This is a genomic window from Roseateles depolymerans (assembly GCF_003387155.1).
In the GTDB taxonomy this organism is placed as follows: Bacteria; Pseudomonadota; Gammaproteobacteria; order Burkholderiales; family Burkholderiaceae_C; genus Roseateles; species Roseateles depolymerans.
The window spans coordinates 990440-1104891 of sequence record NZ_QUMT01000002.1 but is presented as its reverse complement, the minus strand read 5'-3'; the positions used below and the strand labels follow the sequence as shown (position 1 = coordinate 1104891).

The following is a 114452-nucleotide window of genomic DNA, read 5'->3' as shown; positions in this document are numbered from 1 at the left end:
CGACATGAGCAACGAATTCAAGAACTACATCAACGGTGAATGGGTGTCGGGCGCGGAAACGCGGCCCAACATCAACCCCTCCGACACCAGCGATGTCATCGGCCACTATGCGCAGGCCGATGCCGCCCAGACTGAGGCGGCCATCGACGCCGCGCAGGCCGCTTTCGGCGGCTGGGCCTTCAGCACGCCGCAGCAGCGCTTTGACGTGCTGGACCAGGTCGGCAATGAGATCCTGGCCCGCCGGGAGGAGATCGGCCGGCTGCTGTCCCGGGAAGAGGGCAAGACCCTGCCCGAAGGCATGGGCGAGACCCACCGCGCAGCCATGATCTTCAAGTATTTCGCTGCGGAAGCACTGCGACTGGGCGGCGAGACGCTGGCCTCGGTGCGGCCCGGCGTGAGCGTGGATGTGCTGCGCCAGCCGGTGGGCGTGGTGGGCCTGATCGCGCCCTGGAACTTCCCCATCGCCATTCCGGCCTGGAAGATCGCGCCGGCGCTGGCCTACGGCAACACCGTCGTGTTCAAGCCGGCGGAACTGGTGCCGGGCTGCGCCTGGACGATTGCCGAGATCCTGTCCCGGACTTCGCTGCCCAAGGGCGTGTTCAACCTGGTGATGGGCGCCGGCTCCCAGGTGGGCGCCGCCCTGGTGGACTCGCCCAAGGTGAAGGCGCTGAGCTTCACCGGCTCGGTGGCCACCGGCCGCCGCATCATCGCGGCCTGCGCGGCCCGCCAGGCCAAGGTGCAGGCGGAGATGGGCGGCAAGAACCCGGTCATCATCCTGGACGACGCCGATCTGAACGTGGCGGTGAATGCGACGGTGCAAAGCGCCTTCTTCTCCACCGGGCAGCGCTGCACGGCCAGCAGCCGCATCCTTGTCACCGAAGGCATCCACGACCGCTTTGTCGAGGCGGTGGTGGCCAAGCTGCAGACGCTCAAGGTCGACCATGCGCTCAAGGCCGGCACCGACATCGGCCCGGTGGTGGACCAGCGCCAGTTGGACCAGAACCTGCGCTATGTGGACATCGCCCAGAAGGAAGGCGGCCGGCTGGCCTTCGGCGGCGACGTGGTGGAACGCGAGACTCGCGGCTTCTACCAGCGCCCGGCGCTGATCACCGACACCCGCAACGACATGACCATCAGCCGGGAGGAAGTCTTCGGCCCGGTGGCCAACGTCATCCGGGTGCGGGACTATGACGAGGCGCTGGCCCTGGCCAATGACACCGAATTCGGTCTCTCCGCCGGGCTGTGCACCACCTCGCTCAAGCATGCGGCCCATTTCAAGCTGCATGCCCAGGCCGGCATGGTGATGATCAACCTGCCCACGGCCGGGGTCGACTACCACGTGCCGTTCGGCGGCTCCAAGGGCTCCAGCTATGGGCCGCGGGAGCAGGGCAGTTATGCGCGGGAGTTCTACACCACGGTCAAGACGGCCTACACCTTCCCGGGCTGAGCGGGCCCGGGCATGGTAGCCTGCCGCCCGATGAAGACCCGCGCCGATCATTCCACCTACCGCCGCCAGCCCGAAGGCAAGAGCATGCATGGCCGCATCGTCAGCGACCTGGGGCTGGCGATCGTCTCCGGATCCCTCCAGCCGGGCGACCGGCTGCCGGGAGAAGCCCAGTTGCTGGAGCGCTACGAGATCAGTCGACCGGTGCTCCGGGAGGCGGTCCGGGTGCTGGTGGCCAAGGGCCTGGTGATTTCCAGGCAACGGGCCGGGGCGCTGGTGCGGCCTCGCAACGAATGGCACCTGCTGGACCCGGATGTGCTGTATTGGTTGATCCAGACCAAGCCGCAGCAGGAATTCCTGGCCACCCTGATGGAAGTGCGACGGACCTTCGAGCCGGCCGCCGCGGCCTTGGCGGCCAAGTCCGCGACCGAGGGGCAGGTGCGGCAGATCGAGCAGGCCTTTGCCGGCATGGCGGCCGCCACCGATGTGGAGCAGTTGCTGGAGCCGGACCTGGCTTTTCACCGCAGCATCGCCGAGGCCACCGGCAACGACCTGATGGCCTACATCGGCAACATGCTGTCGCTGGCGCTGAGGGAATCGATCATCCTGAGCAGCCAGTTGCCCAACACCCATGAGCTGTCGCTGCCCCGTCACGAGGCCATCCTGACGGCCATCCGCAACCGCGACCCGCTGGCCGCCCGGCAGGCCACGCTGGTGCAATTGCAGGAGACGGACGACGACCTGTCCCATGTCCTGTCCGCCAAGGGCATCGTGGACCTGGCCTGACGCCTTTCGATCGCTTCCGATGGATGACGCTCCCAATCCCAACTGGTTCCTGCGCGCGCGCCTGAAGACGCGCCAGCTGCTGCTGCTGATCGCCCTGGACGACCACCGCAACATCCACCGGGCGGCCGAGGCGCTGTGCATGACGCAGCCGGCAGCCTCCAAGCAGCTCAAGGACCTGGAGGACATGCTGGACGTGCGGCTGTTCGACCGCCTGCCGCGGGGCATGGAGCCGACGCTGTTTGGCGAGACGATGATCCGCCACGCCCGCATGGCCCTGACCAGCCTGGCGGCTGCGCACGACGACATCGTGGCGCTGAAGAAAGGCCTGACCGGGCAGGTGGAGGTGGGGGTGATCATGACGCCGGGCATGTCGCTGCTGCCCAAGGCGATTGCGCGGGTGAAAGCCCAGGCGCCGTTGATGCGCATCGGCGTGCAGATGGAGATCAGCAAGGTGCTGCTGGACCTGCTGCAGCGAGGGGTGCTGGACTTCATGATCGGCCGCATCCTGGAAGAGGACGGGTCGGGCGGGCTGCACTATGAAGAGCTGACCGGTGAGCCGGCCTGCGCGGTGGCACGGCTGGGGCATCCGCTCCTCAGCCGGGACGACCTGTCACTGGCGGATCTGGCGACGCAGTCGTGGATCCTGCCGCCGCCGGGCAGTGTGCTGCGGCACCGGTGGGAGCTGATGTTCCGGCGCGCTGCGCTGGAGCCGCCGGCCAATGCGGTCGACACAACGGCCTTGCTGGTGATCACGGCCCTGCTGCAGCAGACGGATTCGCTGCATGTGATGCCGCTGGAGGTGGCGAAGTACTACGCCTCGCTGCAGGCGCTGGCGATCCTGCCGATCGAGCTGCCCTGCGCGATGGATGCTTTCGGCATCATCACGCGGGAAGGGCATCTGCTGTCGCCGGGGGCGAGGACGCTGCTGAGCGAGGTGAGGGCGGTCGCGGCGACCTTGTACTGAGCCGGGCGGCGCTTGCCGGTGGGTGGGGCGCGGCGCTCCGCACCCTGCGGCCCCTGCGGTCAGGGACGGCAGTACCACTGGATGGTTTCCTCATCCCAAGGCACCTTACTGGCCTTGGCCGCTGCCCCCGCCCGCCAGGGGACGGGACAACACCCGTTGCACGACACAGAACACAAACAGCAGACCGCCGATCACGATCTTGGTCCACCAGGAACTGAGCGTGCCGTCAAAGGCAATCAGCGTCTGGATGGTGCCCAGCACCAGCACGCCGGAGAGTGCGCCGGCCACATAGCCGTAACCACCGCTGAGCATGGTGCCGCCGATGACCACGGCCGCAATCGCATCCAGCTCCGCGCCCTGGCCGTGCAGGGCATACCCGGACAGCATGTAGAACCCAAACAGCAGCCCGGCCAGAGAAGCGCAGAAACCGCTGAAGCCGTAGACCAGCAGCTTGGTGCGGCCCACCGGCAAGCCCATCATCACGGCAGAGGTCTCATTCCCGCCCAGCGCATACACCGCGCGGCCAAAGCCGCTGCGATGCGCCAGCCAGATGCCCACCGCCAGCAGCACGACCGCGATCACCGCGCCCGGCGAGACAAAACCGCCTGGAATGTGGATCTGGGTCTGCGAAATCCAGACAAAGGTCTCGTCGCTGATGGTGATGGAGTCGACGCTGATGAGATAGCAAAGCCCCCGCGCGAGGAACATGCCGGCCAGCGTCACGATGAAGGGCTGCAGCCGAAAGACATGGATCAGCGCGCCCTGGAACACACCGAACAGCGTGCCGCCGACCAGCACGGACGCCATGACGGCCGGTGCGGGCCAATGCCCCTGCTGCAGCAGCCAGGCCGCCACGGTGGTGGACAGCGCCAGCACCGCACCGACCGACAGGTCGATGCCGCCAGACAGGATCACCAGGCTCATGCCGACCGCCAGCACCAGCAGGTAGGCGTTGTCGATCAGCAGATTCAGCATCACCTGCGGAGCGGCGAAACCGTCGTACATCACCCCGCCCGCGATCACCAGGAGCACCAGCAGGACCACCGTCATCTGGGCGCTGAAGGCCGGATGGTGCAGCCAGCGTTGCAGGCTGCGCTCCCACCCGGATGCGGATCCACGATGGACGGTCGCGCCAGCCGGAGCGGCTGAGGCGGTGGAGACCGAAGCCGCCGATACTGATGCGGCAGACGCAGGTTCGGGCAGGCCCTGGGGCGCCCGCGCGGGGGGCAGGACCGATGTCGTCATGCACGACCTCCGTGCAGGGCGGACCGGTGGGTCCAGCGGCGCAGCATGGCGCGCCATTCATTCGATTGCAGGATGCACAGCAGGAACACGACCATCGCCTTGACGACCATGTTCACCTCCGGCGGCACCCCCAGCGAGTAGATGGTGGTGGTGAGGGTCTGGATGATCAGGGCCCCCACCAGGCTGCCGGCCAGGTGGTACTTGCCGCCGGCCAGCGAGGCGCCGCCCAGGGTGACGGCCAAAATGGCGTCCAGCTCCAGCAGCAGCCCGGCATTGTTGGCGTCGGCGCTCTTGATGTTGGAAGCAATCATCAGCCCGGCCGCGCCGGCGCAGAGCGCGGCAAACACATAACAGCCAAAGATCAGCGTCACGGTGCGCAGGCCCGCCAGGCGCGACGCCACTGGATTGAGGCCGACGGCCTGGATGAACAGGCCCAGCGCGGTCTTGCTGAGCAGCAGCGTGGTGGCCAGCGCGACCGCCAGCACCACCCACAGCGAGACCGGCAGGCCCAGCAGATAACCGCTGCCCAGCACGAAGAAGGAGGGCTCGTAGACGGTGATGATCTGCCCGTCCGCCATCAGCTGCGCGAGTCCCCGGCCGGCCACCATCAGGATGAGCGTGGCAATGATGGGCTGAAGCTTCAGCCCGGCCACCAGCACGCCATTCCAGGCGCCGCAGAGCAAGGCGGCGCCCAGTGCTGCCGCGTACGCCAACGGCAGGGGCTGCCTGGCATTGACCAGCATGGCGGCCACGGTGGCGGCAATGGCCACCACCGCTCCCACGGAGACATCGATGCCGCGGGTGGCAATGACCAGACTCATGCCCAGCGCTGCCAGCATCAGGGGGGCTGCTCGGTTCAGGATGTCGATCAGCGGGCCGTAGAGATGGCCGTCCTTGATCTCCAGGTGCAGGAAGCCGGGCAGGAAGATGGCGTCCACCAGCAGCAGGAGGGCCAGCGCCACGACCGGGCGCAGCAACGGATGTTCCCTCAGCAGGGAGAGCCATGAGCGCCACACGGGCGTCGGGCGATCGTGGAGCGCCTGAGCATCCGCCGACGGATTCTTGGGCGGCAAGGGCAGGGAATCAATCACGGGGGGTGTCTCCGCCGTCGCCGGCAATGGCCTCCAGGACGGTGTCTTCATTGAGCTGGCCCCGTTCATAGACGCCGCAGGCACGGCGGTCCCGCAGCACCAGCAGACGGTCGCTGCAGCGCAGCACTTCGGGCAGTTCGGACGAGATGAACAGCACCGCCATGCGGCGGTCCGTCTCCGCGCCTTCGGCGCACAGGCGGCGCACCTCGGTCATGATCTCCTCTTTGGCTCGCACGTCAATGCCGCGTGTCGGTTCGTCCAGGATGAGCAGTCGCGGCTGCGTCAGCAGCCAGCGGGCCAGCAGCGCCTTCTGTTGATTGCCGCCGGACAGCAGGCCAATGGGCGTGTTGATGTCGGCCGTCTTGATGCCAAGACGCTGGACGTAGTCCTCCGCAATGGCTCGCTGGCGCTTGAGTGGAATGGCGCGCCACCAGCCCTGACGCGCCTGCAGGGCCAGCACGATGTTCTCGCGGACCGACAGGGCCAGCACCGTGCCTTCGAGCTTGCGGTCTTCCGAGCAGAAGGCCATTCCGGCGCGGATGGCCTGCCGGGGCGAGCTGAAGCGCTGCTGCTGGCCGTTGATTTCGATCTGTCCGGCATCCGCAGCATCGGCGCCGAACAGCAGGCGGGCGGTTTCGGTGCGTCCGGAACCGAGCAGGCCGCACAGGCCGAGCACTTCGCCGCTGCGGATCTCCAGGTCCATCGGCTGCAGGGCGCCACGGCGGGCGAGTCCGTGCGTGCGCACCACCGCCTCCCCCTGCGAGGCCGGGCCGCAAGCGTCGGTGCCCGTGGCCGCCGCATGGGGGCCGACCATCTTCTGCACCAGCTCCAGCCGCCCCAGCTCGGCGGCCCAGTATTCGCCTTCCGTGCGGCCATTGCGCATCACGGTGATGCGGTCGGACACGGCATAAACCTGGTCCAGGAAATGGGTGACAAACAAAATGGCCATGCCCTGGCCGCGCAGCCGGCGCATGACGCGGAAGAGATGCTGCACCGCCGCCTCGTCCAGGCTGGAGGTGGGTTCGTCCAGGATCAGCACCTGCGCCGAGATGTTCAGCGCCCGTGCAATGGCCACCATTTGCTGCACCGCCAGAGAGTAGCGGGCCAATGGCGCGGAGACATCAATGTCCAGTTCCAGTTCGCCCAGCAGTTCCCGCGAGCGGGCGCGCATGCGCTTCCAGTCGATCTGGCCGAATCGTTTGGGATAGCGGCCAATGAACAGGTTCTCCGCCACCGACAGATTGGGGCAGAGATTGACTTCCTGATAGACGGTGCTGATGCCCAGGTCCTGCGCCTGCGCGGTGGAGCGAGGCGCAATCGGGCCGCCATGCAGGCTCATGCTGCCGGCGTCCGGCGCATACAGGCCGGTCAGCACCTTGATGAGCGTGGACTTGCCGGCGCCGTTTTGCCCCATCAGGGCGTGGATCTCACCGGCGAACAGGCGAAGACCCGCGCCGGTGAGGGCCTGCACACCGGGAAAGCCCTTGTGGATTCCTTCCAGCACCAACACGGGCGCGGATCCGTTGTGCACAGCCGGGTACTCCTTCGGTGGCGCCAATCAGTACTTGCGCTTGGGCAGTTCCTGCGCGGCGACGTCAGCGGTGAAGATGCCTTCCTCGGTGGTGATGCGCTTGGGCAATTGCTTGCCGGCCTTCACGTCCTTGGCCAGTTGCATCAGCTGCGGGCCCAGCAGGGGATTGCATTCCACGGTGACATTGAGCTTGCCTGCCACCATGGCCTCAAAAGCGCCGCGGACGCCGTCGATGGACACAATGGCAATGTCCTTGACGGGTTTGAGGCCGGCTTCTTCAATGGCCTGGATGGCGCCGATGGCCATGTCGTCATTGTGCGCGTACAGCAGGTGGATCTTCTTGTCCTTGGCCTTGAGGAAGGCTTCCATGACTTCCTTGCCCTTGGCGCGGGTGAAGTCACCGGACTGGGAGCGCAGGATCTTCAGGCGGGGATCGGCCTGAATGGCTTCCTCGAAACCCTTCTTGCGGTCAATCGCGGGCGCGGAGCCGACGGTGCCCTGCAATTCGACAATGTTCACCTCGCCGGTGGGCGCATTCTTCTTGGCCCAATCGACGGCCCACTTGCCGGCCTTGCGGCCTTCCTCGACGAAATCGGAGCCGATGAAGGTGACGTACAGCGACGGGTCGCTGACCTTGACGGCGCGGTCGGTCAGGATCACCGGGATGTTGGCGGCCTTGGCTTCCTTCAGGACGGTGTCCCAGCCGGTTTCCACCACCGGCGAGAAGGCAATGACGTCCACCTTTTGCGCAATGAAGCTGCGAATGGCCTTGACCTGGTTTTCCTGCTTCTGCTGGGCGTCCGCGAACTTCAGCGTGATGCCGGCCTGCTTGGCGGCATCCTTGATGGAGTTGGTATTGGCGGTGCGCCATTCGCTTTCGGCGCCGACCTGGGAAAACCCCAGGACCAGCGGCTTGTCAGCGGCCAGCGCCGGGGTGGGGGCGCTCGCGCCCAAGGTCAGGCCGAGCGCAGCCAGGGCCAGCAGTTGCCGACGGAAAGTCTTCATGCGTTGTCTCCTCGTTGATTTGGATATGTGCGTGCCGGGACCACCGGCCGCGGGTGAGGTCGGCTGATCGTAGGGACTGATGGCATGTGCAACCAATCACATTTCCGTCATCAATGATGTTGTGATCGATATCAGGGACAAACCCGGCATACTCACGACCCAGCAAACACGCTTGAATCTCCATGACACCTCCCGCATCCTGGTCCGCTGGCGCGCGGGTCACCCTGGACAGCTTCAATGGACTGCAGCAGTCCCCGGACGACACCAGCTCCGCCCACAATTACTGGCTGCTGGTGGGGGAACGAGGGACGGTAGTGGACTCTCCAACCGGACCCTTTGCTGGCAGTGGAGCGCCGCGGGTGCTGGTGCAGTTCGACAAGTCGGTGAAGAGCCTGGGACTGGAATGCCACAACGCGGTGGACAACGCGTTGTGGATCCTGGTCAGCGACCTGTCTCGTCTGGAATGACCGGTGCTGACACCATGAAGAAGAACAGACGATTTCTTGAGAAGGTGATTGAGTCCCAGGTGGGGCCCATGGGCTTTGTCAAGCAGCGCTCCGTGTGGGTACTGACCACCGAAGACGGCTATCTGGGGGTGCAGATTCAGGGCTCCCGGTTTGCCAAAGGCCTTGTGTACATCAATTTCATGGGTTGGTACAGAGCGATCAGCCGCAGCGACCTCGAGACCTTTCCCGATCACATTCACTTCAGCTTTCGAGGGCACACCAACGAAGCGAGAGACGCGGTCTGTGCACTGTTGACATTGGACGATTCGGACGTGGAGTTCGAAGCGTTTGTCGAGGCTTTCAAGTCGCTGTTCTTCAGTCGCGGCCTGGCGGAATTGATGGGGCTGCAAACATTGGAGGCCGCCTTGGCGGCGGTCCGTCGCGACGAATTGGAAGGCATCTTTCTTGCACTCCATGATGCTGCAAAGGCCCATTGACGGTCCGTGCACAGGAGCTACACACCGGTGCCCCGTGCCGGACCCCGCGCAGGGATTCATTGATGACCACACAACGCTACGACCTGAAAACCAGCCCGCTGTTCCTGGCCATTGAGCTTGGAAAGAATGACGCGGCCCTGCAGCATTTGGAAGTTCAGCAGGACCAGCTGGAGATTCAAGATCTGGATGGCAATACGCCCCTGATTCGCGTGGGCTGCCTGGGCAATCTGGCACTCACCCAGGCATTGCTCCAGCGCGGCGCTGACGTGAACGCCAAGAACGACATCGGCTACACCGCCCTGCATTTCGCGGCGCAGGAAGGCCATGCGGCAGTCGCCCAGCAACTGCTGGCCAAGGGCGCCGCGGTAGACGCGCTGGACGACAACGGCAACACGCCGCTGTCCAATGCCGTCTACAACGAGAAGCTGGACGTGGTGCGGCTGCTGCTGGACGCAGGGGCGGACGCCGATCTGCAGAATGCGCATGGCGTCAGCCCCCGTGAATTGGCCGACAGCATGGGGGTGGATCTTTGACCCAGCCACTGCCAGGACGCACCCGCATTCAAGATGTCGTCATCAACGGCGTTCGTATCGACCGGGTGCTCAACATCGACGCGCAAGCCTCCAAAGCCTGCGCAGCCTTATGGGCCACCGGCGAATTCACCCAGTTGCATATTGGCAGCTATGAGAACCCGGGGCTGGACCGGCTCGATGCGCTCGACGATTTCTCCGGCGTCACACGATTGCATGTGATGCTGGACCATCGGGTCGACGTCTCTCCGCTGAAGAAGCACGCCTCGACCTTGGTGGCGTACTTGTGCAATGACGAACTGAACCCGCTGGTGGACGCAAGCGAGTTCCGGTCGCTGCAATCCCTGAGTCAACCCTGGGACGCCAGGCTGGACCTGGGCGAAGGCCCCTCGGCGTTGCGCCGCTTGTTCCTGGACCGTTATGCACCCGCAGCGAAGGACCTCAGCGCGTTGCCGGCCGCGCCGCAGCTCCAGGAATTGGGTCTGCTGCGCTCGAGCGTGACGAGCCTGGCCCATGTGGGCAGGTTCCCGGAACTGCAGAAGCTGAGACTGACCATGTCCCGGTCGCTGGTCAGCGTCAACGAGCTGTCCGTGTGCAGGGGTCTCAAAGACCTGGAGATTGACGGGGCAAAGAAGATTCAGGACCTGGACACCACCTTGCCAGATTGCACGGGGCTCGAGAAATTGGTGCTGATGAAGGTGGCGGATCTTCGGGACCTTGGCTTTGTTGCGAAGATGCCGGACCTGCGCTGGCTGAATCTGATGGACACGTCCGTTGTGGACGGTGACATGACGCCCTTGATCGAGCACCCGCGGCTGGAGTATGTGGTGTTCACGTCGAAGAAGCATTTCAGTCATACCGAAGCGCAGGTGCGCGCGCTTCGGAAATCCCGGTCGGCGCCCTGACTGCGGCTGAGTGCCGCGCGCGCGATGCTTAGAGTGTGTTGTGATGAATGATGCCGATCCCGATCTGAAAGACGTGCTGGTTCGAGTGGCCGCCATTCAAAACTATTACATCGAGGAATCGAGAGAGACCGAGCTTCCCTCGGACATCAATCAACCCACGACGTCGGGTGACGCTGCGATCCACGTGGCGGCGATGTACTTGAAGCCGGAAGACCTGTCCATGCTTCTGGCACATGGGGCGGAGGTGAATCTGGTTGGGGAGTTCGGGGCGACGCCCCTGCATTGCGCCGCCGTGCGCAAGCGGCTGGATAACTTCGTCGTGCTCTTGCAGCACGGCGCTGCCCCGGACCTTCGCATGCATCGAGGCATCAAGCCGGTGGAGATGGTGCGTGACGACGAGGCGTTGAAGCGGGCGTTTGTGCTCGCCGTGGAGACCCACCGGCAGGCGGCGCTGCGCAGGGATCTCCCCGCCCACGACGCCACCACGCGTAAGGCTTGACGACGCGATTCATTGACGCGAACGCGTCTGTCCCCGCTGCGGAGCTGTGGGGCGACCTGGGCGGTGAAGGGGGCCGCAGGGCCCCCTTCCAGCTTCTATCAATGCGAATGCCGCGGCACTTCCGACCCCCGGCATCCGCGCAGGAAGTCGAAATCGCACCCTTCATCGGCCTGCAGCACATGCTGCACATACAGCTTGCGATAACCGCTGGCATCGGCCGGGTCCGGCTGCTGTTTCGCCGCCCAGGCTTCCAGGCGTGATTGCAGCTCCGCGTCCGAAATGTCCAGGTGCAGCCGATTGTTGGCGCAATCGAGCTCGATCCAGTCGCCCTCCCGCACCACGGCCAGCGGTCCACCCGCCTTGGCTTCCGGCGCCACATGGAGCACCACCGTGCCGTAAGCGGTGCCGCTCATCCGGGCATCGCTGATGCGCACCATGTCCTTGATGCCTTGCGCCAGCAGCTTGGGCGGTAGTCCCATGTTGCCCACTTCGGCCATGCCGGGATAGCCGCGCGGTCCGCAGTTCTTCATCACCAGCACCGAATCCTTGTCGACCTCCAGGGCCGGATCCATGATGCGCGCCTTGTAATCGTCGAAGTCTTCAAACACCACGGCCCGGCCGCGATGCTGCATGAGCGCCGGGGTGGCCGCAGACGGCTTGAGCACCGCGCCGCGCGGCGCCAGGTTGCCGCGCAGCACGCAGATGCCGCCGTCCGCAATCAGCGGCTTGGCAATCGGGCGCACGACTTCATCGTCATAGATGGGCGCGTCATGGCAGTTCTGCCAGAGGGTCTTGCCATTGACCGTCAGCGCGTCCTTGTGCGGCAGGAGGTCCGCTTCTCCCAGACGACGCAGCACCGCCGGCAGCCCGCCGGCGTAATAGAACTCTTCCATCAGGAAGCGGCCACTGGGCAGCAGGTCCACCAGGGTTGGCGTGCCTTTGCCGACGCGCGTCCAGTCTTCCAGCTCCAGCGGCACGCCCACACGACCGGCAATCGCCTTCAGGTGAATCACCGCATTGGTGGAGCCGCCAATGGCCGCATTGGTGCGGATGGCATTCTCAAACGCTTCTCGCGTCAGGATCTTGGACAGCTTCAGGTCTTCCCACACCATCTCCACGATCCGCATGCCGGAGAGGTGCGCCAGCACATAGCGCCGGGCGTCGACCGCCGGAATGGCGGCATTGTGGGGCAGGGAGGTGCCCAACGATTCCGCCATGCACGCCATGGTGCTGGCCGTGCCCATGGTGTTGCAGGTGCCGGCAGAGCGGGAATGCCCGGCCTCCGCGGCAATGAAGTCATGCATGGAAATCTCGCCGGCCTTCACCTGCTCATGCAACTGCCACACGGCCGTGCCGGAGCCGATGTTCTTGCCATTGAGCTTGCCATTGAGCATGGGGCCGCCCGTCACCACGATGGTGGGCAGGTCGACGCTGGCCGCGCCCATCAGCAGGGCAGGGGTGGTCTTGTCGCAGCCCACCAGCAGCACCACGGCATCCATCGGATTGCCGCGGATCGACTCCTCCACATCCATGCTGGCCAGGTTGCGGGTCAGCATGGCCGTGGGGCGCAGATTGGACTCGCCATTGCTGAACACCGGGAATTCAACCGGAAAGCCGCCAGCCTCCAGAATGCCGCGCTTCACATGTTCAGCCAGCTTGCGGAAATGCGCATTGCAGGGCGTCAGTTCCGACCAGGTGTTGCAGATGCCGATGATGGGTTTGCCTTCGAACTCATGGTCCGGAATGCCCTGGTTCTTCATCCAGCTCCGGTACATGAAGCCGTTCTTGTCCTGGGTGCCGAACCATTCGGCGGAACGGAGCTTCCGGGTTTTCTTAGCCTCTGTCATGGGTCCTTCTTGGCGGTCGGTGGGGTCCAGCCCCGTTGCGGGCATGCTAAGAAGCCCCTCGATGCTGGGCAAATCAAAAGTTTCCGGCGCGTGATATTCAAAACGATATGGCGGCCTGCATCCGGGTGTATCAGTGATCTGGCAAAGGGCGGCTTGCGGGTTGTTCCTGACGCCATTTGAGGCGCGGCGCTCTATCCTCGCGCCCACATCAACAAGCGAGCCGTTCCTTCGCCGCCCGCCGCTCACGCTGATTTAGCGATAAACAGAACGTTTGGCGGGCAAAGACGAGCTGGCGCCTGACTCAGGAGACACATGCAGTTCGAAGACAGCGATGGCCTGTTGCGCTCGCCCATGCAGGGCCGACCCGGCAGCACCTGGCGCTCACGGCGCGGCGCCCCGCCGCGTGGGTGTCTGCCGCGTTGGGTCCTGCCGGCCGTGGTGGCAGGATGCGCGGCCTTGTCCGGCGGCGTCGGTGCTCAGCCGGCCGTGGATGCGCCCGACGCAAAAGCGCGACCTGCGCAGATCGAGCTCAACACCGTCGGCTTTCCGCCAATGGCCGCCAAATGGGCGGTGGTGCCGGAGGGCAGTCGCTTTTCGGTTCTGAATGACCGCGACCAGGTGGTGATGCAAGGGCCGCTGACAGCCCCCGCCACCTGGCCGCTCGCGGACCGCAAGGTGCGCCTGGCCGACTTCTCGAGCCTTCAGCAACCTGGCACCTATCGTTTGAAGGTCGGTGACGGGCCAACTGCGATGCTGTCCGCGCCCTTCACCATAAGAAGCGCGGTCTATCAACCGCTCACCGCCGCCGCCATTCGCGCGTTCTATTTCAATCGCGCCGGCATTGCCATCTCGCCAACGCTGGGCGGCGTTTATGCGCGGGCAGCCGGGCATTCGGACGTGCGCGTGCTCATTCACGCCTCAGCGGCCGGTCCGCAGCGCCTCGCAGGCGACGTGATCCGCAGCCCCAAAGGCTGGTATGACGCCGGCGATTACAACCAATACATCGTCAATTCCGGCATCAGCACCTACACCTTGCTGGCCGCCTACGAGCATTTCCCGGACTTCTACAAGACGCTGAGCGTTGGCCTGCCCGAGAGCGGCAATGGCCTGCCGGATCTGCTGAATGAGGCCCTGTGGAATCTCGACTGGATGCTGACGATGCAGGACCCCGCCGATGGCGGCGTCTATCACAAGCTCACCAATCTGACCTTCGACGGGATGGTGATGCCGGAAGCGGCCACCATGGACCGCTATGTGGTGCAGAAGACCACCGCCGCGACGCTGGACTTCGCTGCCGTCATGGCCGCGGCCAGTCGCATCCTCGCCCCGTTTGATGCCCAATCGCCCGGCCGCTCGGCCCGCATGCGCTCAGCAGCGCTCGCCGCCTGGGAGTGGGCCCAGCAGCACCGCCTCGCGCTCTACCAGCAACCGGCCGATGTGGTCACCGGCGCGTATGACGACACCCACCTGAATGACGAGTTCGCCTGGGCCGCCGCTGAACTGTGGGTGACGACGGGGGACGCGCGCTTCTTCCAGTCCCTTCAGCTCGGGGAATGGGGCATCAACGTCCCGACCTGGAGTGATGTGGAGGGGCTGGCCTGGGTCACCCTGGCGCAGCACCTGCAGTCGCTGCCGGCCCCGGAGCAGGCCATCGTGCAGCAACGCATCCGCACGCTGGCGCAAAGGCTGGTCCAGCAATGGAAGCAGTCGGCGTGGCGAGTGCCGATGCAGGCCTCCGACTACAAATGGGGCAGCAATTCCGAGGTGCTGAATCAATCGCTGATGCTGATTCAGGCAGTGCGGCTCATCGACTCGACGGCTGGCGCAGCAAACGCCGCGAGCCAGGGACGTTTCCGGCAGGAGGCGCTTGCTGCCGCGCAGTCCAATCTCGACTATGTCCTGGGCCGCAATCCGATGGGCCGGTCCCAGGTCACCGGCTTTGGCTGGAAGCCGCCGCTGCACCCGCATCACCGGCCCTCGCAAGCCGATGGCGTGGCCGATCCCGTTCCAGGCTTCCTGGTGGGCGGTGCCAATCCGGGTCAGCAGGACAAGAAGGAATGCCCGACGGGGTATCCGTCGTCGTTGCCCGCGCTGTCCTGGCTGGACGACGTCTGCAGCTACGCCAGCAATGAAGTCGCCATCAATTGGAATGCACCGCTGGTGTATGTGGCGGGGGCGCTGGAGGTGCTGACGCCCATCGCCAAGAACCCCCATCGCAGCCAGTACGGCACGAACAGCCCGTACGCCAAGACCACCCAGAAAGGCTCGCCATGAGCGCCGATCTCTCCACCCCCGGGCCGGCACATCCGGCCGCCGGTCGCCCGCAAGGCGCGCAGTCCGCCCAGGCGCTGTCCAGCGATTCCGCCACCTCTTCCGCGGACGCGTCGGCAGCCGGCGCGGGCGGCCAGCGCAGCGCCCGTCATCCGCTGATGTGGGTGCCGTCGCTCTACCTCGCCATGGGCCTGCCCAATGTGCTGGTAGGGGCGGTGGCCGCCATCCTTTACAAGAACATGGGCGTGTCCAATGAGGACATTGCGCTCTACACCTCGCAGATGTATTTGCCGTGGGTGCTCAAGCCGCTGTGGTCACCGCTGCTGGAGCCCTATCGCACCAAGCGCTGGTGGGTCATCAGCATGCAGTTCCTGATGATGGCGTCACTGGGAATGGTGGCCTTCAGCCTGCCGCTGGACGGCTTCTTCCGCGCCTCGCTGGCATTCTTCTGGATCACCGGCTTTGCCTCCGCCACGCAGGACATCGTGGCGGACGGCGTGTTCATGACCACCATGCCGCTGCGCGACCAGGCCAGATATTCGGGCGTGCAGGGCATGTGCTGGAACCTGGGGGCCGTGGTGGCGTCGGGGCTGCTGGTCTCGCTCACCGGTTGGCTGCACAAGGACCTGGGCTGGTCCTGGGTCCATTGCTGGATGGCGGTGATGCTGGGGGCAGCCGGCATGATGGGCGGCTTTGGGCTGTGGCATCTGCGCGTGCTGCCGCCGGGTGCGCCTTCGTCGGTACAGGGGCAGGACCTGCGCAGCGCCATGGTATCGCTGCGGGCCTCCTGGGTCACCTTCTTCCAGAAGCCGTCCATCTGGATGATGCTGGCCGTGGTGTTCTTCTACCGCTTCGCGGAAGGCTTCATCGAGAAGTTCGGGCCTCTGTTCCTGCTGGACCCGCGGGATGTCGGCGGCCTGGGGCTGGACAATGCCGCGCTGGGGCACATCTACGGCACGGTGGGCACGGTCGCCTTCATTGCCGGGGCCTTCCTCAGCGGCTTTGTGGTGGCCCGCATGACGCTCAAGCGCACCTTCCTGCTGCTGGCCATCTGCCTGAACCTCCCGCACCTCACCTACTACTACCTGAGCCATGCGATGCCCGACAACGTGATGTTGATCGGGGCGGTGGTGGCGCTGGAGAAATTCGGCTTTGGCATGGGCTCGGTGGGCCACATGCTGTACATGATGCAGCAGATTGCGCCGGGGCCTTTCAAGATGACCCATTACGCCATGGCCACTGGCGTCATGGCATTGACCAAATGGGCGACGGGCAGTGTGAGCGGCTGGGTGTATGCGGCAGTGGGCCAGCAATACGCGTCCTTCTTTGGATTGGTGTTGCTGTTCTCCATTCCGCCCATCGTGCTGGCCTGGCTCGCGCCGTTTCCGGTGAAGGCCCATGACCCCTCCGATCCGTCCAGTGATGCAGACGGCGTGCAGGCCACTGGTGGAGGCGGTCACTGAAGAGAAGTCATTAGGGAGAACACCAATCCCGCGGCGCGAAACCGGTCGTGATGACCTCATAGCGCCCACTCGGCCGGGGTGATGCTCAAACGGGTATCACCCTGCGCTGAAACTTTATCGAGCCGTCTCCGGCATCGGCGGATGATGCAAAACACGGCAGAACATCGATGAACAGGGGTGGCACGCCCGTTGCCATGCCCCGCACACGGCTGAAGTATTCATGGGTTGTTCATGATGCATTCAGCTTTCATTCATGCGATGCTGTGCCACCTTCGGCAGCCCTGCAGAGAGGGAAGGGCCGACGGGCATCGATTCTTAAAAGCACACAACGGAGACCTCATGAAAAAAGCAATGCTGCCGCGCCGCGGCGCCCTGGGCCTGCTGACCTCTCTGGTAGCGGCCATCGGACTGGCCGGGACGGCCACCCAGGTGCTGGCGCAAGACAAAGGCCTGATTGGCATCGCCATGCCGACCAAGAGCTCGGCGCGCTGGATCGCGGACGGCGACAACATGGTCAAGGCCTTCAAGGACAAGGGCTACCGCACCGACCTGCAATACGCCGAAGACGATATCCCCAACCAGCTCGCGCAGATCGAGAACCTGATCACCAAGAAGGTCAAGGTGCTGGTGATTGCCTCCATTGACGGCTCGGCCCTGTCCAGCGTGCTGCAAAAGGCCGCCGCCGCCAACATCAAGGTGGTGGGCTATGACCGCCTGATCAAGGGCACCAAGAACATCGACTACTACGTCACCTTCGACAACTTCCAGGTCGGCGTGATGCAGGGCCAGTCGATCATCGACAAGCTGGGCCTGGCGCAAGGCAAGGGGCCGTTCAACATCGAGCTGTTCGGCGGCTCGCCGGACGACAACAACGCCACCTTCTTCTACGACGGCGCGATGTCGGTGCTCAAGCCCTACATCGACAGCGGCAAGCTGGTGGTGCGCAGCAAGCAGATGGGCATGGCCAAGGTCGGCACGCTGCGCTGGGACGCTTCCACCGCCCAGGCCCGCATGGACAACCTGGCCAGCGCCTATTACGGCAAGGACCGCCTGCATGCGGTGCTGTCGCCGTATGACGGCATCAGCATCGGCATCCTGTCCTCGCTCAAGGGCGCCGGTTATTGCAGCAAGACGCTGCCGTGCCCGGTGGTGTCGGGCCAGGACGCGGAAATCCCGTCGATCAAGTCCATCATCAAGGGTGAACAGGCCGCCACCGTCTTCAAGGACACCCGCGCGCTGGCAGCAGCGGCGGCTGGCCTGGTCGACGACATGCTCAGCGGCAAGCAGCCCGCGGTGAACGACACCAAGACCTACAACAACGGCGTCAAGGTCGTGCCCAGCATCCTGCTCAAGCCGGTGGCCGTGGATGCGACCAACTGGAAGACCGTGCTGGTGGACAGCGGCTACTACAAAGAGAGCCAGCTGCGCTGATCGCGCCCACGCACGGAGGTCCTATGGCTGAAGCGATCCCCATGCCTCCGGCGCGTGCGCCGGAGGCGGCCGCGCCGCTGCTCGAGCTGCGCGGCATCACCAAGCGTTTCCATGGCGTGACCGCGCTGGAGCAGGTGCACCTGAAGGTGCATCCCGGCGAGATCCACGCCCTGGTGGGTGAAAACGGTGCCGGCAAATCGACCCTCATGAAGGTGGTGAGCGGGGTCTACCCCCACCCCGACTACGAGGGCGAGATCCACTTCGAAGGCGAGGAGCGCCGCTTCGGCGGCATCGTCGATAGCGAAGCACTGGGCATCATCATCATTCACCAGGAACTGGCCCTGGTGCCGCAGCTCTCCATTGCGGAGAACCTGTTCCTCAACCACGAGCCAGCGCGCTTTGGGGTGATTGATCGCATGGCCATGTACCGCCGTGCGCGGGACCTGCTGGACCGCGTGGGCCTGCGCGAATCGCCCGACACGCGGGTGGCGGACCTGGGCATCGGCCAGCAGCAGCTGGTGGAGATTGCCAAGGCCTTGGCCAAGTCCGTGCGTCTGCTGATTCTGGACGAGCCCACCGCCAGCCTGAACGAATCGGACAGCGAAGCGCTGCTGGACCGGCTGATGGAGCTGCGGGCGCAGGGCATTGCCTGCATCCTCATCTCCCACAAGCTCAATGAGATCACACGGGTGGCGGACCGCCTCACCGTGCTGCGCGATGGCCGCTCCATCACCACGATGGACTGCCGCCACGAGCCGGTGAGCGAGGACCGCATCATCCAGGCGATGGTCGGCCGCGACCTGGCAGACCGCTATCCGCGCCGCACGCCGAAGATCGGCGAGCGGCTCTTCGAGCTGCGCGACTGGCGAGCCTTCCATCCGGTGCAGACCGGCCGGGAGGTGGTGCGGGGCGTCAACCTGCATGTGCGGCGGGGCGAGATCGTCGGCATCGCCGGCCTGATGGGGGCCGGCCGCACTGAACTCGCCATGAGCGTGTTTGGCCGCAGCTATGGCCGCCGCGTCAGCGGTACGGCCTTGATGGACGGGGAGGCTGTCGACGTGTCGACGGTGCCCAAGGCCATTCGGGCCGGCCTGGCGTATGTGACCGAGGACCGCAAGTCCCTGGGCCTGCTGCTGAATGAATCGATTGCCTGCAACACCAGCCTGGCCAATCTGGCGGGCGTGTCGCGTGCCGGCGTGCTGGATGCAGCGCGTGAGCATTCAGTGGCGCAGGACTACCGGCGCCAGCTCGCCACCCGCTGCCGGGATGTCGAGCAGCAGACGGTGCATCTGTCCGGTGGCAACCAGCAGAAGGTGGTGCTGGCCAAATGGCTGTTCTCCAAGCCCCGGCTGCTGATCCTGGACGAGCCCACCCGCGGCATCGACGTGGGGGCCAAGTTCGAGATCTACAGCCTGATCGCGCAATTGGCCGAAAGCGGTTGCGGCATCTTGATGATCTCCTCGGAGATGCCGGAGCTGCTGGGCATGTGCGACCGGATGTATGTGATGAATGAAGGGCGCATGGTGGCCGAGCTCGACGCCGCCGATGCCTCACAGGAAAGAATCATGGGTGCCATCGTGGGTGCCCGGGAGTTACGCCATGCATGACCCACTGACGGCACCGGTTCACGGTGCTCCCGCTTCGCGCACGGCCCCGCCGCCGGCGCCGCGCGGTTCCGCCCAAGGCGGCATCGCCCATTTCCTCAAGCGTCATCTGCGTGACTACGGCATGCTCATCACGTTGGTGGCCATCATGGGGCTGTTCCAGTTCCTCACCGATGGCACGCTGCTGCAGCCGCTGAACCTGACCAACCTGGTCCTGCAGAACAGCTACATCGTCATCATGGCGCTGGGCATGCTGCTGGTGATCGTGGCGGGCCACATCGACCTGTCGGTGGGCTCGGTCTGCGGCTTCATCGGCGCCTTGGGCGCCGTGCTGATGGTGAATCTCAACTGGCCGGTCTTTCCGGCGGCTGTGGTCTGCCTGGTGGCGGGCGCCATCATCGGCGCGGCCCAGGGCTGGTTCGTGGCCTACCTGGGCATTCCGTCCTTCATCGTGACGCTGGCCGGCATGCTGGTCTTCAAGGGCCTGGCGCTGGCCCTGCTGCAGGGCCAGTCCCTCGGCCCGTTCCCGGACAGCTTCCAGGCACTGAGCGCCGGCTTCCTGCCCGAGCTGTTCAATCAGGAAGATCCGCGGCCGACCACGCTGGGCCTGGGGCTGCTGCTGTCGGTGGCGGCCGTCGTGGTGGCGTGGCGCCACCGCAGCGCGGGGCAGATGCACGGCATGGATGTCGAGCCCGGTCCGATCTTCCTGCTGCGCCAGGCGGTCATCGTGATCGGCGTGATGGCCATGAGCTGGCTGATGGCCTCCTACAAGGGCCTGCCCACCGTCATGGTCGTCATGGTGGTGCTGACGCTGGTGTACGACTTCATTGCCGGCCGGACCACGCTGGGTCGTCGCGTCTATGCGGTGGGCGGCAATGAAAAAGCGGCTCGCCTGTCCGGGGTTCGCACCGAACGCGTCGCCTTCTTCACCTTCGTGAACATGGGGGTGCTGGCAGCCCTGGCGGGCCTGGTCTTTGCGGCGCGCCTGAACACGGCATCGCCCAAGGCCGGTCTCGGTTTCGAGCTGGATGTGATCGCCGCCTGCTTCGTGGGCGGGGCGTCGGCCTCCGGCGGCGTTGGCAAGATCATGGGCGCGGTCATTGGCGCCTTCGTGATGGGCGTGATGAACAACGGCATGTCCATCCTGGGCATCGGCATCGATTACCAGCAGGTGATCAAGGGCCTGGTCTTGCTGGCCGCCGTCTTCATTGACGTGTACAACAAGCGCAAATGATCACGACCGGGCCTCGGGAGGGGCCCGGTCTTACAAATTCTTCAATCGCGCACGCGCTGAAAGCGGGCAGACTGTGGACTTCACGCACAGCGCTGTTCAGCATGAAACTGGTCCTCATTGAAGATTCGGAAGTCATCCGCCGGCAGATGGTCCGGCTCCTGGCCGACGTCTCCGGCCTGTCCGTCATCGGCCAGGCCGACAATGAAGAAGCCGCGCTGACGCTCATTCGCAGCACCGTGCCGGATGTCGTGCTGGTGGACATCGGCCTGGCCGAGGGCTCCGGCATGAAAGTGCTGGAGCGGGCCCGGCAAATCGGGTATGGCGGCAAGCTTTTCGTGCTGAGCAATCGCGACCCTGATTTCTACGAAATGCTCTGCGCCCGTCATGGCGCGGATGCGTTCTACGACAAGGCGCATGGCCTGGATCGCCTGGTGGCGGACCTGCAGGCGATTGCAGACGGCATCAAAGGCGTTTAGGTCCTTTGGCAAGCGATTCACCGGCATTGGCCCTGAGATTTCCCGCAAATCCAACAAATTGTTTCGGTACCGACCGGATTCGTGAATACTTCCAGTCACTCCATTCAATGACTGCCGCGCCATAAGCCGGTGGTTGATGATCGTGACCATGCAAGACCATTCGCTCCTGTCGCAGGCTGCAGGCCTGAATCCCACTCCGTTCACGGGTCGCCCATCGGCGCGGAATTCGCGCAGTTCGCGAGGCTTGCCTCTGCAGCGCCCATCGAAAGCAGCGCGCTCTGGCGGGGCCTTCGTGGCCACCGCCATTGCGGCTGGCGTAACGGGCTGGTTGGGCTTGAGCAGCCCGGCCCAGGCGGACAGCGGCGTCACGATCTACGGCTCGTTCGACGTGGCGGTGGACCAGATCAAGAAGAGCCAGGGCAATGTGCAAGGCACGCTCTTCGGCGTCAGCGGCGGTCGCCCGGTGCCCAATGCACTGGCCTCGCCATCGACCTCCACCAGCCGCATGTCCACAAGTTTGACGAGGCAGTCCTACCTCGGCTTCAAGGGCAATGAGGACCTGGGCGGCGGCTATCAGGCCAAGTTCCAGCTGGAAGGGGGCTTCACGACGGACGTCGGTAACCTCAGCAATGACAACCGGTTCTTCGGCCGGGTGGCCTGGGTCGGTCTGACGACGCCGGTCGGGGAATTCCGGCTGGGCCGCCAGGCGGCCCCGGTGCTGGTGGCCTACTACTTCAACAGCGTGGAGCGTCTGGGTTCGACCGACATCCTGGGTGCGGGCGTCACGATCAACAATCTGCAGGTCTATCAGGACAACATGGTCAGCTACACGCTGGCCAAGGGGCCCTGGCTGGCGCAATTGACCTATTCGCCCAATGCGGGCGTTGGCAATCGGGTCAGTGCGGCGCGGTCTCCGGCCTCCAATGCCAATACCGGGCAGATCATTGGCGGCGCCACCGCGGGCACGGAAGACAGTTCCGGGCGCGGCAGGACCGTCGGCGCCATGGTGGTCTACAACGAGTCGGACCTGACCCTGGTCGCGTCCTATCACCGCAACCGTTTCGGCGTGCCCTTTGGCCTGGCCACTGCCCAGGGCTATGTGCCGCTGTTCAATGCGGAGCGATTCACCAGCGCCATGGCCGGCGTCAAATACCGATTCGCCAGCACCGGCACCGAATTGGCCGGCAACGTCTATCGCGGCCAGTTCAAGGAATCCGGCAATCTGGATCCGAAGGTCACGTCTTTGAGCGTGGCGCTCAAGCAGTCGGTGAACGTGGTGGACCTGATTGCGCAGGTCAGCGACAACCGCTTCAACAATTTCACCAAGGGCAAGAACCTCGCTTTCACCTTCGGGGCGGAATACAACCTATCCAAGCGCACCGCGGTTTATGCGCGATATGCCCAGGTGGAAGACAAACGCGGCAATATCGTCAGCAGCCCGCTCAATCCCGCGCTGACGCTGGCCGGCGGCCCCACCACGCTGCTGCTGCCGCTGGGCGCCCTGGAGATTCCGGTGCTGTCGGGCGCCGGCACGCAGATGGATGCGACCACGCGCCTGTACGGCGTGGGGATCCGCCACGCGTTCTGAGGCCTGACCCGCCCAGCCTCCCGGCCCGCTGTAGACGTCAACGAATGAGCAGGGACGCGCTGCGAGGCGCGCCCAGCGTGGCGCCGTCCACCAGTTCGGTCGGCAGCACCACGTTCGTGATGTCCGGCGCCGGGCCTTCGCCCAGCTTCGCGTCCACGCTGGCCACCAGCAGGCGCGCCGCCCGCTGACCCAGGTCCCGCAGCGGCTGGCGGACCGTCGCCAGGCGCGCCGACCGCGCCAGCTGCGTGTCGTCAAAGCCCACCAGGGAGATCTGCTGAGGCACCTGCAGGCCCCGCGCCACCAGCACGTCCAGGCAGCCAATGGCCATCGAATCATTGCCCGCAAAGATGGCCTGCGGCAGTTCCTCGCCGCGGTGCTGGTCCAGCCATTGCTCCAGGCGTCGCCGGCCGGAGTCGGCGGTGAATTCACCATCCACCACGTAGTCGGGGGGCGGTGCGAGGCCCGCCAGTGCGTGGGCGCGGAGATAACCCTGCACCCGCCGCCGGGCCCCCAGCGAATGCTCCGGCCCCGCCAGATGCAGGATGCGGCGATGCCCCATGCCCAGCAGCCGCGTCACCATCGCCTGGGCGCCGGCTTCGTCGTCCGGCTCCAGATTGATGACGCCGGGAATCAGCACATTGCTGTGAATGGATAGGATGGGGGTGTGATCGGGCAGCCGCTGCGCTTCCTGTTCGTCCAGTTGCGGCGCCAGCAGGATCAGTCCGTCGATGCGGCCATCACAGAACGCGGGAATGCGGGCGGCCTGCCGGTGCCAGTCCTCCAGCGCGAACACGGTGGTGTTCTGCCCCAGCTCGGCGCCGGCTTCCATCACCCCGCTGAAGACTTCCAAAAAGTACTGGTTGAGCTCTTCGCGCTTGAGCGTGGTGGCCAGGCCCAGCGTGTTCATGCGCCGGCTGGTCAGGGCGCGAGCGGTGGCATTGGGCCGGTAGTTGAGCTGGCGGGCGGCTTCGAGGATGCGCTCGCGAGTCTCGTCGCTGATGCGCGCCGAGGTGCGGGCTCCGTTCAGCACCGCCGATGCCGCCATCGCCGACACCCCGGCCGCCCGGCCGACATCGGCCAGCGTGGCGGCATGGCCAGGTTTGCGGGGTTTGGCGGACGACGAATTCATGGCAAGGGCAGGGGGCGCAGACGCGCCATTCTCCGGGCTGACGCCCCGGAGCATGCCTCAAACCCAGGCCCTGGCGACAGCGCGGCACCGCGGATGCGGCGCCGACGCATCACTTCCGCAACAACTGCCCCCGCATCCTCAGGTGCCGCTGAAGCGGTTGACCAGGTTTTCCAGGAATTCCTGGCGGCCGGACCGCGGCGCGACGTCGACATTGCGGGTCAGGGCCTGGTCTGCCAGGTCCTCCAGGCTGCGACGCCCGTCGAGAATGGCCTGGCTGTCCGGGTTCTGCCAGCCGGCATAACGCTGCTGCAGGGCCTGGGCCAGCCGGCCGTCCTGGATCATCTGCTCGGCCACCAGCAAGCCCTTGGCGCAGACATCCATGCCGCCGATATGCCCGTGGAACAGGTCTTCCGCATCGATGGACTGCCGACGCACCTTGGCATCGAAGTTCAGCCCGCCGCTGCCCAGGCCGCCGGCCTGCACGATGTGATAGAGAGCCAGGGCGATCTCCGGGACGTTATTGGGGAACTGGTCCGTGTCCCAGCCCAGCTGCGCATCGCCGCGGTTCATGTCGATGCTGCCCAGAATGCCCAGCGCGGCGGCCATCGCAATCTCGTGCTCGAAGGAATGGCCGGAGAGCGTGGCATGGTTGGCTTCGATGTTGACCTTCACCTCCCGCTCCAGGCCGTAGCGGGTGAGGAAGCCGTAGACGGTGGCGGTGTCGAAGTCGTACTGGTGCTTGGAGGGCTCGCGCGGCTTGGGCTCCAGCAGGATGGTGCCCTTGAAGCCCTTGCGGTGCTTGTAGTCCACGACCATGGACAGGAAACGCCCCATCTGGTCGAGCTCCTGCGCCACGTTGGTGTTGAGCAGCGTCTCGTAGCCTTCGCGCCCGCCCCACAGCACATAGTTTTCGCCGCCCAGGCGCATGGTGGCGTCCATCGCGTCCCGCACCTGCAGCGCGGCCAGGGCGAAGATCTCGGGGTCCGGATTGGTGGCCGCGCCCGCCATGAAGCGACGATGGCTGAAGAGGTTGGCGGTGCCCCAGAGCAGTTTCACGCCGGTGCGCTGCTGATGTTCCCCCAGCACATCGACCATGCGGGCCAGCATCTCGTGGCTTTCGCGCGGGGTGGCGCCTTCGGGGGCGACATCGCGGTCGTGGAAGCAGTAGTAGGGCACGCCCAGGCGGCTGAAGAAATCGAAGGCGGCCTGAGCCTTCATCTGCGCCAGCTCCATCGGGGAGCCGCCCTGGAACCAGGGGCGCTCGAAGGTGCCGCCGCCAAACGGATCCAGGCCGGTCCAGCAGAAGCTGTGCCAGTAGCAGACGGCAAAGCGCAGATGCTCCTCCATGCGACGGCCCAGGACGATGCGGTCCTTGTCGTAATGGCGGAAGGCCAGGGCGTCGGTGGCGTCCGGTCCTTGGTAGCGGATGGGGGGAATGTCGGCGAAGTAGCTGCTCATGGTGGGCATCCTGTGTGGGAACGCAGGGCGGAGCCGCGGCGTCCGGGGTGGAGGAGGGGGTGCAGGAGGAGGTGTGGGTGGGGCAATGAAGAGGGACGGAGGGAGCGGGCCGGGTGGCGTGCAGTGAACGGCCAGTGAACGATCAGTGAGAGGTCGGCAAGGGCGGCAGCGTGCGCTGGAGCTGATACAGCGCCCGGAAGCGCGCCAACCGCGCCGCGAGCGGCGCCGCGCGTTCGGGACGCGGCTGGAATCGGTCACTCACGTCCGGCCGTTGGCAGACATGCGCTTCCTCGCCGCCATCGGCCATCCAGGCCAGGCGAGCCGCGCCCAGGGCGCCGCCGGCGTCCGCATCGGCATGACGCACGATGTCCACGCCCAGCACGTCGGCCATCAGTTGCGCCCAGTAGGCGCTGCGAGAGCCGCCGCCGACGAAGGACAGCTCGCTCACCTGCGTGCCCGCGGCCTGAAGAGCCGCCAGGCCGTCGGCCATGCCAAAGGCGACGCCTTCCAGCACCGCATAGCCGCCGTGGGCGCGGGTGCTGTCGTGGCCGAGGCCATGGAACACGCCGCAGGCAAACGGATCGTTGTGGGGCGTACGCTCGCCGGCAAGGTAAGGCAGGAACAGAGGCGCTGCGTCCAGCGCCTGCACTGGCAGGGCCTGCACCTCCTCCAGCAGCGCGCGCTCATCGGCCACGCCGCTGAAGCCGCAGAACCAGCGCAGCGCGCTGGCGGCCGAGAGCATCACGCTCATCTGATGCCAGCGGCCGGGCAGGGCATGGCAGAAGGCATGGACCGCCGAGGCCGGATTGGGCCGGTAACGGTCATTGACCACGAACAGCACGCCGGACGTGCCCATCGATAGGAACCCTTGTCCGGGCCGGGTTGCGCCGATGCCGATGGCGCTGGCGGCGTTGTCCCCGGCGCTGCCGGCCACCACCACGTCCGGGGAAAGCCCCCAGGCCTGCGCGAGCGCGGGCCGCAGGCTGCCGCCGGGCCGATTGCTTTCCACCACGCGAGGCATCTGCTCCCGTCGCAGGCCGCAGGCGGCAAGCAGCGTGTCGGACCAGTCCCGCGCCGCCACGTCCAGCCACAGCGTGCCGGCCGCGTCGGACGGGTCGGTCACCTTGTCGCCGGTGAGCAGCAGACGCAGATAGTCCTTGGGCAGCAACACCGTGGCAGTGGCGTCGAAGATTTGCGGTTCATGCTGCCGCACCCACAGCAGCTTGGGGGCGGTGAAGCCTGGCATTGCCAGGTTGCCAGCGATGTCGGCCAGGGCAGGAGCGGCGAGGGTCAACGCCTCGCATTCGGCGAAGCTGCGGCCGTCGTTCCACAGGATGGCGGGGCGCAGCACCTGGTCTTGCGCGTTTAGCAGCACCGCGCCATGCATCTGGCCAGACAGCCCGATGGCACGAATGCGGCGCCAGGCCTCGGGCGCCGTGCGGCGCAGGTCCGCCACGGCCTGCTCGGTGGCGGCCCACCAACTGGCGGAGTCCTGCTCCGACCACAGCGGATGCGGGCGCTGCACCGTCAGCGGGGCGCTGGCGCGGCCGCAGGCCTGGCCGTTCGCGTCCAGCAGCAGCAGCTTGACTTCGGAGGTGCCAAGATCAATGCCCAGATACATCAGAAAGACTCCTCGGTCGTGGTGTCCGGGGCCGGCTGGGCCCGCGGGGTCGACGCCTGCGGCAGGCGTGGACGGGTGATGCGGTAACGGGCCAGCGCGGCGGCGCCAACGGCCACTGCATCGGGTCCGAAATGGGAAATGCGCAGCTGGGTCGGCGGCATGCCGGCCGCGCTGGCGTAGTCGTTCAGGGTTTCGCGGGCCGGCGTGAGGAAGGCGTCTCCGAGCTCCACCACGGCCCCGCCCAGCACGATGCAGGCGGGGTCGTAGGCCGTGGCCAGGTTTTGGAGCAGCACGCCCAGCGCCCGTCCAGCGGCCGTGACGGACCGCACCGTGCTGCGGTCCTTGTCCAGCAGGCGCTGGCGAACGCCCGCTAGGGCCTGCGCAGCGGTTTCCTCTTCGTCGCCGGGGCGCAGCAGGGCGCGCAGGCTGATCAGCGCTTCGGCGCAGCCTCGCCGCCCGCAACTGCACAAGGGGCCATCGATCTGCAGCACCATGTGGCCGACCTCGCCGGCAAAGCCTCGGCTGCCCGTCAAAAGGCGGTCGCCCACGATGACGCCGGCGCCCAGGCCCTGGTTGATGCTCACGTACAGCAGGGGATCCTGCGGCTGCTCGGGGGCGTGAAATTCCCGCTCACCGATGGCGGCCACGTCGGCCTCGTTCTGCAGATGCAATGGGACATCGGCGAGGGCGGTGCCGGCCAGGCGCTCGGCGAGCAGAGTGCCCACGGGCAGGTCCCGCCAGCCCAGGTTGGGGGCCATGTGCAGCAGGCCCCGGGCTTCGTCGACCCCGCCGGGCAAGCCGACGCCGATGCCGATGAGGTCCTGGTCCGGCGTCAATTGCGCGCGGACTTTCAGCAGCACGGAGGCCAGCACGCCCAGACGGGCTTCGGCCGAGCGGCTGTTGCCATAGGCCTGGACCGCGCGTGCATGGATGTGGCCAGTGAGGCTGGTCGCCACGACGCGCACGCCGTCGATGCCCACGTCCGCGCCGAGCAGAAGAAGACGCTGCGGGTCGATGAACAGCGGGGTGGGGCGTCGCCCCAGGTCGCCGGTGGCCACCACGCTGCTTTCCATCAGCCAGCCTTCGGCGATGAGCTCGCGGGTGAGGCTGCTGACGGTGGATTTGGTGAGCCCCACTTCCTGCGCGAGATCGGCGCGGGACAGGCCCGGACGTGCGCACAACTGGCGCACCAACGCCATGCGGTTGAGGACCTTCAGCCATTGCTGGCTGCTGCCGCCATCACTGTGCACCTTGTCTCCATGGCCCTCTGAGGTTGGGGCCTGGTGGGCATATTAGTTCGGGCGTTGCACGAATGAAGGGCGGGGAAACACTGAGGCGGGTGAGGTGAAGTGCCGCGCGGATCAGTGTTGAGTCTTCAGCGTGTTTGGCTGAGTCGGGCGATGGCCTCCACATCGCGTCCGATGTAGCCACCAATCACGATGATCATCCAGCTGGCCCAGCGGAGCGGGTTGTCCAAAGCGAGGATCATCAACGCGGATATGCCCAGCAGCGTGATCGGAATCCAAAAGACGGCATTCAGCATTTGCGTTTCTGTTGGACTGCTGTCGACTGTGTCGGTGGGACGCTCGCGGTTTGCGCCTTGGACCCTCACGAGCAGTCGATTGGTCAAAAAGGTGCCCGCGGCCGCGATGACCGTCCACTCAATCGTTTCTTCAATTTGGCGGTCGAAGCCATGCAGGCCCAGATAAAGAACGGTCGCGAAACTGACACCCAAGGTGTTTAGTGCAACCAGCTTTCTGTGCATAGAAATCAGAGTCATGAAGTGAAGATGAAGCTCGGGCGTGTCAACAGGACGCTGAAGCGTCGCGTCACTGAGTGACATCTATTTACTTCCGCGCGATCAGTAGATCTACTAGGGCCTTGCGTCCCATTGCTTCGCGGTCAGCGAAAATGGAGTCCCTGGATGCCTCTTCCTCGCTAGATGGAGAAATCTTGAAGAATTTGCGACGACGTCTTGGTTTTCGTCTGGCTTGTTCCCTGCTGGTGGCGCTGGCGACGACAAATGCATCGGCGGAGGCAGGTGTTGGCTGGCGCGACATCATGCAGAAGCTACCGGATGCTCTCCATCGCCGAGACTTGGCAGAACTTCCTGAGGCGCTTGGTGTTGATGGCGTATGGCAGTGCGGGGAAGACGCTTGTGAATTCATCTCCAACCGAAGAGATGTTGCCGTGGGCGCTGCCGATATTTCTGTGCGGCTTGCGACGGACAAGGAAAGAAAATCGCTGAGTCGAACAGGGATGATGCTGGCTGTCAAAACGGAGGATTGCTACAAGATTGGGCAAGTGGAAACCGCTCTGTCGGCAAAATTGATTTTCATGATTCCGCAACCCATATCCCATTGCGTGCCAGATTTCATTTGCAAAGAGCAATTGGCAACATTCCAAGGAATGCTGCAAGCGGCAGAGGGATCTTTCTACGAAATATACGCGCGCGCGTCACGCGACAAACTCTGTTTGAAGGAGCTCAATATCTACTTCCTGAACGGCTGAAAGTTCAATAAAAGGAAGTCTTGAGGCTCTGACGCGTCGTCCCTGCGGCGCGAGTGTGGCATGCAGTTTCTTTCAGTCGAAAATCAGCATTTTTCGGATGGACGGAAGGGCAGACCGCCGCTAGCGTAAGGATTTGTTTAAGCGGGAGGCGACCTCGAATGAAGATCAACGGCGACAGGGTGGAGCGGCTGCAGCGGACGGACGAGACGAGGAGTACGCATCAGGCCCAGTCATCGGGTGTACAGGCTTGGGTCGATCAGTCACCCAGAATGACAGCGCAACGCGCGCTCATTTCGGCGTTTACGCCAGCTTCGTCCCCCGTTCAGCGGATGCTCTCAAATCATCAACCGCCAGAAACCAACCTGGCGCAGGATAGGTTGAATATTGTCGGGGAGAACCATCCGGAGTCGGACGCTCGCCGGGCCGATGAAATTGAGCATTGCGCAAGACTCTTGGGGTGGGGGAAGTATTGGGTGGAAGGTTTCTTTCCTATTCCACTTGCCGGCGGCGGCTTCGCATTGGGCGATCCACCGTTCCTGCGCTTTTACAACATTCTCTTTATAATCAAACCCTTTGATTTTATAACCGGTGATCTGAAGACGGATTTCAATAAAATCGATCAGGTCGCAGCGTTCTATCAGAGCCTTTTATACAGCGTCACATTTGAAGCAATTGCTGCTGTATCTGCAGTTGATATGTATGCGGAATTCGAGGAAAACCCCGGAGATCATTTGGTTACACACAATAAAGTATTTGAACTAAAGGAGGGTTTGCATAAAGATTTGGGGGAAATCCGTTCGTTGGCACAAAAAACTTCCGAATATTCGGTCACTAGAAGCCGCTACAGAGAAACAATCGAAGATTTGAATGACAGGTTTGCAGATTTCAACGCAACTCTAAATGCGATTGGCGAATTCGTTGACGAACGCGAGGTGGACCAAGCTGAAAAGTTTAAAGGTACCTGTGGTCTTCGAAGTTTGGGAATGGCGGAGGCAGCCAATTTGGCCAACGCTCCAAAATCAGGCGTTTGGAAAGTGGGACAGGCCCATATAGACGATATGCTCGACCTTCCTGTGCGCACCTTCAAACTGATCAGTCGGGATGATTACAACCTTGAGCTGGCGGCATTCAAAGCTTATTGGAGTCATCCAACCCTGAACACGCAGGGGGCCTCCAGCGTCCCGCCTGAATCTGAATAAGCCGCCGCGGCAGGTGCGCCTCTCGCGCACTTTGCACCTCAGCAACATCGGCTTAAGCCGCGTCTAACACTCCGGGCGCACTCTTGAATCCACGGCGCCGCCTTCTCTTCTCTCTCTGCTGCGGCGCCCACAGGAGTACGACATGAGCAAGACCTCCCCGATCCTGGCCCTGATGGCGGCCTTTGCCGCAGCGTCCGCTTCCGCGGCGCCCGTTCAGGATGACGAACTCGCGAGCCGTGAACAGCGCCGCAGCCATTTGCAGCAGCAACTGCGTGACGTGCGGGTGGAGCTGTATTGCGACCACGAAGACCATGCGCTGCAGATGATGCGCGAAGCGCGCCAGGCGCTCATTGCCCAGCATGACGACGTGAGCGAGCGCGGTGTGGCCCACCTGGACCGCGCGATCTGGGCTGTGCGCCATGGCGATACCCAGCAGGCATTGAACCTGCTGCAGGACGCGCATCGCCAGGGCTGAGCGCCGGCCACAGCAACTCGGGCGCAAATGACCGGGGCCTTCAGCCGCCGGTGCCTCACAGCGGCCTGTGCGGCGGCAGCGTCTGCCGATAGCTGAATCTGCCGCACAGCCGCCCAGCCGCTTTTGCCTCAGGCCCCTGATCCGCGGCTGGCCAGGTCGCCCATCCGGTCGGCCTCGGCCTCCAGCGCATGGTCGTCATTCACCGGCACCCCGCCCACCTCCAGCGTGGGCGCCACCCGGCCCTGACGCTGCTGCACCACATGCCAAGCCTCGTGCGGCAGATGCTGCTCCTGGCCCGGCGCCAGATGGATGTCATTGCCTTGTGCAAAGGCCAGCGCATTGAGTTGGGCCGGACGGCTGGAATTGCTGTGGACTCGCACGTCCGACAGGTCCATGCCGGACATCGACTCCAAGCCCGCCTTCAGCGTGTCCGGCATGCCGGTCAGATTCGGCGCGGCTGGTGTTTCCTCCCGCTGGGCGGCAGCGCCGAGGTGCCCCTCGATCCAACGTCGCTGCGCCGCCTGGCGCGGGGACTGATCGAGCTGCGCAGACCAGTCGCCACCAGCATCCTCCTGCCGCTGCGCGGTCTCTGGCGCGGCGGCTGCCCGCTGGAACGTCCCGCGGCCGGTGTTCTGGAACCGTCCGGCATCATCATCGTGGTTGGCCATGGTGGGGGTCCTCCTGAGGGTTGAATGGGGAGCGGCTCACAGCTCCGGCGCCCGGAACTGAAGGAACAGATAGGCGCAGACGCCCACCGCCAGCACCAGCGTCACCACCGGCACATAGGGCGAGTCCCGCAGCCACGACAGCGCCGGGTCGCAGGTCAGCAGCATCAGGCACAGCGCGGCCGCCAGCAGGGCCACCAGGCCCAGCACCACCAGGTAGATCAGGCCCACCCGGCGCACCCTGCAGTTCAGCCCATACACCAGCGCCGCAATCACACATCCGATCAGCAGCGTCTGCGCCAGCAATCGAAGCGGCAGCCGGTTGGGACAGATCCAGGCGCAGGCCTTCTCGCGACTGGAGGGCTTGTCCAGGAAATACTGAGTCAGCGGCGTGATGACCTCATTGCCCAGGCCCACATCGGCCAGCGGCAGCGGCCAGAGCGTGACCCCGCCGTAGTTCCACTCGATGTAAGGAAAGTCCCGCGCCAGACTGGCAGTGACGTTGCCCGGCGCCGCTTCGGCCGAGGTGGCATGCACGACCACCGGCAGCAGACTGTCCAGAAAGTCGATGCGACGCACGCCCTGCACCTGGCGGGTCAGGTCGATGCTGCGGCGGATGTTCTTCTTCTGGCTGTCTGGGTCGCCGCTCATCATCACCAGGAACTGCACGGTCACGTCGCCACTGCCGCTGTAGTCCGGCTCGCGAGAGCCGGGCAGGGTGTCCCGCTGTTGGTGACGGTCCTTGCGTTCCGCGCGCAGCTTCAGGCCCATCAACCATTCGTAGCTGTAGGGCGGCAGTTCCCCCAGCTGCTGGTCCGGCACGACCAGATTGAGGCGGAAGCTGCGCCCATCGTCCTGCATCAGGGACAGGATCCGGTCGACATAGCGCTGCAGGAACCGGGTGTAGCGCTCACGGTCGCGGCCTTCGGTGGGGGTGTCGTCGAAGAACACGGTCAGGCCGCCGAAGACCCGGCTGTTGGAGTCGTCGCCCGGCTTGAGCAACAGGCGGTTCATCCAGCTTTGCACGTCGTCGCGCTCCTGCGTAACCATGCGAACGGCGGTCTTCGCGGCGTTGTCGATCATGGTGGCCTGCACCGCATCGGGCTGGTTGAGCAACGCGGCCCACGACCGCCGGTAGACCACCAGATCCATCGCCACATCGAAGCGCTGGGCCTCGCGGGAGAAGCCGGAGAGCGCGCCATTCCAGTCGGCCGGCAGGTCGTAGCCGCCATCGTCCTTCAGCACCACACCCATGTACTGCAGACGGGTGAAGAGATTGAAGTTGATCGGCAGGGGCGCCTCGCCGGCTCGCCAGAACGGGATGACGCCGACGACTTCATTGTTCTTGTGGCCCGGCGCGCATTGGCAGCCTTCGGCGCTGAGCCGCAGCGGACGCGACTGTCCCACTGGATGCAGCTTCTGGGCCGCGGCCACCGCGTCGCGCAGGTTGTCCTCGGCCAGCAGGGAGTCGAAGAAGACCTCCAGCGGAACGGCCGTCTGGTCGGGGCGGCGTTCGTTGCGCTTCGGGGGCGCAGGCGCCTCCTGCGGGGGACGCAAGGCTGCGGGCTTGGGGCAGACCGTGGGCGCGGTAAGCTGGCGCGCGGCGGCCACTTCGGCGACCCGTCGCAGGTAGTAGCGGCAGCGCTCGGCCTCGACCGCACCGATGAACATGGCGCGGGTGGGATATTCCACCCCGACCAAAGGCGTGAGGATGGCCCGCAGCTGGGCCGGCGTGGGTTTGTCTGGCGCGATCAGCGGCGGCGTGGTGATGACGCCAGTGTCCTCGTCCAAGTCCGCGCGCAAGGCGGCCAGCGCCGGCAACGGCGGAGAAGGCGCCACGGCGGTGCTGGTGGCTTTGGGTTTTTCCTCTTCGGTGGGAGGGACGAGGTCGTCCAGGTCTTTGGCGGTGAGCAGGTAGCTGACCGGCACATCGGACTGCACATCCGCAGTGCCATCGGCGTCCTGAAGGCTGATGCCTTTGAGGGCGGTCGAGGGGGCTGGTTTCGGCGGCGCGGCCGGGGCAGTGGCTGCGGTGGGGGCGGGAGCTGCGGGCGCGGCATCGCTGGCGGGCAGGATGCGCAACACGTAGTGCTGCTCCTGCTCCATCGGCGGGGACGCACTGTCCGTGGCGCGCAGCGCGAAGCTGTAGTGGCCGACACGGGTGGGCCGCCCGGAGAGCAGACCGTCGTTGCCAAAGCGCAGACCTGGCGGCGGCGTGCCTTCGATTTCGATGTGATACGGCGGGCGGCCGCCTCGCACGACTTCGCGGGGTTTGTAGTCCGTGTCGAGTCGGCCAGACGGCAGCGGCACCGAGACATAGACGAGCCGCAAGTCGGGAGATCGTTTCGACGCTTCGGTCGAAGAGTTGGTGGGAGGGCTGGTGGGAGGGCTGGTGGAAGAGCTGGAGGAAGAGCCGGACGCGGCCGCGGTCACAGGCGTGGTCGCACGCGCCGTTGCGGTCACGGACTGAGGCACGGGCGGTGGACTCAGGTCCGGCTGGATCGGCCGGGATGAGAGTGGGAAGGGAACAGCGGGCTCGTGAGAGGGCGCTTCGCCGGCTGGGCCTGTCCCTGTAGACGACCCCGCACGCGGCTGCAGCTCCGGAGCATCCAGGCTGAACGGGCGCGGCTTGGGCACCGGCGGACTGCTCGGAGGACCGGCGGTGGCCTGCAGCGCCAGCGCAATCACGCCCGCACACACACCGCCCAGGAAGATGCGCCAGCGCCGGCAATGCACGCAGGGGGTGGGGGCCGTCCCGATGCGTCCGGCACGGCGGGTGCCGATCGTGTCATCCGACCCGGCAGCCACGCCCCCAGGCGGCGCCGTCCGCCGTGGGTCATCCCAGCGAGGAGGTTTTGCGGCCATGGCTACACCACCCGTCCTTCCTTGCGAAGTTCTTTCGCAATGCCCAGCCGCAAGTCGGCCTGGTTGATGCGTTCACGCGCCGACTGCATCGCGTTCAAGGCGGCAAAACGAGCCACGTTGGTGATGGCGCCGCCCGCCAGCTCATGACGCTCCGCCAGTTCCTGCAGGTTCACGCTGGCATCGAGTCGCCCGGTCGGCCGCAGCAGTCCTTCCCACAAGCGCAGCCGCTGCTCCGCATCCGGCATGGGGAAATGCACCACCGACTGGAAGCGCCGCGCAAAGGCCTCGTCGATGTTGCCCTTGAGGTTGGTCGCCAGGATCACGGTGCCGGGGAAGTCCTCCACCCGCTGCAGCAGATAGGCGACTTCCTGGTTGGCATGCCGGTCATTGGAGCTGCTGGTCGCGGTGCGTTTGCCAAAGAGCGCATCGGCTTCGTCGAAGAACAGGATCCAGTCCCGGTGCTGCGCCTGGTCGAAGACCTGGGCCAGGTTCTTCTCGGTTTCGCCGATGTATTTGCTGACCACCATCGACAGGTCGATGCGATAGACATCCGCCTGCACCGCCTGCCCGATGAGCGTGGCGGTCAGGGTCTTGCCCGTGCCCGGCGGGCCGAAGAACAGGCTGCGGTACCCCGGTTTGACCGCACGAGCCAGTTGCCAGTCGCGCATCAGTTGCCGGCCGTGGCGGGCCCAGGTGGTCAGGGTGCGCACCTCGGCAAGGGCGTCGGCGTCCAGCACCAGGTCGTCCCAGGTGAGGGCGGTGGTGATCAGCCGGGCGGGGAAGCCGGCGCTGAAATCGGGCTTGCGGGAGACACCGGTGGTGAGCCGCTCCAGCGTCTCCCCGCTCAGTTGCAGCGCGCCGGCAAACCAGGGCTCGCCGGGGCCGTCGTGATCCAGCCGGAGCAGGCCTTCGCGGCGCAGCGGCGCTTCCTCGTCCAGCGCCTGGCGCAGCCGCACGCGACGGGCGAGATCATCGCCGGCCAGCAGGAAGGCTGCCGTTTCCGCAGTGGGCAGGAAGCCGCCGTGGGAGCGTCCCCGCCAGCCGCCGAATTCACTGAAGCCGCGGTCCAGGTTGCGATTGCGGACAAACAGCAGATCCAGCAGCGCCGGCCGCAGATGCGGGGCCAGCGCGAGGGCCAGCAACAGGCGTTCATCGGCGTCCAGCCCCAGGCTGTCGTGCAGTGCCGCCAGCGCGCTGCCGGCGGGCAGGGCAGGCGGACCTAGCGAGGTGCTCACAGCGCTCTGGGCGCTCCTCGAGCTCCGCGCGGTCTGCGCGGGCTGCACGGTCTGCGCGGTCTGCGTGGAGTTGGCCGTCTCTGCCATCAGGTCCGCAGACGGAAACTGCGCCATCGCCTCGTCGCCCCCCGCAGCGGCCGCTGCACCGAAGTACTGCGCCAGCCGACGCTGCACCACCTGTTCCAGCCAAGTCAGTTCCATCGCCAGGGCGCGGGCGTGAAGGTCCGCAGCGGCCGAGCCATGGGTGCCGTTGATCCGATTCGCCCCATTCGCCTCGTTCGTACCGTTCATGCCATGCTTCCCGTTCGCGCCGTGCTTGCGTTCATCGCCAGTCCACATGCAGCACCCCTTCCATCCATCCAAACTTCAGCACCGAATATCCCCACGGCAGGTGATCAATCAGCATGTCGAACGGACCGGGGTTCACCTTCAGCCGCCAGCCGTCCTGGTCGCGGCTCAGTAGGCCGCTGCGCCGCAGAAAGGTCTGTCGCAGCCCGTTGACCTGGGTGCTGCCCAGCACCCGCCAGTGCTGGATGACAGCGGTGAGCAGGCCATGGATGACCTGCCGCTCCTCGGGGCTCAGCGTCCATTCGCGCGGCAGCGGCTGGTGCATCGGCAGGCCGCAGATCAGCTTGTTGAGCCCCAGCGCCGACTCCACCGCGTCCAGGTGCAGTGGCTCCGCCGCGCCGTCGTCCGCGGTCTCCATCACCACGGCTTCCAGCAGCAGGGCGGCGCGCTGCGCGGCGGCCTCATCCTTGAAACGCGGGCCGTCGCACAGCCCGAGTCGCTGAAACAGATGCGGCAGGTAGGGATGCAGCAGCACCAGCCCGGCATTGCCGACCTGCAGCGGGGTCGCAGAATCTTCCGGCGTGCCGCCGGACAAGGGCGAGGGCAGCGACGCCGACGCAGGCGCCTCGGCGCTGCGTCCCCGCCAGCGCAAGCCCAATGCGCGCGCCGCCCGCGACAGCAGCGAAGTTGCGGAGTCCACCACCTTGTCGAACCACCGCTTCGGCGCCTGCGGTCCGTCCGCGGCCCGCTCGGCCAGATGCAGCCGCACCTGGTCGGTGTAGCGCTGCGGCTCGAAGCTGCCGGTTTGGCCGCGCAGGGCATGGTCCAGCGTGGCCTGCCAGAGCAGCACCCGCCGCTCCTGCGTCTCTGCGCTGGTCGACGGCGCAGTGGTCAACACCGTCTCGATCCAGCGCTGCACCTCCTGATGCAGGGCGGTGTCCATCCAGAGCGTGAGCAGGTCCGGCAGCAGGGCGGCTGGCAAGGCGCGGGTGAACCGTTGGCGCATCCCGTCCTGCCGGGCGGCGTCCTGCAGCGTCTCGCGCAGCCAGGCCGCGTCCTCGCGCATCAGCTGGGTCCAGACCTCGCCCAAGGCCAGCAGCGGATCCTGCCGCGCGGCCACGTCCCGTCCCAGGGCCAGCGCCACCTTGAGCTGGCTTCGAGCGCGGGCGAGGCTGTTGGACGACGAGGCGTCCGCCGCCAGCGCTTCGTCCAGCACCACTTCCCACAGCGGGAGGAGGTCTGCCGGTGCCTGGCCCTGCAGCCCGTGCGGGGCCACCAGGCCAAGCAGGCGCTGGGCTTGGGCCAGTCGCCCGGGCAGCAGGGCCTGCACCAGCGCGGCCAGCCAGTGGCGGTCGAACTGCAGCACGAGCCGGCGCACCAGCAGCGCGCGATCGTCCTGCTGACGCAGGGCGGCCACCAGCGCGGCCGGGTCCCGCTGCAACAGCTCCTGCGCCAGCAGGCGTGGGTCTTCGCCACGCGCCTGCCAGGGCCAGCGGCCGGTGCGCAGGAAGTGCAGCAGCAGCGCCAGCCGCGATTGGGGCCGGCTGCGCACGCCGGCAGGTCGGTGCCTGGCGCCGCCCGGACCGCGGCAGTCCTCCAGCGCGCGACGGGCCACGATGGGCAGTTGCCGGGCCCAGGCCTCTTCCCAGTCGGGTGTGTCGACCGGGCCCAGGTCCAGGGTCAGGGTGGGCAGCGTCCAGACATCGTCAGGGTCGCAGGTGGTGCGGAAGCCGTCTTCCAGCACATCGTCCAGCAAGCGAAGGCCGGTGGTCTGCAGCCACTGCGTCCAGCGGGTCTCGGCCTCTTCAGCGTTCACGCCGTGGATCTCTGCGTCGGCATGCAGGTGCTCGATCAGATGAGGGTCCCTCATGGCGATCGCCCTCCTGACGCTCCCGGCGCCTCTGTCCCTTCTGATCCTTCTGGCGGTGCGGCCGGTGCTGATGGTGTTGGCCGCTCGTGGGTTGGCGGCCAACTCAGCATCAGCTCGATCAAGCGCGCCGCCACCCGGTCGGTGCGGGTCTGGGCGCGCACATCCTCCGGCGCGCTGGACAAGGCCAGGCGGCTGTCCAGCCATTCCTCATACAAGGTCTCGAAGGCCTGCATGTCCTCCAGCGACAGCCACTGCACCGACAGCGACAGATGCGCCGGCGTGTGGCTGCGCAAAGTCTCCCGGGCGAACTGGCGAAAGTTCTTCTGCGCCGTGCGCGTGGTCCAGCCCGGCAGCACCGCCGTGATCCGGAGTCGATGGAAATGCGGCGGCAGCTTGAGCTGCTGATGCTCTGGCGACTGCGCCCGCACCGGTCGCAGCAGCACATGCTCCAGCAGGTGCAGGCCTTCGCACTCCTGGTCCAGGTGCAGCATGAACAGCCGCAGGCTGGCGGCCGCGCGGCGGGCGGCATCCTCGGTCTTGAAACTCCCGATCACCCACCAGCGGCCGTTTTCGTCGGGGCCCAGCACCAGCCGGCAACCGGGGGCCGGGTCCGGTTGCGGCAGCGCAAACAGCGCGGCGTGCGGCGCGGGATCGTCTTCCAGGCCGGGGCTGTCCGCCGGCGGCACCTGCAGGTGCAGGGTGGGCGGCGGCGTCATCGGGGCTGATCCTGCGGGCAGCAGGCGGTAGCGGTCTGCGCGCGCAGCGGTGCGGGTCAGCGAGACGGGCAGACGCTGGCGCCGCAGCCAGGGCATTTGCGCCAGGTCCTCCTGCACCTGCTGGCGCGTCGCCGGCCGCACCGAGGTGCCAGCCGCCATGCCCCGGTCGGAGAACTCCGGCGGCAAGGGCACCAGGCCGCCGCCGCCGTTGGTGATGGTGGCGGGACTGCCGACACTGTCGGCGTCCTCGCTGTCGTTCTGGGCGTCGATCATCACGCGGTGGTCCCGCGGCACGCGCGTCAGCGGGCGGTCGTGCCAGAGCCGGAAACCCAGCCGCAGGCTCGCCCGGCGCTGAAGCCCACTGCAGTTGTCCATCTGGCCCCAACTGGGACGGGTCAGATCCACGCCCGCAGCCCGGTCGCGGGCCAGGGTGACGATGTCGCGCAGCCAGGCGGCCTTGTTCTCCAGCAGCAGCGTGTCCAGTTCCTCATGCAGCAGATGGCCGCAGAACTGGCGCATGCTGTTCTGGGTATAGGTCTCGCCATGCAGGGCCAGCAGATGGTCCAGCACGCGGCGCTTGCGAGCGGTGCCCCCGTCCAGCCGCTGCTGCTGCGCCCGGGCGATGTCTGCCGTGCTCGCAAAGGGGCGGTTCTGCAGCATCTCATCGCGCTCGGCGGGCCCGTCCAGCAGCTCGGCCAAGCCGGGAATCTGCGCTTCGGTCAGCGGCTGGATCCACAGGGTCTGGCGGGCGCCGTTGTCCAGCGAGAACAGCGAGCGCATGGCCTGCAACTGGGCCAGCCCCTGGGCCAGCATCTGTTCATGCAGCAGCAGGTAGGCCTTGAGCTGCTTCACCTGCGCCTTGACCTGCGGCGGCGCGGACGGCGGCACACCGTGACGGCCTAAACCGTAGACGGCCGGCAGATGGCGCTGCACCGAACGGTATTCACTCAGGTCGCGGTGGGTGCCGGTGGGCAGCAGGGCCTTGGCCTGCTCTGCCTGGTCGGCCTGCTGGCGGGAGCGACGGGCACGGCCGGCCGTCTGCAGATCGTTCAGCCGGCGCCGCAGCTCCCGCGCCGACACGTCCACCGTCAGTCCCCGTCGCCGCACCTCGATCTTCGTCGGCCGCTGCACGGACGGCAGATGCAGCGACAGCGCCCAGCCCTCGCCGAACCAGGCCACCGAGCCCACCACCATGTCCTGCCCAGCGGCGGAGAGATCGTCCCGGTCGGGTTCGTCGGGGACGATGGCGATCACCCGGGCGTCGACGACCCCGGGTACACGGCGCATCTCCTCGGCCACGTCGGACAGAAACAGTCGTCGGACCCCGTTGGCGCTCAGGGGCGATGGCCGCAGGAAACCATGCCGCATCACCGGACCGTCATAGATGTCGGCCAGCGTCTTCCCAGCGCCCATCAGGTCGTGCAAGGTGTCCGCCACCGGCGCCCCGGCAATGAAGCGGGCACAGCGGTCGTACACATCCGCCAGGATCTGCACCGCATCGCGCTCGCCGTCGATGTCGATCGCGGCTTGCAGCTCGCACATCACGTCGCGGTCGCAGTGCACCTGGGGGGCGAGGTCCTCGCCCAGATTGCGCTGGGCATGCCAGGCCTTGCGGGCTTCTGCGATGCGGACTTCGTAGCGGGCCTGCTGGGCCGCCGCATCGCTCTGGGGCGCATCGCCGGCGTCTTCGTCCTCGCTCTCGTCCTCGCCCACCAGCCATTCGGAGGGTTTGAGCCGGAGCTGGTAGACCCCCGGCATGTCCAGCAGCGGGTCGACGCTGGCGTCGTCCAGGCCGGGAACATGGTCCAGCAGCCAGCGGCGATGGTCCTCGCGCGTGGTGGCGCGGCAGGGGAAGACCGCATCCGCGGGATGCAGCGACAGCGCCTGGTAGTCGATCTCGTGGCCCGGTCCGGCCAGATGGTCCGCCACCGGGAATCCGCTGCGGTAGACCAGGTCGGTGAGGCCGAAGCACAACTGCTCCAGCAGCGTGATGCCGGGGTCATGCAGGTTGTGGTCGGTCCAGCGCTCGCCGGCCAGCTTCTGCAGCCAGTGCAGGCCTTCGTCCCGCAGCGCCTGAAAGTTCAGCGCCAGTTCCTCGACCGAGCGGGGCCGCACTTCGCGGCGCGGCGGTTGGAGCGTGCGCTTCATGCGGACGTGCCTCCGGTGAAGTCCTCAAACCACAGCTGCGTGAGGCTGGCCCGCATCACCGCGCCGGCACCGTAGTCGCAGCGGGTGCGGATCTGCAGCCGGTAGACGCGTTCGGAGCTGCCGCTGGTGGCCCAGCGCAGTTCCAGCTGGTCGCATTTGCGGCCAAACCAGGCGTGTTGCGAGCGGATCGGCTTGCGGTTCTGCAGTCGCTGGTACCAGCGCTGGGCCGGGTTGAAGGTGTTCATCGCCGTGGCCTGCACCAGGGCGAAACGGGGCTGGCGGCCCTGGGCACTGCTGGCGCCGGCCATCACCTCGAAGGCATGGCAGCCGCGCAGGTCCCCCGTCAGGTCCTGCCATTCGCCGTTGGGCTGCAGCGGCAGGCTGTCCGGACGCGGGTAGCTGCCGCGGCGGCCCGTTGCCGCGACGACGCCGGCCACGTCGAGCGTGGCGCTGGGCTCGGCCACGCCAACGCCCACCCGCATGCGGCTGTCCAGCGACAGCACCGGGGGCGCGCTCTGGCGCTCATGGGCGGCGCTGGCGCGGAAGGCCAGTTGCTCAGTCCGGCCGTTGAAGCTCATCGACCACAGCGGCTTGTCCCCGCTGCGCTCTCGGTAGAAGCTGAACAGGGCGTCATGCCCCTGCGGCGCGGAGACCTCCAGCCCATTGGCAGGACTCTTGCGGAAGCCCTCGTCCACCATGTTGAGGTTGGAATCGATCAGGGCCGAGAAATGATCGGCGGTGGGCAACTGACCCTCGCCGAAGAACTTGCGTAGCGTGTCGCGGTTCTGTTGGCTCATGCGTTGGCTCCGCGGATGACGAAGGTGCTGCCAATCGCCAGTTTTGAAATGCCGGTAGGCAGGGGCGCCGAGTGGCTGAAGCCGTGGGTGTCGGTCAGCAGGTGCTGCGGCATGGGCACGGCCAGGCTCCAGGGACGGCTGCTGCGGATGTGCCGCCGCTCGTCGCGGGCTTCCCGGGCGGTATCGGCCAGCCGGTACAGGCCGTTGTCATCCTGGCTCACGCGCAGCAGCGAGAGCTGGGTGATGAAGGCCACGCCCGGCTGCATGCGCAGGCGCGCCTCGATGTCCTCCGCCCGGATGGTCCAGTCGAAACGGGCCGGATAGCCGCTGTCCATCCACGGGGACAGCATCTCCACCAAGGAGCGGTTCAAGCGCTGCAGCGTCGCACCCGGATGGGCGCCGGGCTGCAGGCCGACCACGCCGCGCAGCTGGAGTTGCTCGTACATCGGGTTGCGGACCTCGATGTGGGCAAAGGGCGAGGCCAGCGCCCGCAAGGTGGCCGCCATGCGGCGCAGTTGCACCGCGCTGAAGCGGGGCTGCTCGCAGGCCAACTGCGGCTGGTTGCGCGGAACGGTGGGCACGGCCACCACCACCACGCTGCCGGGAGGCAGGTGGTCGCCATGCTGGCCGGCATCGTCGACCACTTCGTCGGCGGTGAGGCAGCGGGCCTTGAAGACCTCGGGGAAGCGGTCCAGCAGCAGGCGCTCCAGGTCCCAGGCGGTGCTGGCCCGGTTCTTGTGCATCAGCCGCTCACCGGCCCGGGTGTAGAGCGCGCGGACATCCTCGGCCGGCCGCAGGCCCACCGACGTGCCGACCTGCGCGATGCGGGTCACCCCGCTGAGGGTGGTGATGGCACGCTGGATGCGCCCGGCTTCCAGCAGCGTCGGGGGCGCGGGGGGCGGCGCCTTGGTCGGCGCGGGCGCAGGGGGCGCCGGGGCGCGCACGGCCCGCAGGGCCTGGCAGCGGATATCGCGCAGGCGGGCGAAGGTGTCGAAGCCGTCCTGAGCGCCGACGCGCAGCCAGAACAGCCCCCCCGGCATCAGCGACTGATCGCAGCTCAGGTCCCCCGGCAACTCCAGCGTGATGATGCCGGAGGTGAGAAAGCCGTCCGTCTCGTCCGACAGCACCGCATGGGTGGGCAGCGGCAGCCAGTGGTCCCGGTGCAGCACTGCCCACTGAGGACGGGTCAGGGCCCGCTGCTGGCCGGGCCGCACCGGGGACTCCTTCAGCTCGAAGAGCAGGGTCAGAGGGCCGGCGGGGTCGGACGATTCCAGTCCGATCAGCAGTTGGCCGTCGAAGTCGAAGCGCGGCAACACGGTCTGTCCGGACAGGGCATCGCCCTCATGCAGAGACGTCATGCCGAACGGCCGCAGGTGCATCAGCCGTTCGCCGTCGACGCCTTCCCCGGGGCCGTCGTCGCGGTCCAGGGCGATGACCGTGTCGGCGTCATAGTCGAGGCTGAGGGTCTCCAGCAGCGGCGTGTAGGGCGGCTGGGGAACCGGCCGCGGACGCCGACGCAGTCGCGCATTGGTCGCCACCACCTCGGACAGCACCGAGGGATAGGCCGCATGCCCGAAGGCCGCCTGCGGTGCCGCCAGCTGCAGGCGCAGCAGGCCGTTGCGCGGCGGGTTCTGGCTGTCCCACAGGGCTTCGCTGGCGCGCATCTGGTGGGCGAGGGTGGCGCTGTCGGCCTGGAGTTCCTGCTCGTCCAGCAGGCGTCCTTCCCCGTCGGTGCTGAACAGGCGCAGAGTCGGGGTGGCGCCGCAAGGCACCCACTGGCCGTCCCGCAGCAGGGACAGGGTGGCCGTGAAAGTCTCGGTGCGCTGCTGCAGGCCGTAGCCCGCATAGTGGCTGGTGAAACCGCCCGGCCCCTGGGGGAGACCGGACCACTGCAGGTGCAGCACCATCCGCGTCAGGTTCTTGCGGGCGGCCTCCTGGGAACCCACCATGACGCTGGACGACACCATGGGCAGCGGCCCGAAGGGCATGAAGGGCTTGGTCGCATCCAGGCGACCCAGGCTGTTGGACAGCAGCAGCTGGCGCACCCCGGACACATTCACGCGGATCACGGCTTCCTTCAGGGGCACGTCGCACAGCAGGGAGTAGGCGTAGCAGCCGCCTGCCTGGCCGAGCTCCAGCCGGGCCATCGGCAGCCGGGTGCCCCATTCGTCGCCGTGCAGCACCGGGTCGCAGCCGATGATGGCCGGCGCGGAGGCGGGCAGCCGCACCTGCAGCAGCAGCCCGCCGCTGACGGCCGGCGAGACCTGCACATCACTCGCTTCCAGCCAGCCGTCGCTGGCACTGAGGGACAGGCGCAGCGCTCGCTGGAAGAGGCTGGTGAAGATCAGCTCGCGGTTGGGCTCGGGCGTGAGGCCCCCGGTGCCGGGGCTGAACAGGCTCATCGGGTCGGCGGTCGACGCGGTGGGCTGTGGCCCGTTCAGCCGCTTCACCAGGTCCCAGACCCGTTGCCAGTCCTTCGGCGTCAGGGGCGTGTGGGTGAGGCTGGCCTCGTCCGCCATCATCCACCGCACCAGCAGCAGGCCCATGGCGCGCTGCAGGGCGGCGTCGCGCTGTTCACGGTCCTCGGGCGTGGCATGGGGCAGATCGCCGACGGCCTCGATGTCCGCGATCAGCTCCTTGAGCGACCGGGCGGTGAAGGCGGTGTCGCGCCGCATGCGCAGCTCGATGTGGATCATCCGCTCGCCCTCGGCCAGCGCGAGGATGGGCGAGATGATGGCCAGCCCGATGCGGGCCTGCGGCGTGGCCGGGTCGCCGCCGAAGAGCCGGACCTCCTGCCCCTGGCCCAGCCCCAGCGTGCCTGCCTTGGCCTGGGTGACAAAGCCGAAACGGCATTCGGGCGAGATGGCGGACTGCCGCTCCAGAAACAGGCTGCGCACGCTGGCCACCCGGGTGTCGGTCACCGCCAGCGGCTGCTCGCTGCGAAAGCGCACCGGCCGTCCGGCGGCATCCTTGCCGGCATCAAAGAGCACACCGGCGCCCACCTGCACATCGCCCTTGGCACGCGGATCACGCTGGCAGGCCAGCAGCACCGTGTCGTCCCGAGGCCCCCGGGGCAGGAAGCCCAGCACCTCGCGGTAATAGAAATCCGCATGGCGCGCCGGAAACCGGTTGATGAGGCCCTGGACCTTCTCCAGCACCTTGATGAAGGCGATCAGCAAGGCCACGGCCGGTTCATGCTGGCCGGTGCCCCAGGAGGCGGGCAGCAGCTCACGGGCCTTGGCCTGCAGGCTGTCGATGGCACCAAGGAAAGCGACCTGGCGACGGCGAAGCTGGTCCCGCTCGTAGCGGGCCAGATGGCGGCCTGACAGCGGGGCGCGCTGCTCGGCCAGCAGCGCCAGGTCTTCCGGCGACGGCGTCCACAAGGCGCTGAGCGTGGGCACCACCGGCCGCTGGCGGAAGGCCCGCTGAGCATAACGCTGCCGCACCCAGTGCAGGTCGGCCGCGAGTTGCTGACGCACCAGTTGCCGCAGCCGCTCGGCCAGCGCCTGGCCAGCCGGGTCCGGCGTGGCAGCCGCGTCCTGGTTCAGGGCCCCATACCACTGGTCCATCACCGAGGCCAGGTCGCCGATCTGCTGCCCCAGCGATTCCACTGGGGCACTGTCCAGCTCCCGTGCCAGCCGCCGCTCCCACTGCCCCAAGTCGAAGGCAGCGATGCGGGCCATCACCAGGCTGGTGTCCCGCTCCAGCAGCTCGCGCCAGCGGCCGGCGTCATTGTTGTCGGGGTCGACATAGCGAAGCTTGTCGGCCAGCAGCTCCACCATCGTCACGCGGTCTTCAAAGCGCAAGGGGTCGACCTGCAGATAGCCGTCGAACAGGGCCGGCGGATAACGATCGTCCTGGGTGCAGCCGCTGCTCATGGCGCCTCCTGTTCATCCACGGAGGCGAGGTTCTGGTTCATGGCGATGCTGTCGGGCGAGGGCCAGGCGGGCATGGGCAGCGCCACCGCCGGGCTCTGGCCGTTGAGGTAGAGCGGGAACACGAGGTTGTCCGGGGTGTTGCTGCTGCGCAGGCGGTAATCCAGGCGGATGCGCAACACCCCTTCGTGCAGGCCGCTGGTGTCGAACTGCACCGCCTCCAGCTCGACGCGGGCCTCGAACAGCGCCACGGCCTGCTGGATCATGCTGCGCATCTCGGTCAGCAGGCTGCTGGTGACCTGTTCAAACACCATGCGGCGCAGGCCGCAGCCATAGGTCGGATGCATCACCCGTTCGCCGGGATGGGTCAGCATCAGGATGCGCAGGCTCTCCCGCACATCCTGGGCGGCAGACACCAGCGCCGCGGCACGGCTGCGGGTGTCGAAGGTCGGCGGGAAGGCCCAGCCGGTGCCGAGAAATCCAGGGTCGCTGCTCATGCTTGTCCTCGCTGGGTCCTCAGCCGCCGATGAGCACGGTGGGCAGGCCCAGGGTGATGGTGCCGCCGTGGGCCGTGGCGTCGCCCATGCGCCCCGCCGGGCGCGAGCCGATCATCACGGTGGTGGAGCCCATTAACAGCTTGTTCGGCGGACCGACGCCGGTGGAGGTGTCTCCGACGCAGGCGAGGGTGTCTCCGACGACGGTGGCGGGCAGGCTGCCGATCAGCACGGTCGGCACGCCGGGGCCGATGACCGGCCCGCCCACATGGGGAACGGGCGGCAGGCCGGGCGTGACCATGGGGCAGGTATGCATGTCGGTGATGCGGGCGGCGGGGGGCATGGCGGGTCCTTGTCGGCAGGTCAATTGATCATCACCATCGCGCCCTTGACGACGGTCTGGCCGGAGGCGGAGAGCTCCGCGGTGGCATTGCCCTTGGCGGAGAAACCGATCTGGGCTTCGGACTGGACATTCATGCCGGAGGTCTTCACATCCGCCTGCGAGCTGATGGTCACCGCGGCAGTGGCCTTGAGCTGAATGCCGCCGCTGGCCTTGAGCACGATGTCCTTGGGGCTGCTGAGCTCGATGCCGGAAGAGGTCATCGACACCTTGTTCTGATGCTCGTCCAGCACGGTGATCGACTGGTCCTTGTCGCTCAGCACGATCTGGTTCTTGCCAGGCGTGAGCACGGTGATGACCTTGTCCTTGTCATTGATCTCGATGCGAGCCAGGCAGCGGGTCACCCAGGCCTTGGTGTCGTTGGCCGCTTCCAGGGTGTAGGGCGGCTTGTGGCTGCTGCTGTAGAGGCTGCCCAGCACCACCGGGTGGCTGGGGTCGTTGGCGAAGTAGCCCAGCACCACCTCGTCGCCCACCTCGGGCAGCAGGAAGCTGCCGAAGCCGTTGCTGGCATGGGGCTGCATCAGGCGGGCCCAGACGCCTTCGACCTCGGCTTGCAGCACCGGCACCTTCACCTGCACCCGGTGCTCGCCGGCCGGGTCTTCCTCCAGCTTGGCCACGACGCCGATCTGCAGCCCCTGCACGCCCGGCAGCAGGCCGGCCGCTGCCGGAGCGGCCACGTCGGTCCTGTCGGTGAACCAGTCGGGCGCAAGGCCAAACTCCACTTCGGTGAACCAGTTGCCATCGGCGATGTCATGCCGCACGCCAGTGGCCAGTACCGGTCCGCTGAAGCGGCTGCCCACGCCCACCAATTCGATGAGCGCGCCGACCTCAGCCAGCGCATTCCCCTGGAAGCGCACCCGCCCGCGCACCCGGGCCAGCCCGGCCTTGAGCTGCTGGGCCTTGGCCCAGGACTCCAGCGCGGACTGCTGCAGCGGCGCGCCGGCCTGCAGGCGCATCAGGTCCAGGCCGACCACTTCGGACAGGGTGGCGCTGTCCAGGTCGCCCTGGGCGGGCAGGGCGGCGGGGTCCGCCGCGGCCCCTTCCAGCACGGCCTGGTTCTTCGGGTCCCAGGTGAAGGCCTGGGCACTGCCGTATTGATGGCGGGCATCGATGTCGGCATCGAATTCAATGAGGTCCTGGCCGTACGTCACGGTGAGTACCGGGCTGCCGTCGGCGGTGGGGGTCTTGATGCTCAGCTCGCCGTCCTTGACGGCGACCAGCCAGCCGTTGGCATCGGCCCGGGAGAGCACGAAATCCCAGTCAGTGCAGTAGTGCTGCGCGAGCTCGGTGTAGACGACCTCGCTGCTGTCCACGGTGGCGCTGAGTCCGTGGCGGGCAACGAGGTCCGAGAGGATGTCGCTGTCCTTCATGTCGATGTAGTTGGCATTGCGCCGACCCACCGTCATCTTCACGGCGACGTCGCTGCATTCAATGATCAGCCGGGCCTCGTTATTGCTGCCGACCCTGACCCGGTGGCGCATCACCACGCCGGTGAACAGGGGCTCGGTGCTGTCCAGATAACCGGCCGCAATGCTCAGCGTGGCGCCGGGCTTGAGCTCGTCCGCATCGCTGATCGGGAAGCGCTGATTGGGCATGTCGCCGTCGGAGAACTCCAGCCGAGCGGTCGGAATGCGGTTGGCCGCGCGCTGGATCTGAATCGACACCAGCGACGCCGTGGCCTCCAGCGGCTGCCCGTTGACGCTGAGTTCCAGCTTGACGACACCGATGGCGTTGGCGGCAGGGGAGAGGGCCATGGTTCAGACCCTTGCCGGTGCTGCGGGGGCGCCCTTGGCGGCCGGCAGGGTCGGCAGCGGCTGGGGCGCGGCAAAGTCCGACGCCTTGTCGTTGGACTTGGGCGGGATCACCAGCGTGTCCCCGGCCTTCAGGTCGGTGAGCGAGGACAGGTTGTTGGCATCGGCCACCTGGGCTTGCCGCTCGAAGCTGTCGTCCTTGCACTCCTGCGCGCAGATGCTGGCCACGGTGTCACCCTCCTGGGCCGTGGCGGTGCGGGTCATGGTGTTGCTGGAAGCGCGCTGATTGACCAGCCGGTTCTTGCTGCTGCTGGAGGCGCCGACGAAGCTCAGCTCGATCTTGGCCCGCAGCGGATCGCCGTTCGGCTTGAACAGGCTGTACTGGGTCGACATGCTGCGCAGCCGGCCGAAGAAGATCAGCGTGCCCCACAGCAGGCGGACATGCGGCGGCTCGCCGGCGTCGTTGACATAGTCGTAGACCACCTTGCTGAGCAGGTCGATCTGGCTCTTCACCTCGCTGGGCTGGCCCGGCACGTCCTCCACCGCGCCGGTGTCGTCCAGCACGATGGAGAAGCTGACCTCTTCGGGTTCGGTGGCGGCGAACTTGGGCTCGGTCTTGGCCGCGCCCATGTCCGAAGTGGTGTTGTAGCCGACCCGATGGCTGTGCTTGAACTCGGACGGATTGATTTGGGTCTCGAACTTGACCTCGTCCTCCAGCGTGATCGCGCCGCCTTGGCCCACGGTGTAGCGGGTCATCAGCAGCCGCTTGAGCTGGCCTTCATCGTCGGTCGTGTCGCTGCCTGGCAGTTCGTTGAAGCTCATCTCAACGCTCCCCATGGACCCGCAGGCGGTCTGCCAGCCAGGTCTTGCAGTCGGCCACCACCTGCTCGCGCAGGCGCTGCAGCTCGGCCGGTGGGAGGCCGCTGCGGTGCTGGGGCGACGGAGCGGGCGCTGGATGCACCTGGGTGCGGATCAGCAGCTGACGGATTTCAATGCTCATGACAGGGCTCCTGGCCAATCAGATGGAGCGCTCGCTGCGCGCATACACCAGCTCGATGCGCTCGATGGCCATCTCGTTGCGCTGGCTGTTGAAGGCCTCGACATCCCACTTCACCGGATAGGCCCGCGTCAGCAGCCACTGCCGCATGAGGGTGCCGTCGGCCGATAGCAGCGCCACCCGCAGATCGGCCGGCTTGAGCCGCTTGGCCAGTCCGCCTTCGAGCGTGCTCTTGCACCAGCGCACCCACAGCGAGGTCAGCGGCGCCAGGCCGCGCTTGAGCACCAGGCGCGGGTGCTTCACCGGCTTGGGCAGGAAATGCACGAAGTCGTTGCGTCCCCCCTCCATCACGGCCTCGGTCTCCATGTCGGCGGCCAGGCCCGAGGCCTCCTGGAAGGCGGCCTCCTTGTGGCCGACCTGCATCGTGTTGAGGGTCACCGCGAAATGAAAGGCCGAGGACAGCGGCAGGTGGCGGGGATCCGCCGCACCGCCACCTGACCCGGATGAAGAGGGGCGGGGCATCACTTCACCTCGCAGGTCAGACCTTCGTGCACGATCACGATGGTCTCGATGGCCACTTCATTGCCCTGGGCCTTGAGGTCGGTGCCGGTGATCTTGGTCGGCCAGGCATTGGCCAGCGTCCAGACCACGGCGGCATTGCCTTCCTCGTCCTGCAAGGTGATCACCACCGGCTTGCGCTTGATGGTGTTCATCTTGATTTCGCCGAACCAGTCCCAGAAGGCCTTGTCGCCCTTGAACATGCCTTTCTTCATGGTGACGTCGCTGAACTTCTTCAGCCCCGGCATCTTGATGACCGAGAACTCCTTGCTGTTGCCAGCGCGGTATTCGATCGGCTGGGCTTCGATATCGAGCCCGGAGACTTCCTGGAAGGACATTTCCTGGCTGTCCCACTGGACTTTGAAACTGAACTTGGGCAGCGGCCAGGTGGTGGCCGATTGGGTAGATCCGTCTTCTGACATGACCTGCCTCCTTCTAAGTGAATGATGTCAATGAGGGGGAAAGACCGGACGCGTCGCGTCCTGCATCAGGACTTCTGCATCTGCTGCTGGAAGGTGATCTCGATGAATTCCGCCGGGCGGCTGATGGCCACGAGGACGGTGACGCGCAGGATGCCTTCGAGGATGTCCTCGGGCGTCATGGTTTCATTCAGACCCACATGGACGCTGAAGGCGTCCTCGGGCACGGCGCCGGCCAGGCCGCCGCGCTTCCACACGCTGGTGAGGAAGTTGCCGATCATGGCGCGGATGGTTTCCCAGGTGTTGCTCACATTGGGCTCGAACACCATGGCCTTGGCCGCCAGGCGGCAGGACTCTTCCAGCATGATCATCGTGCGGCGCACGTTGATGTAGCGCCAGTCCAGGCTGTTGCCGTCCAGCGTGCGGGCGCCCCAGACCAGCACGCCTTCTCCGATGAAGCTGCGGATGGCATTGATGGACTTGCCCTGGGTGGTGACGTTCAGGTCTTCCTGGTCCTCATGCGAGATGGAGACCGCGGGCGCCACCACGCCGTTGATGCTCACATTGGCCGGCGCCTTCCAGACCCCGCGGGTGTTGTCCACCATGGTGTAGATGCCGGCCATGGCCGCAGAGGGGGGCATCAGGTTCAGCTGGTTGCGGGCTTCGCCAAGGATAGTGTTGTAGAGCGGGCTGATCGCCACCAGGCTCTTGTGCAGCAGGCTCTTGTGGGTGGCCACCGCATTTTTCAGCGCCTCGTCGGACAGCAGCTTCTGCTTGTCCTCGTCCGACTTGTTGCTCTTGTTGATTTCCTCGGTGAGCGCCTTCTTCCAGGCGTCGTCGTCATAGCTCACCCGGGCCAGCGATTCCCACAGCGACTGGCGGCGCAGGGCCGCCCCGGTGGTGCCCTGGGCCAGCGCATCGTCTTCCTGCTTCTCGGGCAACTGCAGGTCCTGGCGAATCAGGTCGGACAGCAGGGCCGGGTTGACGATGTGGGTGTAGTCCAGGTCGCGTTCCTGGACCACCGTCGTGCGCACCCACGGGTAGTAGGCGCTGGCGAAGTCCAGGAAGTTGATGCCCAGGTTGTTGCGGAAGGCTGCAACGGGGTCGCCCTTGGGATGCTTCTGGTCCCGGTAGCCGGCGTAGACGTCCAGGATGGCCATGCGGTTGCGCATCTTGCCGCCGCAGTGCTGCAGCATGGCTTGCTGGACAGCGACGCAGTCGTCTTCCTTCAGCAGCACTGCATCGGGCACCACCAGCATCGTGGGTTCCTGCTCCTTGAGCAGCGCGTCGATGCCGCCGGTCAGGTCCTCGGCGCCGATGCTGCTGTCGAAGTCGCCCACCGACACCACATAGCAGGGGCCGCCGCCGTTCTGGAAGAAGTGCCGCATGCTCTGGTAGAGCAGGAAGCGGCCGCCCTCCTTGCCGGGTGGCTGGGCCAGCACATAGTCCTTCTTGCCGAGGCTGAAGGCCGCTTCGTCGTCGTCCGCGGTCTTGTCGCGGATGGTGAGCCGCACCGCCGGCGCCAGGCCGAAGTAGGTGTGGAACTCCGCCATGGAGCTGATGCGCCAGGGTTTCCCCTTGAGCGACTTGCCGACGTTGTCCGCCTTCGCGGTGTAGCCCACGAAGGCGGGCACCGCGGTGGCTACCTCCACGACGGAGTTGGGAAAGGCATTTTTCTCAACGATATAGACACCGGGTGTCTTCATAGCCATGACGGCCTCCTCTCAGAAGGATTGACGAATGGGCGATGGGAACGACGCTCTGGATCCATGTCAGCGATGCACATGGATTTCGGAGACCAGCGTCGCCGCGCCGTCGATCTCCTCGCGGGCCAGGTGCTGCGGGCCGGGCACCGGCAACCGCTTCACCAGGACTTTGGGCACCCCGGACTGGCGACATCGCAGCTGCAGCCGGGTGTCGGAGCGTTCCGCCAGCGCCAGCGGGGCACTGGAGCGCAGGGCGAGCAGCGGGCGGCCGTCTGCGCCGCGTTCGACGACCGGGCCCTCGAAGCGCACCTGGCCGCCGGCATCGACGATGTCCAGGGCCTCCTCGGACCAGTCGCCAAAGAGGCAGTACTTCCAGACCAGGTGGCGGGGCGCCAGGGCCCAGCGCAGGTGCGCGGGCGACGGGTGGGCCTGATTGGCCTGATCGGGCAGGGTGGGCTGCAAGGCCGATGGCGGCAGGCGCAGCACGGCAAAGGGGGGACGCCATGCGGCCTCGCCGCTGAGCGGGTAGTGGCCGTCGGGCACCGGACTGGCGCCGCCGGCAGGCCCGCGCCAGATCTTCATCACCCGCACCTGCGGCTGCGGCGGGTCGGTGGGGGAGGGCTCGACCAGCAGCAGCTCCTCCGGACGGCGGGCCGGATCGTCGGTGTAGATGGGGAAGTCCGGGTCGGTGGCCCGCACCCACCAGGTCAGCGGCTCCGGGCTGTCCGCGGCCAGGGTCTCGGCCGCATCCGCGGGGCCGAGCAGCCACAAGGAAGCGCCATCCTGCCGCTCCAGCAGATCGGCCCGGCGCATGCGGCGAGCCGTGTCGCCAGCCGCCTCGAAGCGCAGGCCGCGTGCGCGTCCATCCGCGAAGTAGCGGTGGGCCACTTCAAAGCGCAGCAGCGCCAGGGTGCGGCTCATGTGGCGCTCCCCAGGCCCACCTGCGGTTCCTGCACCGCGGGCCGCGTGCCCTGGCTGTGACCGGCATCGATGGTGATCAGGCGCAGCCGATAAGCTACCGATGGCAGGTAGCGTCCGCCGAACAGGCCCCAGACCTGGGACAGCTGCGCATAGTCCAGGTTCTCCAGGTCCATGACCAGCCGGTCGATGCGGCGATCGAGGTCCGGGGTGTTGTGATGGTCGAAGAGCGGCCGGGACTGGAAAAAGGCCAGGGCGCTGGAGAGCAGCTTCAGCCCCTCCTGATAGGTCGACCCGCCGAAGTTGGCGGCGATCATCAGCATCAGGTTCAGATGCACCGGCGCCGGCTGCATCACCTGGCGGGCCTGTGGGGCGGCGCGCGGCGAGACGCCGCCGACGGTGTCTCGCTGCAGGTTCACCAGGAACAGGGCCAGGCGGTTCGCCGTGCCGGTGGCCAGGGCGCCGTCACATTCGTGGAGGCTGGACACCACCACCAGGTCTTCCGTCACCAGATAGGCCCGGCGCAGCGACTGGTTCAGCTGCTGGGCAATGTGGGCGAGGGCGGCGTCGATCATGATGGGGCGAGTGATGCGGAAACGGTGGCCGAAACGGTGGCGAGAGCGGTGGGTGAATGGAGTGGCTGAACGATAGGAGCTGCGCTGCGGCGACCCCATCGGACGAAATCTGAGCTTTCGCGGTGACCTTGCTGATTTCTCCCTCGGCAGCGTGGGTGCGTTGCGACACGATGGACGCCGGCGCCGGGGGCTCCTAGACTGCACGCCGTCGCTGGCAGGGAACTGCCCATGCGAGGGAGAGAACAAGATGAATCCGAAAACGGACGGCGATGCTGGGACGGATGCGGGCGCGCCCTGGCCCCGCGTCAGGCAGGCGGCCGCCAAGGGCTTGGAAGGGGCGGTGGGTGGACCGTTGGATGGGGCCGTGGGTGGCAGGAACAAAGGGCGCGTGGGCGCGGGCTCGCCGCCTTCGGTCTCCGGTCCCGCTGCTGCCCAGGACCCGACTCGACTGAGCCTGGCCAACACCTTTCCGCCGGGAGCGCCGGCGCTGCAGGCCCAGGGGCTCCACGGCCTGGAGACCGTGGAGGCATTCGGACGTGGCCCTGAGCGAGTCTCCGAGCGGGCTTCCGGGCAGGACACCCCCCCGGGCGGCAGCGCCGCCGACAGCGACCTCGTCAAAGCCACCCGCTTCCTGCTCGGCGACTGGCAGGTGGACACGCCCGCGCGTCGCCTGGTGCGGGGCGGCGTCTCCATCGGCCTGGAGCCGCGCCCCATGTCCGTGCTGGTGGCGCTGTGCCGTCGGCCCGGCGTGGTGATGAGTGCGGAGGCGCTGCTCGCTCAGTGCTGGCCGGGCGAGAGCCAGGGCGACAACCCGGTCCACAAGGTGGTGGCCGGGCTGCGCAAGGCACTGGACGACAGCGCCAGCGCGCCCCGATATATCGAGACCATCCGCAAGCAGGGCTACCGGGTGGTGGCGCCGATCAGCGTGTTGTCCTCGATGGGCACCCGGAGTCATGACGGCGGCTGGCGGGGCGACTCGCCGTTCTGCGGCCTGGAGCCATTCGATGAGGCTCACGCGGCCGTGTTCTTCGGTCGCGACGATGCGGTCGCGGCCTTGCAGCAGCGCCTGGTCGCCCAGTGGCGGCGCCGCTGGCCGCTGGTGGTGCTGCTGGGCCCCAGCGGCTCCGGCAAGACGTCCCTGGTGCAGGCCGGTCTGCTGCCCGCGCTGCGCGGAGAGGGTCTGGCGGCCCGCCAGACGCAATTGCCCGGGGGCCTGCAGATCAGCGCCAGCGCCACGGTGGACATGGCGTCGCTGGGCGAGCTGGATCCCTGGTCCGCGCTGGCGGGTGGCCTGCTGGATTGGGAATGGCAGGGGCAGCCGCTGCTCTCCGGCCACAGCATCGATTCCCTGGCCACACTGCTGCGGGAGCGGCCGCAGGAGGTGATCCGGCTGCTGGACATCGCCCTGTGTGCGCTGGAGGCGCCGGGGCGGCGCGAGGACGCATCTGGCGATGCGCCGCTGCGTCCGCCCCTGCTGGTGCTGGACCGCATGGAGGCGGTGCTGCAGGGCGGGGTGGCCAGCGTCGCGATGGAGAAGGGCGCGACCGCTTCCTCCTTCGGACCGGCGCCGATGGCGGGTGGCAGTGATGCGTCCCTGGCCACCCGCTTCATGGCGACGCTGCAGGCACTGGTGGCCAGCGGACGGATGCTGGTGCTGGCGCTGTGCCGCAATGACTTCTATCCTGCCCTGGCCCAGCATCCGACGCTGATGCGGGACAAGGAGCAGGGCGCCCACATGGACCTGGCGCCGCCGGACGCTGAAGCGCTGGCGCAGATGATCCGCCTGCCGGCGCGTGCGGCCGGGCTGGTCTTTGGCACCGATGCCAGCGGCATGAACCGCCTGGACGACCGGCTCAGCAGCGATGCGATGCAGGCGCCGGACGCTTTGCCCCTGCTGCAATACACCCTTCAGGCGCTGTATCTGCAGCGCGCCCCCGGAGAGGTGCTGAGCTGGGATGCGTATGAAGCGATGGGCGGGCTGGAGGGGGCGATCGGCCGACATGCGGAAGCGGTGCTCGCGGCCTTGCCGGCGGCGAGGCAGGAGGCGCTGGGTCGGTTGTTGCCACGCATCGTGAGCCTGAGCGCTGAGGACGCTACACCCACCAGCCGCTGGGCTGCTGCGGCGTCCTTGGGCGATGACGACGAGCGCGCCCTGGCGCATGCCTTCGTGGATGCGCGATTGCTGGTGGCCGACCATGTGGCCGGCGCGACGGGGTTCCGGGTGGCGCATGAAGCGCTGCTGCGCCAATGGCCGCGGGTCACGGCCTGGGTGGCGCAGCACCGGGCCACGCTGGCCCTGCGGGACGAGCTGCGCCACTGGTTGCAGCGCTGGCTGGGCGGCGCGCAGGCGCCGACCCTGCTGCTGCCGGGCGGTGGGCTGCTGTGGCAGGCCTCGCGGGCGCTGGAGGAAGCGCCGTCGCTGTTTGGGGCGGACGAGCAGCGCTTCATCCGTTCGTCACTCAGCCGCCTGCGCCGGCAGCGTCGGCTACGCTGGGTGGGCACCGGATTGGTGGCCTTGCTGGCGGCCGTGGCGGTGGTGGCGGCGATTGCGTATGGACATCAGGCGCGGCTGGCCGCCGACCGCGAGCGGCAGAGCCAGCGGCTGGCGTCGTTCATGCTTGGCGACCTGGCGGATCAGCTGAGGCCGATTGGCAAGCTGTCCTTGCTGACGCGCATTGGCGAACAGGGCGTGCGGGTGCTGGCGCCCGCAGACGGCGCGGGAGAGTCCGCCGCCGAAGCGCTGCAACGTGCCAAGGCACTGGTCGTGATCGGCGAGGTCAACAGCAGCCGCGGCAAGGGCCGCACGGATGTGGCCCTGGACGCGCTGGATGCCGCACGCCGGCTGTTGCTGGCCCATGCGCCCACGCCGGAGGTCGACGCCGCGGATTACTACAGGACCCTGGGGGCCGCTGCCTTCTGGCTAGGTCAGATTGCCCTGGATGCCAACGAGACAGGCACCGCGAGGAAGTGGTTCATCGAATATCGCGATGCCTGTGAGGCCTGGCACAGGGCCCTGCCGGAGGATGCCAACGCCTCGATGGAATGGGGCTATGCCACGAGCAGCCTGGGGTCGGTGGCCTTTCAGAATGGGGCGTGGGCCGAGGCCCAGGGCTGGTTTGAACAGGCGCTGACCCAGAAGCGGGATTACTTGAGAAGCCAGCCCGAGAATCGCACCGCATTGAGTTCGGTGGCGGCGTCCGAGCAATGGTTGGGCAAGGTGGCCCTGGTGCGCGGTCAGCCGCGTGTGGCCCTGTCCCACCTGGAATCGGCGCATGGCTTGCTGACGACCTTGCTGAGCAGGGACCCCGACGAACGGTCCCGGCTGTGGGATCTGGGGACCGTCGAACTCAGGCGCGCGGATGCCTTGCGTGCCATGGGGCAGCCGGATGCCGCCATCGCGGACCTGGAGCAGGCGGTCAAGCGCATCAAGTCCGTGGCCGGACCCGATCCTGACAATGATTATTGGCGGCTGGAGCTGGCCCATGCGCAAGCCACTCTGCTGTTGGCACGGGCGACGTCAGGGGAGCCCGGAGGCGCGGACGCCCTGAGTCGGTTGAGGATGACGCTGAATGCGCGCGGCGCCACGTCGCGCAACTTCCCTCGCGCTGATGCCCTGGCCCGCCTGGCGGTGGCCGAAGCGGCCATGGCCGTGCATCACGGCGATTGGACACAGGCGCAGACATTGGCCCGCCAGGCGCGTCAGGAGATTGGTCGGTTGCAGGACCAATGGCCCAAGCATTGGCAGGTCCAAGACCTCAGCGGTCGGCTCACCGTCTACGAACTGGAGATTCTGGACAAGCTCAAGCCGACGGGGCGAGAACCCGCCTGTGCAGCCATGGCGGACCGGCTTTGGCCCGCGGTGCATGGCGGGCAGGGCGGGGTGACGCTGGAAGCATGGCTGCTCGCGCGCCAATGCGTGGACCCCGGAAAGCTTGAAGCAGATTTTCGTCGGCAACTGGTGGAGGGGGGATATGCGACCATCCGGATTGCCATTTCTCAACCGTGAGTCCCTCAGCCGGGACCTTTGCATTTCCGATTGCCATGGCCAACATTGATACCAGCATCACCAACTACTTCGTCGTCCCGCTGAAACGCCAAGGGAGCGTCGACCCCACCGTCATCGAGGCGTGTTACTACTACGACATCAACTGGAACAAAACAGATGCCAAGGACTTGCGCGATACCGAGCACCAGAACTCGGTGTGCCTGCGCCAATGCGATGTCCGCACCATCGATCGGCAGGTGCTGGACAGCATCAATACCGACGGTTTCGTGGTGAACCGGGATGTGAGGCTGTTCTCCGCCACGGCCAAGACGCTGGGGGGCAATGCGGGCATGCCCAATCTGTTGCTGGCGCGGGAAGAACCGTATGCGCTCGTGAATGGAGAGCCCGCGCCAGCGTGGTCTGTGACCATTCCTCTGGCGCCCAACACCCGGCGCGGCGTCATCCTGGTCTTCTCGTACGACGCAGGAGGCCGCAATCAGCTGGTGGCCACCACCGACCCGGAAGTGGGCAACGGCAGCAGCAATTGACCAAGTGCCCTGCACGCAATGCAGGGCACTTTACGGAGGTGGTCGGCGCGGAGGTCTCACGACCTGATCGGACGACCCCGTTTGATCACTAAAGGAGCCGGTTTTCTCGCGCCGTCTCAGTTTGACGATGAGCCTTCCACCTCCGGGCCACCCGCAACGGCCTGAAGCTCTGCCAGCGTGAGTTCCCGCGGAGCCGTCAGACGTTGCGCCGCGGGATCCATGACCCAGAACGCCTTGGCAGCATCCAGTTCATCTTGGTCGCGTTGTTCATTCGTGTTCATTGTTGCCTTTCGTTGATACCCGAATTCGGGCTGATTCAGGCGTCCCACCCATGGGACACCATTGCGCGGGATTCCCAATCGTGGGATGTCCCGCAATGCATGTTTCGCCGTCCGCTTTGGACGACAAACAATCACGGCGGTGAACGGATGCGCATCGTCTGCGCATCCCACCGCTCCATCCGCTGCAGCGCCTTCTCATACGGCTCGGCCGCCGGGCAGTCATAACGGCAGAACGGGCGGTCCATCGCCACCGCCAGGAACAGGCCCAGTCCCAGCAGCAGCGCTGCCAGCACCAGCAGGGTCCGGCCGGCCCGGTGCGCCGGCAGCAGGCTCAGGAAGCCCAGGGTCAGCCCGGTGCTGGCCGTGGTCACCGCCCAGAGCGCCACGGGCACCACCGGCTGGGACGCCTGCAAGCGCGCCTGCCGCAGTTGCAGCAGCTGGAACGCCCCCTGCCAGACCTCCGGCATCAGCGCCCGCTCCGACGCACTGCCGGGCTGGATGCCGGACAGCGACCGGAACAGCGTGTCGAAGGCATCCCAGGTGCTCAGGCTGCTGTGCCCGTCCTGCATGGCCGGCCACTCCTTCAGGATCACGGACCGTGTGTAGGCCCGCAACTGCTCCCGCGCCAGCCGGGACTCCTCCGGCCCCATCACCGCCAGGCTGCGGCCCAGTGCGCCGATGGCGCCAGCTTCCTGCTGCACCATGCGGTCGGTCCGTCCGGCCGCCTCCCATCCGGTGGCGGCGCACAGGCCCAGCAGCAGCAGCGACAGCACCACCAGCAGCAGGCCCACGCCCACCAGCAGTCCGTCCTCCCGCCTTGACACCCGAAGCCCGCACCATCGAAGGCGCAAGGCCTGGCCCCCCAGCGCCAGGCCGACGCAGCCTGCCACCATCACCATCCCGATCAGCCAATCCGGCAGGTTGTAGATCCATAAGGGCATGGGCGCTCCCGGCGGATCAGGCAGTCACCGCCGGGTCGACCGTGCTCAGTCCTTCCCGCACGGCATAACGCGTCAGGCCCGCCACGCCCCGCACACCCAGCTTGCGGGTGATGTTCTCCCGATGTGTGGCCACGGTCTTGGCGCTCAGGTGCAGGCGTTCCGCGATGTCCTGCGTGCTGAGGTCTTCGGCAAACAGCTGCACGATTTCCCGCTCCCGCGCCGTGAGCGTCTGGGGAGGACGCAAGGGGGTGGCGGCATCGGTGTGGCGGTGATGGTGTCGCAGTTCGTCCACCACCGCGCCCATCAGGCAGGGACTCAGGAAGATGCGGCCGGCCGCCACGTCGCGCACTGCATGCGCCAGCTCGTCGGCGGACGCATCCTTCAGCACGAAGCCCGACACGCCGGCGTTCAGCGCCGTGACCACCGTGCGCTGGTCGCCATGCATCGACAGGCAGATGGAGGCGACCATGGGCTGCTGCTGCTTCACGCGGCGCACCGCTTCCAGGCCGTTCAACCCGGGCATGGCCACGTCGGTCACCAGCACGTCCGGTTCCAGCTGGCGCACGAGGCGCACTGCGGCGGCGCCGTCTTCGGCCAGGCCGATTACTTCCAGGCCGGGCTCTCGGCCCAGCAGGGCGGTCAGGCCCTCCCGCACCAGTTGATGGTCGTCGGCAAGCACGATGCGAATGGTCATGGGTGGCTCCGCGGGGGCAGTTCAACAATGGAAGGGGTGGAGGGGCGCAGGTGGGCGGGCAGCGGCACCAGCACGGTGGCGCAGGTGCCGCGATCGGCCTCCCAGCGCAGATGCAGCGAGCCGCCGATGGCGCGCAGTTGGGCTCGTGAGCCCGCCAGGCCCAGGCCGCCGGTGGCCGGACCGTGGGGACGCGGCGCGTTGCTGGCGGGCACCTGCATATCGGCCGGATCGGCTGGATGGGCCGGATCGGGCAGGCCCACGCCGTCGTCCTGCACCTGGATGCACAACCAGCCGTCGACCAGCCGCGGCGTGATGTCGAGGCGCCGGGCCTTGGCATGCTTGAGCACGTTCAGGCACAGCTCCCGCACCACCCGGCAGATGATGGAACGCATCGGTTCGGGCAGGTCGAAGTCCGGTCCGCCCGACTCGACTCGCACCAGGGGTCCGCGGGCATCCCCGCCCAGGCCCAGTTCCTGGGCCATGGCCTCCAGGGCGCCCGGCAGGCCGCCATGCCAGGCCGGGGGGGCGAGGGCGGTGGTCAGGGTGCGCACGGTGTGGGAGAGCTTGCCGATCCAGGCACACATTTCATCGACCTCCGGGGCAGGCAGGCGGGACTGGCTGTGGCGCCATTCGCTCATCCGCAGGCGGATGCGGACGATCAGGGCGCCGACTTCGTCGTGCAGCACCGTGGCAATCCGCTCGCGTTCACGACCTTCGGCGGCGCTGAGGGCGCGGGCCACGGAGGCCGGTCGCCCCCGTCCGCTGACGGGTCGGGTGCCCGAAGGCTGTGGCAGGCGGCAGGTGGTGCTGCGCCGGACCGGGGTCACGCTGTGCCTGCGTCCGGCGGGAGGGGGCAGGGTGATCATGGGACATTCCTCTCAAAACGCTCAAAGGGGGGCGGGCCGGGAGGCCGGTCGGAACCCAAGCTCCGATGACCGCAACGGTAGTCAGCGCGGCGCGTCTCGACCTTCTGGAAACCTTCTGGTTGGCTGAAAACCTTCCGGAAGGTTGGCGGAATGGGGCCGGAAGGTTCGGAAGCGCTGGGCAGTGATCGCCATTCGCGCCCCTTTGTGAAATCAGATAGGCGTCAATGAATGACGTTGGAGCTGAATCGAGACAAAAGCGTTGGCGCCTGCGCAGGCTTAGGGTCTGCACCACCCCATTCAACGCCCGGCTATTGGAGAATTCAAAACAACGTTCCAAATTGAGAGACTCATGACCCAGCGCGTGGCCGTCATTGGCGAATGCATGCTTGAATTGCAGGGCCAGGCCTTTGGGCCGATGACCCAGAGCTATGGCGGGGACACGCTCAATACCGCCGTGTATCTGCGGCGATGCGGCCGCGCCGGAGGGATCGAGGTGGCCTATGCCACGGCGGTCGGGGACGACAGCCTGAGCCAAGGTCTGCTGGACCGCTGGACGCAGCAGGGGCTGGAGACCCGGCTGGTGCGCCGCATTGCGGGGCGACATCCAGGCCTTTACATGATCCAGGTGGATGAACGGGGCGAGCGCAGCTTTCATTACTGGCGCGACACGGCAGCGGCGAAAGCGTATTTCGAGGTGTCTCAGACGCCTCTGGAGCAATTCGCCGACGACTACGACGCCCTCTACCTGAGCGGCATCACCCTGGCCATTCTTCCGCCAGAAGGACGGGAGCGATTGCTGGACCTGATGGCCCGGATGCGTTCCCGCGCCACCGTCGTCTTCGACAACAACTACCGGCCGCCCCTGTGGCCGGACCGGCAGCAGGCCCGTGACGTCTTCCAGCGCGCCTTCAGCCTGGCCACCGTGGCGCTGGTGACGGCGGATGACCATCAGGCGCTGCTCGGTCTGGAGTCGCCGGAAGCAGCCCTGGCGCACGCAAAAGACCTGCCCACGCCGGAAGTGGTGATCAAACGAGGCGCAGCGCCGACCCTGGTGAGGAGCCCAGAGCATCCGGACCGGTGGCTGACCGCGCCGACCGAGACGGTGGCACGGGTGGTGGACACCACGGCAGCTGGCGACTCCTTTGCGGGCGGCTACCTGGCCCGGCGGCTGGCGGGTGCGTCAGCGGTCGAGGCGGCCACGTATGGCAATCGTGTGGCGGCGCGGGTGATTCAGCATCACGGTGCCGTCATTCCGGCCGAGGCGATGCAGGATCTGATGGAGGGATCTCCCATCGCTTGAACGCCTCGGCGCTCCGCTGCAGGCCTGGGGCCTGCGGCCTAGGGCCAACGCGAATAGGACATTCCCGAGCCCTGCACAGCAGCGCAATTGCAGGTCGCATTGCTGCAAGCGCGTGTCTGGGCAGCATGCATCGTGCGGACTACCGTCTGCGCGGGGTGTGAGGCGCTTCCCCGGCGCCGCCCCGCCTGAAAGTCCGACGCATGCAAGCACTCTGCGCAAAAGCCGGTTGGCTCAGCCTCGTCACCGGCGCCTTGTTGGTTGTCTCCGCCCCGGCCCAGGCCGGGAAGCTGCTGCTGTCCGGCGGCGCCTATGAAGACGGCAACACCGATCTGTTTGTCAACGGCCTGCGCAAGGCCACCGGTCGCGACACGGCCTTCGTGCCGAATATCAACAGCACCAGCAACTGCGGCACCGACTGGGCCATCACCGTCTGCCCCCGGATTGCCGTCATCACCGCCGCCAAGGACAGCTACGCCACCGGACTGGACGCGTTCCAGAATGACATCCCCGCCTCTGGCAGCTCGCCGCTCAAGCGCGGCTACTACAACCTGTTCCAGACGCACGGTTTCTCGCCCAAGTTCATTACTGCTCATGTCGACAACTACGGGGTGCATGCCAGTGCGTCGACGCCGCAGGGGCAGGCCAACATGGCCATCCTGCAGCAGGCCGATGCGGTGTGGTTTGCGGGTGGCGACCAGGCCAAGATCATCCGCACCTTCCTGAACGACAGTGGAGCGGATTCCGGCATTGCCGCCGCACTGCGCAGCCGCTGGAGCAATGGCAACGGCAACATCGTCATTGCCGGGGATTCGGCGGGCAATCATGCGCTCAATGTCACCATGCATGCGTCCGGGGTCAGCTATGGGTATCTCTACTTCGGTGCGGATCTGCCCAACACGCCGGTGACGCAGTGGCAGAACCTGATGGACACCCGCGACGGCACCACCGCGCTGCGAGCGCTGGAGAATGGCGCCACGATGAAGGCGCTGGGCTTCCTGCCGGCCGGCATTCTGAGCGACACCCATTTCGATTCCCGCTCCGGCCGCCTGGGCCGGCTGGCCGCGGCGCTGCGCGACCTGAATGTGCAGCAGGGCTTGGGGGTGGATGAAAACACGGCCGTGCTGGTCGACACCGCGGCGCAGACTGCCACTGTGTATGGCGCCAATACGCTGACCATCGTCGACACGGCGGCGGCCAGCGTGCAGGTGGGAACGTTCTACAAGGTCAATGGGCTGCGGGTCAGTCTGTTGACCGCGGGAGACCGCTACAACTGGAGCAGCAAGGTCGTCACCAGCAGCAAGGCGGCCATCACCAGTCCGTACTACTCGACGTATTTCGACTCCGGCGACATTTTCGCGGCCTTGCAGACCTCCAAGTCGCTCACCCGGCTGGTGGATCAGACACCCACGACCAATGTAGGCACGGCGCCGGTCCCCTCGTACAGCACCGGGCCCAGCTATCCCTCCGGCGCGCCCACCATCAAGCTGCGGTTCACGCGGGATGCGTCGACGAAGGGGTACTACAGCGGCGGTCGCTACACGGTGGATAAGGCGAAGGTCGATATCTATTGATCGGGTTCAGCGCATCCACCGCCGCATCTCGGGCAAGCGCTCCTGCAGCAATTGCTGGACCATGCCCGAGAACACCTCGGCACCCTTGGGGCCCAGGTGGGTGTAGTCGAAGCCGGGATTGTTGGCACCGACCGATGACGCGGGGGAGGCCGGCGGGCCGGGAGGGCGCGGCAGCATCGCCAGCGTGTCGGCTTCGTCCGGCCCCATGGCTTGCACGGCCGCATGGCTGGCGCGATTGAGGTCCAGCACCGGCACCGCACGTTCGCTGCCGATGCGCAGCGTCGTCTCCGCCCAGGGCCGCAGGTCGTTGCGCAATGCGCCCTGCGCATCGAAGCTGCGCCGGGTGAGCGGCGTCAGGAACACCAGCGTGGCGCCTGTGGGCGCCACGTCTCGCGCATAAGCTTGCAGATTGGCCGGGAACTCCGTCGCCAGGTCCGTCGACCGACCGGGTTTGCCGGGCTGGTCGTTGTGGCCGAACTGCATCAGCACCAGGTCGGTCTGTCCGGCCGGTCGATCCCGCAGCAAGGCCATGACGGCGTCCCACAAGCCCTCGGCCCGATAGCTCTTGGTGCTGCGCCCGCCCTTGGCCAGGTTCAGGCATTCCACCTCGGGCTGGAAGCGGGCGCACAAGGCGTCTCCATAACCGCTGCGGGGTGCCATGGTGGAATCTCCCACCAGAATCACCCGGAGCGAATCCGCATGGGCGGCGCCGGTCTGCAGGACGGCGGCCAGCGCGAGCAGCCGCCAGGCCGTCTTGAATCGGGTGACGCCCATGATTGAGGGGTCTCCGACTCAGAACTTGTAGGCCATGCCGACCAGATACTCGCGGCCAGTGACGTTGTAGACCACCGGGCTGTTGCGGGCACGAGAGATGAACTGGTCATTCACCTCGTTGGTCAGGTTGACCCCTTCCAGCGTGAAGCTCAGCCGGTCGCTGTACTTGTAGCTGATGGAGGCGTCCACATTGGTCGAGGCATTCTTGCCTTCCACGTCGTTGTTGTTCTGGCCCGGCACGCGGGTCAGGAAAGACGAACGACGGGAGGCCGACACCCGCGCATTGATGGTGCCATCGTCGTAATAGAGCGTGGCATTCCAGGACCGCGGCGACATGTTGAGCAGGTCGTCGGTGATCACCGCATTGCTGGTGGGCGAGACCAGGTAGGTGATCTTGCTCTTCACATAGGTGTAGTTCAGCACCGTGCCGAAGTTCTTGCCCCAGCTGGGCAGGAAGCTGAAGGGCTGCTGGAAATTCAGCTCGATGCCGCGCAGCTTGCCCCCAGGGGTGTTGATCGGCGAGGTGACCTGGAAGACTTCTTCACCGGTGAAGTTGGAAGGCAGCAGCGACAGCGGCAGGCCCGTCGCGTTGAAGGGAATGTTGGTGCGCAGGCTCTGGATGTAGGTGTCGATGTTCTTCTGGAACAGACCGATGCCCACGAAAGCATTGCGACCGTGGTACCACTCCAGGCTGCCGTCGAAGGTCTTGGCGCGGAAGGGCTTGAGGCCGGGGTTGCCGCTGGTGATCGACAGCGTGCCGGTGGTGCTGATGGTGCCGCCTGGATTCAGGTTGCCCAGCTGGGGACGGGCCATCACCTTGGCCGCTGCAAAACGCGCCACCAGGTTGCGGGTCAGGTTGGCCGACACGTTCAGCGAAGGCAGCCAGTCCTTGTAGCTCTGGCCCACCACCACTTCCGTGCCGCCGCCGCTGGCCAGGTAGCCGGTGGCTTCCTGCTCGGTCTTCACATAGCGCACGCCCACGTTGCCCATCACCTGGATGCCCAACACGCGGGTGTCGAAGTCCGCCTGTACAAAGCCGCCGGTGTCGGTTTCCGAGACCTTGCGGTTGTTGCCGCGTGCATTGCCGTTGGTGATGGACGACAGGGTGAAGTCACCCGGGCCGCCCGCCGGGCCGCTCTTGATGCAATTGCAGTAGATGTCGTAGGCGGCGGCAATGGCATTGAGGTCGGGAATGACCCAGGACGTGGCGGTGCCGGCCGGCAGGCTGAGGTTGCGGCCGAATCCGGTCAGCATCGTCGTCAGGCCACTCATGCCGTTGGTCGGCGAGAAGATGGTGTCGTTCTGGTTGACCCGGCGGAATTCGTAGGTGTCGAAGGTGTAGCGCTTGTAATCGGCGCCGGCCTTGAGCGTGACCGTGTCCGGAATCCAGTCCCAGGCCAGTTCCACATGGCCCACGTCATTGCGGTTGTTGGCGCCCTGCGGACGGATGCGGATTTCGCTGGTGGTGGTGTTAGTGACAGTCGTCGCCTGGCTGCCGCTGGTGCGCGGCACACCGACGATGGTCAGCGGGTTGTTGGTGCTGGCGGCCGGGTCGAAGGGATAGGAGATGACTGGCAGACGGTCATTGCCGCGGAAGTCCAGCGCATAGCCGTTCACATTCAGCGCATCCAGCGTCACCGTGGTCTGCACCGGATTGCGGAAGCGTGATTCGGCGCGGCCGCCGGAAGCCGTCAGGCGCAGACGGTCGGTGATCTCCTGGTCGATCTTGAGGCTGGGCTGCGTGAATTCGGTGCTCAGCCTGTCGAAGCGGGATTCGGCGCGGATGTCCACGCCGTTGTATTTGCCGTAGAGCAGCGCGCCATTGCTGTCGTACTGCGCGTCCACCACGCTGGTCTGCGGCTTGCCGCCCTGGCTGGCGGTGCGGCTGAAGGAAATGGCTTCCAGGAAGTCTTCCTGCCGGGTGGCCTTGAGTTTCGAGTAGAGCATGTCGCCGGTGATCAGCGTCTTCTCGAAAGGCTTGAACTGGATCGAGGCCGTCACGCCCAGGCGGTCCTGGTCATGGGTCAGGCGGCCATAACGCGGCAGGCGAGGGTGGAAGTTGTCGGCGCTGTTGGCGGCGTTGTAGGCGGCGGTGGCGCCCGCGGAGGCCGGCAGGCGCGGCACGCCTTGCGCAGCCGGGCCGCAGGTGGTGGCCGTCGTGGTCGGGTTCAGCGGCGAGACGCCGATCGGCGAGCACCAGCCGCCGGAGGAGGGGCCGTTGTCCCAGCGCACGGTCGAAAAGCCCTCTTCCAGCAGACGGCGCTTGGAGTACGCCGCGGAGACCAGCACCCCAAAGCGCTTGTCCGTCGTGACGTCGCTGTAGAGGAAGGCCATGCGCGGGTCGGTCTTCTGCGACAGGTCGTTGTAGCGGCCCTTGACCGAGGTGGTGATCACGCGCTTGTTGAAGTCAAAGGGGCGGGCCGTCTGCAGATCGACAGTGGCGCCGAGCGATCCTTCATCCACATCGGCCGAGCTGCTCTTGCGCACCGTGATGCTGTTGAACAGCTCCGAAGCGAAGACGTTGAAGTCGAAGCCGCGCGAGCGGTTGGCGCCGCCGGAGCTGTCCGTGCCGCCAGTGGTGGCCAGGGCCTCCACGCCGTTGATGCGCACCCGTGTGAAGTCGGCGCCCAGGCCGCGCACCGTGATGCTGCGGCCCTCGCCGGCGTCACGGTCGATCACCACGCCCGGCACCCGCTGCAGGGATTCGGCCAGGTTGGTGTCGGGGAACTTGGCGATGTCCTCGGCCTTGACCACGTCCACGATGCCGCGGTCCTGCCGCTTGGCATTGAGGGCGCTTTCCAGCGAGGCGCGGATGCCGGTGATGACCACGGTGTCCAGGGACTTGGCGCTGTCGCTCCCATCGGCCGGCGCGGAGGCGGCAGTGCCTGGCGCGGCGGGTGCCTGGGCTTGGGCCAGCGCCCATCCGGGCAGGACGGCCGTGCCCAGCAGGCAGGCCAGCAGCGGCGTCAGGCGGGACGGCGGCAGCAGGCCGTTGTCACGATGGGCGGCCAGCACGGCCGCACCGGAGGCTTGGGTGGCACGAGCCTCCCGGGAGGTGGACGCTGTCGTCCCGAGGCGGTTCCCAAGGTGTTGGGGCATGACTTGTCTCCGTATGGTTCTTCTGCCACCGGGGCGGGATCTTGGCCCGCCGCTCTGGTGGCTGCTTGGTCAGTCACGGGCGCACGTAGGGCGCCGAGGCACGGAGCGGCCGCCGCTGCAGTGCGGCGCCGCCTCGGTACTGCGGTTACTACTTCGGATACTGCGGGGAGGGGCGTTAGCCCGGCGGGTCCGGACGCGAAGGACCGGACCGGGACGCCGCCTCAGAGGTAGTCGTCGCGGCGGGGCGAGAACTGGTCCAGCAGCGTGCTGTCCTGTTCCAGCGCCACCACGCCGTGCTGCCAGCCGTGGGGCGCCACGAAGGCGTCCCCGGGCTTGAGCACCTTCTTGATGCCGCCGACGTCGCATTCAAACGAGCCGCGGATCACGTAGGCGATCTGGTCGTGGATCTCATGCGCATGAGGCGTGCCGATGGCGCCCTGGTCGAACTGCACCAGCACCGACATCAGCTGCTCGGTGTGTCCGACGATCTTGCGGCGGATGCCGTCACCCAGGTCAGTCCAGGGCGTGGCCTCAGAGTCGAAATAGGGGTTCATGAGACAGCGGTGTAACCAGTGGATGCGAGCAACTATAGCCCCATCGCAGAAAAATGAAACGGCGGTTCACTAGATAGAAACCATAGTTTCGTGAGTTTGCGCGGACGCTTACGCTTCGCCCCATCAAGCCGCAGACCGGCCCCGTTTTGGGGTGTCTGCGCGCATGGCTGGCATCAATACCGAGGACAAGCATGGACATCCGCCAACCCCTGCACAGTGAACACGCCCGCACCCTGGATACGGAAGGCTTGCGCCGCCATTTCCTGGTGGAAGACATGTTCCTGCCGGACCAGGCCACCCTGACCTACAGTCAGATCGACCGGATCATCGTCGGCGGCGTCATGCCGGTGACCCGTCCCGTCACCTTCGCGCCCGAACTGGGCAAGCACACCGGCACCGACTTCTTCCTGCAGCGCCGGGAACTGGGCCTGATCAACATTGGCGGCGCCGCCCGCGTGCTGGTGGACGACCAGCAATTCGATGTCGGCCCGCGCGAGGCACTCTACATCGGCCAGGGCGCCCGCATTCTGGAATTCAAGAGTGTGGACAGCAGCCAGCCGGCCAAGTTGTATTTCAACTGCGCCCCGGCGCACACCGCTTATCCGCACCGCAAGGTGACGCTGGCCGAGGCCTCGCCGGAAACGCTGGGCTCGCCCGAGACCAGCAACCGCCGCACCATCTACAAGTTCCTGGTGCCGGACGTGCTGCCCACCTGCCAGCTGCTGATGGGAATGACCCAGCTCGAGCCCGGCAGCCTGTGGAACACCATGCCCACCCACACCCATGACCGCCGCATGGAGGTCTATTTCTACTTCGACATGACCGAGAACGCGGTGGTCTTCCACATGCTGGGCGAGCCGACCCAGACGCGGCACCTGGTCGTGCGCAATGAACAGGCGGTGATCAGCCCCAGCTGGTCCATCCACTCGGGCGTGGGCACCCAGGCCTACACCTTCATCTGGGGCATGGTGGGAGAAAACCAGGTGTTCAAGGACATGGACCACGTGCCGATGACGGCGCTGCGCTGAGCTTCGTGCCGTTCACGAAGCTCCTCCCGTCGGTTTATTCATCGGTTCAATCGAAGGAATGTTCAACATGATCCTGGATCAATTCCAGCTGGATGGTCGCGTGGCCATTGTCACGGGCTGCAACACCGGCCTGGGGCAGGGCATGGCGGTGGCGCTGGCGCAGGCCGGTGCCGACATCGTCGGTGTCAATGTGTCGGACCCGGTGCAGACCCGGGCGGAAGTGCAGGCCCATGGGCGGCGTTTTCTGGACCTGCGGGCCAATCTCGGCGACATCAGCTGCATCGAAGGCCTGGTGGCCGAGGCGCGGTCGCTGACCGGGCGGGTCGACATCCTGGTCAACAACGCCGGCATCATCCGCCGCGAGGACGCCATCCGCTTCAGCGAGCAGGACTGGGACGACGTCATCAACCTGAATCTGAAGACGGTGTTCTTTTTCTCGCAGGCGGTGGCCCGGCAATACCTGGCGCAGGGCAGCGGCGGCAAGATCATCAACGTGGCGTCGATGCTGTCCTTCCAGGGCGGCGTGCGGGTGCCGTCCTACACCGCCAGCAAGAGTGGCGTGATGGGCATCACCCGTTTGATGGCCAATGAGTGGGCGTCGCACGGCATCAATGTCAATGCGATTGCGCCGGGCTACATGGCCACCAACAACACCGCCGCGTTGCGCCAGGACGAAGCCCGCAATGCCGCCATTCTGGAGCGCATTCCCGCCGGCCGCTGGGGCGTGCCGGACGATCTGGCCGGGCCGGTCGTCTTCCTGGCATCCAAGGCGTCGGACTACGTCAATGGCTACACCGTGGCCGTCGACGGGGGCTGGCTCGCACGTTAGGCTCGCATCGCCATGCCGGACGCCGACGCTCACCACCACAACAAGGGCGCGGCGTCTGTTCATGCCGGTGCAGGCCTGAGGGTCGCGCCGGTCCAGATGCGAGCGTCTGCGCAGGGACGGCGGATGGCCGGGCCTGCGCAGGCCGACCGATGAGACAACGGGAGGCCGCGTGTACGAGAACAAGAAACTGGGGTTCCTTTTCGTCCTGCCATTTGTGCTGGGCGTGCTGCTGTTCAAGCTGTTCCCCTTCGTGATGAGCTTCGCGCTCAGCTTCACCCAATACGACCTGATCGACCCACCCCAGTTCGTCGGGCTGCAGAACTATCGCGAGCTGGCGACGGACGATCCGCTGTTTCGCAAGTCACTCGGTGTGACGCTGCTGTTTGCGGCGCTGGCGGTGCCGCTGCGGGTCGGCTTTGCGCTGTTCATTGCGCATGTGCTGAACTTCAAGCTGCGCGGCATCAACTTCTTCCGCGCGGCGTTTTACATCCCGTCCATCCTGGGCGGCTCCATTGCCGTGGCGGTGCTGTGGCGTTTTGTGTTTGCGCGGCAGGGGCTGGTGAACCTGGTGCTGGCCCGCTTTGGCATCGACCCCATTCCCTGGCTGGCGGACGAGCACTATTCCATGTGGACCATCGTGCTGCTGTTCACCTGGCAGTTCGGGTCGGCCATGGTGATCTTCCTGGCGGCGCTGCAGAACGTGTCGATCTCGCTGTATGAAGCCGCGGAATGCGACGGCGCCAGCAAGATGCAGCAATTCTGGAAGATCACCGTGCCGCTGATCACCCCGGTGATCTTCTTCAACATGATCATGCAGATGGTCCATGCCTTCCAGGAATTCAACGGCCCCTACATGATCACCGAGGGCGGGCCGCTGCACTCCACCTACGTGCTGGCGCTCTACATCTACGACCAGAGCTTCCGGTTCTTCAATCTCGGCTACGGCGCGGCGCTGTCGTGGGTGCTGTTTGCCCTGGTCGGCGGCCTGGCGCTGCTGTCCTTCTGGAGTTCCCGCTATTGGGTCTTCTACTCCGGCGAAAAGGAGCAGAAGCGATGAGCCGCGTGCAGGCAGATCCCGGACGCCCGGGGGAGACAAGCAAGATGACCGAGACACGCGGCGCGGCCGCACCGCTGGTGCTGGTGCGCGACCAGGGCAACCCCTGGCTGCGTTATGCGGCGCTGGGTGTGGTGGCGGTGGTGATGCTCTATCCGCTGCTGTGGCTGGTGGGTGCGTCGTTCAAGAACAATTCGGAGATCTTCAGCTCGGCCGGCTTCTGGCCCAGCCGGCTGGACTTCGATGCCTATGCCAAAGGCTGGAAGACCAGCACCGAATACACCTTCGCCACCTATTTCCTCAACAGCTTCCTGATCACGATTCCGCGAATCATCGTCACCGTGATCTCCTGCGTGATGGTGGCCTACGCCTTCGCCCGCTTTGAGTTCTGGGGCCGCAAGCTGCTGTTCAGCATCATGATCGCCACGATGATGCTGCCGCTGATCGTGCTGCGCCTGCCGCAGTATCTGGTCTTCCGCGAGATCGGCTGGCTGGACTCCTACCTGCCGCTGATCGTGCCCTCGGCCTTTGCTACCGACACCTTCTTTGTCTTCATGCTGGTGCAGTTCCTGCGCGGCATTCCGCGGGACATGGAAGAGGCCGCCCAGATCGACGGCTGCAATGCCTGGCAACTGCTCTGGCACATCATCGTGCCGCTGCTCAAGCCGGCCATCATTTCCGTGGTGGTGTTCCAGTTCATCTGGACGATGAATGACTTCATGGGCCCGCTGATCTATCTGGCCTCGGTGGAGAAATACCCGGTGTCGCTGGCGCTGAAGATGAGCATTGGCGCGACCGAGGAAGTGGAATGGGCGAATGTGATTGCCATTTCGGTGGTGGCCCTCATTCCGTCGGTGGCGGTGTTCTTCGCTGCGCAGCGGCATTTCATCGAGGGCGCGACCTCGTCCGGGGTGAAGGGCTGACCGGCAACGCCGGCCCCATCGGCACCGACCCCGGCCCGCACAACGCGCCCCAACAAAAAAAGCATTTGGAGAGAGACAGGTGGCAAGACTTTCGCTGAACAAGGTCGAGAAGACCTATCCCAACGGCTTCAAGGCGGTCCACGGTGTGGACCTGGAAGTGCGTGACGGGGAATTCATGGTGTTTGTCGGCCCGTCCGGCTGCGCCAAGTCGACGCTGCTGCGCATGATCGCGGGGCTGGAAAGCATCACGGCCGGGGAGCTGCGCATCGGGGACAAGACCGTCAACAGCCTGGCGCCCAAGGAGCGCGGCATTGCGATGGTGTTCCAGAACTATGCGCTGTATCCCCACATGAAGGTCTACGACAACCTGGCCTTCGGCCTCAAGCTGGCCAAGACGCCGCCCGCCGAGCTGGACCGGCGTGTGCGCCACGCCGCGCGCCTGCTGGAGATGGAGCATCTGCTGGACCGTTATCCCAAGCAGCTCTCTGGCGGCCAGGCCCAGCGGGTGGCCGTGGGGCGGGCCATCGTCAAGAAGCCGGACGTGTTCCTGTTCGATGAGCCGCTGTCCAACCTCGATGCCAAGCTGCGCGCCGCCATGCGGGTGCGCCTGACCGAACTCCACCGCACCCTGCGCGAGAGCGACCAGCCCGCCACCACCGTCTACGTGACCCACGACCAGGTGGAAGCCATGACCATGGGCGAGCGCATCTGCGTGCTCAAGGACGGGGTGATCCAGCAGGTCGACACGCCCACGGCGCTGTACGAGCGTCCTGCCAACGCCTTTGTCGCGGGCTTCATTGGCTCCCCGGAAATGAACCTGCTGCCCGCCCGCCTCGAAGCCACCGACAACGGCCTGACCGTGCAGCTCGGCGGCACGCGGCTGCGACTGCCCGCCGCCCGAGTGGCGGCGCTGGGTGGCCTGGCCCAGCGCGCAGACGGTGCCGTGACCCTGGGCCTGCGCCCCGAACACCTGACGCTCGCCCCCCGCCCGCATGGGGACAGCGAACCGCTCGCCGCGCGGCTGCGATTCAGCGAGCACATGGGCTCCGAGGTCTATCTGCATGTGGACCTGGGCGATCTGGTGCTCACCGCCCGCATCCCGGCGGAACAGGCCCTGCCGCTGCAAGGCCTGCAACGCGGCGATCCGGTCACGCTGCATGCCCAGATGTCGGCCGCCCACCTCTTCGACGCTGACACCGGCGTGAGCCTGCTCGCATGAGCACGACCCGTCGACAACTGCTGGGCGCGGCCGCCGGTGCTGCGGTAACCGCTGGCGCTGGCCTGGCCCTGGCACCGGCCTTCCTCAAGGCGCAGGAGCCGCGGGTGCTGCGGTTTGCCTGGTGGGGCGGGGCAGGGCGCCACGAAGCCACGCTCAAGGCGTTGGCCCTGTTCGAGCGTCGTTATGGCGTGCGGGTCAAGGCCGAGTACATGGGCTTCAATGGCTATCTGGAGCGGCTCACCACCCAGATTGCCGGCGGCTCCGAGCCGGACGTCATGCAGATCAACTGGGCCTGGCTCGCGATGTTCAGCAAGCGGGGCAACGGCTTCTTCGACCTGCGTCAGCACAAGGCCCTGCTGGACCTGAGCCAGCTGGAGGCGGAGGACCTGGCGTACGGCGATGTGGCCGGCAAGCTCAATGCCGTGCCAGTGTCCTTCAGCGCCCGGGTGATGCTGTGGAACGAAGCTGCCTTCCAGCGGGCCGGCCTGGCGCTGCCCACCACCTGGGACGAACTGTTCGCCACCGGCCCGGCGTTTCGCAAGGCGCTGGGCGAAGACGCTTATCCGCTGGACGGGGAGCTCTACGACATGATGCTGCTGTCCCAGGCCTGGGTGCAGCAGAAGCACGGCACGCCGTATGTCGACCCGCGCCAGCCCCGGGTCGCCATGAGCGACGCGGCAGCGCTGGACTGGGTGCGCATCTACCGTCGCCTGATCCAGGAGCATGTGGCCACGCCACTGCCGCTGCGGGCCAGCCTGGGCGGTGCGGAGAAACCCACCGAGCAGCAGCCCGACTGGGTCAACGGACGCTGGGCGGGCAACTACACCTGGGACTCCGTCATCGGCCTGCGGTCCTCCACGCTGGACAAGCAGCAGCGCCTCACGCTGGGCGAATTCCCGACCCTGCCCGGCGCCCAGGAAAGCGGCATGTTCGGTCGGCCGACGGTGATGTATGCCGTGAGCCGGCATGCCGGCACCCGTGGGCATTCGGAAGAAGCCACGCGTCTGGTGAACTTCCTGCTGACTGACCTGGAAGCCGCATCGCTGCTGGGGCGCACGCGGGGGCTGCCCTCGGCGCGCGGGCCTTTCGAGCAGCTGCGAAGCGGCCCCGGGGTACCGCCACTGGAGCTGGCGGCGCATGAGCAGATCCGCGAGCAGCGCCTGGCCGGCCGGCTGACCCGGCCCGCACCGCTCTTCGAGCATGCCCGGCTGCACAAATTCATGCGCGAGGTCTTCGAGACCGTCGCCTACCGCAAGACCACCGACGAAGCCGCCGCGCACCGTCTGGTGACCGAGGGCCAGGCCCTGCTGCAACGCATCAAGTGAAGACACGCGCCGCCGCGTGAAGACCGTATGAAAGCCACCGAACGTCAACTCCGCTTCGTCACCCGCCAGGACCCGGACACTGGCGCCCGCGTCACCCGGCTGACGCCGACCGATGTCACCTGCCATCGCAATTACTTCTACCAGAAGGCCTTCACCAACGACGGCCAGCGGCTGATCTTCGGCGCGGAGTTCGGTCCGGGCAGCAGCTGGAACTATCACCTGCTGGACCTGCAGAGCCAGGTGGCCACGCAACTGACCGACCAGCCGGGGGAAAACACCTTCGGCGGCTTCCTCAGCCCGGACGACCGGCATCTGTACTTCGTGCGGGCCGAGCGGCAGTTGATCCGGCTGTCGCTGGCCGACCTGAGCGAGGAAGTCGTCTATCGGGTGCCGGAGGGCTGGGTCGGGTATGGCACCTGGGTGGCCAATTCATCCTGCACCCGCATGGTGGGCATCGAGATCGCCGCCAGTGACTGGTTCCCGCTGAGTGACTGGCAGAAGTTCCATCAGATGTTCCATGCCAAGCCGCGCTGCCGGCTGATCCGCATCGACCTGGCGACGGGGGAACGGGAGGTCATCCTGGAGCAGAAGGGCTGGCTGGGGCATCCGCAATACCGCCCCTTCGATGACCACACCGTGGCCTACTGCCACGAAGGCCCGCATGACCTGGTGGATGCGCGCATGTGGTTCATCAATGAGGACGGCACCCACATCCGCTGCGGCCGGCAGCAGGACCCGGGCGAGAGCTGCACCCACGAATTCTGGGTGCCGGACGGATCGGCCATGATCTATGTGTCCTATCTCAAGGGCCAGCGCGACCGGTGGATCTGCTCGCTGGATCCGGTGACGCTCGAGTCCCGACGACTGATGCGCATGCCGCCGTGCTCCCATTTGATGAGCAACCACGATGGCAGCCTGCTGATTGGCGACGGCTGCGACTCGCCCGCCGACGTGGCCGACACCGGCAGCCACCAGATCAAGACCGATCCCTACCTGCATGTCTTCGACATGAAGGCCGGCACCGAGCGCAAGGTGGCGCGGCACGACAGCAGCTGGCGGGTCTACAAGGGCAACCGGCAGGTGACCCATCCACATCCGTCCTTCACGCCCGACGAGCGGCAGGTGCTCTTCAGCGCGGATGCGGAAGGGGAGCCAGCGTTGTACCTGGCGGATCTGTGATGCGGGCGGACGGCGGGGCGCAGGCGCGGGGATCGGCGCGGGAGCTGCGGCTGGCGGGGCGATCGATGGGCCTTGCGTTGGGTCCTGCGGTGGCGCGGCTTGGGTGCGCGGCGGCCATGCTCGTGGCGCTGGGGGTTGCATCCTCGGCGACAGCAGCAGGAAACGCGGCAACGACGCCATCGCCTGCAACGGCTGCAACGACGGCCACTGGGGCGACCGCTGCATATCCTTCGCCTCCAGCGACTGCGCCGACATCGTCGGTGTCATCAGCGGCAGCGTCCGCGGCAGCGCCTCTCGCGAGCTCACCGGGAACGACGCCAGCAGTCGCGCCCGCCGCATCCCGTAGCGCTCCGTGGGACGCTCCACCGCCCGCCGGCCAGCCGGACCCACGGGCCGCCGCTCGTCCGCAACTCGACGAGCAGGCGGCGGCGCAGTACACGCTGGCGCGCTACCTTGGCGACTGGACTCCCGCCGACCTGGGCGATCCCGCCCGACTCCGCCCCGATTTCATCGTGGCCGCTGACGGCAGCGGCACCCATCGCAGCGTGCAGGCCGCGCTGGAGGCCCTGCCTGCTGCGGGCGGCGATGGGCGACGCATTAACATCCTCATCCGCCCAGGCGTCTACCGCGAAGCCGTGTGCGTGCAAGGCAAGGCACCGTTCCGGCTGTACGGACTCGGAGACGCCAAGGACGTGGTGATCGTGGCCAGCCGATATGCCGGACTGGAGCGGCCGATGCCGGCCTCCGCGACGAAGGCGGAACGGCAGGAAGTGTCCGAGCAGGTGCGCCGCGTGGCGCTGCCGGACGGCTGCCAGGTGCCGCTGGGCACCGCAGCGCCCCTGGGGCCAGGGGCGGCTGCGACGGGAGCAGCGACGGGTGCAGCGACCATCGTTTCAACCAGCCCCCCCACCTACGGCACCCCCGGCAGCGCCAGCGTGACCCTGCTGACCGACGACGTCCAGCTCCAGCGACTGACCATCGCCAACGACGCCATGGACGCGGTCCGCGCCGGGGAGGGCTATCCGCCAGGCGCCGGCGAGAAGGGCGGCGCCCAGGCCGTGGCGCTGTTCACCCGGGGCGACCGACTTCAGCTGGAAGAGGTGCGACTCCTGGGTCACCAGGACACCTTCGAGGCGGAGCGCGCCACGGGACGCCCCGGCCGGGTGCTGGTGCGTCGCAGCGAGATCCGCGGCGATGTCGACTTCATCTTCGGCGGCGCCACCCTGGTGATCGACGACAGCCTGATCGTCAGCCGGGCCGGTCGGCGCCAGGCGGGCAACGGCGGTCATGTCATCGCCCCCAGCACGCCGCAGGACGAGCCGTACGGCTTCCTCATCCAGCGCAGCCGATGGCTGGCCGAACCCGGCGTCCCGCCCGTCAGCATCAGCCTGGGCCGCGCCTGGGACCGGGGCGTCACCCCGGGGACCTGGCAACCCGGCCCCGCCGTGCCCAACGGCCAGGCGGTGCTGAGGGACAACCTCCTGGGCCCGCATCTCACCGGCTGGGCTGCGTCGACGGCCCGCAGGCCCTTCAGCACCGACGGCCAGGGCGCCAACCGCATGGCGGAGCATCGCAACCAGGCGCTGCCCCTGGCGGCCTTCGAGCGCCTGCCGGACGGCGATGGCTGGGCCTCCATCGATGACGGCACCCGCGGGGGTGCCCAGGCCGGTCTCGACGCCATCCGCTGGGTCCGCACGCGCAGCGAGCTCGATGCCGCCGTGGCGCTGGGCGACGTGCCCAAGATCATCGCCGTGGCGGGCCGCATCGACCTGGCCGCCGATGCGGCCGGACGCCCGCTGGGCATCGACGCCTTCCGCGATCCGGCCTTCGACCTGGAGTCCTTCGCCAAAGCCTACGACCCGGCCACCTGGGGACGTCGCGCGCCGGAGGGGCCGCTGGAAGACGCCCGCCGCCGCTCCGCCCGCAAACAGGCGGCGCAGGTCATGGTGCGGATTCCTTCCAACACCACGGTGATCGGCATCACGCCGGATGCCGGCTTTGATGGTGGCTCCCTGATGCTGGAGCGGGTGCGGCAGGTGATTCTGCGCAACCTGCGCTTCTCCGATGCCTACGACTATTTCCCGGCCTGGGACCCGCAGGACAACGGCCACGGGGAGTGGAACTCCGAGTACGACACGGTGTCCCTGCGCGAGGCGGATCAGGTCTGGGTCGACCACTGCAGCTTCGATGACGGCCAGCGGCCGGACCGTAGTGAACCGATCGTGCTGGGCCGCCCGCTGCAGCGGCACGACGGGCTGCTGGACATCACCCGGCAATCGGATCGTGTGACCGTGTCCTGGAACCTGTTCCGGCAGCACGACAAGACCATGCTGATCGGCGGCAGCGACAACCACCGCGAGGACCGTGGAAGGCTGCGGGTGACGCTGCACCACAACCTCTGGGAAGCGGTGAAGGAGCGCACGCCCCGGGTCCGCTACGGCCAGGTGCATGTGGCCAACAATCTGTACGTGGTGCGGGCGGAGCAGCCGGAGGGCTACACCTATTCGCTGGGGATCGGCTATGAATCGCGCCTGCTGAGCGAGGCCAATGCCTGGGAGCTGCCGGCGACGGTGCCCCCGCGCCAGGTGCTGCGGGTGCTCAAGGGGCAGCGCTTCGAGGACCATGGATCGATGATCAACGGACAGCCGGTGGACCTGGCGGCGGTATGGGCCGCCGGCTCCGGGCCCGAGCCGGTCACTTTGCAGCCGGTGGGCTGGACCCCGCCGTACGCGTGGCGCCCAGCCCCCACATCTGAAGTCGCCACCCGTGTTCGCCAGGGCGCGGGCGCGGGTCGACTGTGGTGAAATCCCTTCTTTGACCAGACACACCGCGCATGGATGACGAACTGAACGATGGCAAGCAGCAGCCCGAGTCGGTGGCCGCCGTACTCAAGGTGTTTGCCATCCTGCAAGCCTTGTCCGAGCGCAGCGACACGGGCATCTCGGAACTGTCGGTGCGCCTGGCCATGCCCAAGGCCACTGTCTACCGTTTCCTGCAGACGATGAAGACACTGGGCTATGTGCGCCAGGAGTCGGACAGCGAGCGCTACGGGCTGGCCATGAAGACCTTCGAGCTGGGCGCCAAGGCGCTGCAGTATCCGGACCTGGTCGACCTGGCCAAGCATCACATGCAGATGCTGGCGGACGCCACCGGCGAGACGGTCCACCTGGGCACGCTGATCGACAGCGAGATCATCTACGTGCACAAGGTCGATTCGCGCCACATGCTGGGCATGTATTCCCGGGTGGGGCGACGCGCGCCGCTGCACTGCACGGCGATCGGCAAGGTGCTGATGGCCTGGGAACATCCCGACCGTCGCCAGCGCATCCTGGCCGGCGCCGAGTTCAAGCGCTTTCGCGACAAGACCATCACCGACCTGAACGACTTCCAGGTGGAACTGGACCGGGTGAAGGCGCAGGGCTTTGGCGAAGACCGCGAGGAATTCGACGACCACATCCGCTGCCTGGGCGTGCCCATCTTCGACCGGCTCGGGCAGCCGATTGCCGGCATGAGTGTGAGTTTCCCGACCTTCCGCTACGACGAGGTCAAGGCGCCGGAGGTGGTGCAGATGCTGCAGGACGCCAGCCGGGACATCTCGGCGCGGCTGGGCTGCGTGCACTTTCCGCTGGACGCGGGGAAGTAAGGGGCTGGGCGCCGGCTGATGCGCTGGCGCCGCTGTATGGTTGACTGCGCCTCGGCTGCGGCGGTAGCCGCTCGCTCTGGTGGCGCCGTTGGTGCCGCTGACGGGGCGGCCCGGCGATCAGGCGGCAGGTGCCGTCGTGCCGACAGCCTTGAGCGCCGACAGCGCGCGGGCATGCGCTTCGACCAGGTCGGGGCAGCTGTCGAAATGGGCCATGTATCGGACCATGAACGGCAGGGTGCTGTCCCGGTCCAGCGCCAGCAGTTCGCGCGCACGTTGCGCCACCGGCAATGGCGTCAGGTCCGCATCGCCCTTGCCGTCCAGGGCTTCGTCCAGCATCACGATCAGCCGGCTGAGCGGATCCAGCCAGCGCATGTCGTCGGAATAGGCCATCACTTGCAGGAAGTCGCCCGCCCCGAGCGGGCCGTTGCGTTTCTCATAGTCGCGGCGCTCCAGCGTGACCAAGGTGCGGTGAAGGTCCAGCAGGCTGGTGCGAAGGTGGCGGCAGGTGTCGAAGGCCATGGGGCACGGGCGGGCAGAAGAAAAGCCTCAGCGTAGCGCACCTGTGCAGACTTGTGACCGGCCCAGGCAGCGCAACTCCCATCTGGGGGAGGGGCTCGCTGAGGTGCTTTGAATCTGGCTGAATATCGCTGAAGGCGCTTCGGCCCGGGGTTCGGTCCGCTGCGGACATTTGACGCCCGCTGAAGGCCTATCAGGCCCGCTCCGCCTCCCGACCGGTCCCGTCCTGGCTCAGCAGCAGTCCTACGAAGGCCTGTAGCGCGGCCGTCGGCTGCTTGTCGCGATGGACCACCAGATGGCATTGGCGCAGCAGGCGGGGCAGGGTGGTCTGCAGGCGGCAGAGGCGGCCGGCATCGAGCGCTTCCTGCACCGCCCAGGCCGACAGGCAGCTCACCCCCAGCCCCTCCGCCGCCGCGTGCTTGATCGCCTCCGAACTGCCCAGTTCGATGCAGCGCCGGTAGGCATTCAAATGCGGCAGCAGCGCCTGGTCCGTCGACTCGCGGGTCCCGGAACCAGGCTCGCGTAGCAGCCACACCTCCTCGCGCAGTTCCCGCAGCGCGATCTTCTCTCCGGCCGCGCTGCGCCGGGCGAGCGGGCTGTCCGCGGCGGCCACCACGACCAGCTCGTCCTTGAGCCATGGCGTCACCGCGAGCGACGACTGGTGACTCGGGCCTTCGATCAGGCCCACGTCCAGGTCGAAGGCAGCCACCGCGTCGCAGATCGCCGCGGTGTTGCCGATGACCACCCGTGAGCGCCAGGCACTGGCGCTGCGAGGCGGCTGCGGCCGCAGGAAACGCGCCAGCAGGCCCGGCAGCACGTAGTTGCCCAGCGTCGTGCTGGCGCCGATGCGCAGCGACTGCAGTTGGTCTCCCGCCGCCTGCGCCATTTGCTCGATGCCGGCTGCGGCGTCGAGCATGGCCAGTGCGCGCGGCAGCAAGGCTCGGCCGTTGTCGTTGAGCAGCAGCCGCTTGCCGGAGCGGTCGAACAGGCGCAGGGACAGCATGCGTTCCAGTTCATTCACCGCCGAACTGGTGGCCGACTGGGACAAGGCAATGGCCTCGCTGGCCGCGGTGGTGCTGCCGGTGTGGGCCACGGCGACGAAGATCTGGAGCTGGCGGAGGGTGAGGCGGAGGACGTCCATGGCGGAGGCGGTGGTGACTGTGGTTCGTCCCCACCTGCCGTTATAGCGATTCGTTAGATCGATATTACACAAACAACCTGTTGGACCGGCAGGAACGAGCTGCCTACAGTGCGGGCACAAGGCGCTTCCGATAGGAACTGCCCCGTTTTCTGGCGGTGGCCCCTGTGGTTGACCGCATTCCCGGTAGCTCCCATGTCGTTCTCTCTGCCCGTTGCCGTCCCCCCACGTCCAGCCCCCTGGCTGCGGCTGCGTCCGCTGTTACCCGGACTGATCCTTTGTCTGGCACTCGCCAGCCTGGCCTGGACGCTGGGGCAATGGCCCTGGCTGCAGGCGCACGGGTTCAGTGTCCTGACCCTGGCGATCGTGCTGGGCATGGTGGCGGGGCACGCCGGCTATGCGCGGGTGGCGAGCCTCGCGGAGCCCGGTGTGCAGTTCAGCCGGCAGACCTTGCTGCGGCTCGGCATCGTGCTCTATGGCCTGAAACTGACGGTGCAGGACATTGGTCAGATGGGGGCGGCCGGCCTCGTCACCGACGCGCTGGTGCTCAGCTCCACCTTGTTGCTGGGCGCCTGGGTCGGACGGCGGTGGCTGAAGCTGGAGCGCGAGCAGGCGCTGCTGATCAGCGCGGGCAGCGCCATCTGCGGCGCGGCGGCGGTGTTGGCGGCGGCGCCGGTGGTCAAGGCGCGGCAGGAGCAGGTGGCACCGGCCATCGCCACCGTGGTGGTGTTTGGCACGGTGGCCATGTTTCTCTATCCATGGCTGTATCAGTGGAATCAGGCGCTCGGGTGGATCCCCGGCGGCGACCAGGGCTTCGGCCTCTATACCGGTGCCACGGTGCATGAAGTTGCTCAGGTGGTGGTGGCCGGACGCGGCATGAGTGCGGAAGCCGCGAATGCTGCGGTGATGGCCAAGATGGTCCGGGTGATGATGCTGGCGCCCTGCCTGCTGGGTCTGAGCGTGCTGGTGGCTCGCTGGGAAGCCAGGGCGGTGGGACGGCCTCGTGTGCAAGGCGAAGCGCGGGCCGCGGCTGTGTCGGGTCCCGCGCCTGCGGGCCAGCCCCGCTGGCGGGCGGTGAGCATCCCCTGGTTCGCATTCGGATTCATTGGCGTGGTGCTGATGAATTCCTGGTGGACGCCGCCGGCGCGTCTGGCCGCCGACCTGGCCGATCTGGACACGCTGCTGCTGGCCATGGCCATGGCGGCCCTGGGGCTGGGCACCCAAGTAAGTGCGGTCAGGCGCTCAGGCGCAGGCCCGCTCTGGCTGGCGCTGCTGTTGGCAGTGTGGCTGGTCGTGGGCGGGGCGGTGATTCAAGGCGCGGTTCATTCAGCGTCTGACCAGTTGCGCGCTCACGTCCTGCGCCCCAATCTTGTCGAGAAAGTGCGCCCATTCCTGCAACACAAGCTTGAATGCGGGATCGGCGACATCACTTGCCACCATCGGCGTTGGACGGCCCTGGCTCAACTGCGGGCTGGCCGGAGCTTGCAACGGTGAATGGCCTCGTGCCCACCTGAGCACCAACGATCTGGATGCGCCAGTGAGGTTGGCCGGCACTGAATGCATGGCAAAGAACGCCGCCTCAGTCCACTGACTGTCCATGATGAGTACACCGCTGAGATGCTGCGGAAATGCCGACCGCGACATTGACACCACATGCTCCCTCGGCACATGAGGAGCGGGCTGCGGTTGCCGCCGCTTGCGAACCGGTGCGCTTCCGAGGTTGAACGGGTTCATCGCATTGCGACGGATTTCTGGTGTGTAGGCCTTCGCCTGAGCCACTGTGCCTTCGCCGTCACGGCAGAAAACCAGATGCAATTCGGAATTCCTTCGTAGGCGCCCCAGCAACATCTTGGCGCGCGCTTTATCTTCCGCCGTGGCGTCGGGGTCTCCAAGGGTGCGCAGCGGGCTCGGACGATCCGGCCCCATGATCAACTCAGCCCCGGGCATGCACTCTTCCATGACCCAGAGAACGGCCTGCGCCGCCGCCATCCGCAGGTCGTCGCCTGGCGGCACCACCACCTTTCCACGTTCCGCGAGTTCGCACAGCATCTCGAATGCAACATGGAGAATGGGCCGGCTGAGGTGATTGTTGGTCCCCCGCAGGTGCTGAAAGCACGATTGGATGACATCGTTGTTCGCGTCGAGGCGGCGCAGGCGCGCCAGCGCGGCTTCTTCAGCCTGAGCGGTCGTTTGCGGGCCGTCACGGGTCGCTGGGTCGGACGGCGGCGCGTGCGCGAGATCGGCGTCGGTCAAAGAGGCGCATGAAGACGCGCATGAAGACGCACATGAAGAGGCGATCGGAATCCACATGGAAGGTTCGGAAGTGCGGCTGTCGTCGCGCGCAGGTTACGACTATGGCCCTGAGTGATCCGACGCTGAAGAGCAGTGCGCTGTGCGCCAGTGAACGAGCTTCAACGAAGTTCACCAAGCTTGAACGAGGAGGTCCTCGGACTTCACTTCAGGTCGCATCACTCCCTGACCAGCATTGCGCTTAGGTCTTGTTCCCCATGCTTGGCAAGAAGGGATGCCCATTTTTCCAGCACACACTTGAGAGCGGGATCGGCCACATCACTGGCTACCGTCGGCGTATCGTCTTGCTGGCTGGATGGCGTGCCGGTCCCCGCCTGCGAAGGACATTGAGATTGTGCCCATCGCAGTACCAGCGACCTGGACGAACCCGTCGGGTGTGTTCGCGCCGAATGCATGGCAAACACTTCAACGTCTGGCCACCCGTCCTTCAGAATCAGCACGCCATGGAGATCCTGCGGGAACTCGGATCGCGACACGGACAAGACGTGTTGCGTTGGCTCACGGACAGGTGACCGGTGGCCTCCAGCCGGTTTGGTGTAGTTCTGGGTCAGCCCCTGCTCGAATGTGTGCACGAGTTCCTGGCTCAAGGGCTGAGCCCGGTCGCGTCTCCCATCCGTCCTGGTATTTGCGTGACGAATAAACTCCAGCGAGTAAGCCAGCTTCTGCGTCAAAGTGACTTTGTCGTCATGACAAAAGACGAGGTGCAGCGGGGAATTCCGCATGACTCGGCCGAGCAGAGCTTCCGCCCGGGCTCGGTCTTCCTGTGAAGCATCCGGATCTCCAATGTTGCGCAAGGGGCGAGGACGATCCGGGGCCATGATCAACTCTGTGCCCGGCATGACCCGTTCCATGGCGTACAGAACGGCTTCAGCGGCTCTCATACCCTCCGCATCGCCTGCGTGCACCACCGCCTGACCACACTCCGCGAGCTCGCAGAGCATGTGGAGAGCAACCTGAACGGTGGTAAGGGGGAGCGGCTTCAAACTCGATCCCAAACGATGAACGCATGATGTGATGACATCAGTGTTTCCGCCGAGGCGGCGCAGGCGCGCCAGCGCTGCTCTTTCAGCCTGAGCGATCGTTTGCAGGCCATCACGGGCCGCTGAATCGGTCGGGGGCGCGTGAGCGAGATCGTCGCGTATTGACGGCGAGGCGCAGGAGGCGGAAGAGGAGGGTGCGATCCACATAGAAGAGACGAAAGCGCGATGGCGTCGCGCGTATGGTGAGGATGGCCCTGAGTGCCCCGGCCCCACGCGTCAGTGCGCCGGGCCGCAGGGCATCTATCCCCGCCCGCTCATTTCGTCATCATGGCCGCATCGGGGCCCAGTAATTCGGTGATCTGTTGCTGGCTCTGGCTCTCCAGGTAACTGCTCCAGTCCAGCAGCACGTCACTCAAGGCCTCGCTGATGTGAGGATCACTGAGGCGGGCGGCCTTCGCCGGGGACGGGTCGCCGGCGGCAGGCACCGCAGAGCCCGAACGGGCCGGTGCCTGCGCCCACCACAGGTTCAGGGCGGCGCCAGGCTGCGTTTTGTCGAATTGGGCGGCCCGGATGGCGAAGATGGCGGGCTCCGAGCTGTTGGGCGAGAGGATGAAAGCGCCGCTCAGCGCATGAGGAAAGTGGTTCCTGTTGCCGCTCAGCCAAATCTCGTACAAAGGCAGGCCCGCCCTTTGTGCAGGCTTGAGAATCGTGTCGGAGTACACCGCATTGTCCGGGCGCGAGGCGATTCCCTCGTGGCAGAAGATCAGGTAGAGCGGCTGCATGCGATGGAAACGTGACTTCAAGGCGTCGAGGCGGGCAGTCTGTGCCTGGTCGACGCCCGGCTTGCCCAGGGTGCGAAACGGGGACGCCAGCTCCGGTGTCATGATGACCTCGGTCCCAGGCAAGGTGCGCTCCATCGCCCACTGGACGGCGACGGCCTGCTTGCGTTGCTCCTCGCCCTCAGGGACCTGCACAGTTCCTTGCGTGCCAAGGGTGTGCAGCAGTCGCAGGGCCCCGGTCTTCGTGGCCTGGGACAGATGCTGCGCCTCTTCGATCTCACGCCCGCATGCCTGGATGGCGGCGCTGCAATGATGGAGGTCCACCGAGCCGCTGGCGGCTGCGGAGACTGCGTTGGCCGACGTGTCCCACAGCTGTGCAGGATCGTGCGCGGGGGAGTGGCTGGCCGGGTTGAGGGGAGAAGACCACATGGGAGCAGGCGCGGGCGAAACCGCTCTCGCGCAGGTTGTGATGATGCGCGTCAGTGGACCCGGCCAGGGTTTCGGTGCGTCGCGTCAGACCCTCAATGCGTCGGCCGCCAACGTGCCCGGACATCGTCCAGCACCGGCACCAGCGCCAGCGTGGCCAGCACCACGGCCAGCGGGACGGTCGAGAGGTAGCCCAGCCGCTGAAAACCGAACGCACCGGCCACGCCGCCGCCGAGGAAGCAGGCCAGCAAGCCCGCCAGCATCGCCAGTCGATCTCGATTGGCACGCACGGGAGGCTGGTCCGAGGCGGACCGGTTGGGATAGAGCATCTTGCCCAGCTCGATGCCCATGTCGGTCACGATGCCCGTCATGTGGGTGGTGCGGATGACGGCGCTCGAAACCTTGGTGATGACCGCATTCTGCAGACCCATGATGAAGCACAGCAGCACGACAGTCAGCGGCACAAACAGCGCTTCGTTGTGCGCCAGCTGCGCGCCCATCAGCCCGAACACCAGGATCAGCACGGCTTCCAGCAGCAGGGCGGTGGCGTATTCGCTGTGGAGTTGCCGTCGGCGGGCCCAGTTGACCAGCAGCGCGCAAGTCATGGCCCCCATCAGGAAGGACACCACCCCGGCCACGGCATCGACGACCAAGGCCCAGTCGCCCAGCACGACGTTGTCCGCCATCGACGACACCGCGCCGGTCACGTGCGAGGTGTACTGGCGCACCGCCAGAAACCCACCAGCGTTCAACGCCCCCGCCACCGTCGCCAGCAGAAGGCCCAGATGCCGGTCCGCCCGCTGGGAGCGTTCCGGTCCGGTGAGTTGGCGGGCGAAGGCAATGGGCATGCGGGGGTGGAGATGCGGGTCCGGTCGATGCGGTCTGGGCGATGCGAAAAGCGGCAGGCGCTAGTCCGAGGATAACCCGGCGTTCACGGCCGCTGCTTGGACAGCGACCGGGAGGGTTGCGTTGCCGCTTGCTCGGGCTGGAATTCCAGCAAAGTAGACTTTTAAGATGAAAATCTGCTTTGATAGACCGCATGGACGCAAAACTCACCTCCCACGCGTTCTAATACGTTAGACTTTGCTCACGTTGTTCTATCGAAGTAGACATGAACACCATTTCCGACATCTCCGGCGAACTACGACGCCAACTCAAGCGGAGCGGCCGAACCGGACAGTCCGTGCGGGAAGCCGCCGGCCTCTCCAGGCAGACCTTCGTCAACGTGATGGGGGGCGAGAGCGACTTCAAGCTCAGCACGCTGCTGGCCGTCGCCGACCGCCTGGGTCTGGAACTGCTGCTGCTGCCCAAGGGCGCGGCCCGGGGCCTGACCGGCGACGCGGCCGCGCCCGTCGTTGAAACCCTGGTGGATGCGGCCAGGCAGCGCGCGGCGGGTGAAGCGCCGGCGCCGCGCGAACCATGAACGTCAAAGGCCTGACCGTGCTGCTGGGCGAGCGCCGCGTCGGCGTCCTGTTCCAGTACCCGCTCTCCCACGATCACACCGTGCATCGCTTCGTGGCGGATGAGGCTTTCCTCAACGACCCGCAGCAGCCGACGCTGTCGCTGTCCTTCCGGGCACGCGATCCGCAGGCCCAGGCTGCGTTCTGGAAGGCGATCACCGCCGGGCCGCTCAATGGCGGGCTGTCCAAGGACGCACAGCGAGGCTGGCTACTGCCCGCCTTTTTCCAAAACCTGCTGCCTGAAGGCCCCCTGCGCACCCGCATCGCCGACATGCGGGGCTGCAGCCCCAACGATCATTTCGAGCTGCTGGCCGCCACCGGCAAGGACCTGCCGGGCGACGTGCACGCCATGCCCGCCACGCTGGATCGCAGTGAACTGGAACGCCTGATCACCCAGAACAACGACGCGCTGGAGATGTCGGTGGTGGCCGCCCCGATGGACGATGCGATCTCCGTGTCCGGCGTGCAGGCCAAGCTGGCGGTGCTGCGCGATCAGGGCGGCCGTTTCGTGGCCCGCACCAAGCTCGCGGACGACACCGGCGCGCGCCATGTGATTGCCAAGCTGCCGGTGGCCGAGTTCCCGCATCTGCCGGAGCTGGAAGAGCTGTCCCTGCGGCTGGCCCGGGCGGCAGGCGTGCAGGTGGTGGAGGCGGAACTGGTGCCGCTGGACCTGCTGGCGGCCGAGCATCAATACGACCTGGGGGATGTCAACGGACGCACCCGCTTCCTGGCCGTCTACCGCTACGACCGCGATGCCGACACTCCCACCCAGCGCATCCACTGCGAGGATTTCGCGCAGATCCTGAGCGTGCAGCCGGAGGACAAATACACGCAGGACTACCTGACCGTCGCCGCGGTGATGATGACGGTGCCCAGCCTGGGAGAAGCCGCGGTGCATGAACTGCTGCGCCGCATCCTCGTCAGCGACCTGATGGGCAATCCGGACATGCACCTCAAGAACATCGGCGTGCGTTACACCGACCCGCGGGCGCCGGACCTGCCGCCGGCCTACGATTTGGTGGCCTATGCGGCCTATCCGATCGGCGCGAAGGGCAGGGCGCTGGCCCTGATGCCGCAGGCCCCCGCATCCGGCCCTGCATCGGCGCCCGCATCGGCGAGCGGCCCCTTGGCGCGCCGCAGCCGCGCTGGCGACACCATGGACCCGCGTGCGCCCCTGGGGCCGGTGGTGGTGCGCGAGTTCTGCACCCGCCTGGGGCTGCCGGAAAAACCCGCCTGGACGGCCCTGCGCCGCTGCGCCCAGCGCGCATTCGACCTGTGGCCCGCGCTGATCCGTGACGCCGACATCACCGACCGGATGAAAGAGCGTCTGCTGGCGCGCCTGGCGACCTACGCGCCGGTCGGCAAATCAGTGCCCTGACCCCCCCGTGCGCCGGTAAAACACCTACAGCCAAAAGGGTGCAAACGCTGGCACGAGGGCGCGGAGCGCCCCGATCGGCAAACCCGTGCGCGCATCGCATCATGACGCTCAACAGGGAGTGCCGTCATGAAGATTGTTCTGGTGGAAGATTGCGCCATGCTTCGTCGCCTCATGGTCGGTCGTCTTCAAGCCGAAGGCAGCATCACCGTGGTGGGGCAGGCGGATTGCGAGAGTGCGGCCGTGGCCATGGTGGCGCTGAACCAGCCGGACGTGGTGCTGGTGGACCTGTCGCTGTCGGTCGGGACCGGCCTGGGTGTCATCACCCGCATTCGTGCGGACGGCTTTCGCGGCAAGATCCTGGTGCTGAGCGCCGAGGACAGTCGGGTCTTCGGCCCGCAAGTGGCGCATCGCGGCGCCGACGGCTTCTACGACAAGGCCTTTGAGTTCGAGCAGCTCATCAGCGACCTGGGCGGCCTGCTGCACAGCGGCTGGATGGCCGCGGCCTGATCCTGATCACCGGAGCCCACGTCCCCGGAAACACCCACGCACACGCCGGCGGGCGGCCTGGATTGGCCAATAATCATTGGCACCCATCCCCCTATGGAGAAGTTGATGCGTGTGCGCTTGATGCTGGCAGGGCTGACCCTGTCCTTCGTCCCGTTGACCCAGGCCGCCTCGGTGGCGCCGGTCGCCGCGGAAAACGGCATGGTGGTCACGGCCCAGCACCTAGCCAGCCAGGTGGGCGTGGACGTGCTCAAGCGGGGTGGCAATGCGGTCGACGCGGCCGTCGCGGTGGGCTATGCATTGGCCGTGGTGTACCCGGCCGCCGGCAACCTCGGCGGCGGTGGCTTCATGACCCTGCAACTGGCCGACGGCCGAAAGACCTTCCTGGATTTCCGTGAAAAGGCGCCGCTGGCCGCAACGCCGGGCATGTATCTGGACGCCAACGGCAAGGTCGTGCCTGGCCTCAGCACCCATGGCCATCTGGCCGTGGGCGTGCCGGGCACCGTCTCCGGCCTGGAATATGCCCGCACGAAGTACGGCACGATGAAGCGCCAGGCCCTGGTTGCGCCCGCCCTCAAGCTGGCCGAGAAGGGCTTTGTGCTGGATCAGGGCGACATCGAGATGCTGCACACCGCCACCGCCGATTTCCGCAAGGACCCGGCCTCCGGCGCGATCTTCCTGCGCCGCAGCGGCGAGCCCTATCAGGTCGGCGACACGCTGGTGCAGAAGGACCTGGCGCGCACCCTGAAGGCCGTCAGCGACCAGGGCACGGCCGGCTTCTACCAGGGCCGTGTGGGCGCGGCGCTGGTGCGGTCCAGCAAAAGCGGCGGCGGCATCCTCACCCAGGCGGATCTCGACCAATACAGCACCCGTGAACTGGCCCCGGTGGAATGCGACTATCGCGGCTACCACGTGGTCTCCGCACCGCCGCCCAGCAGTGGCGGGGTGATCATCTGCGAGATGCTCAACATCCTGGAGGGTTATCCGCTCAAGGAACTGGGCTTCCGGTCGGCGCAGTCGGTGCACTATCAGATTGAGGCCATGCGGCATGCCTATGCCGACCGCAACAGCTACCTGGGCGACCCGGACTTCGTGAAGAACCCCATCGCCCGGCTGACCGACAAGGCCTACGCGGCACGGCTGCGCGCCGTCATCCAGGCCGACAAGGCCGGTGTCTCCCAGGACATCAAGCCCGGCGTGGAACCGCACGAGGGTAGCAACACCACGCACTATTCGATTGCGGACCGCTGGGGCAATGCGGTGTCGGTGACCTACACGCTCAACGACTGGTTCGGCGCGAAGGTCACGGCGGCCGGCACCGGCGTGCTGCTGAACAACGAGATGGACGACTTCACCGCCAAGCCGGGCGTGCCCAACATGTATGGGCTGGTGCAGGGCGAAGCCAATGCCATCGCCCCGGGCAAGCGGCCCTTGTCGTCGATGAGCCCGACCATCGTGAGCAAGGACGGTCAGCCGGTGATGGTGGTGGGCACGCCGGGCGGCAGCCGCATCATCACCGCGGTGCTGCACACGATGCTCAATGTGATCGACTACGGCATGACGGTGCAGGAGGCGGTCGACGCCCCGCGCTTCCATCAGCAGTGGCTGCCGGATGTCACCAATGTGGAGCCGTTTGCGCTCTCGCCGGATACGCAGGCGCTGCTCGTGGCCAAGGGCCAGAAGCTGGGGCCGCCGCAACCGGCCAACCATGTGGTGGCCATCCTGATCGGTGCGCCCACGTTGGGCGGCGCGCCGGTGGGCAAGAACCGTTTTTACGGCGCGAATGACCCGCGCCGCAATACCGGTCTGGCGCTCGGGTATTGAGGGCCCCTCAATCCGCCGCGCCGCTCTCCCATCGGTTGGCCAGCGATCCCGCCAGGCTGACCTGCTGTCGCCAGGCCAGATCCAGGTTGCCGTTGTGGGGTGCCAGCCGTCCGCCGAAGAAGGTCGACGGGCACATCCCATAACATCGCTGCCAGACCTTGGCCAGATGGGCGGAGTCGGCAAAGCCGCACAGCTGCGCAATGTCGGTGAGCGGCCGGCTGCTGCCCAGGAACATCGCGGCGCGTCGGATCTTCTCCGCCAGGGCGTACTGCCGCACCGTCAGGCCCAGCGCCGAGACAAACAGCTGTGACGCCCGCCGCGCCGGCAAGCCGACCCGGCGACTGAGCATCCCGAGATCGGACGCGGGATCCATCCGCACCGCCGCCATCATCTGCAGCACCGGCGAAGACACTGGCACCTCGGGCCCAATGCTGTCCGCCACGTCGGCCACATGCAGGCAGACGGCCGCCCGCAACTGCGGTCCGCTGAGCCGCTGCTGAGCGAAGCCCTGCACGCAGGCGAGCAGTCCCGCGAAGCGCGCGGCATCCAGGGCCGTGACGGACGCCTCCGGCGCCTGGCAACTGAAGGTGTTGTAGCGGGGGTGGGACGGCTCCAGGTCGATCAGCGCTACCGGCGCGCTGCCGGTGTCCACCGTCCGCTTCAGAAACGGCCGGATGACCAGCAGGTGCCCCTGCCAACATCGGCCTGCGGCATGGATGCTGAGCGGCTGCTGGCTCAGGGCGCAGGCCAGGGTCACGGAATGCCGGCACACATCCGCCTGGATGTTGGGGCCGGCATAGATGAAGCTGTCTCCCAGCAGCCCCAGGCGGGGCGTGGCCAATGTCTTGTGCATCGTGGCGGCATGCTCCGGCACGCCGCCGGGTCCGTCAAGACGGAACCCTGATGCCCGCGGTGTCATCAGACGGACACCGGCGGGCAGGGTCCCACGCGGCTCAGTAAGGGCAGTTCTGGCTGTAACGCTCGAACACCAGAGCGGTGTTGTACGCGTTGTGCTCGGCGCCGCACAGGAAGGTGGAATACCGCGTGTCCCCGTCGACAAAGCGCTTCATCCAGGTCACCCCATAGCGGCCAATCGGTGTGTTGGTGGTGTTGGGGGTGAAGTGGGTGGAGAAGTTCAGCTCCGCATAGGCCTTTCGCACCGAGCTGGACAAGCTCGCATAGAACGGTCTTGCATGGATCGCTGCGGGGGCCACGGTGTCGCCGTCGGCGCCCACGATCAGCGTCGGCACCTGCACATCGCTGAAGTTGGTGGTGAGGTTCCACGGGGTCAGCGGCAGTGCTGCCTTCAGGCCCGGGTTGTTCTCCGCCGCGATCAGCGCGCCCCCGCCGCCCATCGAGTGCCCGGCCACCGCGCGCCGGTTGGGGTCGACGCGGCTGCGCACCGTGCTGCTCGCGCTGTTGACCACATGATTGAGCGCGGCCATCAACTGCGTGGCGCGACTGGCGGGCTGGTCCAGCGTGGTGAGCGTGTTGATGGTGACGACCACGAAGCCATGCGTGGCCATCCGCCGGCCCAGCCAGGCGATGCTGGATTCGGTCGCCGTGAAGCCGGGGCTGATGGCGACCACGCCATACTGGCCCGCGGTCGTCGGGTAATAGATGGTGCCGCCGCCAAAGCCTGTGGGCGCCACCACCGACACACTGCTCACGGCAAAGGGTCCGGAGGTGGCATTGAGGCTGGACGAGGTGGGATTCGGGCCGGTCTGCTGCGCGCTGGCGGGAGCGGCGCAAAGGGCCAGGGCGGCAGCGGCTGCAAGCACGGTGGCGGTGGCGGTGGTGCGTGTCTGACGACGCAGAGTCGAGGTGAGGGTCATGATGTCTCCCTGTGATGGCACGTTGGACCAAACCGCGTGGCATCGGTGCGGGCAGTACACGCCTGACCCCGATGCACAGCGGCCAATCCAGTCTAGGAATCCCGTCCCGGAATGCCTTGTATTGGCCGCGCTATTCGCCCCCTAGCTCGCATCGGGAAAAACCCACGTGCCGGCCAGCGGGGCACGTGGGTGCGCCTTCAGGGCTGGCTGCCCTTGCGCTCGACGTCGTAACGGGCCTGCGCCCGCACGGCCTTTTCCGACATGGACAGATGGGGGGAAGGATCCTCCCGCATCAATTCCAGAATGCGCCGGGACACGGCATCGTCCTGCGCAAACATCTGCCGCGCAGGTTCCGCGCCGAGATAGGTGGCGCGCAGCGACTGCTGGGCTGCAAGTTGCGCCAGGCCTTCCTCAGGCATCAGCGGCGCCTGGTCTGGCGGGAAGGCCTGTCGCTGAGCCTCCTGGTAGCTGGCAAGCTGGCTCAGCAGTTGACGCGCCTGCGCGGCGGCAGCGGCGGGCAGGCCCGCCAGTTGCGCCTCCAGCGCGGCGGTCTGCGCGGCCCCTTGCTGCAAGGCCAGCAGCGACTCCAGTTCCAGCCTCAGGGTCTGGTCGGTCACCAACTGACCCCGCGCGTCGACCCGGAAAGGCCGCTGGCGCGGACCTCCCGCACTCCCCGGGCCTCCCAGGCCGTCCGGGTCGCCCGCGCCGGTCGCGGCCATCGCGGCCAGTTCCGTCGCGGACAGCCCCGCGGTGCCTTGCCCATCTGCGGGGCGCGGCGTGCCCGGCGTCTGCGCCCAGGGGAATTGCTGATTGGCGATGACGTGCTCCGGCGAGGTCGCATCCGCCATCCAGGCATACAGCCCGGCGGCGCCCAGCCCTGCAATCAGGGCCAGGCCAAAGATGCGCCAGCCGGTGCTCCGCTTGTGCGGTTTCGGCATGGCGGACCTCCGTCAGTAAGGGCAGTTCTGGCTGTAGCGGTCGAACACCGTGGCCGTGGCATAGGCCTGATGTTCCGCGCCGCACAGGAAGGTGGAATAGCGGGTGTCGCCGTCGACGAAGCGCTTCATCCAGGTCACGCCATAACGTCCGATCGGCGTGTTCACCCCGCTGGTGGGCGTGGAATGGCTGGCCATGTTCAGTTCACCGTAGGCCTTTCGCACGGTGCTGGGCAGGCTCGCATAAAACGGCCGGGCATGGGAGGCCACCGGCGCCACCGCATCCCCGTCCGCGCCCACGATCAGCGTGGGGACCTGAACGCCGCTGAAGTTGGTGCTGAGGTTCCACGGCGTGAGCGGCAGGATGGCTTTCAGACTGGGGTTGTTCTGCGCCGCGATCAAGGACCCGCCACCGCCCATCGAATGCCCGCCCACTGCGCGACGGCTGGCGTCGACACGGCTGCGCACGGTGGTGCTCGCGCTGTTGGCCACGTAGTTCAGCGCCGCGATCAGTTGGTTGGCCCGGCTGGCCGGCTGGTCCAGCGTGCTGTTGGTGTTGATCGTGACCACCACGAAGCCATGGGTGGCGATCCGCCGACCCAGCCACGCCACGCTGCTTTGTGTCGCGGTGAATCCCGGGCTCAGGGCCACGACGCCGTACTGGCCCGCAATGGTCGGGTAGTAGATGGTGCCGCCCCCAAAACCCACCGGCGAGGTGACCGTGGCCGTGCTCACCGCAAAGGGCCCGGCGGTGGCATTGAGGCTGGCGGAGGTGGGATCGGGGCCGGTTTGCTGCGCCCAGCCGCTGGTCGCGGACATGGCCAGCACGACAGAAGCCGCCAGCGCGCAGGCGCGCGCATGGCGACGCCAGAGGGTCGTGAAGTTCATGGTGTCTCCCTGTTTCGTGACATTGGCTGCCGCCGCGTCCCGTCTGCACAAGGGTCTTGCAGGGGAAGCCGGTCCCACGGTGCAAGCGGAGCCGGGCGCGCACGGCGGCCGGATGAGTCTAGGAACCGTCGGCCGGAATGCCTTGTATTGGGATGACCTGACCCCCCTAGATTCACATGCGGGGAAACCCACCCGCCCGGTAGCGTCATCCGGGCGGGGGCCGATGCGTCCTGCGGTCGCGCTGTAGAGTGGGGTCATCTTCGTTACAACCGGACGGGCCGCGTGGCGACCGTCCTCTGGAATGACCATGAGTACCCCCAGCTATCCCGACACCCAGTTGCTGATCGCCAATGAATGGGTCGACGCCACCAGCGGCCGCACATTGGATGTGCGCAATCCGGCCACGGGGCAGGTGATCGGCACGGTGGCCCACGCCGGCAAGGAAGACCTGGACCGGGCACTGACCGCCGCCCGCAAGGGCTTTGAAGCCTGGCGCGACGTGCCGGCCAACGAACGTGCGGCCACCATGCGCCGCGCCGCCGCGCTGCTGCGCGAGCGGGCCCCGGAGATCGCCCGGCTGCTGACGCAGGAGCAGGGCAAGCCGCTGGCCGAGGCCAAGGTCGAGGTACTGGCCGGCGCGGACATCATTGAATGGTTCGCGGACGAAGGCCGGCGCGTGTATGGGCGCATCGTGCCGTCCCGCAACCTGGCGGCGCAGCAACTGGTGATCAAGGAGCCGGTGGGGCCGGTCGCGGCCTTCACGCCGTGGAACTTCCCGGTCAACCAGATCGTGCGCAAACTCGGCGCTGCGCTGGCCACCGGCTGCTCGTTCCTGGTGAAGGCGCCCGAGGAAACGCCGGCGTCGCCTGCGGCGCTGCTCAAGACCTTCGTGGATGCCGGCGTGCCGGCCGGCACCGTCGGCTTGGTCTTTGGCGATCCGGCCGAGATCTCGAGCTATCTGATCCCGCATCCGATCATCCGCAAGGTGACCTTCACCGGGTCGACGCCGGTGGGCAAGCAGCTGGCGGCGCTGGCCGGCGCCCACATGAAGCGGGTGACGATGGAACTGGGTGGCCATGCCCCGGTCATCGTGGCCGAAGACGCGGATGTGGCGGTAGCCGTCAAGGCGGCGGGCGGCGCGAAGTTCCGCAATGCCGGGCAGGTGTGCATTTCGCCCACGCGTTTCCTGGTGCACAACAGCATCAAGTCGGCCTTCACCGAAGCGCTGGTGGCCCACGCGCAGGGTCTGAAACTGGGCGATGGGCTGGCCGAAGGCACCACGCTCGGCCCGCTGGCCAATGAGCGGCGCGTGGCCGCGATGACCAAGATCGTGGCCGATGCGCGCCAGCGCGGCGCCCGCATTGCCGCCGGGGGTGAGCGCGTGGGCGACTCGGGCAACTTCTTTGCACCGACGGTGCTGGCCGATGTGCCGCTCGACGCCTCCGTCTTCAACGACGAGCCGTTCGGTCCGGTGGCGGCCATCCGCGGTTTCGACACGCTGGAGGAGGCGATTGCGGAAGCCAACCGCCTGCCGTTTGGTCTCGCAGGCTATGCCTTCACCCGTTCGATCAAGAACGCCCATCTGCTGTCGCAGCGGGTGGAAGTGGGCATGTTGTGGATCAACCAGCCGGCCACGCCGTCAGCGGAAATGCCGTTTGGGGGCGTGAAGGATTCGGGCTACGGCTCGGAAGGCGGGCCGGAAGCGCTGGAGGCGTATCTCAACACCAAGGCGGTGTCGATCCTGGGGGTCTGAGCGCGCGGGATGGCGGGGAACGGCGGAGAACCGCGGAGAACCGCGCAGCACAGCGGAGAACGGTGGTTGACAGCAGGTGACGGCGCCGAAATTTGCGCAATCGCGTGAAGGAGGCCGCCTCAGAGGGAACCGCCGGATCACGTCCGGGGGACTAGAAGGCACTGCACTGCGGCGCTTTCTGCCTCCGGACCATGAATTTTCCCTGCACTTCCTGCGGCGCCTGTTGCCGCCATCTTCCCCCGCACTCGGCACTCAATGCCGGTGACGGCCGCTGCGTGCATCTGGATGCGGTCACGCAGCGATGCGGCGTGTATGCGCAGCGGCCGCTGATCTGCCGTGTGGACGACCTGTATCAGCAGCGGCTGTCCTCCAAGCTGACGCCCCGCGTCTACTACCTGGTGCAAGCCGAAGGCTGCGTGGCGCTGGATGCGCGCAACCAGCAGATGCCGGACGCGGTCCGTGAGCAACTGGCGGCGGAGCAGGGCGGTGTGAGACCGGATCTGCTGACGGAAGAAGAGCTTCACCAGGGCCTGCAGGTCGTGCTCACCGAGGCAGCACCGCTCGTTGCCCGCATGTGAGGCGGGCTGACCGTTACATCAGTCCTCAGGAGCCACGCCGCGCGCGACGGCCGCGCCAGCCGAGCAGGCCCAGGCCCAGGGCCATCAGCGCGTAGGAGGACGGCTCCGGAACCGCCGCCACGGCCGACAACCCGTCCAGGGTCACCACGGCGGCCCCCCCTTCGCTGTCCTGCGACCGCAGGCTCCAGGCGAAGGTCGAGCCGGCCGACACCCGCAGCGACTGGTGTCCGCCTTGCAGGTCCAGGAAGCTCAAGCCGTCCTGGCTCAGCTGGGTGAAGACGCCGTTCACGGTGTAGCCGAACACATCGAAACTGCTGCTCATGTCGTCGGTGCGGTAGTGCCAGTCGAACGACAACTGGGTGTCCTGCGTCACCGTGATGGCATGGCTGAGCCAGGATTCCACCGGCAGGGCGTCGACCAGGCTGAAGTCGGCCGACGTCATCTCCACGCGGTCCGGCGTGGCGACCACCGTGCCATTGCCACCTGCGGTGTTGGTCGTGGTCCAGTGGGAGGTCCCGTAGTCGCCGGTCAGGGCAGCGAAGGCCGGGGTGGAAAGCCCGGCCGCCAGGGCCAGGAGGGAAACGGCCTGGGCCGTGCGGGTGATCATGGGCTTCATTGGGGCAGGGTCTGGGGAGTGAAGACGGAGCCGGCGAGGTCGGCGTCGGTGAAGGCGAACACGAACCACTGGTTGGGGTTGGCCAGGCCGTCGGCCGTGACGGGCAGGAAGTCGTTGTCGTTGGCGACGTAGAGCGTGTGCTTGACGATGCCGTCTACGACGATGTCGGGGCCAAACGCCATGCCTTCGAGCTTGGCGGGGATCTGCTTGGCAGCCATGCCGTAGCTGGTCAGGCTGGACACGATGTCCAGGAACAGCGTTTTCTTCACGGCCAGCGGCACAAGGGTGCTCTCGCCACTCAGCCCGGTGATGTCGGTGGCGCCAGCAAGGTCGATCTTGTAGATGCGCTTGACCACGGCCTTGGACCCATCCCCGCGGCCTTTGCCGTCCCGCTCGAGCACCAGCAGTTCATGGCTGTTCAGCGCCAGCAGCTCACTGCTGCCGTAGGTCTTGCCGGTGTCGGCCAGCAGGCTGTCGTAGGCGAACTGGCGCACGCGTCCGGTGGCCAGTTCCACCTGCACGATGCGGTTGACCCGCGCGCCGTCGCCCCCGTCCTGGGCCAGGGCGCTTTGCATGAAGCCCCACAGCACGGTGCCGTCCGGCGAAATGGCCAGGCCCTCCATGCCCTTGTTGGCGACGCGCCCGGCGCTGTTGCCGGCGATTTCGACACTGCCGCGGGCCGACTTCACCGCCGCCGCCAGTTCCACCGGCAGGCGCACGGTGCGCACGCGCTGGCCGGTGGCGCGGTTGAAGATGTAAAGGAACGGGCCGTATTCATCAGAGATGTAGACGTTCAGGCCGTTGGCGGACAGGCGGATGCCTTCGGGGTCGAAGCGCGCATCGTTGATGTCGGCCGAGGAGGTGTCGCCGGCGAAGTTGTCGGAGCGGCCGCTGAAATAGAACCGGGTGGCGGTGTTGGCGGCAGGGACGGCAGGGAAGCCGCCGACGGTCGAGCCGTAGGTCAAGGCGGTGCGGGAGTAGAGCAGGGTGGTCGACACCAGGCTGGGGGAGAGGGTCCAGGGCAGGCCGGTGCTGCGGTCCGGGGTGGCTTGCAGCGCGAGGTTGAGGGTGTGGAAGCGGGGGATGTAACTGGTGGTGTCGTCCAGGCTGCTGTTCCAGGCCACTGCGTTGGGGCCGCGGTCGGGCACCGCCAGGAAGGTGCTGCCACCGGCCCACGCCAGGCCTGACCCCAGGCCGCCGAGCAGGTCACCCCGGGCTCCGTTTTCCAGGGCGCCTGATTGGCCGGAGAAATCCGCGCCGTTGCTGTCGAGCGAGCCGATGGCGATGAGCTGCGGCGCGGCTTGGGCGTTGAGGGCCACGGTGAGGCAGAGCCCGGCCAGGCTCAGGGCCATGCGCAGGGGCCGGGGCGGGCGGGGAAGGGAGGGAAGGTGGGCCAGGGTCGTCATGGTGGGAAGTCGCTGCAGGGAAGACGCCGGATGTTCGGCATCGGGCATGACGGTTCCGTGACGGGCGGACCCCGGGTTCAGGGGACGTGGCCGGCGCAGGGTGGCGGCGCATGCGCTGTCTTGGTCTTTAGTCATACGGCGTTCGACCCCGCCCCGCCTATCATCCGCCCTGGCCCGAAAGAGCCGGTCCCGCCGGGGCGGGCGCTCCCGTGGCATGCATGCGGATACATGCGTTGCCGATGGTTGCCGAGCCCCGCCTCGCGGCCACCGGACGCGGCCGCTACCCTCGTCCTTGTCCCCTGTTGATCTGACTGAGCCGCGCCCGAGAGCCGTCCGCCTGATGCTTCACACACCGCCCTGGGTGCGCTTTCATGACGCCGGTCGACTGACCTTCCGCTGGGAAGACGCGGTGCTGAGCGCGCACCATCTTGGCAGCGACGCGGCGTCTCAACCGGTGCTGCGCACCGCCCAGCGCATTGAACCGCGCGCAAGGCTGGCACTGGCCATTGCCTTGACCGAATGGATCGTCTGGCGGTTCGACGGCCTGCATACGCGCACGGAGCCCGGTGCGTTCCTGGAAGCGGCCTGGTGCGCCACGGCGGACCCACGCTACCTGCGCTCGTTTGAATTGCTGCGGGCTGACTGGCGGGGCCCCGTGGAGGGGCCGCTGTGGTGTGCCTTGACGCACCTGGGGCATGCCCTGTCCCGAGGGGTCGACTTTCCGCGCCATCTGTTTGATGCCCTGAGCTACCTCACCCGTCTGGCGCTGCACGTGCAGCCCACGACCGGACCCATGATGGCCTGGCTGCCACTGGTGCTGGACCGGCTGGCGCTGGTGTATCCGGCAGGGCCGGAGGATCCGCTGGAGGCCGACCTGTTTGCCCGTGACGCGGCCGCCCGGCTGGGACGATGGGTGCCGCGCGAGGTCTTTGATCTGGCCATTCCCTTCGACGGCAACACGGGCCGAGCCTTCCTGGAGTCGGTGCTGTCCACCGCCCGGTGGGAAGAGAATGCCTTCCTGCGCAGACCCGAAGAACTGCGTACGGCGCACTTCCCCGGGAAGCCTTATGAGCTGGCACGACTGACTGTGCGCTGAACCTGCGTCAACTTCAGCGAGAATGCAGCGCTTCGTCCTGCACCTGATCGCCTTCTTGTACATGCGCTGGCCTCGCCGCTTCGTCTCCGCCTGGTGGCTGACCCTGATCGTGGTCAGCTGCCTGTTTGCGCGGCCGATGCACGAGTGGCTGGATGCCGTGCAGGGCAGCGCTGCGATGGGGGCCAACCTGCAAGCTTCGGCAGGGCAGGACAGCCATGCGCCGGGTGCCGATGTCGCGCAAGACGCAGTCAACCCCGACGATGGCAGCCAGCAAGACGGTGACCAGGATGAGGGCGCCAAGACGCCCGCTTGCGCCTGGTGCCTGATGCTCGGCCAGGCGCAGGCCCCAGCGACGGTGCCGGTCATGCTGCTGGCCCATGCGGAAGCCTCTCCACCGCCCGTCCTCCTGGATGTGGGACGGCCCACGGGGCGCTGCGCGCTCGCGGCCGAACCCCGCGGCCCCCCGCAGGCCTGAGGCCGCGGTTGGGTTCCTGGCGCTGAAACGGCGCTGAAAGAACGCTCACCCAGCGCTGCCCCGGCGCGCCCAGCCATGCGTTCGATGCGATGCCGCCTTGGCGGTCGTCACCGTCGGACGCCTGCGCTGACGCGTCTTCGCGGGCCTTGATCCCACCGCACTCCCTGCCGCTTGCGCATGCCGCGCCTGTTGCCCAGCCCCGTTGCCGAGCCCTGGCTCGGAAGGTTGCGCCTTGGCGCCGCTGCTTTCATCACTGGCCCCGCCGGTCTGCCTTCATTGCAGTCCGGCGCCTGGCCCTGTTCGAGTCTGTCATGTCCCAGCGTCCGAAGTTGTCCTCCCTGAACCTTGCCTCATCGAACCGCCGCTCCCAGCGGATGTGGGCACAACCGTGCCCCATTCAGGCTGCGTCACCGCAGTGGGAACGAGCCCGCGCGCCTGCGACCCCAGCGCCCCCTGCTGCCCTGTGCCTGATCCCGCTTGTGGCAGCCCTTGGCGGGCCGGGTTTCGCCTTGGCCCAATTGCCGGCTGCTCCTGCGGCCTCGTCTCCGACCGTTGCGGTCGGCACGCCCTCGCAGACGCCCGCGGAGGCGTCGTCCACGCCAGGCCCGGGCACGCGCCCCGACAGCCTGCCTGCCGTGGAAGTCGTTGGACGGTCCGACTCGGGCCGCTACCAGTCCGGACTGGCCGCTGGCGCAAAGTCAGAGCTGCCGCTGCGGGAGCTGCCGCAGTCGATCCGCATCATGACGCGGCAAGCCATGGACGACCTGGGCGCCGTCAAGATGGACGACCTGCTGGACTATGTCGGCGGCGTGTCGCGCCAGAACAGCTTTGGCGGCCTGTGGGACAACCTGGCCATCCGCGGCCTGGCCGGCAACGAGAACACCGGCATGGCGACTCTGCTCAACGGCTTCGGCTCCAACCGGGGATTCAATGCCCCGCGCGATCTGGCGGCGGTCGAGCGCATCGAGTTCCTCAAGGGTCCGGCCGCCGCGCTTTACGGCAACAGTGAACCGGGTGGCACCCTGAATGTGGTGAGCAAGGCCCCGCTGTGGAATGCCGGGCATTCGATGGAGGCGTATGTCGGCAGCTACGGGCTTCGGCGCCTGGCGTTGGACAGTACCGGGCCGCTGTCTGACCGTGTGGCCTACCGTCTCAATGTGGCGGCGGAAGAGCGCGACAGCTTTCGCAACACGGTCACCGCCAGCCGGCGGGTGCTGGCGCCGGCACTGACCTGGCGACTCAGCCCGGACACGATGCTCGATTACCGCGGCGAATGGCTTCGGCATGCCACGCCGCTGGACCGCGGCGTCGTGGCCGTGAACAACCAACTGGGCGTCGTGCCGCGAGACCGCTTCCTTGGGGAGCCGGCCGATGGGGATGTGGCCGTCATCAACGGCAACCATCAGCTCTCCCTGCGCCATGAATGGAACGAGTCCTGGCAGGCCCGGGTGGCGCTGTCGCGTCGCGACACCCGCATCAAGGGGTTCTCCACCGAAGCCAGTGCCTTGCTGGCCGACGGCACGCTGCGCCGCCAGCGCCGCCTGCGCGACTACGACTCCGACGACACGGCTGTCCAGGCAGAGCTGCAGCATGTGCGCATGATCGCTGGCAGCCGGCATGAGCTGCTGCTGGGGGTGGAGCATTACGACTTCCGCATGGACCAGCGCATGCTGCGCTTCAACCCCAGCGCGGCGGTTCCTTATGCCGTCAACATCTACAGCCCGGTGTACGGGCAGGTCCAGCCCACGCCGCTGCCCAATACCGATACCGAGGAACGCCAGCGCAACACGGCGATCTACTGGCAGGATGCGGTGAGCCTGGGCCGCCACTGGCGGGTGCTGGCGGGCTTGCGCTGGGAGCAGCCGCATCAGTCGCTGCTCAATCGGCGCAATGGCGTGACCACGCGTCAGCAGCCCAGTGAATGGTCGCCGCGTCTGGGCCTGTCCTGGCTGCCGGATGCGCAGTGGACCGTCTACGCCAATGCCGGCCGCTCCTTCCGACCCAACCCCGGCAGTGATGCCAAGGGCTCGGCCTTTGCGCCGGAGCACGGGCAGGCCCTGGAGGCAGGCGTCAAGTGGCAGACCGCCGATCAGCGGCTGGGCGCCACCGCTGCGATCTTCGATATCCGCAAGCGCGACGTGCTGACGGCCGATCCGACCCCCGCCAACAGCGGTTTCTCCATCGCGGCGGGCGAGGTCCGCAGCCGTGGCATCGAGCTGGAGGCGTCGGGGCAACTGACGGCATCGTGGCGCGTCAATGGCAGCCTGACCTGGCTGGACGCCGAGATCACCAAGGACGCCACCCTGCCGGTGGGCAGCCGGCTACTCAACGTGCCGCGCCTCAACGCCAGCTTGCTGGCGGTCCATGAGGGCAGCACGGCCAGCGGGCAACGCTTCGGGCTCGGCGGCGGGCTCGCCTACAACGCGCATCGACTCGGGCAGAACGGGGCGCCCGACTTCCAGCTGCCGTCCTATACGGTGGCCAAGCTGGTGGGCTACTGGCGGGTCGGGTCGCAATGGCGGCTCAGCCTGGATGTCGACAACCTCTTTGACCGGCATTACTACACCAGCAGCTACAGCCGGCTGTGGGTCGCCCCCGGCGCTGCGCGCAGCGTGAGTGTGGGTGCGCAATACAAGTTCTGAGAGGCGTCCCATGACTCACCCCATTCCACACCGCATGCCACACCGCATGCCACACCCCATGCCACACCCCATGCCACACCCCATGCCACACCCCATGCCACACCCCTGGACACGACGACGCTGGCTGTCGACGCTGGGATCAGCCGCCGCAGCGTCTGCGCTCCCCGCTCGCGCCTGGGCGACGGACGACAGCGCGCCTGCGACCCGTCAACTGGAAATCGCGGGGCCTTGGGAGATGTCCGGCCTGGCGCTGGCACAGTCCGGCCACCTCTACCAGAAGCTGCAGGTGATCGAGACGCTGCTGGAGGCGTCCTCCGTCGGGCAACCAGCCGCCGGCCTGGCCACCACTTGGTCGCAGTCACCAGATGGCCTGCGCTGGCAATTCGACCTGCGCCCTGGAGCGCGCTTTCATGACGGCAGCCGGGTGCGCGCCGCCGACGCGGTGGCTGCCCTGCAGGCGGCGACGCAGGCCCCCGGTGCGCTGAGCCAGGCCCCGGTGGCGGGGCTGCGCGTGCTGGCCTCGGCGGACGGGCGCGAATCGCTGGAGATCCTCCTGCACCGTCCTCATGCCACGCTGCCCAGCCTGTTGGCCCATTTCAGCACCGCGGTACTGGCGCCCGGGAGCTGGGCGCCGGACGGGCGAACGCTGGTGCGCATCCTGGGCAGCGGGCCCTATCGCATCACGCGTCTAGAAGCGCCGCAGCGGCTGGAGGTGGCATGGTTCGACGGGGAGGGCGGCCCTGCGCCGCAGATCCGCCGCGCGGGATATCTGGCGGTGGGGCGGGCGGAGACCCGGGCCCTGATGGCAGCGTCCGGCCAGGCGGACCTGGTCTTTGCGCTGGATCCCGCCAGCCTGGCCAAATGGCGGCGCACCGTCTCGCCCGCACGGCTGGCCAGCGTTACCGTGCCGCGGGTGATGGCGCTCAAGCTCAATGCCGGTGCGCCCGTGCTGTCCGACGCGAGGGTCCGGCAGGCCCTGAGCCTGGCCATCGACCGGGAGGGCATCGCCAGCGCCATCCTTCGTGATCCGGGCCTTGCGGCGACGCAACTGCTGCCGCCCACCGTGCCCGACTGGCATGACCCGTCATTGCCGCCGCTGACCTTCGACCTGGAACGGGCGGCGGGCCTGCTGCGGGCCGCGGGATGGCGGCGATCCGCGGACGGCCGCCACTGGCGGGACGTCACCGGCCAGCCCGTGACGCTGACGCTTCGCACGTTTCCCGACCGCCCGGAACTGCCCATCGTCGCCACCGCCCTGCAAGAGCAATGGCGACAGCTGGGGCTGCCGGTGCGCGTGTCCATCGGCAATTCCGGCGACATCCCGCTGGGCCACCGCGACGGCAGCCTGCAGATCGGCTTGATGGCCCGCAACTACGCCAGCACGCCGGACCTGACCGCCTCGTTATGGCAGGACTTCCGTCCGGGGGGACACGACTGGGGCGCCATGGGCTGGCAGTCCCCGCCGGTCTGGGACGCGCTGGCCGCACTGAACAGCGGTGCGGGTCTGGACCGCGCCGCCGCGCTCCGCCGCCAGGTGGTGCAGGGATTGCAGCGCGACCTGCCCGTCATTCCGGTGGCCTGGTACCGCCAGCATGTGGCGGTCAGCCGCCGGGTTCAGCGCCCAGTGCTGGACCCGCTGGAGCGCAGCTACCGCTTGTCCGCGCTGCGGTGGACGGACGGCGATGGGGCATTCGCATCCCGAGGGAAGGATCACACATGATGAACACGCCATACAGGCGATGGACGGCCTTGCTGCTGCGGCGCGTCGGTCAGGCGGTGGCACTGGCGCTGGTGGTGGGCACGCTCAGCTTTGCAATGATGCGCTCGCTGCCGGGGGACATGGCCACCCGGGTGGCCGCAGGAAGGTATGGGTACGACCTGGTCAGCGCCGCGGCCGCGGCCCAGGTGCGCCAGGAGCTGCATCTGGACCAGGCCTGGCCGCAGGCGCTGCTGGGCTGGTGGCAGCAACTGCTGAGCCTGGACCTGGGTCAGTCCTTGGTGACCGGTGAGCCGGTGTGGGAGGAAGTGGCCGGCCATCTCGGCGCGACGCTGCACTTGACCGGCGCGGCGCTGCTTCTGGCGCTGCTGATGGGCCTGCCCGCGGCCTGGTGGAGTGCCAACCATCCCGGCGGCTGGGCGGACCGCGCCCTGTCCGCCGTGACCGTGGTTCTGCGCGGCACCCCGGCATTTTTGGTGGCGGTGCTGCTGATGCTGTTGGCTGCGGTGCAGCTCGGCATGCTGCCGGCGGCGGGCAGTCATCAGGAAGGAGCCTGGCTGCTGCCGGCGCTGACGCTGGCATTGCCGCTCGCCGCCGGATGCGCCCGGGTCGGTGCGCAGGCGCTGAGGGAAGCGCGGCAGTTGCCGTCCCACCGTTTCGCCCGCACCAAGGGGCTGGACGACGATCAGGCCGATTGGCGCCACGCCTTGCGGCATGCGGCCTTGCCGGTCGTGGCCTACATGGGCGTGCAGGCGGTGGTGCTGGCGGAAGGCGCCGTGGTGGTGGAGTCCTTGTTTGCCTGGCCCGGCATCGGCCACGCCCTGGTGCATGGCGTCTTTGGCCGCGACGTTCCCGTCGTGCAGGGCGCCGCGTTGTGCATGGGGTTGCTGTTCATCACCTTCAACCTGGTGCTGGATGCGCTGCAGGCCGTGCTGGATCCGCGGCAGGTGCAGCCGGGGGTGTCCGCATGAGGCCGCTGTCGATGCATGCGACGCCGTGGCTTCAGCGCCGCGCATGGCTGACGCGCCGCCACGCAGGCCTGGCGCTGTTGTTGCTGCTGGCCTTGATGGCGGTGCTGGTGCCCGGCTGCAGCAGCGTGGACCCGGCCGTGCAGGTGTTGCGCAACAGCCTGGCAGCGCCGTCGCTCGCGCACCCCCTGGGGACCGACCTGCTGGGACGGGACGGATGGGCCCGACTGGGCCATGCCGCCCGGCTGTCCCTGGGCACAGGCCTGCTGGCCACGCTGTCGGCCGCAGTGCCGGGCGCCTTGCTCGGTGTGCTGGCGGCCTGGCGCGGGGGCTGGGTCGAGCGGCTGCTGGTGATGGCTGCAGACGCCACCCTCGCCATTCCCGGGCTGCTGCTCGTGCTGCTGGTGGCAGCCCTGGCGCCGGGACAGCTGTGGGCGCTTTACCTGGGGCTGTCGCTGTCCCTGTGGGTTGAGTACTTCCGGGTGTGTCGGGCCCAGGCGCGGCCTGTGCTGGCGGGGTCGGCAGTAGAGGCTGCGCAGTTGCTGGGGCTGCGGACCGGGCTCATCCTGCGCCGTCATCTGTGGCCAGCGGTCCGCCCCATGCTGGCGAGGCTGCTGCCGCTGAGCGTGGCCCAGGCGGTGTTGTCGCTGTCCGCGCTCGGATTCATCGGCGTGGGGCTGCAGCCTCCACAGGCCGAGCTGGGGCTGATGCTGACTGAATATCTGCCGCACTACGACGAGGCGCCGTGGCTCATTGCAGCCCCCGTGTCGGTGCTCATGATCCTGGTGCTGGGATTGATGCTGGCCGCGGACGGCGCCTCCGATTTGCGATCTGACACGCGCCCGCTGCGGCCGGATGAACGCCGGTTGCGCGCCGACGACGCCAAGGAGCCGACATGAAAGGCCTCCCGACCACGCCGGCGCAACCGACCCCCACGGCCCACGCCAACCGGATGAAGGCGATGAACCCGATGAACGTGATGACCGCCATGGACCCCGTGCACCGCCCCGCGCGCAGCCGAACGCCGCTGCTGCGCACCGAGGGTGTGTCCCTGCACCTCGGTGGGCAGTGCCTTGTCACGCTGCCTGACCAGACGCTGTATGCCGGCGACCGGTTGGTCATCCTGGGCGAAAGCGGCGCTGGCAAGTCGCTGTTGATGCGGACCCTGCTCGGGGACCTCCCGCCTGAGCTGAGCGCAAGCGGGCGGATCGAGCTGGCCGGGCAGGGGAGTGCGGCCGAGCACGGTCAGGCTCGCAGGGCGATGTGGGGCCGGACACTGGCCCTGCTGCCGCAGGAACCCTCAGTGGCCCTGGACCCGTTACGTCGGCTTGCACCGCAACTGCAGGAGGTGCATGGAAAGGTGGGCGGCCTGCCTAGTTCCGAGGCCCGCATGCGCACCGAGGATGACCTGCGCCGGCAAGGACTGGCGGCCGCCGCCCGTCAGTATCCGTGGCAGTTGTCGGGCGGCATGGCGCAGCGGGCCGCCGCCGCCATTGCACTGGCGGGCGGCGCCCGCATCATCCTCGCCGACGAACCCACCAAAGGGCTGGACCCGCACTGGCGCGACGAAGCGCTGCGCAGCATCCTTGCGGCCGCCGGGGAGGAAGGGGTGGCGGTGGTGGTCACGCATGACCTGGCCGTCGCCCGCCAGGTGGGGGGACGGCTGCTGGTACTGCAGGATGGCCAGGTGGTGGAGCAGGGGGCGACGGCACAGGTGCTGAGCCAGCCGGCTCATGCGTTCACCCGGGCGCTGGTGGCGGCCGAGCCGTCGCAGTGGCTCACGACCACCGAAGAAGGCGCGGACCGGATGTGCCCCCTGGCCCCGCCCGCAGACGATGTCCATGCGTCCGGGGAGGGATCGCCCATGGTCCTCCAGGCCGAGGGCCTGGGCCACCACCTGGGAGGCCGTTGGCTGTTCCAGGGAGTGGACCTAAGCCTTCGCGCCGGCAGCCGCTGCGCGCTGGTCGGGGATAGCGGCAGTGGCAAGAGTACCTTCGGCAACCTGCTGCTGGGCCTTCGACGGCCCACGCAAGGCCGGGTGCGCCGCGCTGCCGGGCTGCAGCCGCATGCCTGCCAGAAGCTCTACCAGGACCCTATTGCCACGTTCGCCGCCACTCAACCGCTGGGGCAGGCGCTGGCCGATGTGGCCCGGCGGCATGGGCAAGCCCTGTCTCGCGTGCAGGCGTGGCTGGACCGCCTGCATCTGGACGGTCATCTGATGGCCCGGTTACCGCATCAGCTGTCCGGGGGGCAGTTGCAGCGGATGGCCATTGCGCGCATGCTGCTGGTCCGGCCGGCATTTGTCTTCGCCGATGAGCCCACGTCCCGGCTGGATCTCCTGTCCCAGCAGCGCACTGCGCAGGTGCTGCTGCGCGAGGCGGACGAGTTGGGCGCTGCGCTGTGGCTGGTGACGCACGACGCGGCCCTGGCACGGGCCATGACCACGCGGCAATACGCGATCGACCAGTGGGCGCCAAGATCCTGATGCCAGGTGGGAGCGGAAATTGCCGCCCTCTGGCCATGAAGACTGGCGGGGGCGCTCCTGCGCGCCTTCGTGTCCCCTGCATTTCAAGGACGGGCCATGAAACACCTCAGCACTGCTGCCCTCGCACTGTCTGTGGCTGTCGTTGCCGCTGCCGCCATCGCGCAGACACGACCGCCCGAATCCCCCGCGTCGCAAACGCCCAGCCGCAGACAATCCGGCACCGTCGGCACCAGTCCGGATGCGGCGCCGACGCCCAATGCGGCGGCCTCCCAGGGCTCGCAGGCCACCCAGGTTGCACCGTCGGGCTCGCCGGGCGTATCCCCGGGCGCGGGGCAGTTGACGCCAGCGGATGCGTCTGCGCTGCCCCCAGCGCTGGGGCGTCGGCACGACAGGAACTGATCACGGCGATATAGTCGCGGCCCCGTGTCTGTCCTGGAGCGCGCCCGCCGAGGCGCGCTTTCGTTGTCTGAGCCATGTCCCTTGCCGACGTCCGCGCGGCCCTGCAAGCCGAGTTGTCGGCCACGCCCGAGTTCTACGATTTCAAGGTGCTGCACACCGAGCGGGAAGGCTCGCTCTGGCGGGTGACGCTCGAGCCCGGTTATGTCTACGCCGAAGGCCAGCGTCCCGGGCAGGCGTCGGCGCAGGCTCTGCTGGATGACAGCCTGGATGGGGCGTCTGCCTGGTGGGGCCTGCCGGCCAAGGGCGGCGCCAGCGTGCTGGCCGTCGTCCCGGAAGAAGACCAACTGGTGCTACAGAACGCCACGACGCCGCCGCCAGGGCCGGACCATCTGATCCGGCTGTATCCCACCCGCTTCCTGAATTCAGTGGCGGATGCATGGGCCGACACGGCATGGGCCGAGCAAGCCCTGGCCGCATTGCCAGATCTGGGGCAGCCCGAGCCGGTGGTCGGGGGAGACCCACTCAACGGTGCGCCGTTTCGCTGGCTGCGTCCGGCGCAGCGGCAGGCGCTGTCACTGGTCCGCCACAGCAGCGCGTTTTTGTGGGGGCCTCCCGGCACCGGCAAGACCACCACGCTGGGCGTGCTGCTGGCGGAGTATCTGGATCGCCATCCGCATGCGCGGGTGTTGTTGCTGTCGACCACCAACCAGGCCGTGGACATGGCCACCATCGCGGTGGACAAGGCCCTGCACAAGGGCCGACGGGAGAGCTGGCGTCCGCTGGTGCAGCGGCTGGGGACTCGCTTTGACGCTGCCGCCTATGCCGGCCGCGAGCATCTGATTCCCACCACCGACCATGAGCTCATTGCCCGGCTGGCGCGCGCCGAAGCCGCTCGCCCGGCCTCCCGGGACGCGCTCGCGCTCAAGGCCTGGGCGGACCGCGTGGCCGGGCTGCGCGACGACCTGCGCGCGTCTTCCCTGCAGGTGCTGCGCCGCTGTCGGCTGGCCAGCATGACCACGACCCGCGCCGCATTCACGCTCAAGACGCTGCGGGAGCTGTCGACCGATGGAGAACCCCCGTTCGACCTGATCGTCTTCGATGAAGCCAGCCAGGTGAGCCTGGCCCATGCGCTGGTGCTGATGCCGCTGGGCCGCGCCCGCCTGTTTGCCGGGGATCCGCAGCAGCTCTCGCCCGTGCTGCGCAGCAGTGATCGGGAGGCGCGCAGGTGGCTGGGTCGCTCGGCGTTTTCGCAGATGCCGCGCAAGGGGCCGTCCGTGGCCCTGCTGGATGAGCAGTCGCGCATGGCCGCCCCCATCGGGGATCTGGTCAGTCAGATGTTCTACGACGGGGCGCTGCGGGTGGCGGAGGCGGCGCAGCAGTCGCCGCAATGGCGGGCCGAACGCGAGCGGGCATTCGGTGACATCCCGCCCACCGATCATGTGCATGTGCACCGGGTGGCACGCGACGGAGGCTGGTCTGCCGAGGCGCGAGGGCCGGTGCGGCGGGAATCGGCGCAGGCCATCGCGGCCGCGGTCGCCGCGGCATTGCAGAGTGGCGACTGGAGGCCGGAAGAGATCATTGTGTTGACGCCGTTCCGGGCGCAGCGGGCGCTGATCCGGTCGAGCCTCCAGGCCTTGGGGCTGCCGGAGGCCGTGCGGGTCAGCACGGTGCACCGCGCGCAGGGCAGCGAGGCGCCCGTGGTGCTGTTCGATCCGGCCGATGGCCGTCAGCCCTTCCTGCAGACCGAAGAGGCGCAGCGGCTGATCAACGTGGCCCTGAGCCGGGCCCAGGCCAAGGTGGTGCTGTTCCTGTCCGAAGGCGATCTGTCCAATCCGCTGCTGGCGCCCATCGTGCATCGGCAGCGCCTGGCGCAGGACGGGCGGGCGGTGGTGCCGTTGCTGACGCTGGCAGCGGCGGCCGAGTTTCCTCGCAATGCAGTCGGGCGAAGGGTGTCCGCCGGCCGGGCGGTCGGCGAGGTGGCTGGCATCAGCCCCGATGGTCGCCAGCTGTGGCTGATCAACGAGCGCACCGGGCTGCAGCAGGCGATCGATGTGGCGTTCTGGCGCCAGCGTGCGCGGGAGGCCGCGGGGACTGTGGCACAGTAGGCCGCTTCCAAGCTGCTGGCAAGTGGCTTGCAAGTGGCTTCCCGGCGGCGTGATCGGCGGCGTGTGACTCGGCCCCCACGCCGTCCCGACCGGCGCCCCGGCCTGACCGGGCTTTTGTCGACTTTCATGGCGGACCCTATGGCGTTGCACACCTGGCTGATCTATTTGCTGGCCGTTGTTGGCCTGTCTGTTACTCCCGGCCCCAACAGCCTGCTGGTGCTCAGCCACGGGGCGCTGTATGGCCATCGCCGTGCCACTTTCACAGTTCTGGGAGGCGCACTGGGCTTCGTGTTGCTGATCGGGCTCTCGATGCTCGGCATCAGTGCGCTGTTGCAGACCGTCTCCGGCGCCCTGACCGCGCTCAAGGTGATCGGCGGCGCCTACCTCTGCTGGCTCGGGTTCAAGCTGTGGCGCGCGCCGGCCATTGAGTTGACGCCCGTGCAGACTGGCAGCGGCAGCGGGACCGGCTCGCTCGCGCCCCGGACCATGCTCTTCCGGCAAGGACTGCTGGCCGCCATCTCCAACCCCAAGGTGCTGCTGTTCTACGGCGCCTTCCTGCCGCAATTCATCGATCCGTCTCGCAGCCTGATGCTGCAGTTCGTCATCATGGCCGCCACCTTTGCGCTGGTGGAAGGCCTGGTCGAATACGGGCTGGTGCGCCTGGCCTTCCGCATCCGGCCCTGGCTGCAAAAGACCGGCCGTCAATTCAATCGCGCTTGCGGCGGCATGTTCGGCGTGCTGGGCGTGGCGCTTCCGTTCACACGCTGAGGTGGATCATGAGTGAGCCCATGGAAGGCATGGAAGGCGGCTGCGATTGCCGGCGCGTCCGTTACCGGCTGCTGTCCAAGCCGATCATCGTGCATTGCTGCCACTGCCGATGGTGCCAGCGGGAATCGGGTGGTGCCTTCGCGATCAACGCGATGATGGAGTCCGACCGGGTGGTCAATCTGGGCGAAGCGCCGGTGCTGGTGGATACACCCTCCGCCAGCGGCTCGGGTCAGCAGATCGCTCGTTGCCCCCATTGCCACGTGGCGGTGTGGAGCCACTATGCGGGCTCCGGGCCGCTGACCCGCTTCGTGAGAGTGGGCACGCTGGATCAGCCGGACCTGCTGCCGCCGGATATCCACATCTTCACCAGCAGCCGGCAGCCCTGGTTCACGCTGCCGGAAGGAGTGCCCGCCTTCGAGGCGTACTACTCCCCCAGCGAAATCTGGCCCGCCCAGGCCAAGGCCCGGTGGGAGGTGCTGATGCCGCAGATCAAGGCATACAGGGCGTCGCGGAATCCGGCAGCCTGAGCTCGGCTGGGCCTGACGCGGTCTAACTTAGCAGGGTCTGGCTTAGCGCGGCGCGAACACGCTGGACCCCGGCATCGGGACCGGCGCGGCCGGGGCGGGTGCCGGTGCTGGCGTCGCAGGGGCGGGCAGGGGCCAGCCTTCGTGCTGAGCCACCCGCTCGATCGCCGCCTCGAACCGCGCACGGGACTCTGCCGCCACCTGACGCAGGTAGGCATGCAGGGACGCATCGGCCGGGCTGCGGTTCTCGCAATTGGCGCTGTAGCTCTCGAAGTGGGAAAGCTGCATCAGCAGTTCCGCCACATGCCGTGGACATTCGCAGGCCACGGTCGACGACTTGCTGGCAAAGGCCACCAATGTGTCGTCGTCCCAGCGGCGAGTGCCGGGGGACGGAAAGGCCGCAGACCCGGCACTGCTGCCCAGGTCCGGCTCGTCGCTGGTCTCCACCGCGAATTGCCGCAGCCACTGGCCAATGACCACGTCCGGCTGCGGCTCGCGCAGCAGCGTGGTGCCGACGGTCGCCAGTGATTCGCAGACGGCATCCGCCGCGAAAACGTAAAGCACGGCCATCGGGATGCCCATCAGATGCGGCGCGGCGGCCTCCTGCTCTCCCAGCCAGCCCGCATGCAGATGGGGCTGGTGGATCAGCAGGGCGTCCGCATCGTCCCGCTTCATGGCCTCACCCGCCTGCGCCATCGATTCGAACGGCCCGATCACCTCCACCGTGCGGCCCAGCCGACGGCGCAGGGAAGGGCGGTCCAAACGGGCCGCCAGCGCCGAGCCGACCACCGCCAGGCGCCAGGGGCCGCTGAAAGTGTGCAGACGCGGACCATGGTCCTTGCGCGTGGCCACCGACAGGGCACCGACATGCGTCGCCGCAACCGCTTCCAGCTGCGTCATGTCCAGCGTCGCCAGGCTGCCGATGGCGTGGCCCAGTTCGGTCAGTTGCTTGATCAGCGCCAGGCGACGCACATCTTCCGCGGAATAGAGGCGCTGCCCGCCGGACGACCAACGCGGCGGCGTCAACGCATAACGCCGCTCCCAGACACGCAGCGTGGCTACCGGCATGCGCAGCATCCTGGCCACCGCGCCACTACGACGCAGGGAAACATCTTCGTCGGTGCTGGCCGTCAAGGGCGTCAGCGAGGGTGTGGACTGGGACATGGCGTCCTCCTTTTGAATCGCTTCATGATCCAATAATGCCCACATTATGCAGACCTGAATCGTTCTTGAGTCATAAACCCCTTAGGATTGACTCATGTTGTCAAGAAAACCCGCTTCAATTGCTGTCATCGGCGCTGGAATCGCAGGCGCGGCCTGTGCACAAGCGCTTCATCAGGCCGGCCATGCGGTGCAGGTGTTCGACAAGTCGCGGGGCGCCGGCGGCCGTCTGGCCACGCGGCGATTCGAGTGGATCCAGGAAAACGGCAGCGAGGGCCGGGCCCGGCTGGACCACGGCGCGCTGGGCTTCGTCGCGCGCAGCGAGGTGTTCCGGGCCTTCGTGCAGACGATGCAGGACAAGGGCCTCGTGGCTCCCTGGCAGCCCGCGCTCGCGCCCGACAGTCTTGCGCTGGAGCAGGACCTTGCGCTGTACGTCGTCACCCCTGAAATGCCGCTGCTGTGCAAGCATTTGCTGGCCGACGTGCCGGCCCAGTGGAGCTTCGCACTGGACCGCCTGACCCGGGACGCCACCGGCTGGCGGCTGCATGCGGGCGGGCAAGTGCATCCCGATGCATTTGACGCAGTGGTGCTCGCCATTCCCCCCGCGCAGGCCGCGCCGTTGCTGAACGGATTGAGGGACGACTGGGCGCGATTTGCCTCCCTGGTCCCGATGCAACCCTGCTGGACCCTGATGGGTGTGGCGCGGGAAGAAGACGCCTCTGCCGCCCGTGAATCGCAATGGTCGCTCGCTCGCCCGGAGCTCGGGCCACTGGCCTGGGTCATCCGCAATGACCGCCGCCCCGGCCGAGCGGCCGATCCGGGTCATGCGCACTGGGTGGTCCACGCACGGGCCGGATGGAGCCGGTTGAACCTGGAGCAGGACGCCGGCTGGGTGAAGCATCAGCTGTGCACCGCCCTGGAGGTGTTCCTGGGCCACGAAGTGCGGTGGGCCCACGCCGTGGTCCATCGCTGGCGGTATGCCTTGCCACCCCTCGGACGCACGCCCGCGCATCCGCTGCCGCCGGCGCCGCAGCACTGGTGGGACGAACGCCTGGGCCTGGGGGTGTGCGGCGATCTGTTCACCGCCAACGGCATGGAAGGCGTGGAAGGCGCCTACCTGTCAGCCCTGGCACTGGTGCAGGCCTTGCATCGGTCCGCCGAAGTGGATGTGGCCGCTACGAAGGACATGGCCTGATATGACGATCGAGACCTGGCGCACCCGCTGCATTCTTGGCCTGTTCAACGCCGACTTGGGGGAGGGCCGCCATGCGTAGACAGCATCTGCCGGACCCGGCTCGGGATGGGGGCGACGAGCCCTTGTTGTCCCCAGCGGTTTCATCGTCGTCCTCCCTCTCGCCGCAGGGCCTGCCGCCGTTGACCCCGACCCTCGACGCCGCACAGCGTCGCCTGGCCGCTGTCCGGCCGGCTGCCTACGCCCGCACCCGC

General features: G+C 67.2%; 97 protein-coding genes (1 of these 97 cut by a window edge). 51 read left to right on the top strand and 46 right to left on the bottom strand.

Annotation, left to right across the window (positions count from 1 at the left end; translation table 11 throughout):
• Positions 1-4: 4 nt before the first annotated feature.
• Genes DES44_RS12765 through DES44_RS12755 form a run of 3 tightly spaced genes read left to right on the top strand, consistent with a single transcriptional unit; the run spans position 5 to position 3194 of the window.
• Positions 5-1447: an aldehyde dehydrogenase family protein gene (locus DES44_RS12765; protein ID WP_058935267.1), complete on the top strand. Its 1443-nt coding sequence runs from the start codon at positions 5-7 to the stop codon at positions 1445-1447.
• Between the two features lie 30 nt (positions 1448-1477).
• On the top strand, positions 1478-2230 hold the full coding sequence (locus tag DES44_RS12760) for a FadR/GntR family transcriptional regulator (protein ID WP_058935266.1): 753 nt from the start codon (positions 1478-1480) through the stop codon (positions 2228-2230).
• 19 nt (positions 2231-2249) lie between these two features.
• A complete protein-coding gene (locus tag DES44_RS12755) occupies positions 2250-3194 on the top strand; it encodes a LysR family transcriptional regulator (RefSeq protein WP_058935265.1) in 945 nt (314 codons plus the stop codon).
• 105 nt (positions 3195-3299) lie between these two features.
• On the opposite strand, the gene yjfF is transcribed toward DES44_RS12755, so the two are convergent.
• The 4 genes from yjfF to DES44_RS12735 all read right to left on the bottom strand — a co-directional run bounded on the left by yjfF (position 3300) and on the right by DES44_RS12735 (position 8066).
• Positions 3300-4244: a galactofuranose ABC transporter, permease protein YjfF gene (yjfF, locus tag DES44_RS12750; RefSeq protein ID WP_058935264.1), complete on the bottom strand. Its 945-nt coding sequence runs from the start codon at positions 4242-4244 to the stop codon at positions 3300-3302.
• A gap of 191 nt (positions 4245-4435) precedes the next feature.
• Positions 4436-5434: an ABC transporter permease gene (locus tag DES44_RS12745; protein WP_375137526.1), complete on the bottom strand. Its 999-nt coding sequence runs from the start codon at positions 5432-5434 to the stop codon at positions 4436-4438.
• 88 nt (positions 5435-5522) lie between these two features.
• Entirely contained in the window at positions 5523-7061 is a 1539-nt protein-coding gene (locus DES44_RS12740) for a sugar ABC transporter ATP-binding protein (RefSeq protein ID WP_232309771.1), read from the bottom strand.
• 27 nt (positions 7062-7088) lie between these two features.
• Positions 7089-8066, bottom strand: coding sequence for an ABC transporter substrate-binding protein (locus DES44_RS12735; protein ID WP_058935262.1), 978 nt, complete (start codon positions 8064-8066; stop codon positions 7089-7091).
• Between the two features lie 182 nt (positions 8067-8248).
• Here DES44_RS12735 and DES44_RS12730 point away from each other — a divergent pair, with 182 nt between their 5' ends.
• The 5 genes from DES44_RS12730 (at position 8249) to DES44_RS12710 (ending at position 10943) form a co-directional block, all read left to right on the top strand.
• Positions 8249-8533, top strand: coding sequence for a hypothetical protein (locus DES44_RS12730; protein WP_058935261.1), 285 nt, complete (start codon positions 8249-8251; stop codon positions 8531-8533).
• Between the two features lie 14 nt (positions 8534-8547).
• On the top strand, positions 8548-9009 hold the full coding sequence (locus DES44_RS12725; protein WP_147307068.1) for a hypothetical protein: 462 nt from the start codon (positions 8548-8550) through the stop codon (positions 9007-9009).
• Positions 9010-9071: 62 nt separating this feature from the next.
• Positions 9072-9542, top strand: a complete 471-nt coding sequence (locus tag DES44_RS12720) for an ankyrin repeat domain-containing protein (RefSeq protein ID WP_058935259.1) — start codon at positions 9072-9074, stop codon at positions 9540-9542.
• On the top strand, positions 9539-10444 hold the full coding sequence (locus DES44_RS12715) for a leucine-rich repeat domain-containing protein (protein WP_058935258.1): 906 nt from the start codon (positions 9539-9541) through the stop codon (positions 10442-10444). The genes DES44_RS12720 and DES44_RS12715 overlap by 4 nt, the downstream gene beginning before the upstream one ends.
• A 43-nt stretch (positions 10445-10487) precedes the next feature.
• On the top strand, positions 10488-10943 hold the full coding sequence (locus DES44_RS12710) for an ankyrin repeat domain-containing protein (protein ID WP_058935257.1): 456 nt from the start codon (positions 10488-10490) through the stop codon (positions 10941-10943).
• A 98-nt stretch (positions 10944-11041) separates the two neighbouring features.
• On the opposite strand, the gene DES44_RS12705 is transcribed toward DES44_RS12710, so the two are convergent.
• Entirely contained in the window at positions 11042-12790 is a 1749-nt protein-coding gene (locus tag DES44_RS12705) for an IlvD/Edd family dehydratase (RefSeq protein WP_058935256.1), read from the bottom strand.
• A gap of 312 nt (positions 12791-13102) precedes the next feature.
• Here DES44_RS12705 and DES44_RS12700 point away from each other — a divergent pair, with 312 nt between their 5' ends.
• From DES44_RS12700 to DES44_RS12670, 7 genes are all read left to right on the top strand, one after another.
• Positions 13103-15064, top strand: coding sequence for a glycoside hydrolase family 9 protein (locus DES44_RS12700; RefSeq protein ID WP_198164773.1), 1962 nt, complete (start codon positions 13103-13105; stop codon positions 15062-15064).
• Positions 15061-16524, top strand: coding sequence for an AmpG family muropeptide MFS transporter (locus tag DES44_RS12695; RefSeq protein ID WP_058935255.1), 1464 nt, complete (start codon positions 15061-15063; stop codon positions 16522-16524). Before DES44_RS12700 ends, DES44_RS12695 begins: the two co-directional genes overlap by 4 nt.
• Before the next feature lie 339 nt (positions 16525-16863).
• Positions 16864-17955 carry a multiple monosaccharide ABC transporter substrate-binding protein gene (gene chvE / locus DES44_RS12690; RefSeq protein WP_058935254.1) on the top strand — a complete coding sequence of 364 codons (1092 nt, stop codon included), beginning with the start codon at positions 16864-16866 and terminating at the stop codon, positions 17953-17955.
• A 23-nt stretch (positions 17956-17978) separates the two neighbouring features.
• Complete coding sequence (mmsA, locus tag DES44_RS12685) at positions 17979-19562, top strand: multiple monosaccharide ABC transporter ATP-binding protein (protein ID WP_232309770.1); 1584 nt, start codon at positions 17979-17981, stop codon at positions 19560-19562.
• Positions 19555-20793 carry a multiple monosaccharide ABC transporter permease gene (mmsB, locus tag DES44_RS12680; protein ID WP_058935253.1) on the top strand — a complete coding sequence of 413 codons (1239 nt, stop codon included), beginning with the start codon at positions 19555-19557 and terminating at the stop codon, positions 20791-20793. Before mmsA ends, mmsB begins: the two co-directional genes overlap by 8 nt.
• 101 nt (positions 20794-20894) lie before the next feature.
• On the top strand, positions 20895-21269 hold the full coding sequence (locus DES44_RS12675; protein ID WP_058935252.1) for a response regulator: 375 nt from the start codon (positions 20895-20897) through the stop codon (positions 21267-21269).
• Between the two features lie 292 nt (positions 21270-21561).
• The gene (locus DES44_RS12670; RefSeq protein WP_170156665.1) at positions 21562-22857 is read left to right on the top strand and encodes a porin; all 1296 of its coding nucleotides are present in this window, start codon (positions 21562-21564) and stop codon (positions 22855-22857) included.
• 37 nt (positions 22858-22894) lie between these two features.
• Here DES44_RS12670 and DES44_RS12665 read toward each other — a convergent pair whose 3' ends face one another.
• The 5 genes from DES44_RS12665 to DES44_RS12645 form a co-directional block, all read right to left on the bottom strand.
• Positions 22895-23986, bottom strand: coding sequence for a LacI family DNA-binding transcriptional regulator (locus DES44_RS12665; protein WP_058935250.1), 1092 nt, complete (start codon positions 23984-23986; stop codon positions 22895-22897).
• A 138-nt stretch (positions 23987-24124) separates the two neighbouring features.
• Complete coding sequence (gene xylA, locus DES44_RS12660; RefSeq protein ID WP_058935249.1) at positions 24125-25444, bottom strand: xylose isomerase; 1320 nt, start codon at positions 25442-25444, stop codon at positions 24125-24127.
• A 142-nt stretch (positions 25445-25586) separates the two neighbouring features.
• Positions 25587-27065 carry a xylulokinase gene (xylB, locus tag DES44_RS12655; RefSeq protein ID WP_058935248.1) on the bottom strand — a complete coding sequence of 493 codons (1479 nt, stop codon included), beginning with the start codon at positions 27063-27065 and terminating at the stop codon, positions 25587-25589.
• A complete protein-coding gene (locus DES44_RS12650; RefSeq protein ID WP_058935247.1) occupies positions 27065-28315 on the bottom strand; it encodes an ROK family transcriptional regulator in 1251 nt (416 codons plus the stop codon). Before DES44_RS12650 ends, xylB begins: the two co-directional genes overlap by 1 nt.
• Before the next feature lie 125 nt (positions 28316-28440).
• Positions 28441-28908: a hypothetical protein gene (locus DES44_RS12645; RefSeq protein WP_058935246.1), complete on the bottom strand. Its 468-nt coding sequence runs from the start codon at positions 28906-28908 to the stop codon at positions 28441-28443.
• A gap of 110 nt (positions 28909-29018) precedes the next feature.
• On the opposite strand from DES44_RS12645, the gene DES44_RS24665 reads away from it, so the two are divergent.
• The 3 genes from DES44_RS24665 to DES44_RS12635 all read left to right on the top strand — a co-directional run bounded on the left by DES44_RS24665 (position 29019) and on the right by DES44_RS12635 (position 31250).
• Entirely contained in the window at positions 29019-29576 is a 558-nt protein-coding gene (locus tag DES44_RS24665) for a hypothetical protein (RefSeq protein WP_147307067.1), read from the top strand.
• A 158-nt stretch (positions 29577-29734) separates the two neighbouring features.
• The gene (locus tag DES44_RS24660) at positions 29735-30775 is read left to right on the top strand and encodes a hypothetical protein (protein WP_147307066.1); all 1041 of its coding nucleotides are present in this window, start codon (positions 29735-29737) and stop codon (positions 30773-30775) included.
• Positions 30776-30917: 142 nt separating this feature from the next.
• Positions 30918-31250: a hypothetical protein gene (locus DES44_RS12635; protein ID WP_058935244.1), complete on the top strand. Its 333-nt coding sequence runs from the start codon at positions 30918-30920 to the stop codon at positions 31248-31250.
• A 128-nt stretch (positions 31251-31378) separates the two neighbouring features.
• Here the strand turns inward: DES44_RS12635 and DES44_RS12630 are convergent, their stop codons facing one another.
• The 17 genes from DES44_RS12630 to DES44_RS25075 form a co-directional block, all read right to left on the bottom strand.
• The gene (locus DES44_RS12630) at positions 31379-31918 is read right to left on the bottom strand and encodes an eCIS core domain-containing protein (RefSeq protein ID WP_083525602.1); all 540 of its coding nucleotides are present in this window, start codon (positions 31916-31918) and stop codon (positions 31379-31381) included.
• Between the two features lie 36 nt (positions 31919-31954).
• Complete coding sequence (locus DES44_RS12625) at positions 31955-34246, bottom strand: hypothetical protein (RefSeq protein ID WP_058935243.1); 2292 nt, start codon at positions 34244-34246, stop codon at positions 31955-31957.
• Between the two features lie 536 nt (positions 34247-34782).
• Positions 34783-36306: an ATP-binding protein gene (locus DES44_RS12620; RefSeq protein ID WP_198164770.1), complete on the bottom strand. Its 1524-nt coding sequence runs from the start codon at positions 36304-36306 to the stop codon at positions 34783-34785.
• 31 nt (positions 36307-36337) lie between these two features.
• A complete protein-coding gene (locus DES44_RS12615) occupies positions 36338-38173 on the bottom strand; it encodes a contractile injection system tape measure protein (protein WP_058935242.1) in 1836 nt (611 codons plus the stop codon).
• Positions 38170-41037 carry a contractile injection system baseplate wedge protein gene (locus DES44_RS12610; RefSeq protein WP_058935241.1) on the bottom strand — a complete coding sequence of 956 codons (2868 nt, stop codon included), beginning with the start codon at positions 41035-41037 and terminating at the stop codon, positions 38170-38172. The genes DES44_RS12615 and DES44_RS12610 overlap by 4 nt, the downstream gene beginning before the upstream one ends.
• Positions 41034-41834: a contractile injection system tail -fiber like adhesin gene (locus DES44_RS12605; RefSeq protein ID WP_058935240.1), complete on the bottom strand. Its 801-nt coding sequence runs from the start codon at positions 41832-41834 to the stop codon at positions 41034-41036. Before DES44_RS12605 ends, DES44_RS12610 begins: the two co-directional genes overlap by 4 nt.
• Positions 41831-45712, bottom strand: a complete 3882-nt coding sequence (locus DES44_RS12600; RefSeq protein WP_058935239.1) for a baseplate J/gp47 family protein — start codon at positions 45710-45712, stop codon at positions 41831-41833. The genes DES44_RS12605 and DES44_RS12600 overlap by 4 nt, the downstream gene beginning before the upstream one ends.
• Positions 45709-46206 carry a gp25 family contractile injection system sheath assembly initiator gene (locus DES44_RS12595; RefSeq protein ID WP_058935238.1) on the bottom strand — a complete coding sequence of 166 codons (498 nt, stop codon included), beginning with the start codon at positions 46204-46206 and terminating at the stop codon, positions 45709-45711. Before DES44_RS12595 ends, DES44_RS12600 begins: the two co-directional genes overlap by 4 nt.
• A 19-nt stretch (positions 46207-46225) precedes the next feature.
• Positions 46226-46546 (bottom strand): PAAR domain-containing contractile injection system baseplate protein, encoded by a 321-nt coding sequence (locus tag DES44_RS12590; protein WP_058935237.1) that lies wholly within the window; start codon positions 46544-46546, stop codon positions 46226-46228.
• Between the two features lie 20 nt (positions 46547-46566).
• Positions 46567-48357 carry a type VI secretion system tip protein VgrG gene (gene vgrG, locus DES44_RS12585; RefSeq protein ID WP_058935236.1) on the bottom strand — a complete coding sequence of 597 codons (1791 nt, stop codon included), beginning with the start codon at positions 48355-48357 and terminating at the stop codon, positions 46567-46569.
• A gap of 3 nt (positions 48358-48360) precedes the next feature.
• A complete protein-coding gene (locus DES44_RS12580; RefSeq protein ID WP_058935235.1) occupies positions 48361-49176 on the bottom strand; it encodes a CIS tube protein in 816 nt (271 codons plus the stop codon).
• 1 nt (position 49177) lies between these two features.
• A complete protein-coding gene (locus DES44_RS25080) occupies positions 49178-49354 on the bottom strand; it encodes a DUF5908 family protein (protein WP_157592957.1) in 177 nt (58 codons plus the stop codon).
• Positions 49355-49372: 18 nt separating this feature from the next.
• The gene (locus DES44_RS12575) at positions 49373-49873 is read right to left on the bottom strand and encodes a phage tail protein (RefSeq protein WP_058935234.1); all 501 of its coding nucleotides are present in this window, start codon (positions 49871-49873) and stop codon (positions 49373-49375) included.
• The gene (locus DES44_RS12570) at positions 49873-50331 is read right to left on the bottom strand and encodes a phage tail protein (protein ID WP_058935233.1); all 459 of its coding nucleotides are present in this window, start codon (positions 50329-50331) and stop codon (positions 49873-49875) included. The genes DES44_RS12575 and DES44_RS12570 overlap by 1 nt, the downstream gene beginning before the upstream one ends.
• Before the next feature lie 65 nt (positions 50332-50396).
• Positions 50397-52040: a contractile injection system sheath protein gene (locus tag DES44_RS12565; protein ID WP_058935232.1), complete on the bottom strand. Its 1644-nt coding sequence runs from the start codon at positions 52038-52040 to the stop codon at positions 50397-50399.
• 60 nt (positions 52041-52100) lie between these two features.
• Positions 52101-52955 carry a hypothetical protein gene (locus tag DES44_RS12560; protein WP_058935231.1) on the bottom strand — a complete coding sequence of 285 codons (855 nt, stop codon included), beginning with the start codon at positions 52953-52955 and terminating at the stop codon, positions 52101-52103.
• The gene (locus tag DES44_RS25075) at positions 52952-53527 is read right to left on the bottom strand and encodes a contractile injection system cap protein (protein WP_170156663.1); all 576 of its coding nucleotides are present in this window, start codon (positions 53525-53527) and stop codon (positions 52952-52954) included. The genes DES44_RS12560 and DES44_RS25075 overlap by 4 nt, the downstream gene beginning before the upstream one ends.
• Positions 53528-53774: 247 nt before the next feature.
• Here DES44_RS25075 and DES44_RS12550 point away from each other — a divergent pair, with 247 nt between their 5' ends.
• A complete protein-coding gene (locus DES44_RS12550) occupies positions 53775-57533 on the top strand; it encodes an nSTAND1 domain-containing NTPase (RefSeq protein ID WP_083525601.1) in 3759 nt (1252 codons plus the stop codon).
• Positions 57534-57568: 35 nt separating this feature from the next.
• Positions 57569-58060, top strand: a complete 492-nt coding sequence (locus tag DES44_RS12545) for a hypothetical protein (protein ID WP_058935228.1) — start codon at positions 57569-57571, stop codon at positions 58058-58060.
• A gap of 116 nt (positions 58061-58176) precedes the next feature.
• Here DES44_RS12545 and DES44_RS25070 read toward each other — a convergent pair whose 3' ends face one another.
• The 4 genes from DES44_RS25070 to DES44_RS12530 form a co-directional block, all read right to left on the bottom strand.
• A complete protein-coding gene (locus tag DES44_RS25070; protein WP_157592956.1) occupies positions 58177-58341 on the bottom strand; it encodes a hypothetical protein in 165 nt (54 codons plus the stop codon).
• Positions 58342-58472: 131 nt separating this feature from the next.
• Positions 58473-59282: a bestrophin-like domain gene (locus tag DES44_RS12540; protein WP_058935227.1), complete on the bottom strand. Its 810-nt coding sequence runs from the start codon at positions 59280-59282 to the stop codon at positions 58473-58475.
• A gap of 16 nt (positions 59283-59298) precedes the next feature.
• Positions 59299-59976: a response regulator gene (locus DES44_RS12535; protein ID WP_058935226.1), complete on the bottom strand. Its 678-nt coding sequence runs from the start codon at positions 59974-59976 to the stop codon at positions 59299-59301.
• Entirely contained in the window at positions 59973-60842 is an 870-nt protein-coding gene (locus DES44_RS12530; protein WP_058935225.1) for a sensor histidine kinase, read from the bottom strand. The genes DES44_RS12535 and DES44_RS12530 overlap by 4 nt, the downstream gene beginning before the upstream one ends.
• 349 nt (positions 60843-61191) lie before the next feature.
• Here DES44_RS12530 and DES44_RS12525 point away from each other — a divergent pair, with 349 nt between their 5' ends.
• Both DES44_RS12525 and DES44_RS12520 read left to right on the top strand, forming a co-directional pair.
• Complete coding sequence (locus DES44_RS12525; protein WP_058935224.1) at positions 61192-62142, top strand: sugar kinase; 951 nt, start codon at positions 61192-61194, stop codon at positions 62140-62142.
• Between the two features lie 200 nt (positions 62143-62342).
• Complete coding sequence (locus DES44_RS12520; protein ID WP_058935223.1) at positions 62343-63713, top strand: cyanophycinase; 1371 nt, start codon at positions 62343-62345, stop codon at positions 63711-63713.
• A 6-nt stretch (positions 63714-63719) separates the two neighbouring features.
• Here the strand turns inward: DES44_RS12520 and DES44_RS12515 are convergent, their stop codons facing one another.
• The 3 genes from DES44_RS12515 to DES44_RS12505 form a co-directional block, all read right to left on the bottom strand.
• On the bottom strand, positions 63720-64487 hold the full coding sequence (locus tag DES44_RS12515; protein WP_058935222.1) for a rhamnogalacturonan acetylesterase: 768 nt from the start codon (positions 64485-64487) through the stop codon (positions 63720-63722).
• Positions 64488-64505: 18 nt separating this feature from the next.
• Positions 64506-67586, bottom strand: coding sequence for a TonB-dependent receptor (locus DES44_RS12510; protein WP_083525600.1), 3081 nt, complete (start codon positions 67584-67586; stop codon positions 64506-64508).
• 221 nt (positions 67587-67807) lie between these two features.
• Positions 67808-68140 carry a cupin domain-containing protein gene (locus DES44_RS12505; protein WP_058935220.1) on the bottom strand — a complete coding sequence of 111 codons (333 nt, stop codon included), beginning with the start codon at positions 68138-68140 and terminating at the stop codon, positions 67808-67810.
• A 191-nt stretch (positions 68141-68331) separates the two neighbouring features.
• On the opposite strand from DES44_RS12505, the gene kduI reads away from it, so the two are divergent.
• The 9 genes from kduI to kdgR all read left to right on the top strand — a co-directional run bounded on the left by kduI (position 68332) and on the right by kdgR (position 79340).
• Positions 68332-69168 carry a 5-dehydro-4-deoxy-D-glucuronate isomerase gene (kduI, locus tag DES44_RS12500; protein WP_058935219.1) on the top strand — a complete coding sequence of 279 codons (837 nt, stop codon included), beginning with the start codon at positions 68332-68334 and terminating at the stop codon, positions 69166-69168.
• Between the two features lie 67 nt (positions 69169-69235).
• Complete coding sequence (gene kduD, locus DES44_RS12495) at positions 69236-69997, top strand: 2-dehydro-3-deoxy-D-gluconate 5-dehydrogenase KduD (RefSeq protein WP_058937422.1); 762 nt, start codon at positions 69236-69238, stop codon at positions 69995-69997.
• Between the two features lie 169 nt (positions 69998-70166).
• Positions 70167-71054, top strand: coding sequence for a carbohydrate ABC transporter permease (locus DES44_RS12490; RefSeq protein WP_058935218.1), 888 nt, complete (start codon positions 70167-70169; stop codon positions 71052-71054).
• A gap of 44 nt (positions 71055-71098) precedes the next feature.
• A complete protein-coding gene (locus DES44_RS12485) occupies positions 71099-71974 on the top strand; it encodes a carbohydrate ABC transporter permease (protein ID WP_058937421.1) in 876 nt (291 codons plus the stop codon).
• Between the two features lie 79 nt (positions 71975-72053).
• Positions 72054-73193, top strand: coding sequence for an ABC transporter ATP-binding protein (locus DES44_RS12480; RefSeq protein WP_058935217.1), 1140 nt, complete (start codon positions 72054-72056; stop codon positions 73191-73193).
• A complete protein-coding gene (locus DES44_RS12475) occupies positions 73190-74518 on the top strand; it encodes an ABC transporter substrate-binding protein (protein WP_058935216.1) in 1329 nt (442 codons plus the stop codon). The genes DES44_RS12480 and DES44_RS12475 overlap by 4 nt, the downstream gene beginning before the upstream one ends.
• 27 nt (positions 74519-74545) lie before the next feature.
• The gene (locus DES44_RS12470) at positions 74546-75697 is read left to right on the top strand and encodes an oligogalacturonate lyase family protein (protein WP_058935215.1); all 1152 of its coding nucleotides are present in this window, start codon (positions 74546-74548) and stop codon (positions 75695-75697) included.
• A 512-nt stretch (positions 75698-76209) separates the two neighbouring features.
• Positions 76210-78501, top strand: a complete 2292-nt coding sequence (locus tag DES44_RS12465) for a pectinesterase family protein (protein ID WP_058935213.1) — start codon at positions 76210-76212, stop codon at positions 78499-78501.
• Between the two features lie 29 nt (positions 78502-78530).
• On the top strand, positions 78531-79340 hold the full coding sequence (kdgR, locus tag DES44_RS12460) for a DNA-binding transcriptional regulator KdgR (protein WP_058935212.1): 810 nt from the start codon (positions 78531-78533) through the stop codon (positions 79338-79340).
• 117 nt (positions 79341-79457) lie between these two features.
• Here kdgR and DES44_RS12455 read toward each other — a convergent pair whose 3' ends face one another.
• Complete coding sequence (locus DES44_RS12455; protein WP_058935211.1) at positions 79458-79859, bottom strand: hypothetical protein; 402 nt, start codon at positions 79857-79859, stop codon at positions 79458-79460.
• Between the two features lie 190 nt (positions 79860-80049).
• Complete coding sequence (locus DES44_RS12450) at positions 80050-80997, bottom strand: LysR family transcriptional regulator (protein WP_058935210.1); 948 nt, start codon at positions 80995-80997, stop codon at positions 80050-80052.
• A gap of 192 nt (positions 80998-81189) precedes the next feature.
• Here DES44_RS12450 and DES44_RS12445 point away from each other — a divergent pair, with 192 nt between their 5' ends.
• Positions 81190-82488 (top strand): YeiH family protein, encoded by a 1299-nt coding sequence (locus DES44_RS12445; protein WP_083525598.1) that lies wholly within the window; start codon positions 81190-81192, stop codon positions 82486-82488.
• Positions 82489-83462: 974 nt separating this feature from the next.
• On the opposite strand, the gene DES44_RS12440 is transcribed toward DES44_RS12445, so the two are convergent.
• The 3 genes from DES44_RS12440 to DES44_RS12430 all read right to left on the bottom strand — a co-directional run bounded on the left by DES44_RS12440 (position 83463) and on the right by DES44_RS12430 (position 86337).
• Positions 83463-84491, bottom strand: a complete 1029-nt coding sequence (locus tag DES44_RS12440; RefSeq protein WP_147307065.1) for a hypothetical protein — start codon at positions 84489-84491, stop codon at positions 83463-83465.
• A 107-nt stretch (positions 84492-84598) separates the two neighbouring features.
• On the bottom strand, positions 84599-85492 hold the full coding sequence (locus tag DES44_RS12435) for a hypothetical protein (protein ID WP_058935208.1): 894 nt from the start codon (positions 85490-85492) through the stop codon (positions 84599-84601).
• A gap of 92 nt (positions 85493-85584) precedes the next feature.
• Positions 85585-86337: a YoaK family protein gene (locus DES44_RS12430; RefSeq protein ID WP_058935207.1), complete on the bottom strand. Its 753-nt coding sequence runs from the start codon at positions 86335-86337 to the stop codon at positions 85585-85587.
• 263 nt (positions 86338-86600) lie between these two features.
• On the opposite strand from DES44_RS12430, the gene DES44_RS12425 reads away from it, so the two are divergent.
• The 4 genes from DES44_RS12425 to ggt all read left to right on the top strand — a co-directional run bounded on the left by DES44_RS12425 (position 86601) and on the right by ggt (position 90655).
• Entirely contained in the window at positions 86601-86912 is a 312-nt protein-coding gene (locus DES44_RS12425) for a hypothetical protein (RefSeq protein WP_058935206.1), read from the top strand.
• Entirely contained in the window at positions 86909-88327 is a 1419-nt protein-coding gene (locus DES44_RS12420) for a type II toxin-antitoxin system HipA family toxin (protein ID WP_058935205.1), read from the top strand. The genes DES44_RS12425 and DES44_RS12420 overlap by 4 nt, the downstream gene beginning before the upstream one ends.
• 126 nt (positions 88328-88453) lie before the next feature.
• Positions 88454-88834 carry a response regulator gene (locus tag DES44_RS12415; protein WP_058935204.1) on the top strand — a complete coding sequence of 127 codons (381 nt, stop codon included), beginning with the start codon at positions 88454-88456 and terminating at the stop codon, positions 88832-88834.
• Positions 88835-88939: 105 nt separating this feature from the next.
• Positions 88940-90655, top strand: coding sequence for a gamma-glutamyltransferase (ggt, locus tag DES44_RS12410; protein WP_232309769.1), 1716 nt, complete (start codon positions 88940-88942; stop codon positions 90653-90655).
• Positions 90656-90662: 7 nt separating this feature from the next.
• On the opposite strand, the gene DES44_RS12405 is transcribed toward ggt, so the two are convergent.
• The 4 genes from DES44_RS12405 to DES44_RS12390 all read right to left on the bottom strand — a co-directional run bounded on the left by DES44_RS12405 (position 90663) and on the right by DES44_RS12390 (position 94313).
• Positions 90663-91508 carry a helix-turn-helix transcriptional regulator gene (locus DES44_RS12405; protein WP_170156662.1) on the bottom strand — a complete coding sequence of 282 codons (846 nt, stop codon included), beginning with the start codon at positions 91506-91508 and terminating at the stop codon, positions 90663-90665.
• Between the two features lie 100 nt (positions 91509-91608).
• Positions 91609-92490 (bottom strand): alpha/beta hydrolase family protein, encoded by an 882-nt coding sequence (locus tag DES44_RS12400; RefSeq protein WP_083525596.1) that lies wholly within the window; start codon positions 92488-92490, stop codon positions 91609-91611.
• Positions 92491-92687: 197 nt separating this feature from the next.
• Positions 92688-93428 carry a lipase chaperone gene (locus DES44_RS12395; protein WP_058935201.1) on the bottom strand — a complete coding sequence of 247 codons (741 nt, stop codon included), beginning with the start codon at positions 93426-93428 and terminating at the stop codon, positions 92688-92690.
• Positions 93429-93440: 12 nt separating this feature from the next.
• Positions 93441-94313 carry a poly(ethylene terephthalate) hydrolase family protein gene (locus DES44_RS12390; RefSeq protein WP_058935200.1) on the bottom strand — a complete coding sequence of 291 codons (873 nt, stop codon included), beginning with the start codon at positions 94311-94313 and terminating at the stop codon, positions 93441-93443.
• A gap of 307 nt (positions 94314-94620) precedes the next feature.
• Here DES44_RS12390 and DES44_RS12385 point away from each other — a divergent pair, with 307 nt between their 5' ends.
• Both DES44_RS12385 and DES44_RS12380 read left to right on the top strand, forming a co-directional pair.
• Positions 94621-96066, top strand: coding sequence for an NAD-dependent succinate-semialdehyde dehydrogenase (locus tag DES44_RS12385; protein ID WP_058935199.1), 1446 nt, complete (start codon positions 94621-94623; stop codon positions 96064-96066).
• 191 nt (positions 96067-96257) lie between these two features.
• On the top strand, positions 96258-96644 hold the full coding sequence (locus DES44_RS12380; protein WP_083525595.1) for a YkgJ family cysteine cluster protein: 387 nt from the start codon (positions 96258-96260) through the stop codon (positions 96642-96644).
• Between the two features lie 25 nt (positions 96645-96669).
• On the opposite strand, the gene DES44_RS12375 is transcribed toward DES44_RS12380, so the two are convergent.
• Both DES44_RS12375 and DES44_RS12370 read right to left on the bottom strand, forming a co-directional pair.
• The gene (locus DES44_RS12375; RefSeq protein ID WP_083525594.1) at positions 96670-97260 is read right to left on the bottom strand and encodes a PEP-CTERM sorting domain-containing protein; all 591 of its coding nucleotides are present in this window, start codon (positions 97258-97260) and stop codon (positions 96670-96672) included.
• Positions 97257-98714, bottom strand: coding sequence for an esterase-like activity of phytase family protein (locus DES44_RS12370; RefSeq protein WP_232309768.1), 1458 nt, complete (start codon positions 98712-98714; stop codon positions 97257-97259). The genes DES44_RS12375 and DES44_RS12370 overlap by 4 nt, the downstream gene beginning before the upstream one ends.
• A gap of 292 nt (positions 98715-99006) precedes the next feature.
• Between DES44_RS12370 and DES44_RS12365 the strand changes: the two genes are divergently transcribed.
• From DES44_RS12365 to DES44_RS12315, 11 genes are all read left to right on the top strand, one after another.
• Positions 99007-99762, top strand: coding sequence for a hypothetical protein (locus DES44_RS12365; protein WP_058935196.1), 756 nt, complete (start codon positions 99007-99009; stop codon positions 99760-99762).
• 22 nt (positions 99763-99784) lie between these two features.
• Positions 99785-100237 (top strand): DUF2946 family protein, encoded by a 453-nt coding sequence (locus tag DES44_RS12360; protein WP_058935195.1) that lies wholly within the window; start codon positions 99785-99787, stop codon positions 100235-100237.
• 509 nt (positions 100238-100746) lie between these two features.
• Entirely contained in the window at positions 100747-102879 is a 2133-nt protein-coding gene (locus DES44_RS12355) for a TonB-dependent siderophore receptor (RefSeq protein ID WP_232309767.1), read from the top strand.
• A gap of 94 nt (positions 102880-102973) precedes the next feature.
• Positions 102974-104599 (top strand): ABC transporter substrate-binding protein, encoded by a 1626-nt coding sequence (locus DES44_RS12345; protein ID WP_116001540.1) that lies wholly within the window; start codon positions 102974-102976, stop codon positions 104597-104599.
• Positions 104596-105567 (top strand): ABC transporter permease, encoded by a 972-nt coding sequence (locus DES44_RS12340; protein WP_116001538.1) that lies wholly within the window; start codon positions 104596-104598, stop codon positions 105565-105567. Before DES44_RS12345 ends, DES44_RS12340 begins: the two co-directional genes overlap by 4 nt.
• A complete protein-coding gene (locus DES44_RS12335) occupies positions 105564-106463 on the top strand; it encodes an ABC transporter permease (RefSeq protein WP_083525592.1) in 900 nt (299 codons plus the stop codon). Before DES44_RS12340 ends, DES44_RS12335 begins: the two co-directional genes overlap by 4 nt.
• On the top strand, positions 106460-108049 hold the full coding sequence (locus DES44_RS12330; protein ID WP_170156661.1) for an ABC transporter ATP-binding protein: 1590 nt from the start codon (positions 106460-106462) through the stop codon (positions 108047-108049). Before DES44_RS12335 ends, DES44_RS12330 begins: the two co-directional genes overlap by 4 nt.
• Before the next feature lie 96 nt (positions 108050-108145).
• Positions 108146-108448, top strand: a complete 303-nt coding sequence (locus tag DES44_RS24655; RefSeq protein WP_147307064.1) for a hypothetical protein — start codon at positions 108146-108148, stop codon at positions 108446-108448.
• 74 nt (positions 108449-108522) lie between these two features.
• Positions 108523-110553: a DEAD/DEAH box helicase gene (locus tag DES44_RS12325; RefSeq protein WP_058935191.1), complete on the top strand. Its 2031-nt coding sequence runs from the start codon at positions 108523-108525 to the stop codon at positions 110551-110553.
• A gap of 138 nt (positions 110554-110691) precedes the next feature.
• A complete protein-coding gene (locus tag DES44_RS12320) occupies positions 110692-111321 on the top strand; it encodes a LysE family translocator (RefSeq protein ID WP_058935190.1) in 630 nt (209 codons plus the stop codon).
• An 8-nt stretch (positions 111322-111329) separates the two neighbouring features.
• On the top strand, positions 111330-111848 hold the full coding sequence (locus DES44_RS12315) for a GFA family protein (protein WP_058935189.1): 519 nt from the start codon (positions 111330-111332) through the stop codon (positions 111846-111848).
• 42 nt (positions 111849-111890) lie between these two features.
• On the opposite strand, the gene DES44_RS12310 is transcribed toward DES44_RS12315, so the two are convergent.
• Positions 111891-113009 carry a MerR family transcriptional regulator gene (locus DES44_RS12310; protein ID WP_083525591.1) on the bottom strand — a complete coding sequence of 373 codons (1119 nt, stop codon included), beginning with the start codon at positions 113007-113009 and terminating at the stop codon, positions 111891-111893.
• Positions 113010-113103: 94 nt separating this feature from the next.
• On the opposite strand from DES44_RS12310, the gene DES44_RS12305 reads away from it, so the two are divergent.
• Positions 113104-114201, top strand: a complete 1098-nt coding sequence (locus tag DES44_RS12305) for an NAD(P)/FAD-dependent oxidoreductase (RefSeq protein ID WP_083525590.1) — start codon at positions 113104-113106, stop codon at positions 114199-114201.
• 71 nt (positions 114202-114272) lie between these two features.
• Positions 114273-114452: the 5' portion of an FAD-binding domain-containing protein gene (locus tag DES44_RS12300; protein WP_083525589.1), read on the top strand. The gene runs 1146 nt beyond the window's last position; only the first 180 of its 1326 coding nucleotides appear in the window; the start codon lies at positions 114273-114275; its stop codon lies off the right edge, out of view.

What these genes read in the sequence shown, in the direction of transcription:
- DES44_RS12765 (WP_058935267.1), top strand. Translation starts at nt 5, where the DNA reads ATGAGCAACGAATTCAAGAACTACATCAACGGTGAATGGGTGTCGGGC.
- DES44_RS12760 (WP_058935266.1), top strand. Translation starts at nt 1,478, where the DNA reads ATGAAGACCCGCGCCGATCATTCCACCTACCGCCGCCAGCCCGAAGGC.
- DES44_RS12755 (WP_058935265.1), top strand. Translation starts at nt 2,250, where the DNA reads ATGGATGACGCTCCCAATCCCAACTGGTTCCTGCGCGCGCGCCTGAAG.
- yjfF (WP_058935264.1), bottom strand. Translation starts at nt 4,244, where the DNA reads ATGACGGTGGTCCTGCTGGTGCTCCTGGTGATCGCGGGCGGGGTGATG.
- DES44_RS12735 (WP_058935262.1), bottom strand. Translation starts at nt 8,066, where the DNA reads ATGAAGACTTTCCGTCGGCAACTGCTGGCCCTGGCTGCGCTCGGCCTG.
- DES44_RS12730 (WP_058935261.1), top strand. Translation starts at nt 8,249, where the DNA reads ATGACACCTCCCGCATCCTGGTCCGCTGGCGCGCGGGTCACCCTGGAC.
- DES44_RS12725 (WP_147307068.1), top strand. Translation starts at nt 8,548, where the DNA reads ATGAAGAAGAACAGACGATTTCTTGAGAAGGTGATTGAGTCCCAGGTG.
- DES44_RS12720 (WP_058935259.1), top strand. Translation starts at nt 9,072, where the DNA reads ATGACCACACAACGCTACGACCTGAAAACCAGCCCGCTGTTCCTGGCC.
- DES44_RS12710 (WP_058935257.1), top strand. Translation starts at nt 10,488, where the DNA reads ATGAATGATGCCGATCCCGATCTGAAAGACGTGCTGGTTCGAGTGGCC.
- DES44_RS12705 (WP_058935256.1), bottom strand. Translation starts at nt 12,790, where the DNA reads ATGACAGAGGCTAAGAAAACCCGGAAGCTCCGTTCCGCCGAATGGTTC.
- DES44_RS12700 (WP_198164773.1), top strand. Translation starts at nt 13,103, where the DNA reads ATGCAGTTCGAAGACAGCGATGGCCTGTTGCGCTCGCCCATGCAGGGC.
- DES44_RS12695 (WP_058935255.1), top strand. Translation starts at nt 15,061, where the DNA reads ATGAGCGCCGATCTCTCCACCCCCGGGCCGGCACATCCGGCCGCCGGT.
- chvE (WP_058935254.1), top strand. Translation starts at nt 16,864, where the DNA reads ATGAAAAAAGCAATGCTGCCGCGCCGCGGCGCCCTGGGCCTGCTGACC.
- mmsA (WP_232309770.1), top strand. Translation starts at nt 17,979, where the DNA reads ATGGCTGAAGCGATCCCCATGCCTCCGGCGCGTGCGCCGGAGGCGGCC.
- mmsB (WP_058935253.1), top strand. Translation starts at nt 19,555, where the DNA reads ATGCATGACCCACTGACGGCACCGGTTCACGGTGCTCCCGCTTCGCGC.
- DES44_RS12675 (WP_058935252.1), top strand. Translation starts at nt 20,895, where the DNA reads ATGAAACTGGTCCTCATTGAAGATTCGGAAGTCATCCGCCGGCAGATG.
- DES44_RS12665 (WP_058935250.1), bottom strand. Translation starts at nt 23,986, where the DNA reads ATGAATTCGTCGTCCGCCAAACCCCGCAAACCTGGCCATGCCGCCACG.
- xylA (WP_058935249.1), bottom strand. Translation starts at nt 25,444, where the DNA reads ATGAGCAGCTACTTCGCCGACATTCCCCCCATCCGCTACCAAGGACCG.
- xylB (WP_058935248.1), bottom strand. Translation starts at nt 27,065, where the DNA reads ATGTATCTGGGCATTGATCTTGGCACCTCCGAAGTCAAGCTGCTGCTG.
- DES44_RS12645 (WP_058935246.1), bottom strand. Translation starts at nt 28,908, where the DNA reads ATGTCACTCAGTGACGCGACGCTTCAGCGTCCTGTTGACACGCCCGAG.
- DES44_RS24660 (WP_147307066.1), top strand. Translation starts at nt 29,735, where the DNA reads ATGAAGATCAACGGCGACAGGGTGGAGCGGCTGCAGCGGACGGACGAG.
- DES44_RS12635 (WP_058935244.1), top strand. Translation starts at nt 30,918, where the DNA reads ATGAGCAAGACCTCCCCGATCCTGGCCCTGATGGCGGCCTTTGCCGCA.
- DES44_RS12630 (WP_083525602.1), bottom strand. Translation starts at nt 31,918, where the DNA reads ATGGCCAACCACGATGATGATGCCGGACGGTTCCAGAACACCGGCCGC.
- DES44_RS12620 (WP_198164770.1), bottom strand. Translation starts at nt 36,306, where the DNA reads ATGAACGGTACGAACGAGGCGAATGGGGCGAATCGGATCAACGGCACC.
- DES44_RS12615 (WP_058935242.1), bottom strand. Translation starts at nt 38,173, where the DNA reads ATGAGGGACCCTCATCTGATCGAGCACCTGCATGCCGACGCAGAGATC.
- DES44_RS12610 (WP_058935241.1), bottom strand. Translation starts at nt 41,037, where the DNA reads ATGAAGCGCACGCTCCAACCGCCGCGCCGCGAAGTGCGGCCCCGCTCG.
- DES44_RS12605 (WP_058935240.1), bottom strand. Translation starts at nt 41,834, where the DNA reads ATGAGCCAACAGAACCGCGACACGCTACGCAAGTTCTTCGGCGAGGGT.
- DES44_RS12600 (WP_058935239.1), bottom strand. Translation starts at nt 45,712, where the DNA reads ATGAGCAGCGGCTGCACCCAGGACGATCGTTATCCGCCGGCCCTGTTC.
- DES44_RS12595 (WP_058935238.1), bottom strand. Translation starts at nt 46,206, where the DNA reads ATGAGCAGCGACCCTGGATTTCTCGGCACCGGCTGGGCCTTCCCGCCG.
- DES44_RS12590 (WP_058935237.1), bottom strand. Translation starts at nt 46,546, where the DNA reads ATGCCCCCCGCCGCCCGCATCACCGACATGCATACCTGCCCCATGGTC.
- vgrG (WP_058935236.1), bottom strand. Translation starts at nt 48,357, where the DNA reads ATGGCCCTCTCCCCTGCCGCCAACGCCATCGGTGTCGTCAAGCTGGAA.
- DES44_RS12580 (WP_058935235.1), bottom strand. Translation starts at nt 49,176, where the DNA reads ATGAGCTTCAACGAACTGCCAGGCAGCGACACGACCGACGATGAAGGC.
- DES44_RS25080 (WP_157592957.1), bottom strand. Translation starts at nt 49,354, where the DNA reads ATGAGCATTGAAATCCGTCAGCTGCTGATCCGCACCCAGGTGCATCCA.
- DES44_RS12575 (WP_058935234.1), bottom strand. Translation starts at nt 49,873, where the DNA reads ATGCCCCGCCCCTCTTCATCCGGGTCAGGTGGCGGTGCGGCGGATCCC.
- DES44_RS12570 (WP_058935233.1), bottom strand. Translation starts at nt 50,331, where the DNA reads ATGTCAGAAGACGGATCTACCCAATCGGCCACCACCTGGCCGCTGCCC.
- DES44_RS12565 (WP_058935232.1), bottom strand. Translation starts at nt 52,040, where the DNA reads ATGGCTATGAAGACACCCGGTGTCTATATCGTTGAGAAAAATGCCTTT.
- DES44_RS12560 (WP_058935231.1), bottom strand. Translation starts at nt 52,955, where the DNA reads ATGAGCCGCACCCTGGCGCTGCTGCGCTTTGAAGTGGCCCACCGCTAC.
- DES44_RS25075 (WP_170156663.1), bottom strand. Translation starts at nt 53,527, where the DNA reads ATGATCGACGCCGCCCTCGCCCACATTGCCCAGCAGCTGAACCAGTCG.
- DES44_RS12550 (WP_083525601.1), top strand. Translation starts at nt 53,775, where the DNA reads ATGAATCCGAAAACGGACGGCGATGCTGGGACGGATGCGGGCGCGCCC.
- DES44_RS12545 (WP_058935228.1), top strand. Translation starts at nt 57,569, where the DNA reads ATGGCCAACATTGATACCAGCATCACCAACTACTTCGTCGTCCCGCTG.
- DES44_RS25070 (WP_157592956.1), bottom strand. Translation starts at nt 58,341, where the DNA reads ATGAACACGAATGAACAACGCGACCAAGATGAACTGGATGCTGCCAAG.
- DES44_RS12540 (WP_058935227.1), bottom strand. Translation starts at nt 59,282, where the DNA reads ATGCCCTTATGGATCTACAACCTGCCGGATTGGCTGATCGGGATGGTG.
- DES44_RS12535 (WP_058935226.1), bottom strand. Translation starts at nt 59,976, where the DNA reads ATGACCATTCGCATCGTGCTTGCCGACGACCATCAACTGGTGCGGGAG.
- DES44_RS12530 (WP_058935225.1), bottom strand. Translation starts at nt 60,842, where the DNA reads ATGATCACCCTGCCCCCTCCCGCCGGACGCAGGCACAGCGTGACCCCG.
- DES44_RS12525 (WP_058935224.1), top strand. Translation starts at nt 61,192, where the DNA reads ATGACCCAGCGCGTGGCCGTCATTGGCGAATGCATGCTTGAATTGCAG.
- DES44_RS12520 (WP_058935223.1), top strand. Translation starts at nt 62,343, where the DNA reads ATGCAAGCACTCTGCGCAAAAGCCGGTTGGCTCAGCCTCGTCACCGGC.
- DES44_RS12515 (WP_058935222.1), bottom strand. Translation starts at nt 64,487, where the DNA reads ATGGGCGTCACCCGATTCAAGACGGCCTGGCGGCTGCTCGCGCTGGCC.
- DES44_RS12510 (WP_083525600.1), bottom strand. Translation starts at nt 67,586, where the DNA reads ATGCCCCAACACCTTGGGAACCGCCTCGGGACGACAGCGTCCACCTCC.
- DES44_RS12505 (WP_058935220.1), bottom strand. Translation starts at nt 68,140, where the DNA reads ATGAACCCCTATTTCGACTCTGAGGCCACGCCCTGGACTGACCTGGGT.
- kduI (WP_058935219.1), top strand. Translation starts at nt 68,332, where the DNA reads ATGGACATCCGCCAACCCCTGCACAGTGAACACGCCCGCACCCTGGAT.
- kduD (WP_058937422.1), top strand. Translation starts at nt 69,236, where the DNA reads ATGATCCTGGATCAATTCCAGCTGGATGGTCGCGTGGCCATTGTCACG.
- DES44_RS12485 (WP_058937421.1), top strand. Translation starts at nt 71,099, where the DNA reads ATGACCGAGACACGCGGCGCGGCCGCACCGCTGGTGCTGGTGCGCGAC.
- DES44_RS12475 (WP_058935216.1), top strand. Translation starts at nt 73,190, where the DNA reads ATGAGCACGACCCGTCGACAACTGCTGGGCGCGGCCGCCGGTGCTGCG.
- DES44_RS12470 (WP_058935215.1), top strand. Translation starts at nt 74,546, where the DNA reads ATGAAAGCCACCGAACGTCAACTCCGCTTCGTCACCCGCCAGGACCCG.
- kdgR (WP_058935212.1), top strand. Translation starts at nt 78,531, where the DNA reads ATGGATGACGAACTGAACGATGGCAAGCAGCAGCCCGAGTCGGTGGCC.
- DES44_RS12455 (WP_058935211.1), bottom strand. Translation starts at nt 79,859, where the DNA reads ATGGCCTTCGACACCTGCCGCCACCTTCGCACCAGCCTGCTGGACCTT.
- DES44_RS12450 (WP_058935210.1), bottom strand. Translation starts at nt 80,997, where the DNA reads ATGGACGTCCTCCGCCTCACCCTCCGCCAGCTCCAGATCTTCGTCGCC.
- DES44_RS12445 (WP_083525598.1), top strand. Translation starts at nt 81,190, where the DNA reads ATGTCGTTCTCTCTGCCCGTTGCCGTCCCCCCACGTCCAGCCCCCTGG.
- DES44_RS12440 (WP_147307065.1), bottom strand. Translation starts at nt 84,491, where the DNA reads ATGTGGATCGCACCCTCCTCTTCCGCCTCCTGCGCCTCGCCGTCAATA.
- DES44_RS12435 (WP_058935208.1), bottom strand. Translation starts at nt 85,492, where the DNA reads ATGTGGTCTTCTCCCCTCAACCCGGCCAGCCACTCCCCCGCGCACGAT.
- DES44_RS12430 (WP_058935207.1), bottom strand. Translation starts at nt 86,337, where the DNA reads ATGCCCATTGCCTTCGCCCGCCAACTCACCGGACCGGAACGCTCCCAG.
- DES44_RS12425 (WP_058935206.1), top strand. Translation starts at nt 86,601, where the DNA reads ATGAACACCATTTCCGACATCTCCGGCGAACTACGACGCCAACTCAAG.
- DES44_RS12420 (WP_058935205.1), top strand. Translation starts at nt 86,909, where the DNA reads ATGAACGTCAAAGGCCTGACCGTGCTGCTGGGCGAGCGCCGCGTCGGC.
- DES44_RS12415 (WP_058935204.1), top strand. Translation starts at nt 88,454, where the DNA reads ATGAAGATTGTTCTGGTGGAAGATTGCGCCATGCTTCGTCGCCTCATG.
- ggt (WP_232309769.1), top strand. Translation starts at nt 88,940, where the DNA reads ATGCGTGTGCGCTTGATGCTGGCAGGGCTGACCCTGTCCTTCGTCCCG.
- DES44_RS12405 (WP_170156662.1), bottom strand. Translation starts at nt 91,508, where the DNA reads ATGCACAAGACATTGGCCACGCCCCGCCTGGGGCTGCTGGGAGACAGC.
- DES44_RS12400 (WP_083525596.1), bottom strand. Translation starts at nt 92,490, where the DNA reads ATGACCCTCACCTCGACTCTGCGTCGTCAGACACGCACCACCGCCACC.
- DES44_RS12395 (WP_058935201.1), bottom strand. Translation starts at nt 93,428, where the DNA reads ATGCCGAAACCGCACAAGCGGAGCACCGGCTGGCGCATCTTTGGCCTG.
- DES44_RS12390 (WP_058935200.1), bottom strand. Translation starts at nt 94,313, where the DNA reads ATGAACTTCACGACCCTCTGGCGTCGCCATGCGCGCGCCTGCGCGCTG.
- DES44_RS12385 (WP_058935199.1), top strand. Translation starts at nt 94,621, where the DNA reads ATGAGTACCCCCAGCTATCCCGACACCCAGTTGCTGATCGCCAATGAA.
- DES44_RS12380 (WP_083525595.1), top strand. Translation starts at nt 96,258, where the DNA reads ATGAATTTTCCCTGCACTTCCTGCGGCGCCTGTTGCCGCCATCTTCCC.
- DES44_RS12375 (WP_083525594.1), bottom strand. Translation starts at nt 97,260, where the DNA reads ATGAAGCCCATGATCACCCGCACGGCCCAGGCCGTTTCCCTCCTGGCC.
- DES44_RS12370 (WP_232309768.1), bottom strand. Translation starts at nt 98,714, where the DNA reads ATGCCCGATGCCGAACATCCGGCGTCTTCCCTGCAGCGACTTCCCACC.
- DES44_RS12365 (WP_058935196.1), top strand. Translation starts at nt 99,007, where the DNA reads ATGCTTCACACACCGCCCTGGGTGCGCTTTCATGACGCCGGTCGACTG.
- DES44_RS12360 (WP_058935195.1), top strand. Translation starts at nt 99,785, where the DNA reads ATGCAGCGCTTCGTCCTGCACCTGATCGCCTTCTTGTACATGCGCTGG.
- DES44_RS12345 (WP_116001540.1), top strand. Translation starts at nt 102,974, where the DNA reads ATGCCACACCCCTGGACACGACGACGCTGGCTGTCGACGCTGGGATCA.
- DES44_RS12340 (WP_116001538.1), top strand. Translation starts at nt 104,596, where the DNA reads ATGATGAACACGCCATACAGGCGATGGACGGCCTTGCTGCTGCGGCGC.
- DES44_RS12335 (WP_083525592.1), top strand. Translation starts at nt 105,564, where the DNA reads ATGAGGCCGCTGTCGATGCATGCGACGCCGTGGCTTCAGCGCCGCGCA.
- DES44_RS12330 (WP_170156661.1), top strand. Translation starts at nt 106,460, where the DNA reads ATGAAAGGCCTCCCGACCACGCCGGCGCAACCGACCCCCACGGCCCAC.
- DES44_RS24655 (WP_147307064.1), top strand. Translation starts at nt 108,146, where the DNA reads ATGAAACACCTCAGCACTGCTGCCCTCGCACTGTCTGTGGCTGTCGTT.
- DES44_RS12325 (WP_058935191.1), top strand. Translation starts at nt 108,523, where the DNA reads ATGTCCCTTGCCGACGTCCGCGCGGCCCTGCAAGCCGAGTTGTCGGCC.
- DES44_RS12320 (WP_058935190.1), top strand. Translation starts at nt 110,692, where the DNA reads ATGGCGTTGCACACCTGGCTGATCTATTTGCTGGCCGTTGTTGGCCTG.
- DES44_RS12315 (WP_058935189.1), top strand. Translation starts at nt 111,330, where the DNA reads ATGAGTGAGCCCATGGAAGGCATGGAAGGCGGCTGCGATTGCCGGCGC.
- DES44_RS12310 (WP_083525591.1), bottom strand. Translation starts at nt 113,009, where the DNA reads ATGTCCCAGTCCACACCCTCGCTGACGCCCTTGACGGCCAGCACCGAC.
- DES44_RS12305 (WP_083525590.1), top strand. Translation starts at nt 113,104, where the DNA reads ATGTTGTCAAGAAAACCCGCTTCAATTGCTGTCATCGGCGCTGGAATC.